Source organism: Sphingomonas sp., from assembly GCF_017304635.1.
In the GTDB taxonomy this organism is placed as follows: domain Bacteria; phylum Pseudomonadota; class Alphaproteobacteria; order Sphingomonadales; family Sphingomonadaceae; genus Sphingomonas.
The window spans coordinates 1-112,463 of sequence record NZ_JAFKMA010000006.1 but is presented as its reverse complement, the minus strand read 5'-3'; the positions used below and the strand labels follow the sequence as shown (position 1 = coordinate 112,463).

Here is a 112,463-nt window from a genome sequence, read left to right as displayed (position 1 = left end):
CGATCGCTTCTGCGTCGCGCTGGCGCAGGCCGAGCCCGACCGCTTCACCGCGACGATGAGCAAGGCGAAGCGCAAGGGGAAGATCTTCCTCGATTGGCTGCGCAACCAGCGCGGCTCGACCGCGGTGATGCCGTATACCGCGCGCGCCCGGGCGGGTGCGCCGGTCGCGGTGCCGGTGACCTGGGTCGAGCTGGCGGACATCGACACCGCCGCCCAATGGCATGTCGGCGACCAGGCGGCGTTGCTGGAGCGCGCGTCGGGCAATGACCTGGCCGGCTGGGGCGTCGCGCGGCAGGTGCTGCCGGACCTTTGACCCCGGGCCATCCAATTCCACCGTCATCCCCGCTTTCGCGAGGATGACGATAGAACGGGGTATGGGCTGACCAATTGCGCAACGGCCGCACTTCCCCCACATAGCGTCCCCGTATGGCAGCCGATCCTTATTCCACCCTTGGCGTCGCGCGCGGCGCGAGCGAAGCGGACATCAAGAAAGCGTACCGCAAGCTCGCCAAGGAGCTGCATCCCGACCGCAACAAGGACAATCCGAAGGCGGCGGAGAAGTTCAGCCAAGTGACGCAGGCGTACGACCTGCTCAACGACAAGGACAAGCGCGCGCGGTTCGACCGCGGCGAGATCGACGGCGACGGCAATCCGGCGATGCCGTTCGGTTACGGCCAAGGCGGCGGCGGACCGCAGGGCGGCTTCCGCGCCGGCCCCGGCGGCGGGTTCGAGTTTCGCGGCGGCGACCCGAACGGCGGCGGCGATTTCAGCGACCTGTTCGAAGGGCTGTTCGGCGGGCGCGGACGTGGCGGCGGCGGGTTCGCGGGCGGCTTTGGCCGGCGCGAGCAGCCCAAGGGCGCCAATGTCGCCTACAAGCTCGCGGTGCCGTTCGTCGATGCGGCGACGCTGGCGCCGCAGCGGATCACGCTCGGCGACGGCAAGACGATCGACCTGAAGCTGCCCGCCGGCGTCGAAAACGGCACGCAGATGCGGCTGTCGGGCAAGGGCCAGCCCGGCCCGGGCGGTGCCGGCGACGCGATCGTCACGATCGAGATCCAGCCGCACCGCTTCTTCACCCGCGACGGCGACGATATCCGGCTCGATTTGCCGATCAGCCTGTCGGAAGCCGTGCTGGGCGGCAGCGTGCGGGTGCCGACCGCCGAGAAAGCGGTCATGCTGACCATTCCCAAGGGGTCGAGCTCGGGCAAGGTCCTGCGCCTCAAGGGCAAGGGGTTCCACCGGAAGTCCGGCGGGCCGAACGGCGCCAGGGGCGACCAGCTGGTGACGCTGATGGTCGATCTGCCCGTCGATGACGATGCCCTGGTCGAATTTGTGCAGGGTTGGCAGGACAAGGACAGGAACCCGCGCGGCAACATGGGCGTCTGACGCTGCATGACTCAGACCTCGCCGCTGTCGCCCGAAGCTCGCGCCAGACGCGGCTATCACGAGCGACACGGCAAGCCGGTCTGGACGCGCGCGTGGATCGTCACGAAGCGCGTCGCGGTCGGCATCTTCACCAACGGCTTCATGTATGCGGGCAACCTCGCCTACCTCGCGCTGATGACGGTGTTCCCGTTCTTCATCCTGGCCGCCGCGATCGCCTCGATCGTCGGACAGAGCCACGAGGCGGTGCGCGCGGTCGATTCCTTCCTTTACACGCTGCCGCCCAACGTCGCCGACATCCTGCGCAAGCCGATCACCGACGTGCTCGCCGCGCGATCGGGCAGCCTGCTGATCTTCGGCGGGATCGTCGCGCTGTGGACCGTGGGCAGCTTCGTCGAGACGATCCGCGACATCTTTGCCCGCGCCTATGGCTTCGCGTTCGACAAGCCGTTCTGGAACTATCGCCTTCGGTCGATGGCGGCGATCGTCATCGCCGTCGTGATAGCCTTGCTCGCTTTCATGATCCAGGGGGTGCTGACCGCCGCGGAGCAATTCGTCTATCATCTGGTGCCGTGGGCGCAGCAGGTCGGCGGCTGGATCGGCGTGTCGCGGATCGTGCCCGCGCTGGTCATGTTCGGCGCGCTCTACATGCTGGTCGCCTCGGTAACGCCCGGCAAATATCGCCGTCAGGGTTGCCCGCTCTGGCCGGGAGCGCTGTTCACGACCGTCTGGTGGATCGCGGCGACGGCGCTGCTGCCGATCGTCCTGGGCGCGCTCGGCGGGTATGACCTGACCTATGGCAGTCTGGCCGGCGTCATCATCACCCTGTTGTTTTTCTGGATCGTCGGGTTCGGCATCTCGATCGGCGCGCACCTCAACGCGGCACTAGCCGAGACGCCCCTTGAGGACGTAAGGGAAGCCCCGACCACCAACGAAGAGGCTGTCGCGACGTGACCGGATTGATGCAGGGCAAGCGCGGGCTCGTCATGGGGCTCGCCAACGACAAGTCGCTGGCCTGGGGGATCGCGAAGAAATTGAGCGAGGCGGGCGCGGAACTCGCGTTCAGCTATCAGGGCGAGGCCATCCTGAAGCGCGTGAAGCCGCTGGCCGACCAGCTCGGATCGACCGTGCTGATCGACTGCGACGTGTCCGACATGGCCGCGCTGGACGCTGCGTTCGCCGAGCTGCAGGCGACGTGGCCGACGATCGACTTCGTCGTCCACGCGATTGGTTTCTCGGACAAGACGCAGCTACGCGGGCGCTATTACGACACCACGCTCGACAATTTCCTGATGACCATGAACATCTCGGCCTACAGCCTGGTCGCGGTGGCGAAGCGCGCGCGGGCGATGATGCCGGACGGCGGCTCGATCCTGACGCTGACCTATTACGGCGCCGAAAAGGTCATCCCGCATTACAACGTGATGGGCGTCGCCAAGGCGGCACTGGAGACGAGCGTCAAATATCTCGCGGTCGACATGGGACCAGACAATATCCGCGTAAATGCGATCTCGGCCGGGCCGATTCAGACGCTGGCGGCGCGCGGGATCGGCGATTTCAATTACATCCTCAAATGGAACGAGCTCAACGCGCCGCTCCGCCGGACGGTGACGATCGAGGATGTCGGGGGGGCGGGCCTCTACATGCTGAGCGACCTGTCGGCAGGCGTGACCGGGGAAATCCATCACGTCGATGCCGGCTACAACGTCATCGGCATGAAGGCCGAGGACGCGCCGGACATTGCGCTGGCCTGACGCGCGGTGAGCTACAACAGTTTCGGACACGTCTTCCGCTTCACGACCTGGGGGGAGAGCCATGGGCCGGCGATCGGCGCGGTGGTCGACGGGTGCCCGCCGGGGCTTGCGCTGAGCGAAGGCGACATCCAGCCGTTCCTCGATGCGCGGCGGCCGGGACAATCGCGCTTCACCACGCAGCGGCAGGAGCCGGACGCAGTCCGTATCCTGTCGGGCGTGTTCGAGGGGCGGACGACCGGCACGCCGATCAGCTTGATGATCGAGAATGTCGACCAGCGTTCGAAGGATTATTCGGAGGTCGCCGCCGCCTATCGCCCCGGTCATGCCGATTACGCCTATGACGCCAAATACGGCTTTCGCGACTATCGCGGTGGTGGCCGCTCGTCGGCGCGCGAGACCGCCAGCCGGGTCGCGGCCGGGGCGGTCGCGCGCCTCGTGGTCCCCGAAGTGCGGATCATCGCCTGGGTCGAGGCGATCGGCGGCGACGCGATCGACTATGCCCGGTTCGACGCGGCGGAGATCGGCAACAACCCGTTCTTCTGTCCGGACGTGCACGCGGCGGCGCGCTGGGAGGCCTTGGTCGACGGCGCGCGCAAGGCGGGGTCGTCGCTCGGCGCGGTGATCGCGTGCGAGGCGACCGGCGTGCCGGCGGGATGGGGGGCGCCGCTCTACGCCAAGCTCGATGCCGAACTCGCGCACGCGTGCATGGGGATCAACGCGGTCAAGGGCGTGGAGATCGGCGACGGGTTCGCCGCCGCCGCGCTGACCGGCGAGCAGAATGCCGACGCGATGCGTCGCGGCAACGAGGGGGCTCCGCGTTTCCTGTCGAACCATGCCGGGGGGATCGCCGGCGGTATCTCGACCGGGCAGCCGGTGACGGTGCGCGTCGCGTTCAAGCCGACCAGCTCGATCCTGACCCCGGTCGAGACGATCACGCGCGAGGGCGTCGATACCGAGATCCGGACCAAGGGACGCCACGACCCCTGTGTCGGCATTCGCGGCGTGCCGGTGGTCGAAGCGATGGTCGCGCTGGTGCTCGCCGACCAGAAACTGCTCCACCGCGCCCAGATCGGCTGAACGCCGCTACGGCAAAGCGGGCGATTCGGGGGACGCGCTGCGGATATCCGGCCGCGATGGGGCGTTTGTACGTTTCCCCAATCATCGGAGAACATCATGAAACTCGCGTTCCTCGCCGGCGCGTTGATCGTCGGCAGCAGCGGCATCGCCGCGGCGCAGACCGTGCCGTCGGTCTCGACGCCGCCCGCCACCGTTCCATCGGTCAGCACGCCGCCGGTCAGCGTGCCGTCACAAACCACCCCGCCGGTGTCCGTGCCCGACACCAGCACGTCGGCGACGACCAGCACGACGGCGACCACGCCGATGACCCCGGACACGTCGGCCACGACCTCGACCACCGCCACGACCGACAGCAACGGCGCGACGGTCGGCACCTCGGTCTCGGGCAAGACCAAGAAAAAGCACTAGGGCCTGTACTCGACCATGCCAGGGATCGTGATCGCCCGGAGTAGGTCGCCGGCAAGGAGCGCAGCGCCGTCGCGTAGCTGAAGCTACGCGCAAGCAAGCGACGCCGTCCGGTGGCCTGCTCCGGGCGACCGCGCAGCGGCGCGCCGATTTCGGCGCCGGGCGGCGTCGCCGCGTCGGTCACGATGCTTCGGCATCGCTCCCTCCTTGCTTCTTGCCCGACACCGAAATCGGCTCCGTCACGACCCTGGGCTGATTGAGTACAGACCCTAAGCCTTTCGTCGGTCAGTCCGCGAACGGGTCGCGCACCAGGATGGTGTCGGCCCGTTCCGGGCTGGTCGACACCAGCGCCACCGGACAGCGGATCAATTCCTCGATCCGGCGGATATACTTGACCGCCGCCGCCGGCAGGTCGGCCCAGCTCCGCGCGCCCGCGGTCGATTCGCTCCACCCCGGCACCGTTTCGTAGATCGGCTCGACCGCCGCCTGGTCGCTCGGGTGCGGCGGCAGGTAATCGAAGGTCCGGTCGCCCAGCCGATAGCCGGTGCAGATTCTGATCTCGTCCAGTCCGTCAAGGATGTCGAGTTTGGTCAGGGCGATCCCGGTGATCCCGCTGACCGCCGCCGACTGCCGCACCAGCACCGCGTCGAACCAGCCGCAGCGCCGCTTGCGCCCGGTATTCACCCCGAACTCGCGCCCGCGCGTGCCGAGATATTCGCCGATCTCGTTGTCCTGCTCGGTCGGGAACGGCCCCGACCCGACGCGCGTGGTATAGGCCTTCACGATTCCCAGCACGAACCCGACCCGGCTCGGGCCGAGCCCCGACCCCGCCGACGCCGTCCCCGCGACCGTGTTGGACGAGGTGACGAAGGGGTAGGTGCCATGGTCGACGTCGAGCAGCACGCCCTGCGCGCCTTCGAACAGGATACGCCGCCCGCGCGCCTGCGCTTCGTTGAGCGTGACCCAGACCGGCTTGGCGAAGGGTAGCACGAACGCGGCGATCTCGCGCAGTTCGGCCATCAGCGCCTCGCGATCGACCGGGGCTTTTCCGAACCCGGCGAGCAGCGCGTCATGGTGCGCGCACAGGCGATCGATCTGCGGCCCCAGCCCGTCGAGATGCGCGAGATCGCAGATGCGGATCGCCCGCCGGCCGACCTTGTCCTCATAGGCCGGGCCGATGCCGCGGCGCGTCGTGCCGATCTTCTGCCCGCTATTCCCCGCGTCGAGCGCATCCTCGCGCAACGCGTCGAGGTCGCGGTGGAGCGGCAGGATCAGCGGCGCGGTCTCGGCGACGTGGAGCACCTCCGGGGTGATCGCGATCCCCTGCTCGGCGATACGAGTCACTTCGTCGCGGAAATGCCAGGGATCGAACACCACGCCGTTGCCGATCACCGACAACGTGCCGCGCACCACGCCGGAGGGTAGCAGCGCGAGCTTGTAGACCTTGCCGTCGATGACGAGCGTGTGGCCGGCATTGTGGCCGCCCTGAAAGCGGACGACGACGTCGGCGCGCTCCGACAGCCAGTCGACGATCTTGCCCTTGCCCTCGTCGCCCCACTGGGCGCCGATCACCGCTACGTTGGCCATGTCCGGATATGCACCTGTCCCCGCCGAGTTCGACCCACGCCCCCTTCGACGGGACTCGGCGCGCGGGCGGTGCCAGGAATGCGAGGGCGCCGGTAGCGGGCAGGGGTGGCGGGTGTCAATGCGGGAGAAGTATGGTGAGTAACGATGTGCTTGCGTACGCAACGTGAGCACGCAATGCTCAACCTATGTTCTCACTCATCAACGATATGGGTAGCCTATGGGGCACTTCCGAAACCGCTTTAGGGCTAAAGACCAAAATACCTTTTGACGGCAAGCTGGCGGAGAATGGTCTTTTTGTCGCCATTGGCGACAGGAAGCTGACCGACGATGAGTTTTGGGACATGTGCAAAGCCGAAGCCAAAGTTCGCTGACTGACCTACTTGCAGACGTCGCGTCCTCGTCTCAGTTTGTCCTTATGACAGCCCATTCCGGCGTGGATGAAGTGATCGAAACCTGGGCGGTGACGAACGTCAAGAAGCTGTTTGACAAGTGGGCTGGCAAGTCAGCACGCTTTGCGTATTCTTCAGGTCTGCGTCCATTCGAGTACTTTCAAATCTCCATCAATCCACCGTGCGAAGGCCATGTCGTTATTTCGGCCAGGTCTATCGACACAGATGATGACACAGAGTTCGAAAGAGAGTGGGAAGGGGCAACCGACAAGCTCGCCGCCATGCTCAACGACGCAACTAAAACCGTCATGGACTGGATCAAACGCTCACCGGCCAATGACAGCTAACTATCCAAACGCCGCCTTCAACAGCCACGAACCCCGCCATCCACCAGCACATGCGTGCACAGTTGCGCCTCGGGCGTGTCGCCGGGTGCGAGCGCGGCCACCGTTACCCAGCCGTCGCTCCGCAACTTCGCCGCCAGCGCCTGGTCGCTGCCGAGCGGGACGAACAGGCGGCGGCGATCCTGTTCCGTCGGGGCGGCGGCGACGATCGCGTCGATATAGAGCGAGAAGCCGATCGCGGCTTCCTCGGCGCCGTCCTCGTGGACGATCGTGTAGCTGCCGCCGCGGCCGATCTCGCCGCGGGCGCCGTCGGCGAACAGCGAGAAGCCGAGCCAGGTCTGGTATTCGAACCCGTGCCGCTCGGTCGGGTCGAGCGTCAGCGCCGCGCGCCCGCGCACCGCGTCCGCCACCGCCGCCAGCCCGTCGAGCCGCGTGCCGAGCGCGCCGCCGCCGTCGAGCGCGCGCAACCGCTCAAGCGCGGCATCGAACGGCCCCGCCGCCTCGATCAGCGGCAGATAGCTGGGCGCGATCGCCGCGACCGCGCCGGCGTCCTTCGCGTCGAGCCGGTCGGCCAGCGTCTCGACCGCTCCCGCGTCCAGCGGCAGCGGCCCCGCCGCCAGCACGCCGAGCAGATCGGGCAGCGTGAAATCGACCGAGATACCGGCGACGCCCGCCGCCTCCAGCGCCTCGACCGCGACGACGACGATCTCGCGCGCCGCTGCGATGGTATCGAGCCCGATCAGCTCGCACCCCGCCTGGCGCCGCTCGCGCGCGGGCGCCAGTTCGGGCCCGCGCAGCCGCAGCACGGGGCCGGCATAGCTCAGCCGCACCGGGCGCGGATGATGCCCCATCCGCGTCGCCGCGATCCGCGCGACCTGCGCGGTGAGGTCGGGCCGGATCGCCAGCGTGCGCTGGCTGATCGGATCGACGAAGCGCACCGCGTCCTGCGCACGCGTTGCCTTCAGCCGGTGCGCCAGCGCATCCTCGAACTCTGCGAGCGGCGGCTCGACGCGCTCGTACCCATGCAGCCGCGCCGCATCGAGCACCCGCGCCTCGACCGCCGCGGCGGCATCGGCATCGGGCGGCAAGCGATCGCGAAAACCGGACGGGAGGAGGGCGTGAGTCATAGTGGAGTAGGGAGTAGGGAGTAGGGAGTAGTTAGGGCAGGGCCGGTTGCTCGCGCAAGCGAGCGATCAGCGTGTGGAGCATACGGCCGATTTCGCCGGCGTCGACCAACAATCCGTCGATTTGTTCGCCGCTCCCCATGCCGAGCCGACTCGCCAGCAACAGATGGGTCTCCACCTCACGAAGCGAGCCCCGCGCGATGCGGAGAAATCCGGCATAGGCCGCTCGCGTCCCGCGACCATGGCCTTCGGCGATATTGGCCGCGACGGACACGGCCGCGCGTCGCGTTTGCGAAACGAGTCCGAATTGCTCGTCGCGCGGATATTCGCTCGTAAGCCGATAGACGCCTTCGGCCATCGCCATGGCGCGCTGCCATACGATCAAGTCACGAAAGCTCTCGATCCGCGCCATGCCCGCTCCCTGCTCCCGGCTCCCTGCTCCCTAAAAACTCAGCCCCATCACCGTCTTCACGCCGGCCAGGCCGCGCACCTTGGCGATCAGTTCCGGCGATACCGCATCGTCGACCGACAGCAGCAGCACCGCTTCGCCGCCCGCGCTCCGCCGACCCAGATGGAACGTCCCGATGTTGACGCCCTCCGTTCCCAGCAGCGTGCCGAGCCGGCCGATGAAGCCCGGCGCATCCTCGTTGACGACGTAGAGCATGTGGCCGGCCATATCGGCCTCGACCTTGATCCCGAACAGTTCGACCAGCCGCGGGGCGGCGTCGCCGAACAGCGTGCCGGCGACCGACCGCTCGCCCGCCTCGGTCTTCACCGACACGCGCAGCAGCGTGTGGTAATCGCCCTCGCGCTCTGTCCGCACCTCGCGCACCTCGATCCCGCGCTCCTTGGCGAGGAGCGGCGCGTTGACCATGTTCACCGTGTCGGTCTGCGTGCGCAGGAAGCCGGCGAGCACGGCGGCCACGATCGGCTTCTGGTTGAGTTCGGCGGCGGCGCCCTCGCTGTGGATCGAGATGCGGCCGATCGCGCCGGTGGTGAGCTGGCCGACCAGGCTACCGAGCTTTTCCGCCAGCGCCATGTACGGCTTCAGCCGCGGCGCTTCCTCGGCCGACAGGCTCGGCACGTTGAGCGCGTTGGTGACACCACCCGAGACCAGATAGTCGGCCATCTGCTCGGCGACCTGGATCGCGACGTTGACCTGCGCTTCGCTGGTGGAGGCGCCGAGGTGCGGGGTCGAGACGAAGTTGGGCGTGCCGAACAGCGGCGATTCCTTGGCCGGCTCGGTCACGAACACGTCGAGCGCGGCGCCTGCGACATGCCCCGAATCGAGCAGTTCCTTCAGCGCCGCCTCGTCCACCAGCCCGCCGCGTGCGCAATTGATGATCCGTACCCCCGGCTTGGTCCGCAGCAGGTTGTCGCGGCTCAGGATGTTGCGCGTCTGGTCGGTCAGCGGCGTGTGCAAAGTAATGAAGTCGGCGCGCGCGAGCAGATCGTCGAGGTCGACCTTCTCCACGCCCAGTTCGACGGCGCGTTCGGGCGACAGGAACGGGTCGAACGCGATCACCTTCATCCTGAGGCCCAGCGCGCGGTCCGCGACGATCGAGCCGATATTGCCCGCGCCGATCAGCCCGAGCGTCTTCGAGGTCAGCTCGACCCCCATGAAGCGGTTCTTCTCCCACTTGCCGGCCTGGGTCGAGGCATCGGCCTCCGGCAATTGCCGGGCGAGCGCGAACATGAGGGCGATGGCGTGTTCGGCCGTGGTGATCGAGTTGCCGAACGGCGTGTTCATGACGACGACGCCCTGCGCGGAGGCCGCGGGGATATCGACATTGTCGACCCCGATGCCGGCGCGGCCGACGACCTTCAGGTTGGAGGCGTGGGCGAGAATGTCCTTCGTCACCTTGGTCGAGCTGCGGATGGCGAGGCCGTCATACTGGCCGATGATCGCCTTCAATTCGTCGGGCGTCTTGCCGGTGATCTCGTCCACCTCGACCCCGCGCTCGCGGAAGATCTGGGCGGCCTTGGGATCCATTTTGTCGCTGATGAGGACTTTGGGCATTGGATTGGACTTTCTTCTGACCGTCATCCCCGCGAAAGCGGGGACCCAGCTTCTGACGGTTCAACTGGTGGTGACGGCGGGAGATGGGTTCCCGCTTTCGCGGGAATGACGAATCAGGAGCGCGCCGTCGCGTAGGCCCAGTCGAGCCACGGGCCGAGCGCCGCGATATCGGCGGTGTCGATGGTCGCGCCGCACCAGATGCGCAGGCCCGCGGGAGCATCGCGATAGCCGGCGACGTCGTAGGCGGCGCCCTCCTTCTCGAGGAGCCCGGCGAAGGTCTTGATGAACGCTTCATCCGCACCGGCGACGGTCAGGCAGACGCTGGTCTTCGACCGCGACGCTTCGTCGGGGGCGAGATGGCCGAGCCAGTCGCGCTCGCTCACGATTGTGTCGAGCGCCGCGGCATTGGCATCGGACCGCGCAATCAGGCCTTGCAGCCCGCCCAGCGACTTCGCCCATTCGAGCGCGAAGATCGCGTCCTCGACCGCGAGCATCGACGGCGTGTTGATCGTCTCGCCCTTGAATACGCCCTCGGCCAGCTTGCCTTTCGACACCAGGCGGAACACCTTGGGCAGCGGCCAGGCCGGCGTGTAGCTTTCCAGCCGCTCGACCGCGCGCGGGCCCAGGACGATGACGCCGTGGCCGCCCTCGCCGCCCAGCACCTTCTGCCAGCTGAACGTCGCGACGTCGATCTTGTCCCACGGCAGGTCGTAAGCGAACACCGCGCTGGTCGCGTCGGCGAAGCTCAGCCCTGCGCGGTCGTCGGCGATCCAGCCGCCGTCGGGGACGCGCACGCCGCTGGTGGTGCCGTTCCAGGTGAACAGGACGTCGTTCGACCAGTCGACCTGATCGAGGTCCGGCAGGTGGCCGTAATCGGCGCGGATGACGGTCGGGTCGATCTTGAGTTGCTTGGCCGCGTCGGTCACCCAGCCTTCGCCGAAGCTTTCCCAGGCGAGGGTGGTGACGGGCCGCGCGCCGAGCATCGTCCACATCGCCATCTCGAACGCGCCGGTGTCGGAGCCGGGGACGATGCCGATACGGTGGGTGTCGGGCAGTTGCAGCATCTCGCGCATTAGATCGATGGCGTATTGCAGGCGCTGCTTGCCGAGTTTCGACCGGTGCGAGCGGCCGAGCACGTCGGTCGCGAGCCTGGCCGCGTCCCAGCCCGGGGGCTTGGCGCAGGGTCCGCTGGAGAAATGGGGGCGAGCCGGCCGGGTGGCAGGCTTTGCAGTGGACGCAACAATGGCGTCGGTAACGTTCGTCTCAGTCATGTCTGACCCTCCTTGCAGAGAGCCCGCGCGGCGTTGGGACCGCGTGGCCCGTCGGCGGCTCTAAGGGTTTTGTGCGATGCGTCAAGCGCGTGTCGTGCGCCGTAACTTTCGGTTAACCATGCTTGCGGCAACCTGCGGGCGATGCGGAAGCTCGCGCCCTTGTTCGGTCTGTCGCTCGCCGGCTGCGTATTCGGCGGGGGCGGGGGGCACGTCCAGGCGCCGCCGCCGCGGCCGATGGGATCGCCGCCGGTCGCGCTGAACCTGCCGACCAGCCGCGACACCCAGGCGTGCTTCGCCGACCTCAGCCGGCAGGAGGTCCGCTACTCGCCGCTGCCCGATCGCGATTTCGGCGGCGGGTGTCAGGTGATCGGCGCGGTGCAGCTCATCGATATCGGTGTGCCGGTCAGCGGGGTGACGGCGATGCGCTGCGGCCTGGCCGAGGAGTTCATCGGCTGGATGCGCAACGCGGTCGCGCCCGCCGCCTATCAGATCCTGGGCAGCCGGCTGGTCCGGGTCGAGACGATGGGCAGCTATGCGTGCCGCAACACCGTCGGCACCGCGACGCTGCGGCTGTCGGGCCACGCCACCGCCAATGCGGTCGACGTGTCGGCATTCGTGCTGGCGGACGGTCGCCGCATTTCGGTGCGGCAGGACTGGCACGACGCCGACGACGCCACGCGCCGCTTCTTCACGATCATCCACGGTTCGGCGTGTAAGCGGTTCGGCACGGTGCTCAGCCCCGATTACAACGCGGCGCATCACGACCATTTGCATCTGGAGGACGATCACAAGGGCTTCTGTCGGTAGGGCTCTTCAAACCGTCATCACTTTGCTCTAACGCCCTCGGATGACGAACGAGACCCGAGTACCGTCGCGCGTGTTTCCGCGTGCCAAGCAGGAAGCCGAACGCGCCAAGGGCGGCATTTCCACTCCCCAGACCGAAAATCCGGCCTATCGCCTCGCCTTCCAGGACATGGACTTCCTGTTGCGCGAGGACCTGCGTCCGGTCCGCTTCCAGCTCGAATTGCTGAAGCCCGAACTGGTGATCGACGAGGCGGGGATCGCCTCGACCTTCGTAATGTACGGCTCCGCGCGCATCCCCTCGCCGGAAAAGGCGCAGGCGGTGCTGGACGCGGCGACCGACGACACGTCGCGCAGGATCGCCGAGAGCCTGGTCGCCAAGTCGAAATATTACGACGTCGCGCGCGAACTCGGCCGGATCGCCAGCCAGTTTCCGCGCGATGGCGACGGCAAGCGGCACTTCGTGGTGTGTTCGGGCGGCGGCCCGTCGATCATGGAAGCGGCCAATCGCGGCGCCGCCGATGTCGGCGAGGAATCGATCGGGCTCAACATCGTGCTGCCCCATGAGCAGGCGCCCAACCCGTACGTCACGCCGCGACTGAGCCTGCAATTCCACTATTTCGCGCTCAGGAAGATGCACTTCCTGCTGCACGCCCGCGCGCTGGCGGCGTTCCCGGGCGGGTTCGGCACGTTCGACGAACTGTTCGAGCTGCTGACGCTGATCCAGACGGGCAAGATCCAGCCGATCCCGGTGCTGCTCTACGGCCGTGCGTTCTGGGACCGGGTGGTCGATTTCCAGGCGCTGGTCGACGAAGGCGTCATCAGCCAGCGCGACCTCGACATCTTCCATTATTGCGAGACGGCGGAGGAAGGCTGGGCGATCGTCCAGGACTTCTACCGCGGTCGCTCGATGGGCACGGGCGAGGCGGAAGCAGTCGCGCATGCCGAGGCGACGCAGGCGGCGCAGGCCGATACGGCGCGGTAGGGTGAGCGACAGGGGACGGCACGAAGTACCGCCGCTTGCCTCGTTAGGGTGGGAACCGGACGCATCGCGCCGGCTGGGGCCGATCGGCATTGGGCATCGGCAAACTGAATGAAGTCGTCACCCCGGCCCTGTGCCGGGGTCCACCGAGCCGCCGGCGCGTCGCTCGATCCTCTGGCGTCGATGAAAGTTGTCGAGTGGACCCCGGCACGAGGCCGGGGTGACGGTCGATGACGGCAATGTCACCGCTACATCGGCTATGGTTGAATCGCACGCCGTGGTCGACGCCAGGCGATCGTGTGGAACGCTCGCATCGCCGGCGACGCACCGGCGATGTCGGACCATCGTATCAGGCGCTACCTCGAAGCGCCCACGCCTGCTTACTTCTTCGCGGCGGGCTCCGTCGAGTTGCCGGCGGCGGGTGCCGCGGCGGTGGTGTTGCCGGTGGCCGGCGGCGTGACCGTCTCGGCCTTGCCGTTGGCGGGGGCGACCTGCGTGCCCGGGGCCGGCGTCGCGCCGGCGGCGGGTGCGGCGGCGCCCTTGGCGGCGGGAGCGGCGACCGGCGCGGGCAGCGGCTTGTTCGATCCCTGCTGGTTCAGATACAGGATCACGTCGGCGCGATCCTTCGGATTCGACAGACCGGCGAAGGTCATCTTGGTGCCCGGCGCGAACTTGCGCGGGCTGGTCAGCCAGCTGTTGAGCTCGTCGAAGCCCCAGCTGCCGCCCTTCGCCTTCAGCGCGTCGGAGAAGGCGAAGCCGCCCTTACCCTGCGCGATCGCTTCGCCGACCGTCGCATAGAGGTTCGGGCCGATCCCGTTGGCGCCGCCCTGGTTGATCGTGTGGCACGCCGCGCACTTCTTGAACACTTCGGCGCCCTTGGCGGCATCGGCGGTCGGGAGCAGGTTGGCGATCGGCACTTCGGCCTCGGCGCCACCGCCCGACCCCTCGTCCACCGCCTCGACCGGGAAGCCTTCCTTGGCCGGCTTCTCGCCGTGATAGAGCATTCCGCCCACGATCGTCAGGCCCAGCGCGGCGAAGCATCCGGCCAGCACCCAGCCCGCGATCGTGTTGGTATTGTCGTTCATGGTTACGGACGTGCCCCTGAAATCAGTGCAGACCCTTTAGTAACGCGAAACGCGAGGGGCAAGCGTGGGATTGGGGGAGAGGATCCAGCCGATTACGGATGCCGTGCTCCTGCGAAAGCAGGAGCCTAGAGCGGCGAAGCGATGCGCTTGGAACCCCGGACTCCTGCTTTCGCAGGAGTACGGCGTCGCCGAACCATATGGCGCAGCCGCGCGCTTGCCTGCCTCGTTCCCTCCCACTAAGCGCGCGCACCATGGAAAATTTCGCCGCTCCCGCGCGCGGGCTCGTCGCCGCGATGACCGAAGCCGCCGCCGCGCAGCCTGAGCGTGCCGTCGCCTTCCAGGGCGCGCCGGGGGCCAACAGCCATGTCGCGGCGCTCGAAGCGTTCCCCGATGGCCTGCCGCTGCCGTGTTTCAGCTTCGACGACGCGATCGATGCGGTGAAGGACGGACGCGCCGACTGCGCGGTGATCCCGATCGAGAACTCGCTGCACGGCCGGGTCGCCGACATCCACTTCCTGCTGCCCGAATCGGGGCTGGTCATCACCGGCGAGCATTTCCTGCCGATCCGATATGCGCTGATGGGGCTGGGGCCGATCGACGGCGTGCGCGAGGCGATGAGCCATCCGCAGGCGCTCGGCCAGTGCCGCCATTGGCTGAAGGCGCGCGGCATCTCGCCGATCGCCTATCCCGACACGGCGGGCGCCGCGGCGATGGTCGCCGAGCTCGCCAATCCGGCGGTCGCGGCGCTGGCGCCGCCGCCTGCCGCCGGCATCTACGGCTTGCAGACCCTGGCGAGCGACATCGCCGATGCCGCGCACAACACGACTCGCTTCGTGACGCTGGCGCGGGGCGATCGGCCGCTGGCGGGCGACGGCCCGTTCATGACCACGATCATCTTCGAGGTGAAGAACGTGCCTGCCGCCTTGTACAAGGCGATGGGCGGCTTTGCGACGAACGGCGTCAACATGACCAAGCTGGAAAGCTACCAGCAGGGCGGCAGCTTCGCCGCGACCGATTTCTATGCCGATGTCGAGGGGCGGCCGGGCGACGCCAATTTCGATCGCGCGCTGGAGGAACTGGGGTTCCACTCGAAATGGATGCGCGTGCTCGGCTCGTATCCGCAGGCGCGCAAGCGCGGCTGACTTTCCTAATCGGGTGTGGTCGTGGCATGGCGGGGCGTGGCCAGAACTTCGCCCCGTTCGATCCCGACGCCGCTCCGGCGTACCCCCGTCAAGTTCGTCAAGTTTGGCGGGCGCGAGCCCCGTACCCTCGTCAATTTCGTCAAGTTTGACCGCCGATGACCCCGCGTATCCTGATCGTCGCCGGCAGCGATTCGGGCGGCGGCGCCGGCATCCAGGCCGACATCAAGACGGTGACGATGCTCGGCGGCCACGCGATGACCGCGATCACCGCGATCACCGCGCAGAATACGCTGGGGGTGCAGGCCGTCCTGCCGATCGCGGCCGACATGGTGATCGCGCAGATCGAATCGGTGGTGAGCGACATCGGCGTCGATGCGGTGAAGATCGGGATGATCGGATCGGCGGCGACGGCGCGGGCGGTGGCGGATGCGCTGGCCGGGCTCGCCGTGCCGATCGTGTTCGATCCGGTGATGGTCGCGACCAGCGGCGACACGTTGGCCGATGCCGATACGATCGCGGCGTTCGCGCGGCTGATGGCGCTGGCGACGGTGGTGACGCCCAACCTGCCCGAGCTGGCAGCGCTCGGCGGCGAGGCGATGGTGCGCGCGCATGGCTGTGCGGTGCTGGTCAAGGGCGGACATGGCGACGGCGAGATGCTGGTCGACCGCCTGGTCGCAGCGAATGGTCGCGAGACGCGCTGGGAATCGCCGCGCATCGCCACCACCAGTACCCACGGCACCGGCTGTACGCTCGCCTCGGCGATCGCGACGGGACTGGGCCATGGCCTGCCGCTCGACGTGGCGGTGGCGCGGGCGCGGACGTTCGTCCGGGTCGCGTTGCATGACGCGCCCGGGCTGGGCGGCGGGCATGGATCGATGGGGCATCAGCGCGTCCGGCAGGACGTCGCCGTCGGGCTCGCCAGCCCCAATCACGTCACGCTGCCGATGACCGACTTCGCCGCGACGCGCGCATTCTACGACCTGCTCGGGCTGACGCGGATCGTCGATGCCGAGCCGCGTTATGCCCGCTACGAAAGCCCTGGCGGCGCGACGCTGTCGATCGAGGCCGCGCACGAACTCGACGGCCGGCCGCTCACGTTTCTCGAATGCGACGATCTCGACGCCGCGGTCGCCCGGCTGCGCGGCGGCGGATATGTCGTGAGCGATCCGGTGGTCGAACCCTGGGCGTGGCGCGAGGCCCGGCTGACCGATCCGTTCGGCAATGCTTTGTGCCTGTACGAGGCTGGCGAGATGCGTCGGTTTCCGCCATGGCGGCTGCCCCATGCCTAGCCTCCGCCACGAGAAGCTGTGCATCGCGCCCGTCGTCGGCGTGGACGAGGCCGGGTGTGCCCCGCTCGCCGGGCCGGTCGTCGCCGCGGCGGTCGTGCTGCCGGCGAAAGGTATCCCGCGCGGGATCGACGATTCGAAGAAGCTGTCGGCGTCCGAGCGCGAGCGGCTGCACGACCGCTTGCGTAAATGCGCGATCGTCGGCGTCGGCATCGTGGAGAATGACGAGATCGACGTGCTCAATATCTATTGGGCGCGAATGAAGGCGATGACGCTGGCGGTCGAGCAATTGTGCGCGACGCTCGGCTGCGATCCTGGGCATGTGCTGGTCGACGGCAACCGCCTGCCGCGCTGGCACTATCCGGCGACCGCGATCGTCAGGGGCGACGGCATCAGCCTGTCGATCGCCGCCGCGTCGATCGTCGCCAAGCATACCCGCGACCGGATCATGATCGCGCACGCCGAATCATATCCGCACTATGGCTGGCAGCGGAACAAGGGCTATCCGGCACCCGAACACCTCCGCGCGCTCAAGGAACACGGCATCACCCCGCTCCATCGGCGCAGTTTCGCGCCGGTCGCGCAAATCGTCCTGCCGCTTTGAGGGCGCACGAGTCTTTTACGCCACACCCCATCCCTTGGGGCTGTGGATAAGTCGCGACTCAATATCTGGGCCGCGTCGCAAAATGTTCCGCTTCGTTAACGGTTTGGCAACCTCGCTCGTTAACTAAGTTTCGCTTGACCGGAGTCCGTCGCTCGCCGCTTTCTGCGCGCGACATTTCGGGGGAGTGGGAAATCGATGGGGGTCATCGAGAAGGTTAGCTGCGCGCCGGTGCTGGTCGACGGTGAAATGCCGCTCGACCGTATCCTGATAGGCGATTGCATCGAGACGATGCGCGCGCTGCCGGCGAAATCGGTCGACCTGATCTTCGCCGATCCGCCCTACAATCTGCAACTCGGCGGCGACCTCAACCGTCCCGACGGCAGCCATGTCGATGCCGTCACCGACGATTGGGACAAGTTCGACAGCCTGGCCGCCTACGACAAATTCACCCGCGAATGGCTGTTCGAGGCCAAACGCATCCTGAAGGACAATGGCGCGATCTGGGTGATCGGCAGCTACCATAACATCTTCAAGGTCGGCGCGGCGATCCAGGACCTGGGCTATTGGATCCTTAACGACATCGTGTGGCGCAAGGCCAACCCGATGCCGAACTTCAAGGGCACGCGCTTCACCAACGCGCACGAGACGTTGATCTGGGCGTCGACCGGCGAGAAGGCGCGCTACACGTTCAACTATCGCAGCATGAAGACGCTGAACGACGAACTCCAGATGCGCTCCGACTGGGAGTTCCCGATCTGCGGCGGGCCGGAGCGGCTGAAGCGGAACGGTGTCAAGGTCCACCCGACCCAGAAGCCCGAGGCGCTGATCTATCGCATCCTGCTGGCGTGCACGAAGCCGGGCGACGTGGTGCTCGACCCGTTCTTCGGGACCGGCACGACGGGCGCGGTCGCGAAGCGACTGGGGCGGCGCTGGATCGGGATCGAGCGCGAGCCTTTCTACATCGAGGCGGCGGAGGAGCGGATCGCTGCCGCGCTGCCGCTCGACGAATCGGCGCTGACGACGATGCAGTCGCCCAAGGCGGCGCCGCGCGTGGCGTTCGGTGCGCTGGTCGAGAACGGTATGCTGACACCGGGCAGCGTGCTGACCGATGCCAAGCGGCGCTGGTCGGCGACGGTCGGCGCGGACGGCTCGCTCAAATCGAGCTGCGGCAATGCCGGGTCGATCCACAAGCTGGGCGCGACCTTGCAGAAGGCGCCGGCGTGCAATGGCTGGACGTTCTGGCATTACGAGGGCGCGGACGGCCTCCAGCCGATCGACGCACTCCGCCAGACCTACCTGCTCGCGACGCAGCCCTGATCCGGTAGCGAAGGCATCCGTCACCGCCTCCCCGGCGCAGGCCGGGGTCCAGCATCGCGACATCGGTTGATCGCGCGTCGCGTTCCATTACTCATGCCTCGCAACTGGGCCCCGGCCTTCGCCGGGGAAGCGAAAGTATGACATGCCGGCCAGCTTCCACCTCCGCCCCGTCCAGTTCGTCGACACGCCGGTCGGTCGCGACGGCGAAGTCGTGCGACTGGCTGGAGGAATGCAGTGGTTCGCCGCCTATGAGGTGATCGTGGACGGCGCGAAGCGGACGGTGCCGATCGCCGAGTTCGCAGCAACCCTCGGCACCAGCGACGAGCGCGCCGCTGCGCTTCACGCCGCGATCACGCGACCCCGCCTGCCGCTCGTCCTGGGCGAACGCACGCTGCGCTTCGAACAGCCGCAGGTCGCGGGCATCCTCAACGTCACGCCCGACAGCTTTTCCGATGGCGGCAAGGGTGGCGATCCGGTCAGCGCCGGGGTCGCGATGGCGGCGGCGGGGGCGGCGCTGATCGACGTCGGCGGCGAATCGACGCGGCCCGGCGCGGCGATCGTGTGGGAAGGCGACGAGATCGCCAGGGTCGAGCCGGTGGTGCGCGGGCTGGCGACCGCGGGCACGCTCGTCTCGATCGACACGCGCAAGGCCGCCGTGATGGAGACGGCGCTGGCGGCGGGGGCGGCCATCGTCAACGACGTCGCGGCCTTGCTGTGGGACGAGCGCGCGCTGGAGGTCGTGGCGAAGGCGGGATGTCCGGTCGTGCTGATGCACTCGCCGCAGCCCGCGAAAGGCCCGCATGACGGCGGCGTCTACGACAACGTGCTGACCGACGTGTTCGACTGGCTGGAGGCGCGTATCGCGGCGGTGGTCGCGGGCGGGGTCGATCGCGCGCGGATCATCGTCGATCCCGGCATCGGCTTCGGCAAATCCTTGCAGGACAACCTTGCGCTGCTCAACGGCCTCGCGCTGTTCCACGGCCTCGGCTGCCCGATCATGCTCGGCGCGAGCCGCAAGCGCATGATCGGCGCGCTGTCGAACGAAGCTCCGGTCGGCGAGCGGCTGGCGGGATCGCTGGCGCTGGCGCTGAAGGGGGCGGAGGCGGGGGTGCAACTCCTTCGCGTTCACGACGTGACGGAAACGATGCAGGCGTTGCGGGTGTGGCGCGGTTTGCGCGATCAGGCGTTGGTGGGCCGGTGACCGACCGTTATTTGGTGCCCGGAACGCGAGTTCGGTACGATGGGCTCGATCATGGCGGACCCGAATACGGCGTAGTGATACATTGCTGGGACAGCGACGAAATCAGCGGCCACGATTGTTATGTCGCGTTTTTCGGCGCGAAGATGCCCATCGGAGTGCCAGCCGAAAAACCCTATGTTCTTCGGTACGCAGCAACCTCGCTAACCGTCGTCGGCTAGGCGTCTGATGCCTTATCAAGCGGCATTATCAATGCCCAGCTCGCCGAGCTTGCGATAGAGCGTCGACCGGCCGATCCCCAGCCGCCGCGCGACTTCGGTCATGCGGCCGCGATAATGGCCGATCGCCAGCCGGATCACGTCAGCCTCGATCTCCTCGAGCGGGCGCATGTTGCCGTCCGGGCGGAACAACGTCACGCCGCCGGAAGTCGCCATCTGGCCGATCGGGGTGGGCATGCGCGCGGTGCCGAGTGCCGCGATCTGCGGGAAGTCGCTGCGCGTCAGCGCGTCGCCCTCGCACAGCACGGCCGCGCGGAACAATGCATTCTGCAACTGGCGGACGTTGCCCGGCCAGTCGTAGCGGCCGAGCAGCGCCAGCGCCTCGTCGGTAATGCCGAGCGGGCGCAGCCCCGGCTGGTCGGCGATCCGCGCCAGCAGGTGCCGCGCCAGCGCCGGGATGTCGCCGGTGCGCTCGCGCAAGGGAGGAATCGTCACCTGGACGACGTTGAGCCGGTAATAGAGGTCCTCGCGGAACCGCCCGGCCTCGACTTCCTCGATCAGCTTCTTGTTGGTCGCCGCGATCACGCGGACGTCGACCTCGCGGGCATGACGCGCGCCGATCGGCTGGATCTCGCCGGATTGCAGCACGCGGAGCAGCTTGACCTGCGCGTCGAGCGGCATCTCGCCGATTTCGTCGAGGAAGATCGTGCCGCCATCGGCATCCTGGAACTTGCCGATCTTGCGCTCGAACGCGCCGGTGAACGCTCCCTTTTCGTGTCCGAACAGCTCGCTTTCGACCAGGTTGGCGGGGATCGCGCCGCAATTGATCGCGACCATCGGCTTCTTGCCGCGCGGGGAGGCGGCATGGATCGCCTCCGCGATGACTTCCTTGCCGACGCCGCTCTCGCCCTCGATCAGGACAGCGACGCGGGCACGGGCGGCCTTGGCGGCGATCGCTAGCGCGGCGCGGAAATCGGGGGCGGCGCCGACGATCTCGTCGAAGCCGAGCAAAGCGGGAATCTTTTCGGTCAGCGGTCGCAGCTCGCCCGCCTCGTCCCCCGCCGCGGCGGTGTCGAGCGCGGCGAGCAAGCGGTCGGCGGCGAACGGCTTGACCAGGAAATCGGTGGCTCCCGCGCGCATCGCCCCGACGGCACGGGCGACCGAACCGTTCGCGGTCAGCATCAGGATCGGCAGCTGCGGCCGGCGTGCGCGAAGTTCGCGGATCAGATCCTCGGCCTCACCTTCCGGTCCGGCGGCGTCGAGCAGGATCGCATCGAGCTGCATCCCGTCCTGCGTGCCCAGCATCGCGATCGCGGTCTCGGCATCGCCGGCAAAGACCGATCGCCAGTCGCGGCGCGCCGCGATCGCCGAAACCAGACGCCGCTGCGCCGGTTCGTCGTCGATTAGCATCAGGAGCCGCTGGCCGTTGCGCGTCATCCCGTCCTCTTGATAAAGCCCCAAGTTGAACGGCGTCGTAACGACGGCAGGTAAAGACCGGCTTAAGCAGGGTTGAGGGTTGCGCGGACGGCAGCTAAAGCCGACGGGAACGGATTTGAACGAGACCATAGAGAGAGCATGCCGATGGCCAATGACACCGACATGAAACCGCACGTGCAGACGTACCATTCGGTGCTCGGCATGCTGAAATACGGTGCGGTCATCTGCGTGTTGATCGGGCTGTTCGTGGTCTGGCTGATCTCCGGCGCCAAGTAACGACGTGAAGATCGCCGCCCTCAAGGAAACCGCCGAGGGCGAACGGCGCGTCGCCGCGACGCCCGAAACCGTCAAGAAATTCGTGGCTCTGGGCGCCGATGTCGCAGTCGAGGCCGGGGCCGGAGCTGGCGCCAGTATCGTCGACGCCGACTACGATGCGGCGGGCGCGACGGTCGGTCCGCGTACCTCGGTCTTGCAGGGCGCGGACATCGTGCTGGGCGTGCAGGGGCCGGATCCAGCGAGCCTGGCCGGAGCCAATCCGGGTGCATGGATCGTGGCGGGGCTTAACCCGTTCGGCGCGCGCGACCGCGTCGATGCCTATGCCGCCGCCGGCTACGAAGCGCTGGCGATGGAATTCATGCCACGCATCACCCGCGCGCAGTCGATGGATATATTGTCGAGCCAGGCCAATCTGGCGGGTTACAAGGCGGTGCTCGACGCCGCGGCCGAATATGGCCGCGCCTTTCCGATGATGATGACCGCGGCAGGTACGGTCAGTGCCGCGAAGTGCTTCGTGATGGGGGTCGGCGTCGCCGGCTTGCAGGCGATCGCGACTGCAAGACGGCTGGGTGCGCAGGTTTCCGCCACCGACGTGCGCAGCGCGACCAAGGAACAGATCCTTTCGCTTGGCGCCAAGCCGGTATTCGTGGAGAACGTCGCCGGGATTGAGGGCGAGGGCTCGGGCGGCTACGCGACCGAAATGAGCGCGGAATATCAGAAGGCGCAGGCCGATCTGGTGTCGAGCCATATCGCCAAACAGGATATCGTCATCACGACCGCGCTGATCCCCGGCCGCCCCGCGCCACGCCTCATCAGCGACGCGCAGGTCGCGAGCATGCGCCCCGGCAGTGTGATCGTCGACCTAGCGGTGGAAGCGGGCGGCAATGTCGAGGGCGCGGTGGCGGGCGACGTGGTCGAGCGCCACGGCGTCAAGATCGTCGGCCACAAGAACGTCGCCAGCCGACTGTCGGCGGATGCCTCCGCACTGTTCGCCCGCAACCTGTTCAACTTCCTCTCGACCTTCTGGGACAAGGAAACGGGCAGACCGGTGCTGGACGAAGAGATCGGCAACGCCGTGAGGCTGACGCAGGATGGTAAGGTCGTGAATCAGCGACTGCTGGGCTGAGGGATTAGCCATGGACTTTATCTCGATTCTGTCGATCTTCGTGCTGGCGTGTTTCGTCGGCTATTACGTCGTGTGGTCGGTGACGCCGGCGCTGCATACGCCGTTGATGGCGGTAACCAACGCGATTTCGTCGGTCATCATCGTCGGGGCGCTGATCGCGGCGGCGGCGGGCGGACTTGGTGGCGCGGGAGCGGTGTCGAAGGGGCTGGGGCTGCTTGCCGTGGTGCTGGCCAGCGTCAACATCTTCGGCGGGTTCGCGGTGACCGCGCGGATGCTCGCAATGTACAAGAAAAAGGATCGGCCGGCGGCCAAGCATTGATTCGTCATCCCGGGCTTGTCCCGGGATCCACTCATCCACTTGCGCCCGACGGCGCGGTGGACCCCGGCACAAGGCCGGGGTGACGGTTGGGGGTTGAATGGAACAGGTAACGATCAATCCCTGGGCGGCACTGGCCTATCTGATCGCGGGGATGTGTTTCATCCTCGCGCTGCGCGGCCTGTCGAGCCCGACCTCGAGCCAGCGCGGCAATCGCTTCGGCATGATCGGCATGACGATTGCCGTGGTCACGACGCTGGTGACCCACGTACCGGGAGTAATCCTCGCTCCGGACGAATTCGGTCGCGGCACCCCCTTTCCTGATTTTCTGACCGTCTTCGAAATCCTTGCTGCCATCGCTATCGGTGCCGCCATCGGCATCGTCACCGCGCGCCGGATCGCGATGACTGCGATGCCGCAGCTGGTCGCGGCGTTCCACTCGCTGGTCGGGCTCGCGGCGGTGCTGGTCGCGGCGGCGGCGTTCCTCAATCCCGGCGCGTTCGGCATCGCCGACCTCGTCACGCCGATGCTCGGCCAGCCGTTCATGGCGATCCATCCGGTCAGCCGAATCGAGATGGGGCTGGGCGTCGCGATCGGTGCGATCACCTTCTCCGGCTCTGTCATCGCGTTCCTGAAGCTCAACGGCAACATGGGCGGCAAGCCGATCCTGCTGCCCGGCCGCCACGTCATCAACTTGGGCGTGCTCGCCGGCATCCTCGCGCTGATCGCATATTTCACACAGGACCAGGCGGCCTGGATCTTCTGGACGATAACGCTGCTCAGCTTCGCGATCGGCTTCCTGCTCATCATTCCGATCGGCGGAGCCGATATGCCGGTCGTGGTGTCGATGCTCAACAGCTATTCGGGCTGGGCGGCGGCGGCGATGGGGTTCACGCTGCACAATAGCGCAATGATTATCACCGGCGCGCTGGTCGGCTCGTCGGGCGCGATCCTGTCCTACATCATGTGCCGCGCGATGAACCGCAGCTTCATCAGCGTGATCGCGGGCGGGTTCGGCGGCGACAGCGGCGGCGGCACCACCGGCGAGGCACGCGAGCAGCGCCCGTGGAAGCGCGGTTCGGCCGAGGACGCCGCCTTTTTGATGCAACAGGCCGACCAGGTCATCATCGTCCCCGGCTACGGCATGGCGGTCAGCCAGGCACAGCACGTGCTGCGCGAGATGGCTGACAAGCTGAAGGAACACGGCGTCCGCGTGAAATATGCGATCCACCCGGTCGCAGGGCGCATGCCGGGGCACATGAACGTCCTGCTCGCCGAAGCGAACGTGCCCTATGACGAAGTGTTCGAGCTCGAGGATATCAATAGCGAGTTTGCCCAGACCGACGTCGCGTTCATCATCGGCGCCAACGACGTGGTCAATCCTGCGGCCAAGACCGACAAGTCCTCGCCGATCTATGGCATGCCGGTGTTCGACGTGAACAAGGCGAAGACCGTGCTGTTCATCAAGCGCTCGATGGGTGGCGTCGGTTATGCCGGGGTCGACAATGACGTCTTCTACCAGGACAATACGATGATGCTGCTTGCCGACGCCAAGAAGATGGTCGAGGAAATCGTCAAGTCACTCGATTGATCGAGGCGCTGTTCTTTCGACGGCTTGAGTCTAGACTGTCACGATCGCTCCGTTTTGGAGGCGATTGCCGTCACATCGGCGTGATCTTACACCTGTTTGATATAGACTGAATTTCGTGACGCGATTCGCTGTGGGGGCGCTGCGTAGCGGGGGAGCGCGACCGACATGCCGAACGACCTGTATCTCGATGCCGACCGTCCGCCGGCGCTGCTGGTCGGCGCCGCGAATGACCGCGAGGTGCTGGCCCAGGCGGTGGCGGCGGCAGGCGGACGAACGGCGGGGTCGGTCGACTGGGCGGACCTGCCCGACGACGGCAACGCGCGGCTGATCGTCGCGGCGCTCGATGCCGTGGCGGAGAATGAGGTGGCACCGGCGTGCGTGGCACTCGCGGCACTGATCGAGGCGACCGATTGCGCGGCGGTCGTGACCTTGCGCCAAGGGCAGATCGATGCGGCGGCGGGCATCCTCCTCGGGAACGGGATCGATCTGCTGTGCGATGCCGACGACGGAGCACTGGCCGGGTCGATCGCCCTTGCGCTGGCACGCCGCGTCGACGTGCTGGCCGACACCGTCCGCGAAGGCGAGGAAGCACGGCTGCGGCGGCTGAACGAGGAAGTCGCGCGGATCGCCAAGCTGCTCGCGCGGCTGAGCGAGGGCGAGCCGCGGGGCTCCGGCGTGGCCGATCGCGTCACCGGCTTCGGCGCGCCACCGCGTGCTGCCGACCCGGTCCGGGCGAGCGATATCCGCAACGTCATCCGCGCGCGCCGCCTGCGCGACCAGCATTTCACCGCGGGATTGTTCGAGGATCCGGCCTGGGACATGCTGCTCGACCTCTATGCCGCCGAGCTGGAGGGCGCGCAGGTATCGGTGTCGAGCTTGTGCATCGCCGCCGCGGTGCCGCCGACCACTGCGCTCCGCTGGATCACCCGCATGACCGAAGCGGGCCTGTTCGAGCGCCGTCCTGACCCGTTCGATCGCCGGCGCGCGTTTCTCGGTCTGACCACGGACTCGCATCAGCGGATGGATCGCCATTTCGCCGCTCTCGCCGCCGCCGGGTTGCCGCTGGGCTGAAGGGTTGCGCGGCTCGTCGGTCGGTGTCAGGGATGGCGAGCCGACGGCATTGCCGCCGGCCTCGTCGGACGGGATCGGCTATGCCGACTCGCCGGCCGCTCTCGGTATAGCGCCGATGGCGCGTCGGCGCGGTCGCTCCGCTCCCCACCTCGGGGGCGTTTAGCTCAGTTGGTAGAGCGCTTCCTTTACACGGAAGATGTCGGCGGTTCGAGCCCGTCAACGCCCACCATGGTCAATGCGGTGAGACGACGCGGCGTCGTACGCCGAAAGGCGCGGCTCCATCGCGACCGTGGTGCGTTTGGACCGAGCTGGAGAGGAGCCGCGGGATGAAAAAGACCTATCACGGCAGCTGTCACTGCAAGGCCGTCACGTTCGAAGCGGATATCGACCTCGATCAGGGCACCGGCAAGTGCAACTGCACGTTCTGCTGGAAGCAGCGGATGTGGAATGCCGGGCAACTCAAGCCGGCCGATTTTCGTCTGTTGTCGGGGGAGGATATGCTCGCCGATTACGGAAAGTCGGGCGAGTGGGGCGAAGGGCATCACCGCTTCTGTTCCAAATGCGGCATCGCGACGCACGGGCACGGCCGGATCGTGCAGATGGGCGATGAGCCTTACGTCTCCGTCCATCTCGCCGCACTCGACGACCTGGCGACCGACGAACTCCTTGCCGCGCCGGTCAACTACATGGACGGGCTCCACGATAATTGGTGGAACGCCCCGGCCGAGACTCGGCAATTATAGATCGAACGATACTCCTCAGAGGTCCCGGATCAGTTTGATCGCGCGGGCGATCCAGGGCGGGTCGTTGACCACTTGCTGGCGTTGCCCGGTGCCGAGCGGGAGGAGGTGGAGGCGATCGCCGTCGCGTCCGAGCAAGCGTCCGAACAGGAAGCGACCGCCGGGGCGCGGGACCAGCACGTCGCGGTTGAGCGCCTGGCCGAACGTCTCGGGCGCGAGCGGATCGCACCAGATCGTGTCACCGGCACGGTAATCCCCCAGGCTGGCGACGACGCCGACCGCGACGGTGCCCCCGGCCGGGCGCGGCGGGGGGATGCGCGTCGCGCGATGGGGCGCTCGGGCGCCCTCGGCGGCGAGGAGGGCGGTGACGGTCAAGTCGGGCTGGTCGGGCAGGGTGACGAGATCGGCGGCCTCCACCCCCAGCGCCTGCGCGATGCGATTGAGCCAGGCGACCGACACGGTGCGGGTACCGGTCTCCAGACGACCGATCGTCTGCGCCGTCGTCGGCGGCGCGCAAGCCTTGGCAACGTCGTCGAGCGTCATGCCCCTGGCGCGGCGGACTTCACGGATGGCGGTAATCAACGCTGTATCCTCTCACCAAATCGGTTCATATCTTTCCTACAGAAGATGCGATCTGGCAAGGCGCCACCGCTTAGCGGGAGGATCGTGTTGCGCGACTTGGTGGAAATGGAGTTCGATGCGGCGACCGGCGTGATCGGGACCCGGCCGGTCAAGGCCGCGCGGGGTCGGCGCGCCGTCACCGTCAATCGCGCCGAATCGCCGCTGTCTTGGTTGCGTGCGCGCAACCTCGTCGATGCGCGGCAATTCGAGGCGGGCGAGCGGCTGCGGCGGGACTATGAAATCGCGCAACTGGGCCCGCAGGTGACGATGCAATGGGATCGCGTCCGCGTCGATGGTGGCGGGGGCGGCGGATGCGATCCGACCATTGCGCATCTCGCGGCCAAGCGCCGGTTCGACGTTGCGGTCGGTGCGGTCGGTGCTGGGCTCAACGACGTGTTGTGGCGCGTGGTGTGTGCGGGCGAAGGGCTACCGGCGGCGGAGCGGGCGCTCGGTTGGCCGGCCCGCGCCGGGCGGCTGGTGCTCGGCCTTGCGCTCGATCGGCTGGCCGATCATTACGGTCTGCAACGCTGATCTGCGATATCGTGTGAGGGCGTGAAGTTTGTCAAGTTTGGCTCTACACCGCCACTATGCGGATCGATTTCATCAAATGCCACGGCTCGGGCAACGACTTCCCGCTGATCGACGCGCGCGGGATCGAGCGCAGCGATGACGACTGGGCGGCGGTCGCGCGGGCATTGGCCGATCGCCGCGGGCCGGTCGGGGGGGACGGGCTGCTGTTGCTGACCGCGGGCGATGCCGATCACGCTTTCGGCATGGTCATGCGCAACAGCGACGGGTCGGAGGCGGAGACGTGCCTCAACGGCCTGCGCTGCGTCGCGCGGCTGGGGTTCGAGCGGCTGGGGATCGATCGCGCGACCGTGCGGCTCAAGACGTCGCACGCGGAGGTCGAACGGGAGGCCGACGTCGCCCCCGGCGTCGTCACCGTCGCCGAACGGGCCGGCCCGGCGCTGCTCGACGTGCGCGACTGGCCGATGGCGATCACCGAGCACGAGAATGTCGAGCGGATCATCCCCCAATTGCCGAGCGGCTGGCGTTTCACGGCGGTCGCGATCCCCAATCCGCACCTGATCGCGTTCGTCGAGGCGATCGACGAAGCGGAACTGGTCGCGGTCGGTCGGGCGTGCGAAGCGGCGCCGGACTGGCTCCCCAACCGCGCCAACGTATCGTTCGTGACGGTGCGCGCCGATGGCGATCTGTTCGTGCGGACGTTCGAACGCGGCGTCGGGCTGACTGACAGTTGCGGCAGCGCGATGGCGGCCTCGACCTATGCCGCCTGCCTGACCGAGCGGGCGACGTTCGGGCGAACGCTGACGGTCTACAACGCCGGTGGGTTGGTGCGCGGCTGCGCCGAGGCGGACGGGATGGTGCAGTTGCTCGGCAATGCGACGTTCGAATGGGAAGGCTCGATCGAGGTCGATGTCGCGGCCGAACGCGCCGGCGACCTGACCGTGACGCGGCATCACAACGACGAGATCGCGGCGTGGGGCGCAGCGGTCGAACACGCACGCGCGGCAGGGTGAGGCGGTGACGATCATGGCCGACACGGCGGGAGAGACGCTGTCGACGGACCTCCGCTTCCTGGCCGGGGGCGGTGAGGCGACGCGGTTGATCTTGGCGCGCGACTGGCGCGATCATCCGTTGGGGCCGCCGCCCGGCTGGCCGCCGGCGCTGAAAACCGCGCTCAGCCTGATCCTCAACTCGCCCGAATCGATGATCCTGTCCTGGGGACGCGACGATCTCGTCTTCTTCTTCAACGAGACCTATATCCCGCTGCTCGGTCCGCGCGTCGCCTGGGCGATGGGGGCGCCATTCACCGAGGTGTGGGCGGACGCCTGGGACCAAGCCAAGCCGATCATTGACAAGGCTTTCGCCGGCGAGATCCAGCGCTTCACCGACTTGCCGTGGAAGCTCGACACCGATCGGGGTGCCGCCGACACATGGTGGTCCTTCTCTTATTCGCGTGTGCTCGACGCGTGGGGCGGGGTCGACGGGCTATTCATCTTCACCAACGAGACCACTGGTCGCGTGCTGGCGGACAAGGCGCTGATCGACAGCCGCGATGCGCTCGCCACGCTGAACGCGACGCTCGAACGCCGCGTCGAGGAGCGCACGGCCGAGCGCGATCGCATGTGGAACACCTCTCCCGATCTGATGGTCGAAGCGACCCTGGACGGCGTCTATCAGCGAGCTAACCCGGCGTGGCGGACGATCCTGGGCTACGAGCCCGACGAGGTGGTGGGACGCGACGCGGCCTATTTCACGCACCCCGACGACATGGCGACGATGCGGTCCGGGCTGGAATTGGCGCAGAGCGAGACGCTGCCGAGCCTCGACCTGCGTTTTCGGTGCAAGTCGGGCGGCTATCGCTGGGTCCAGTGGGTCGCCGCGCCCAGTGCCACGCAGATATTCGCGATCGGCCGCGACGTGACGGCGGCAGTCGAGGGTAAGGCGCTGCTCCGCCAGACCGAGGATCAGTTGCGTCAGGCGCAGAAGATGGAGGCGGTCGGCCAGCTGACCGGCGGCATCGCGCACGACTTCAACAACATGCTGACCGGGATCATCGGGTCGCTCGAACTGCTCGACCGGCGGCTGGGCGACGATCGTGATCCGCGGATCGACCGTTATATCGATGCGGCGACCACGTCGGCCCAGCGTGCGGCGGCACTGACGCATCGCCTGCTTGCCTTTTCGCGGCGTCAGTCGCTCGATGTCGGGGCGGCCGACGTCAACGCACTGGCGGCGGGGATCGAGGACCTGTTGCGGCGGACCATGGGGGAAAGCGTCGCGCTCGAATTGTCGCTGGCGACCGGTTTATGGTTCGCCTCGACCGACCGCAACCAGCTCGAAAGCGCACTGCTCAACCTTGCGATCAACGCGCGCGACGCGATGCCGCAGGGTGGGACGCTGACCATCGCGACCGCCAATCGTCGGCTCGATGCCGAGGCGGCGGTCCAGTTCGAGGGGATCGTGCCCGGTGATTACGTCTCGGTCACCGTGACCGATACCGGCACCGGCATGCCGCCCGAGGTGGTGGCGCGCGCGTTCGACCCGTTCTTCACCACCAAGCCGATCGGCGTCGGCACCGGGCTCGGCCTGTCGATGATCTACGGCTTCGTCCACCAGACCGGTGGCCATGTCCGTGTCGTCAGCCGCGAAGGCGAGGGGGCGAGCTTCGAACTCCTGCTGCCACGGTTCCAGGGCGCGCTGCCCGATGCGACCAAGCGGGAGGGCGTCGCGGTGATCGCCGCGCGGCCCGGCGCGCACGTGCTCGTGGTCGAGGACGATCCCGCGGTGCGGATGCTGGTGACCGACGTGCTGGCCGACATGGGCCTCGACGTGCATGTCGCGCATGACGGAGCCGAGGCGATCGCCGTGGCCGGTTCGCTCGACCACATCGACCTGCTGGTGTCGGACATCGGCCTGCCCGGAATGGACGGCCGCGAGATCGCGCGACGGCTGCGCGAGGAACGTCCGGGGCTGAAGACGCTGTTCGTCAGCGGCTATGCCGAGCAGGCGATCGACCGCGGCGACTTCCTGGCGCCCGGGATGGACCTGATCGCGAAGCCGTTCGAGATCGAGGCGTTCGCCGCCAAGGTCGGCGAGATGCTCGACTGAGGGCAGCGGCTCAGCCGGCCTGTTCGGCGAGCACGGTCAGTCCGCTTGCCGACACTTCGGCGAACCCGCCGCGGATCGGCACCAGTTCGGGCTCGGCCTTGTCGGCCTTGTAGATGGCGAGATTGCCGTCGCGGATCGTCGACATGACCGGGGCATGACCCTCCAGCACGCCGAAGTCGCCCTCGGTGCCGGGAACGACGACCTGATAGACCTCCTCCGACCGGAGCAGCTTTTCGGGAGTGACGAGTTCGAAGTGCAGCATGTCAATTCCTCAAGCCCCTCCCCTTCAGGGGAGGGGTAGGGGGTGGGGCGGTATCTCGCAGAGACCTCCGCCCGCGTCCCCCACCCCAACCCCTCCCCTGAAGGGGAGGGGCTTTGAATGGTTTACGCCTCCTGCGCCAGCTTCTCGGCCTTGGCGACGGCTTCGTCGATGCCGCCGACCATGTAGAAGGCTGCCTCGGGCAGATGATCGTACTCGCCGTCGACGACCGCCTTGAACGACTTCACCGTGTCCTCGACGGCCACGAACTTGCCCGGGATGTTGGTGAACACCTCGGCGACGTGGAACGGCTGCGACAGGAAGCGCTGGATCTTACGGGCGCGGCTGACGGTAAGCTTATCCTCTTCGGACAGTTCGTCCATGCCCAGGATCGCGATGATGTCCTGCAGCGACTTGTACTTCTGCAGGATCGACTGGACCGCACGGGCCGTGTCGTAATGTTCCTGGCCGACGATGCGCGGCTCGAGCACGCGGCTGGTCGAATCGAGCGGATCGACCGCCGGATAGATGCCGAGCTCCGAGATCGCGCGGTTGAGCACGGTCGTCGCGTCGAGGTGGGCGAACGATGTCGCCGGCGCCGGATCGGTCAAGTCGTCGGCGGGGACGTAAACCGCCTGCACCGAGGTGATCGAGCCCTTGTTGGTCGAGGTGATGCGCTCCTGCAACGCGCCCATGTCGGTCGACAGCGTCGGCTGGTAGCCCACCGCCGACGGAATGCGACCGAGCAGCGCCGACACTTCGGCGCCCGCCTGGGTGAAGCGGAAGATGTTGTCGACGAAGAACAGCACGTCCTGCCCTTCCTGGTCGCGGAAATATTCGGCGATGGTCAGGCCCGACAGCGCGACGCGGGCGCGCGCGCCCGGCGGCTCGTTCATCTGGCCGTAGACCAGGGCGACCTTCGAGCCTTCGCTGATGGCGTTGCCATCGGCGTCCTTGGCGATGACGCCGGCATCGAGGAATTCGTGGTAGAGGTCGTTGCCCTCACGCGTGCGCTCGCCGACGCCCGCGAACACCGAGGTGCCGCCATGACCCTTGGCGATGTTGTTGATGAGCTCCTGGATCAGCACGGTCTTGCCGACGCCGGCGCCACCGAACAGGCCGATCTTGCCGCCCTTCGCGTACGGCGCGAGCAGGTCGATGACCTTGATTCCAGTGACCAGGATGCTGCTCTCGGTCGATTGGTCGACGAACAGCGGGGCTTCGGCGTGGATCGGCGCGGTGTCGGCCGCGCCGACGGGTCCGCGCTCGTCGATCGGCTCGCCGATGACGTTGAGGATGCGCCCCAGCGTCTTCGGGCCGACCGGGACGCGGATCTGCGAGCCGGTGTCGGTGACGTTCTGGCCGCGGGTCAGGCCCTCGGTCGAATCCATCGCGATCGTGCGGACGGTATTCTCGCCCAGATGCTGCGCGACTTCGAGCACCAGACGGTTGCCGTTATTGTCGGTCTCGAGCGCCGACAGGATCGCCGGCAGGTGATCGGGGAAGCTCACGTCGACGACCGCGCCGATGACCTGGCTGATGACGCCGACATTGTTCGTCGTCGCGACCGGCGTGGTGGCCGGGGCGTCGTCGGTTCCTGGGGCCTTGGGCTTGACCGCGCGCGGCTTGCGGGCGGGCTTCTCGGCGGTGGGGGCGGTGGTAGCCATGTTACGTCGTCCTGCCTTCTCACATTGTCATTCCCGCGAAGGCGGGAATCCATTGTTTCTAACGCGCGAGCCATCGCACCGGCGGTGCGTCTGGATCCCCGCCTGCGCGGGGATGACGGAAGCTACAGTGCTTCCGCCCCCGAAATAATCTCGACCAGCTCCGTCGTAATCGCGGCCTGGCGGCTGCGGTTGTACTGGATCGTCAGGCGGTTGATGAGGTCGCCGGCATTGCGGGTGGCATTGTCCATCGCGGTCATCTTGCTGCCCTGCTCAGACGCGGCATTCTCGCGCATCGCCCGGTACAGCTGGATCGCGACGTTGCGCGGCAGCAGGTCGGCGAGGATTTCCTCCTCGTCGGGCTCGTACTCGACGGCGGCCGAGGTGCCCAAAGTTGACGAACTTGACGGGGGTACGGGGACCGAGACTGGGATGATCTGCTGCTCGGTCGGCTCCTGCGTCAGCACCGACTTGAAGTGCGAATAGAACAGGTGCGCAACGTCGAACTCGCCGGCCTCGAACCGCGCGATCAGGTCGTCGGCATAGCCGCGCGCATCGGCGAAGGTCAGCTTGCCGAGGTCGCCCGGCTCGATCCCGTGCACCATCGCGTCGCGATAGAGACGGTTCAGCGCGCCGCGACCCTTCTTGCCGATCGTGTAGAAGCGGACGGTCTTGCCCTGCGCGATCAGCTCGTCGGCACGGCGGCGCGCTAGGCGGGCGATGTTCGTATTGAACGCGCCGGCGAGGCCACGGTCGCTCGTCGCGACGACGAACAGGTGGACCTGATCCTTGCCGGTGCCCGCGAGCAGCTTGGGCGAGTTCGGCCCCACCGTGATCTGCGAGGCGAGGGAGGCGACGACTTTCTCCAGCCGCTCGGCATAGGGACGCCCGGCCTCGGCCGCTTCCTGCGCGCGACGCAGCTTGGCGGCGGCGACCATCTTCATCGCCTTGGTGATCTTCTGCGTCGACTTCACCGAGCCGATGCGGATCTTGAGGGCCTTTAGACTAGCCATTCAATTCCATTCCGTCATTCCCGCGGAAGCGGGAACCCATCTCCTGAGCGTCCCATCCGCGGCACATCCGCGAGATGGGCCCCCGCTTTCGCGGGGGTGACGATCAATTACGCAAACGTCTTCGCGAACGCGTCGAGCGCGGCGGTCAGGCCCTTCCGAGCGTCGTCGCCCAGGTCCTTGGTGTCGCGGATCGACTTCAGCACGTCGGCATGGTTTGCGCGCAGGTCGGCGAGCATCGCCGCCTCATAGCGCGTCACCGCGTCGACCGGGATCGCGTCGAGATAGCCTTGCGTACCGGCGAAGATCGACGCCGTCTGCTCCTCGAACGGCAGCGGGTTGAACTGCGGCTGCTTGAGCAGCTCGGTCAAGCGCGCGCCGCGGTTGAGCAGCTTCTGCGTCGAGGCGTCGAGGTCCGAGCCGAACTGCGCGAACGCCGCCATCTCGCGATACTGCGCCAGCTCCAGCTTGATCGAGCCCGACACCTTCTTCATCGCCTTGGTCTGCGCGGCCGAGCCGACGCGGCTGACCGACAGGCCGACGTTGATCGCCGGGCGGATGCCCGCGAAGAATAGATCGGTTTCGAGGAAGATCTGGCCGTCGGTGATCGAGATCACGTTGGTCGGGATGTAGGCCGACACGTCGCCCGCCTGCGTCTCGATGATCGGCAGCGCGGTCAGCGAGCCGCCACCGTTCGCGTCCGACATCTTGGCGGCGCGCTCCAGCAGGCGCGAGTGGAGATAGAACACGTCGCCCGGATAGGCCTCGCGGCCCGGCGGACGGCGCAGCAGCAGCGACATCTGGCGATACGCGACCGCCTGCTTCGACAGATCGTCGAACACGATCAGCGCGTGCATGCCGTTGTCGCGGAAATATTCGCCCATCGCGGTGCCGGTATAGGGCGCGAGGAACTGGAGCGGGGCGGGGTCCGACGCGGTCGCGGCGACCACGATGGAGTAATCCATCGCGCCGTTCTCGGTCAGCGTGCGGACGAGCTGCGCCACCGTGGAGCGCTTCTGGCCGACCGCGACATAGACGCAGTAGAGCTTCTTCTTCTCGTCGTCGCCGGCGTTGACCGTCTTCTGGTTGATGAAGGTGTCGATCGCGACGGCCGACTTGCCGGTCTGGCGGTCGCCGATGATGAGCTCGCGCTGGCCACGGCCGACGGGGACGAGCGCGTCGATCGCCTTCAGGCCCGACTGCATCGGCTCGCTGACCGACTGGCGCGGGATGATGCCGGGCGCCTTCACCTCGACGCGGCTGCGCTGGTCGGCGACGATCGGGCCCTTGCCGTCGATCGGATTGCCGAGGCCGTCGACGACGCGGCCGAGCAGGCCCTTGCCGACCGGCACGTCGACGATGGTGCCGGTGCGCTTGACGGTGTCGCCCTCGCGGATCTCGGCGTCCGAGCCGAAGATCACGACGCCGACATTGTCGGCTTCGAGGTTGAGCGCCATGCCCTGCACGCCGTTGGCGAACTCGACCATCTCGCCCGCCTGAACGTTGTCGAGCCCGTGGATGCGCGCGATGCCGTCGCCGACCGACAGCACCTGGCCGGTTTCCGACACTTCGGCGTCGGTGCCGAAATTGGCGATCTGGTCCTTGATGACCTTCGAGATTTCTGCGGCGCGGATATCCATTGTTGCTTAGCCCTTCATCGCGTGCGCGAGAGTGTTGAGACGAGTACGGATCGACGAATCGATCATCTGCGAGCCGATGCGGACCACAAGGCCGCCCAGCAGGGTCTTGTCGACATTGAGCTCGACCGCGACGTCGCGACCGACCCGCTGGCGCAGCTGCTGCTTGAGCTCGCCGACCTGCGCGTCGCTCAGCGGATGCGCCGAGGTGATTTCGGCGGTGGTCTCGCCGCGATGGCGCGAGGCGAGGCCGCGGAACGCGCGGATGATCGCGGGCAGCTGGTTGAGCCGGCGGTTCTGCGCCAGCACGCCGAGGAAATTCGTCGTCGTCGCGTCGAGCTGCATCGCGCCCGCGGCGGCGGCCACGCCCTTCGCCGCATCGGCGCGGCCGAGCAGCGGGCTGGTGGTCAGCGCCTTGAAGTCGGCCGATTCGTCCAGCGCCTGGCGAACCGTGGCCAGGCTCGCCTCGACCGTGTCGATCGTCTTCGACTCGCGGGCGAGCTCGAACAACGCGGTCGCGTACCGTCCGCCTAAGCTCGCTTGAATACCGCCGGATGACTCCACGCGATCGGGATCCTCTTGAAAGGGTAACGATGTCCCATGCGAAGAGAGGGCCGCCCAGGGCGCCCTCGAATGGGTTGGCGCGCGACTAGCAAAGGGGCGGGATCAGCGCAACCCCAGGATCGGCCCAGGATCGGCCCGACGATCGGCGCGGCGGCGTGGCGACACGCCGGCTTGCGCGGCGGCGACGGGCTGGCATAACCCCGCGCCATGAAACCGACCACGCTCCTCAGCCTCCGCCGCTGGCACAATTATATCGGCGTGCTGCTCGCGCCGTCGATCCTGTTCTTTTCGTTGAGCGGGTTCATCCAGGTGGTCGGCTGGCAGGATCAGCGCGACCCGCGCCCGCCGGCCTGGGTGTCGTGGATGGCGGGCATCCACAAGCATCAGGCAGCGCCCAAGCCGCGCGCGCCGCGTCCCGCCGCACCCGCGATGCCGGGCGCCCAGCGCGGCGGCGAGCATGACGATCACGACAAGGCGTTCGTGCCGCTCAAGATCGTCGCGCTGCTGACCGCGATCGGCCTGTTCGTAATGACGCTCGTCGGCCTGACCATCGCGCTCGGCACGCGGTCGACGCGGCGGACGGCGACGATCATGGTGGCGATCGGTGTGATCGTGCCGGTCGTGCTGATGTTGGTATAGTGCTTCGTTTCAAGGGGGATTGGATGCTTCGTCGATTGTCGACCGCCATTGCGGCCACCGCCATCATCGCCACCGCCGCGGCCGCCGACGCGCCGTCGTCGCAAACGGCGTCGTTCAATGTGGGCGGGGTCGCCTATACGATGCCGTTGCCGGCGGGATATTGCCTTCCGACCGGACAACTCATCGCCATCGCGCAGACGGTCGCCGCGGCCGACAGCGCCAATGTGACCAACCTGACGCTCTATCGATGCGATGCCACGCCGGCGAAGATTGGCGACTACGCGCTGGTCAAGACGCCCGCTAACCTGATCTCGATGACCGTCGATCACGCGACCTTCGCCGCGCAGATCGCGCCTGAATTCGACAAGCCGATGCCGGTCAGCAGCGACGAGATTTCGGCCAACGTCGCCGACAATTACGACAAGGTCATCGGCAAGCGACCGACCATCGGCATCAAGCTGGCGACGCGCGGCCATGATGCGGTCTGCGGCTATATGACGGGCGGCGGGACGGTCGGCAACGGCACGATCACCAAGGACATCGCGATGGGCGCGTGCACGACCGCGATCGGTGGGCGTGTGATTCAGGTGATCTGCTTCACCGAATCGAAGCTGCCGGCCGATCAGGATCGGATGATGCGCCAGGCCAAGGCGCTGGCGACGACCATCGTGGCGACCGGCGGGAAGTGATCGACCGCCAGCCGCATCTGATCGGCGAGCGAGTCGAGCTGCGGCCGGCGCGGGCGGCCGACTTCGCCGCGCTGTTCGCGGTCGCCGCCGATCCGCTGATCTGGGAAGTGCATCCCGCGCACGATCGCTGGCAGGAAGCGTCGTTCCGCCAGTTCTTCGACGCCGGCATCGCGTCGGGCGGGATGCTGATCGCGATCGACCGCGCGAGCGGCGCGGTGATCGGCAGTTCGCGCTACGATCTCGATCGCGCGGAACCGAACGAGGTGGAGATCGGCTGGACTTTCCTCGCGCGCAGCCATTGGGGCGGGCAGTATAACGGCGAGATGAAGGCGCTGATGCTCGCTCACGCGTTCCGCTTCGTCGACCGCGCGATCTTCGTGATCGGGGAGAGCAACGGCCGGTCGCGCGCCGCGATCGAGCGGGTCGGCGGGCGATTGCTGGATCGCCGCCACGATGCGACGATGGCGGGGCGACCGGCGCCGCATGTCGTGTACGCGATCGATCGCCCGGCGGATTGATCGGCCGTGATCGCCTGCACTAGGGCTTTGTCCCGAGGGGATTTTCAACGAATGGGCACGTCCGAACTGTTCCTGATCGCGATGATTATCGTGTTCACGGCGCCGTATCTGTTCTGGCGACTGTTCCGGACCGATTATTGGGCGCCGCTGGTGGTGGTGCAGATCATCGCCGGCATCCTGCTCGGCCCGGGCGTGCTCGGGAAGCTGTTCCCGGCCTATTACGCGACGGTGTTCACGCCGCCGGTGATCGGCCAGCTCAACGGCATCGCGCAATGGGCGGTGATGATCTTCGTCTTCATCGCGGGGCTCGAACTCGACCTCAAGCAAGCGTGGCGGCGGCGGGGCGAGACCGCTGTCACCGCGGGGTTCGCGCTCGGCATGCCGTTATTGTTCGGGGCGATCGCCGGGGCGATCCTGCTGCGCTCGCCCGGCTGGCTGGGACCGAAGGGCGGGCATGTCCAGGCGATCGCCGGGATCGGCATGGCGTGCGCGGTCACCGCGCTGCCGATCCTGGTGCTGTTGATGGAGAAACTGGCGATCCTGCGCACCGCGCTCGGCCAGCGGATGCTGCGCTACGCCAGTCTCGACGATATCGCGATCTGGGGCGTGCTCGCGTTGATCCTGCTCGATTGGGAGCGAGTCGGGCGGCAGCTCGGCTTCCTCGTCGCGTTCGGGATCGCCGCGATCCTGATGCGCATGACGATGCGGGCGATCGCCGAGCGCGACCGCTGGTATGCGGCGCTGATCTGGCTGGCGGTGTGCGGGTTCGCGGCCGACTGGGCCGGGCTGCATTACATGGTCGGCGCGTTCCTGGCTGGTGCGGTGATCGACGCGCAATGGTTCGACGAGGCGCGGATGGACCGGTTCCGCGAGACGATCCTGCTGGCGGTGATGCCGGTGTTCTTCCTGTCGACGGGCCTGCGCACGCAATGGGGCGTCGGCGGAACGGCGGTGTTCGGCGCGGCGGCGCTGCTGCTGGTCGCGTCGGTCGCCGGCAAGCTGATCGGAGTGCGGATCGCCGGTCGGTTGCTCGGGTGGCAGCGGGGCGAGGCGGGCCTGATCGGCTGGCTGTTGCAGACCAAGGCGCTCATCATGATTATCTTTTCCAACGTGCTGCTCGACAAGCAGATCATCACCAGCGAGACCTTCACCGCCCTCCTGCTGATGGCGGTCGCGAGCACGATGCTGACCATCCCGATGGTCGCGCCGCGACTGAAGCGGATGCCCGAACTGATCGGCAAGACCGACTGACTTTGGCCGCAAGCGGCGGGATGTGGGGGCGGACGCCCGGCGCTATATCCGCGTCATGACCATCGCCACTCCTATCGATCCCGATGCCGCCTGGGCCGCGTTCGACGCGCGCGACCGGGCGCAGGACGGCCGCTTCGTCGTCGCCGTCGCGACCACCGGCATCTATTGCAAGCCGAGCTGTCCGGCGCGGCACCCGAAGCGCGAGAACGTTGCGTTCTACCGCGACGGGGCCGAGGCGCGGGCGGCAGGATATCGCGCGTGCCGGCGGTGCAAGCCCGACGACGTGGCGCGCGACCGCGTCGCCGTCGCCGCGGCGGTGGCGCGGATCGCGGCGAGCGAGGCGGCGATCCCGCTCGACGAGCTGGCGGCGGCGGTCGGCTACGCGCCGCATCATTTCCACCGGCTGTTCAAGCGGGCGACCGGGGTGACGCCGGCGGCCTATGCCCGGGGCCTGCGCGCGGCGCGGGTCGGCGAGGCGTTGCGCGCGGAGGACAGCGTGACCGCGGCGATCTACGAAGCGGGCTATGCCGCGCCGAGCCGGTTCTACGACGACGGCGCGCGGCGGCTGGGCATGAGCCCGAGCGCGTGGGCGCGGGGCGGCGCGGGGGTGACGATCCGCTGGACGATCGCCGACACTAGCCTGGGCCAGCTGATGATCGCGGCGACCGACAAGGGGCTGTGCCGGGTGGCGTTCGACGAGGACCCGCTGGCGCTGGCGCGGCAGTTCCCGGCGGCGGAGATCGTGGCCGGTGGCGAGGCGCTGGCGGGGCTGGCGGCGCGGGTGGTGGCGGAAGTCGAGACGCCGGGGCGCGACCCGGACCTGCCGCTCGACGTGCGCGGGACGGCGTTCCAGGAGGCGGTGTGGCAAGTGCTGCGGACGATCCCGCCGGGCGAGACGCGGAGCTATGGCGAGCTGGCGGCGGCGGCCGGCAGCCCCGGCGCGGTGCGCGCGGCGGGAAGCGCGTGCGGTGCCAACCGGGTGGCGGTGGTGATCCCGTGCCACCGTGTCCAGCGGGGCGACGGGTCCCCGGGCGGCTATGCCTGGGGACTGGCGCGCAAGGCGGCGTTGCAGGCGCGCGAACGCGAAAGGTGACGAAAGTGTCGCGGGCGCGGTGGTCCGATCGTAGCCATCACCTGAAAAAAACGCGATTTTTCCGGATTTGCCGGGCCGAAGTTGGATGCGCGGGACGTCGACGTGTCGCGGAAGTTGACGCCGGCCTGAATTCCGGGCGGTCTTCCGCGATCGAGCCCGGCGGCGAAGGAGGCGGGTTGAGGCGATCGCCGCCCTGCGCCACACATCGTCCCCAGATCAGGCGGCGAGGGGAGAATGCGGATGGCGGCGGACAGGATCGAGCGCCGGGCGCGTCACCCCGGGGCCGAGCTCGGCATCGCGATGGCGTTCGTCGGCGTGACGCTGGTGGCGCTGTCGCTGGTCGCACGGGTCCTGCCGCCAGCGTGGCACGAGGGGGTCGGGCGGATCGTGCTCGGCGCGCTGGCCGCCGCCGCGTTCGTCGCGATGTACGTCGCCTTCTGCCGCATCGTCGAGCGTCGCCCCCCGCGCGAGCTGGTGCCGGCCGGCGCGGCGATCGAGCTCGGCGCCGGGCTGGCGATCGGGCTGGTGCTGTTCTCTACGGTGGTCGCGGCGATCTGGGCGCTCGGCGGGTATCGCGTCATCGGGCATAACGGCATGGGCGTCCTCCCGCCGGTGATCGGGATGGTGCTGGTATCGGCGATTCCCGAAGAGATCGTGTTCCGCGGCCTGTTCTTCCGGCTGATCGAACGCTGGCTGGGGAGCGGCGCGGCGCTGGCGCTGTCGGCGGCGTTGTTCGGGGCAATGCACTTGCTCAATCCCGGCGCGACGTGGCTGGCGGCGGTCGCGATCGCGCTGGAAGCCGGGGTGATGCTGGCGGCGCTCTACATGCTGACGCGGCGGCTATGGGCGGCGATCGGGGTGCACGCCGCGTGGAATTTCGCGCAGGGCGGGATCTACGGCATCGCGGTGTCGGGCAATGCGACGCGCGGGTTGCTGGTCCCGGCGCCGAGCGATGCGTCCCCGCTGGTGACGGGCGGCGCGTTCGGCGCCGAGGCGTCGCTGCCGGCGATCGTCGTGGCGACCGCGTTCGGCGCGGCGATGCTGTGGCTGGCGTGGCGGCGCGGGTGTTTCGTGGGGCGTGGCATGCGCACCGAGCCGCTATCCTGACTCCACCCCGGCGAAGGCCGGGGTCCAGGCGAGAGATACTCGCGAGACGCGTTGCGCCCCTTTATTTCAGCTTTCCCAACTGGGCCCCGGCTTTCGCCGGGGTGGGCACCGGGAGGTATCCGCTACGCCACATCCTTCATCGTGACCTCGGCTTTGAGCCGGGGTGCTGCTTCTTCGCTAACGTCGGAGGAGGAAGCGGGACCCCGGATCAAGTCCAAAGTGACGAGCGATCGACCAAATAGCGGAGCGACGCCCTATTTCGCCGCCGCGCAGGCGTAGACCAGCTTCTCGCTATACGCCGGCGGCAGGGTCGCGCGGATCGCCTGTTGCTGGGTCGCCAGCGCCGCGCGCGCCTGTTCGTCCGCCGAGCACGCCTTCAGCGGCACCTGCGACCGCAGCTTGCGCGCCGCGTCCATCTGCGCCGCGCTCAGGAAATAGCGATAGTTGGTGTAGGTCCGCGTCGCCGGGTCGAGCTCGAGCACCGACACGGTCTGTTCGTCGTTGGGCACCAGCACGCGGACCCACTTGCCGTGATCGTCGGCATATTGCGCGCGGTCGTTCATGCACCCGTCCTGCCCCCAGTCGAGATCGGTGTCCTTCGGGGTCGAGACCGTCACGCGGCTGCGCGCGCCGTCGAACGTGCAGGCCATCTTGCCGATCGGGCGCAGCGCGTCGGGCGTCGGCGTCGCCTGCGGCACGTCGAAGCCGCGCGGCAGCATCGGCTTGTCGCTCGGGCGCAACAGGAACACGATGATTGCGACCAGCATCGCGACCCCGCCGCCGCTCGCCGCCCACATCCCCTCGCGGGGCTTGCCCTTCGCATAGAGTAGCCCGCCAGCGCCGACGCCCAGCGCGCCGAGCACCAGCAGCAAGGCGGCGATCGCGATGAAGTTCTGCGCCCGCCGCTCGGCATCGGCGCGCGCGGCCTCGATCGCCTGAGTCCGCGCGGCGGCGTCCTTGGCGGCGGCGTCGCGGTGCGCGGCGGCCTGCGCGTCGAGCGCGGCGCGGTCGGCGGCCTGGTCGGCGCTCATCCGCTGCTCGACGCTGACGCACGGATTGCTGACGACGCTGAATGACTGCTTGGCCTGGGTCAGGAACGCCGCCACCTCGCTCTCGGCGATGGCGAAGGCGAAGTTGGCGTCGCCCTCCTCGCCGCGGGTGATCGCCGAATTGACCCCGAGCACGCGGCCGCAGCGATCGATCACCGGACCGCCCGAATTGCCGCGCGAGATGCTGGCGGTGTGGAGCAGCACCTGCACGCCCTCGACCGCGCGCGTCGCCGACAGCGATCCTTCGGAGCGGACCGGCGCCAACGGCTTGATGTAATCGGCCGCCGACGCGGCGCTGGCGCGGTCGATATTGCCGGGATAGCCGAGCGAGACGAGCCCCTGGCTGTCGTCGACCGGCCCGGCATAGAGCGTCGCCGGCGGAATCCGCGCGCCGGTGATCTCGAGCAGCGCCAGGTCGCGCTTCGCATCGATCGCGACGACGCGCGCCTGGTACGATTTCGACCCCTCCGACGGCACGACGCCGATCACGACATTGTCGGGATATTGCTGCGCCAGCTCGACCACGTGCGCGTTGGTGACGATGCGGTTCGGCCCGACCGCGAAGCCCGACCCGTGCCCGAACCCGACCACTTCCTGATCGACGATCGCGATCGTGACGACGCGCACGACGCTGCGCGCGGTCGAGGCGATGTCGTCGGCGCGGGCGGGGGCGGTCGCCAGCATCACGCCGGTCAGCGCCAGCAGCATCGCCATCAGGAGCCGTGCGAACCTCATGCGCCGCGACATGGCAGAATCCGCGAGCGCCGAACAGGGGTCAGACGAAGGAGTAGGGGTCGATATCGACCACCACGCGTACCTTGGCCGGCCAGTCGAGCTTACCGAGCCAGTCGCGGATGGCGTCCTGGACGTCGAGCGCGCGGCGGGCGTGCACCAGGAGCCGGTAGCGGTGGCGGCCGCGCAGCATCGCGAGCGGCGCGGGGGCGGGGCCGTACACCTCCATGCCGTCCACGCGCGGCGCGGTGCGGCCGACGAGTTGGGCGATCTCATGCGCGGCCGACTGGTCCTCCGACGACACCACGATCGCGGCATAGCGGCCGAACGGCGGGGCCCCGGCCTCGCGCCGCGCTTCCGTCTCGGCGGCGGTGAAGGCGTCGGCATCGCCCGACACCAAAGCCGCCATCACCGGCGCCGACGGGTCGTGCGTCTGGATGTAGACATGCCCCGGCTTCTCGCCACGCCCGGCGCGTCCGGCGACCTGCATGATCTGCTGGAAGGTCCGTTCCGATGCGCGGAGATCACCGCCACCCAGCCCGAGATCGGCGTCGATCACCCCGACCAAGGTCAAATTGGGGAAATGATAGCCCTTCGTCACCAGTTGCGTGCCGACGACGATGTCGATCTCGCCGGCTTCCATCCGGTTGACGAACTCGGCGGCCTTGGCGGGGGACCAGATCGTGTCGCTGGTGACGATCGCGATCTTCGCCTCGGGCCAGAGCAAGGCGGCTTCGTCGGCGATCCGCTCGACCCCAGGGCCGCACGCGACGAGCGAATCCTCGGCATGGCATTCGGGGCATTCGCGCGGGGTCGGCATGACGTGGCCGCAATGATGACACGACAGCCGGCGGACGAGGCGGTGCTCGACCATCCACGCGGTGCAATTGGGGCATTGGAAGCGATGCCCGCACGCGCGGCACAGCGTCAGCGGGGCGTAACCGCGTCGGTTGAGGAACAGCAGAGCCTGCTCCCCGCGCGCCAGCGTCTCGTCGATCGCGGTGACCAGGCGGGGTGCGATCCAGCGACCGCGCTCGGGCGGTTCCTTCAGCAGGTCGATCGCGTCGATCGTCGGCATTTCGGCCGCGCCATAGCGGCCGGGCAGCTTTACCTCGGCGTAATTGCCGATCTCGACCTGCTGGCGCGTCTCGATCGCCGGGGTGGCGGAGGCGAGCACCACCGGCACGCCCTCGAACTTGCCGCGCATCACCGCGACGTCGCGGGCGTGGTAGTGCACGCCCTCCTCCTGCTTGAAGCTGGTCTCGTGCGCTTCGTCGACCACGATCAGGCCGAGGTTCGCATAGGGCAGGAACAGCGCCGATCGCGCACCGACCGTCACCAAGGCCTGCCCGGTCGCGATCGCCCGCCACGCGCGGCGGCGCTGCGACGAGCGCAGGCCGGAGTGCCACGCCACCGGCTCGCAGCCGAACCGCGCGGTGAAGCGCTGGAGAAACGGCTCGGTCAGCGCGATCTCGGGCAGCAGGACCAGCGTCTGGCGCCCCTGTCGGATCGCGGCGGCGATCGCTTCGAAATAGACCTCGGTCTTGCCCGATCCGGTGACCCCGTCGAGCAGGGTCGGGCGGAAGGCATGGGCATGGACGTCGGCCACCAGATCGTCGGCCGCGCCCTGTTGTTCGTCCGACAGCACCGGCACGGCATGGTCGGGGTCGGGCAGCGGGAAGGGCGAGTCGATATCGACCTCGACCGGCTCGATCGCGCCGGCCTTGACCAGCCCGCGGATCACCCCGTCGCTGACGTCGGCAATCGTCGCCAGTTCCCGCACCAGCCCCTGGCGGTCGCCGATCCGCTCCAGTGCCTGCTCGCGCTGCGTGGTCAGCCGCTCCGGCACGTGGCCGGTCGCGCGATATTCGGTGACGGTGCGCGCGCCCTCCAGCGCCGAGGACGACGGCAGTGCCATCCGCGCGACCGCGGCGGGCGGGGCCAGGTAATAATCCGCCGTCCACTCGATCAGCCGCCGCATCGGCGCGGTCAGCGGCGGCACGTCGATCACGCCCATCAGGTTGCGCAGGCGATTGTCGCCGACCTCCGCATCGCTCGGCATCCGCTCGGGCTCCCACACCACGCCGAGCAATTGCCGGGGACCGAGCGGGGCGACGACCAGCGACCCCGGCTCGACCGCCATCCCCTGCGGCACGCGATAATCGAGCGGGCCGAGGGCCGAGTTCATGACGAGGACGCGGGCGCGGGTGCCGGGCATGGCGGGTATATGGCGAAGCCCCGCCACCGGCGCAAAGCGGGTCGGCGATTTATCGCGCTTCCCGCCGCCACGGCGCGCTGCCGGTCGCGGGAGCCGCCGTCAGCCGGTCATACGAACTTCGCCGGTTGCAGGCGCATCGTCACCACGCCGAGCTGATCGAGAAACCGGCTGGCGCGTCCCTGGAACCCGAGCACCACGGTACCGTCCGCCGGCACCGTCCAGCCCGCCGCCGTGCCGCCCTGGTCGCCCACCTGGGTGATCTGGTTCCTGGTCGTCTGCATCCACACATTGTCGCAATAGACGTCGGCGCGAGTGTTGATGATCTGGACATATTCGTCGTCGTCCAGGTTGACGCCGTTCTGGGCGACGCCGCCGTCGCCGCCATGCTTGACGACACCGCTTTTGCCGCGGACGCTGCGATATTGGAGGAGGATCGCGTCGACATATTTCTGACCGTGCAGTTGCAGCCAGACCAGCCGCTGCTGATTGCGCACGGCGGTGCGGACGTCGCCGAAATCGAACGGATCGCCGCCGGGGCCGCCCCAGCACGCAAAATGCGAAGCGAAATCGAGCGTCGGCGTGCCCCGGCTCAGCGAGGGCAGCGGCGGCGGCACCACCTTTGCCGTCGGATCGCCGGCATAGGCGGCGACGCATGCCTTGATCGCCGCGACATCGGTCGCCAGCGCGTCCTCGAAGCCCTGCAACGCGGTGTCGACCGTGTAGCCGTAACAGCGATAGATCGCCTGCAACCGGTCGGCCGCATTCTGCAGCGACGTGACCTTGCCGAGCGCGCCGATCAATCCCGTCGTCGGATCGAGCAAGCAGGAACGGTTCGCGACGATCGTGGCGAAGTCGATGTCGAACTTCGCGACATGCTCGTAACCGGCGGTGGTGTAGGCGACCACGACCGGCGCATCGAGCGGCAAGGCGGGGAACTTCAACGCGAAATCGATGATGCCTTCCCGGCCGGGCATTGCCGTGTTCGCGCCGGAGACCTTCTGGTCGAACGACCAGTCGATCGCGGTCGTCGACGCGAAGGACGATATCTTCGTGTCCATGCTGGCCGAGGCCTGCATGCCGTCGACGATGCCGCTCGCCTTCAGCGACAGCGTCAGGTCGCGCGATTCCTCCGCGGTCTCGCTGTAGAAGGTGTACATGGCGTAATATTCGCCGCCCCAGGAGATCGAATCGACGTAGGAATCGCCGTAGGCGCGGACGAAATCGCCGGTCGCCTGGCCGTGCAGCGACGGATCCAGCGTGGGATTGGCCGCCGTCTGCGTGCCCGTCTGGTGGCTGGCATGGACGACGATCGACACGCTTTGCTCGGTCGTCTTCTGCTTCTGGACGAACGCCATCTTCTCGTCGACCGAGCCGAGCCCGAGGATCGAGACCGATTGATCGATCGACAACGCCTTCATCACCTCGCTCGTGCCCTTGCAGACCGACATGTTGACCGTCGTCTCGGCTCCGACGGTCTTGGTATCGGCGGTGATCGCGGTCGATCGGATGGCGCGAAGAACGGTGTCGTAGCCCAGCGCCAGGGCCGGTGTCGGTCGATCGAGTGCAGCGTCGCGGATGGTTTCCATCGTCATTCTCCCCTAATCAGGACAAGGTTGCAGGAGCGGCGACGGCCGGGAAGCGGGGATGGCTCTATTTCGGATGGAAATCATCGACTTGCGCCGTCGGCCATGACCGACCTGCCGCACCTGTTCGCCCAGCATCTGGCGCGCGACCGGCGGCGGTCGGCGCATACGGTGCGGGCCTATGCGGCGACGGCGGCGCGGCTGGTCGCGTTCCTGGGCGAGCATTGGGGGGAGGCGGTCGATGCCGCCGCGCTGGCCCGCGTCAGCGCGATCGACCTGCGCGCCTATCTCGCGCATCGCCGCCATGCCGGGATCGGCAATGCGTCGGCCGCGCGCGAACTGTCGGCGGTGCGCACCTTCCTCAAATGGGCGGGTGGCGAAGACGCGCCGCCACGGATCAAGGGTCCGCGCGTCAAGAAGGGCGTGCCACGCCCGGTCTCGCCCGCCGATGCGGTCGCGCTGGCCGAGGACGTGGCGGAGGATGCCGCCGAGCCGTGGATCGCCGCGCGCGACTGGGCGGTGCTGCTGCTGCTGTACGGCGCGGGGCTGCGGATCGGCGAGGCGGTCGGCCTGACCGGCGCGATCCTGCCGCTGGGCGAGACGATCGCAGTCACCGGCAAGCGCGACAAGACGCGGATCGTGCCGCTGCTGCCGGCGGTGCGCGACGCGATCGAGGCGTATGTGGCGGCCTCGCTTTGGCCGGTCGTGCGCGGCGAGGCGCTGTTTCGCGGGGCGAAGGGCGGGCCGCTGTCGGCCGGGGTGGTGCGCAAGCGCGTACAGGCGGCGCGGACGCGGCTGGGGCTGGCCGAACGGACGACGCCGCACGCTTTGCGCCACAGTTTCGCGACGCACCTGCTGGGGCGGGGGGCGGACCTGCGCGCGTTGCAGGAACTGCTCGGCCATGCGAGCTTGAGCTCGACCCAGATCTACACCGCGGTCGATGCCGCGCATCTGCTCGACGTGTATCGGAATGCCCATCCCCGGGCGTAGCCTCCCTCTCCCATCGGGAGAGGGAAGGGGCCCGCTCGCGTAGCGAGTGGGAAGGGTGAGGGTCGATATAGTCGTCTCGCGTCGACCCTCACCCTTCCGCCGACTTCGTCGGCTCCCTCCCTCTCCCAGGGGGAGAGGGAATTTACCCTCGCGGCTTCCACGTCGCGACGCGGTACAGATACCACACCGCGATCGCCACGCAGATCGCGACCGCGGCCGGACCGGTCCACGCCTCCGCCTCGCGGAAGTTCGCGCCGAGATACCAGCCGGCACCGGTCAGGAACAGGTTCCAGATCGTCGTCCCGGCCAGCGTCCAGACGATGAACTTCCACCGCTTCATGGTCGAGATGCCGGCGGGCAGCGACACCATCGACCGGCCGAACGGCATGAAGCGCAACACAAACACCAGCCATTGCCCGTGGCGGAAGAAGAAGTCGTCGATCCGCTCGACATCGGACCAGGTCACCGTCAGCCAGCGCCCGTTGCGCTCGACGAACGGCCGCAACCGGGCGAGCGGGATGTTGCGCCCGATCCAGTACCAGAAATAATTGCCCAGCGTCGAACCCAGCGTTCCCGCGATCATGACGCCGGTGAAGTCGAGCTTGCCGTGCGCCACCGCGATCCCGGCGAAGCCCATGATGACCTCGGACGGGATCGGCGGGATGATGTTCTCCAGCGCCATCCAGACGAAGATCGCGCCATAGCCCCATTGCTCGATATTGTTCAGGAACCAGTCGGTCATGCTGGGCGAGCCCGGCCGCGATCAGCCACGCGCCGCCACCTTCGCCTCGATCGCGTCCCAGATCATCGCCGCGACGTCGGTGCCGTCGAGCCGCTCGATCGCGACGATGCCGGTGGGGGAGGTGACGTTGATCTCGGTCAGCCACTCGCCGCCGATCACGTCGATGCCGACGAACAACAGCCCGCGCCGCTTGAGTTCGGGGCCGAGCGCCGTGCAGATCTCGCGCTCCCTGGGCGTCAGCTCGGTTTTCACCGCCGATCCGCCGACCGCCAGGTTGGAGCGGAACTCGCCCTCGCCCGGTACGCGGTTGATCGCGCCGGCGACCTCGCCATCGACCAGCACGATGCGCTTGTCGCCCTCCGCCACGCCGGGCAGGAACGCCTGGAGCATGTGCGGCTCGCGCCAGGTCTGGTTGAACACCTCGATCAGCGCCGACAGGTTGAGCCCGTCGTGGCCGACCTTGAACACCGCCTTGCCGCCATTGCCGTGGATCGGCTTGACGACGATCTCGCCATGCTGGTGCAGGAACGTGCGCGCTTCTTCCAGGCTGCGCGTGACGAGCGTCGGCGGCATGAAGCGCGCATAATCGAGCACGAACACCTTTTCGGGCGCGTTGCGCACGCTCGCCGGGTCGTTCACCACCAGCGTGCGGTCGGCGATCCGCTCGAGCAGGTGCGTCGCGGTGATGTAGCCCAGGTCGAACGGCGGGTCCTGCCGCATCAGCACGACGTCGGCCTCGGCGCCCAGATCGAGGTTCACCGGATCGCCGAACGCGAAATGCTTGCCCGCGACACGCTCCACCGTCACCGGATGCGCCTTCGCCCAGACGCGGCCGTCGGCATAATTGAGCGCGTCGGCGGTGTAGTGGAACAGCCGATGCCCGCGCGCCTGCGCCGTCAGCATCAGCGCGAAGCTCGAATCGCCGGCGATGTTGATGCTCTCGAGCGGGTCCATCTGGACGGCGACGGTCAGCGGCATTGTTCAATCCTCGTCGCCCCGGCGTGAGGCCGGGGCCGCTGGGTGGTGGCCGGGGCGACGTAGAGTGGCGCGCGCCGTCTGTCACCTGATCGCGATGCGCCGCGGCAAAGCCGCGTCGTCGGCCGGATCGGCAGGGCCGTCCGCCGGCCGGGCGAGGCGCGGCGCTGCCGCGCACCGGCGCGAGCGATGTCGCGCCTGCGCCTCACCCGATCCAGGCGTTCTCGATATGGCGAGGTCGCGCGCCCGGCGCCAGCAGGATCACGTCGACGCGGATGTCGTCGCCCGGCCCGGCATAGCGCGGCATCAGCACTTCCGCCGCGGCGGCGACGCGGGCGAGGCGGCGCTCGTCGATCGCCCAGTCGAGCTCGGCTTCGGTCGCGCGCGCCTTCACCTCGACGAACGCGATCAGATTGCCGCGACGCGCGACCAGATCGACCTCGCCGGCCGGCGTGCGCACGCGCCGGTTGAGGATGCGCCAGCCCTTGAGCCGCAGCCACCATCCCGCGATTCGCTCGCCGCGCCGCCCCGCGGCTTCGGCGGCGCGGCGGTCTCGGGACGGGCGGGGGCCGGGCATCGCCGCACGCTGCCGCGCCGTCCGCCGCCGTGCAAGCGCCGTCACCGGGATCGATCGCCGCCGCCGCGATTTATACCGGTGGCGCGCCCGTCAGCGGCGCCCGTCCGCTTTGGGAAGGAAGGTTCATGAAGATCATCGCTATCGCGCCGCTCGCGGCCGGCCTGCTGCTCGCGACCGGCAATCCGGCGCTCGGCCAGACCACCGCGAAGACCGAGGTGAAGAGCAAGGTCGACGTCGACAACGGCGTCGCCACGCGGACGACCAAGGTCACGCACCTGACCAAGCGCAAGACGCATCGGCCCAAGCGCATCCTGGGTGTCAAGGTCGGCCACAAGACGGTGACGCACAAGACCGTGCGCGAGACCGCAGTCAGCTCGAACGGCGACCACAGCACGACGGTCACCACCAAGTAACGGCCTAGCCCGCGTCCTTCATCGCGAGGGCGCGGGTGTAGAGCGCCTTGCGGTCGAGCCCGAGCCGCCTGGCGACCTCGCCCGCCGCCTTTGCCGCGGGCAGGCGAGTCAGCGCCTCGGCGAGCGCGGTGTCGGCATCTTCCGCACTCGCCGGGGCCGCCTCGCCGGGTGGCGCCACCACCACCACGATCTCGCCCTTGGGCGGCGCCTCGGCATAGCGCGCGGCAAGCGCCGACAGCGTGCCGGTCACCGCTTCCTCGAACTTCTTGGTGATCTCGCGCGTCACCGCCGCCTCGCGATCGCCGAGCCCGTCGACCAGCGCCGCCAGCGTCGCCGCCAGCCGCGGCCCAGATTCGTACAGCACCAGGGTCGTGCGGATCGTCGCCAGTTCCGCGATCGCGCTGGCCTTCGCGCCCGCCTTGGCCGGCAGGAACCCGGCGAACAGGAAGCGATCGGTCGGCAGGCCGGCGAGCGTCAGCGCGGCGATCGCGGCGCACGGGCCGGGGATCGTCACCACCGCATGCCCCGCCGCCCGTGCATCGCGCACCAGCTTGTAGCCGGGATCGGAGATCAGCGGCGTCCCGGCGTCCGACACCAGGGCGATCGCCTCGTTCCCCAGTCGCGCGACCAAGCCGGGGCGGACGCGGTCGGCATTGTGGTCGTGATAGGCGATCATCGGCCGCTTCGCGCCGATATGGCGTAACAATCCGGCGGTAACGCGGGTATCCTCGACCGCGATCGCGGCGACGTGGCCCAGGATGTGCGCGGCCCGCGGGGACAAGTCGCCGAGATTGCCGATCGGGGTCGCGACGATGTAGAGTCCGGGCGATAAAGTATCGATCATCAGGGGAGTATCATGGCAGAGGCGGCAATCACATCGCAACGGCGCATCGGCGCGGGGCGAATCCTGCTCGTCGCGCTGGCGGCGATCGTCTCCGCCTGTTCGAGCGTGGTGCCGCGCTCCGGCCCGCCGGTCGTGCAGGCGCCGCCGCCGCGCGTCGTCGCGCCGGCCGAGCCCGCGGTGATGCCCGGCCTGCCGACCGACGAGGAGCATCACATGATCGCGCTGCTGGTGCCGCTGACCGGCACCAACGGCGCGGTCGGGCGCAGCCTGGCCAACGCGACTCAGCTGGCGCTGCTCGATACCGGCAATGCGGCGCTGCGCATCACCACCTACGACACCGCGACCGGGCCGGCGGCGGCGGCGCAGAAGGCGATCGACGAGGGCGCGCGGCTGATCCTGGGCCCGTTGCTGGCGGAGGACGTGCGCGCGGTGCTACCGGTCGCCAAGCGCGCCGGGGTGCCGGTCATCAGCTTTTCCAACGACGCCACGCTCGCGGGCAGCGGCGCGTACCTGATGGGCTATTCGCCGGCGCAATCGATCGCGCGCGTGGTCGATTACGCCAACAGCAAGGGGATCACGAGCTATGGCGGGCTGGTCGCGGGCGGCGTCTATGGCCAGCGCGCGTCGACCGTGTTCCTGCGCGCGGTCGAGGACAATGGCGGCAAGGTGATCGGGTTGCAGACCTATCAGCATACGCCCGCCGCGATGGCCGCGGCGGCGGCGCGGCTCGGCAAGTCGGGGCCGGTCGGGGCGGTGCTGGTGGCCGATGCCGGGGTCGGCGCGGCGGCGATCGTCCCCGTCATGCGCCGCACGGGCGAGGCGAGCGCCCGCGTGCTCGGCGTCGAGTTCTGGAACAACGACCCCTCGATCGGGACGCGGCCGGCGCTCAACGGCGCGTGGTTCGCCAGTGTCGACAACACGCTCTACCGCCAATACGCCGCCAAGTATCGCGCGCGGTTCGGCAGCGGGCCGTATCGCCTGTCGAGCATGGGCTATGACGCGGTGCTGCTGACGATCCGCATCGCACGCGACTGGCGGATCGGGCGGCCGTTCCCGGAGGATCGCCTGCGCGACAAGGACGGTTTCGCCGGCATCGACGGCGCGTTCCGCTTCGCGCGCGACGGCGTCGCCGAACGTGCGCTGGCGGTGCAGGAAGTGCGCGGCGGGACGACGGTGACGGTATCCCCGGCGCCGAGCGGGTTCTGACCTGATGCCGTGCTCCTGCGAAAGCAGGAGCACGGCACCTAGGCCATCTCCCGCACGCTCACCACCTCCGCCAATACCGCGTTGAGCACCGGCATGCCCGCATCGGTCGCGCGCAGGCGGGTGTCGTCGCGCGCCACCAGTCCCTGTCGCTCCAGCCGCGCCACCGCCGCCTCGTCCACCAGCATTGCGATCGGGCGCTCGCCCAGCTCGGCGACGCGCGTCAGGTCGATCCCCTCTGCCAGCCGCAGGCCCATCAGCATCGCCTCGGTCGCGCGGTCGGCGGGGGTCAGGCGCTCCTCCAGCTCGATGCCGTGGCCGTTGCGCGCGACGGCGGCCAGCCAGTTCTCCGGCTTCTTGCGGCGCTGCGTCGCCAGCCCACCGCGCCGGCCATGCGCACCCGGCCCGATCCCGGCATAGTCGCGGTAGCGCCAATAGGTCAGGTTGTGCCGGCTCTCCGCCCCGGCGCGCGCGTGGTTGGAGATTTCGTAGGCGGGCAGCCCGGCGCGCGCCGTCGTCTCGCGCGTCAGCTCGAACAGGTCGGCGGCGCGGTCGGGGTCGGGCAGGGTCAGCCGCTGCTCGCGCTCCTCGGTCGCGAACCGCGTGCCCGGCTCGACCGTCAGCTGGTAGAGCGATAGATGCTCGGTGCCGAGCGCGAGCGCGCGGGTCAGCTCGGCATGCCAGTCGGCGAGGCTCTGGCCGGGCCGCGCGTAGATCAGGTCGAACGACACGCGGTCGAATACCCGCTGCGCCACGGCGAGCGCACCGAGCCCCTCCGCCACGTCATGCGCGCGACCGAGGAAGCGTAGCGCGTCGTCGTCCAGTGCCTGCAACCCCAAACTCACGCGATTGACCCCGGCCGCCGCCAGATCGGCGAACCGCGCCGCCTCGACCGACGACGGGTTCGCCTCCAGCGTGATCTCGACATCGGGCGCGAAGCCCCAGGCGCGCTCGGCCGCGTCGAGCACCGCCGCGACGGTCGCCGGCGGCATCAGCGACGGCGTGCCGCCGCCGAAGAAGATCGAGCCCAGCGTCCGCCCCGGCAGTTCGCGCGCCTCGTGCGCCAGATCGGCCAGCAGCGCCGTCGCCCACGCCGCCTGATCGACCGACGCGCGGACATGGCTGTTGAAATCGCAATACGGACATTTCGACACGCAGAACGGCCAGTGGACGTACAGCGCCAGCGGCGTTTGGCTTTCGTTCATCGTGCGCGGCTTATGCCGGGGCCATGCGGGGATGGAAAGCCGGGGTGGCAGCGGTAGCGGCGTGGGCGCTGGTCGGGGCGAGCGATCGGCCGCGGGATCGCGAGCCGCTGGTCGAGGAGATGCTGGCCGCGCACAATGCCGTGCGCGCCGCGGTCGACGTGCCGCCGGTCGCGTGGGACGATCGCCTGGCCGAGGATGCGCAGGACTGGGCCGACTATATGGCCGACACCGGGCGCTACGAGCATTCGACCTTCCCGCGCGGGCGCGACCCGGCGGGCGAGGGCGAGAACATGTTCCGCGGCACCGCCGGCGGCTATTCGATCGCCGACATGGTCGAGTTCTGGACCGCCGAACGCCGTTTCTTCCGCGACGGCGCGGTGCCCGATATCAGCAATTCGGGCCGCTGGCAGGATGTCGGCCATTACAGCCAGATGGTGTGGCGGACCACGACGCGAGTCGGCTGCGGCGTCGCGAGCGGGCGAGGGTACGACTATCTGGTGTGCCGCTATTCGTCGCCGGGCAACGTGATGGGGCGGCGGGCCTATTAGGCGCGGCTGAAGCCTGACTTTCCCTTTGCCGCCACCCCGGCGAAGGCCGGGGCCCAGGTGGGGGACGCAGGTGTCGAGCGTGGCGCTTCGTTACTCCGGCTTTCTCAACTGGGCCCCGGCGTTCGCCGGGGTGCGGCTCCGGATAGCTTTGCCCCTAGCGCGGCTTGCGGAAGCGGAGCAGGAACTGGTCGGTGTGGCCGCGGACCGAGGGGTCGAACACGCCCTTGCTGTGATCGTCGGCCGGGTTGGCCAGGATCGCGCTCTCGCCGTCGAACCGGAAGCCGGCGGCCTTCATGTCGGCCTTCACGCGATCCTTGTCGATGCGGTGCAGCGTCTCGGTCGCGCCGATGCCGCTGCCCGGGGTCGCCTCATGGTCGAGCACGACGAACACCCCGCCGGGCTTCAACGCCGCATAGACCGCGCGGTTGAACGCGGGCACGTCGGCCGGCCCCATGAACTTGTCGTAGAGGTCGTGATAGTTCTGGCGGATGAACACCGCGTCGAGCTTGGCCGGGAGCGGCGAGGCGATCGGATCGGCGGAGACGACGATGTTGGGCATCGCCGCGGCGAGTGCGCGCATCTTGGTCACGCCATCGGGATGCGTCTTGGCGATCTCCGCCGTCTCGATCGCATAGACCTTGCCGGTCGGCCCGACCGCGCGGGCGAGCGAGGCGGTGAGGCGGCCGCCGATCACGTCGGCGACGCGGTCGCCCGGCTTCACGCCGATGAACGCGATCACCTCCGGCACCTTCCACGCCGGATCGGGCGCGGGAATGGCGGAGGACGCGGCTGGGGCAGCGGGCGGGGCGGTCTGCGCCAGACCGATCGTCGGCAGCGCGGCCAGCAGGATCAGGGGCAAATACCGCATCGACTCTCTCCCTTGGTTATATCCGCCCGATAGCAGGATTTACGCCGCCGCTACAGCACCGCCGCGACCAGTTGGCGAAATGCGTCGGCGCGATGCGTCAGCGGCGTCTTCTCGTCCGCGCTCATCTCGCCGAACGTGCGGTCGTGTCCGTCGGGCAGGAACATCGCGTCGTAGCCGAAACCGTTCTCCCCGCGCGGCGGCCACACCAAGCTGCCCTCGACTCGCCCCTCGAACCATTCGACATGGCCGTCGGGCCAGGCCAGCGCCAAAGCGCAGACGAAATGGGCGTCCCGCTCGACCTCAGGACCGAGCTTTTGCAGATTGTCCTCGACCAGCCGCATCGCCGCGCCGAAATCCTTGGCCTCGCCTGCCCAGCGCGCGGAGAAGATGCCGGGATCGCCGTTCAGCGCCTCGACGCACAACCCGCTGTCGTCGGCCAGCGCGACCAGCCCCGACAGGTCGGCGGCCTGCAACGCCTTCAGCTCGGCATTGGCGACGAAAGTGGTGCCGGTCTCCTCCGGCTCGGGCAGGTCGAGCGACGCCGCCGAGACGGGTTCGATGCCATGGGGCGCGAGCAGCGCGCGGATCTCGCGCACCTTGCCCGCGTTGTGGCTGGCGATGACCAGCTTGCCGGGGGCGAGCTTGCGGATCGCCTGGGGTTCCCTGCCTTCGCCGCTCATGCCACCGCCTTTTCTTGCGCGGCGAAGATCGCGCCGCAGCCGATCCTGGCCAAACGCAGCAGCCGCAACAATGCTTCCTCGTCATAGGTCGCGTGCTCGGCGGTCGCCTGCGCCTCGGCGATATGGCCGTTTTCGAGCAGCACGAAATTGGCGTCGGCGTCGGCGTTCGAATCCTCGTCATAATCGAGGTCGAGCACCGGCGTCCCCTGATAGATGCCGCACGACACCGCGGCGACCTTCTGGGTCAGTGGGTCGCTCGCGATCTTGCCGTCCTTGAGCAGGCCGTCGACCGCCAGCCGCAGCGCGACCCACGCGCCGCTGATCGCCGCGGTGCGCGTGCCGCCATCGGCCTGGATCACGTCGCAATCGAGCGTGATCTGATGCTCGCCGAGCAGCTTCAGGTCGGTGACCGCGCGCAGGGATCGCCCGATCAGCCGCTGGATCTCCTGCGTCCGCCCCGATTGCTTGCCCTTGGCCGCCTCGCGCGACCCTCGCGTATGGGTGGCGCGCGGCAGCATGCCGTATTCGGCGGTCACCCAGCCCTGGCCCTTGCCGCGCAGCCACGGCGGCAGGCGATCCTCGACGCTGGCCGTCACCAGCACCTTGGTGTCGCCGAAGCCGATCAGCACCGACCCTTCGGCGTGGCGCGTGAAATGCGGTTCGATGGTGATGACGCGCATCTGGTCGGGCGCGCGGCCGCTGGGGCGCATAGGGGTCTCCTCGGGTAGGCGAGCGCCCTACCCGGCGGGCGCGATGGTGTCACCCCCGCCGGCCCAAAAGCGAAAGGCCGCCCCGGTGGTAGCGCCGGGGCGGCCCCTTGCGACGGGCGAGCGTGAGGGAGCCCGTCGACCAAGCGCCACAGGGTCGGCCGCGCCGGTCGCGCGACTCTTCCTGACGAAGATTTACGCGATATTCACCCGGCGCGGGAGGCGGCAATGCGCCGGCGACTGTATCGTTACTGGATTCGCGGGACATGCGTTGAGCCTGCCGCCCGACCCGCCATATAAGCGACCGTCATGACCGCCCCTCCCGTCTCCGAACTGAGCGATCGCGCGCGCGACATCTTCCGCGCGGTGGTGGAGGGATATCTGGACACCGGCCAGCCGGTCGGCTCGCGCACGCTGGCCGATGCCGGCGCGTTCCAGCTCTCGCCCGCCTCGATCCGCAGCGTGATGGCGGAGCTGGAGGGACTGGGTCTGCTCGCTTCGCCGCACACGTCGGCGGGGCGGTTGCCGACCGACCTCGGCCTGCGGCTGTTCGTCGACGGGATGATGCGCGTGGCCGAGCCCTCGGCCGAGGAGCGCGCCGCGATCGAGCAGCGCGCGGCCCGCACCGGCCCGGTCGAGGAAGCGCTGGCGGCGACGACGGCGGCGCTGAGCGGGCTGTCGGCGTGTGCCGGGCTGGTGCTGGTGCCGCGCGCGGAATTGAAACTGCGCCAGATCAGCTTCGTGCCGCTCGGCCCGGCGCGCGCGCTCGCGGTGATCGTCGGCGACGACGGCCAGGTCGAGAACCGCGTCGTGCCGCTGTCCCCCGGAACCAGCGCGTCGGCGCTGGCGGAGGCGGGCAATTACATGACCGCGACGCTGAGCGGGCTGACGCTGGGCGAGGCGCGGACGAAGCTCGACCGCCAGCTTGCCGCCGACCGCGCCGCGCTCGACCGCGCCGCCGCCGCTTTGGTCGAACAGGGCATCGCCGTGTGGAGCGAGGATGGCGAGCGCCGCCCGGTGCTGATCGTGCGCGGGCAGGGGCGGCTGATCGACGCCGCCGCCGCCGAGGACCTCGACCGCGTCCGCGACCTGCTCGACGATCTGGACGGGAAACAGGAGATCGCGGCCCTGCTCGACCGCGCGCGGACCGGCGATTCGACGCGGATCTTCATCGGCGCGGAGAACCAGTTGTTCGCGCTGTCCGGCTCGTCGGTGATCGCGCGACCGTTCCGCGGGCTCGACGGCCGCGTGCTCGGCGTCGTCGGCGTGATCGGCCCGACACGGTTGAACTATGCGCGCGTCGTGCCCATGGTGGATTTCACGGCAGCAACCCTCTCCCGCCTGATCGGTTGAGAGGCCATTCAAGAGAGTATGATGAGCGAAGAAAAGACCGAGACGATGACTGGCACCGACGATCTGCGCGCGGAGACGGCGGACGCTGCGCCCGAACTGGCCGAGCATGACCGCGTCGCCCAGCTCGAGAACGAACTGGCCGAGGCCAAGGCGGCGGCGATGTACGCCCATGCCGAGGCGCAGAACGTGCGCCGCCGGGCGGAGAAGGAAGCGGCCGATTCGCGTGCCTATGCCGTGACCGGCTTCGCGCGCGACGTGCTGTCGGTCGCCGACAACCTGGAACGCGGCCTCGCGGCGATCCCCGAGGAGCTGCGTGGCGACGATCGGCTGAAGGGCCTGATCGTCGGGCTGGAGGCGACCAAGCGCGAGCTCGATTCGGTGTTCCAGCGCAACGGCGTGACGCGCGTCGCCGCGATGGGCCTGCCGCTCGACCCCAACCAGCACCAGGCGATGCTCGAACTGCCGAGCGACCAGCCGCCCGGCACGATCGTGCAGGAAATGCAGGCGGGGTATATGTTGAAGGACCGTCTGCTGCGGCCAGCGCTGGTCGGCGTGGCGAAGAAGCCGGAGTAGTCGCGACGCCCGCCTATCGCCCGCAATTCGAGGCCGCTTTGCGGGCGTTTGCACGCGTCAGCGCGACGATGATCGCGAGCGGGCATGAGGCGCCGGTCTTGACCGCGACTATCTTGCCCGCCGGATCAGCGAGGAGACGATGGGTGACTGCTCGATCGAAGACCTCGAAGGGCGTTCCGCTTGACGAGTTCGGTGCCGCGGTAGCCGCCCGCAAGCAGGCGCTGGGGGTCGAGATGCCCCGCAACGCCGGCAATCGCCGCACGCCGAGCAAGCGGGCGTTGCTCGCGGCGATCAAGGAACTCGGTGGCGAGTGGTGAGCGGGACGGCTAAGCCGTCGCCATGAGTCCCAACCTTACGACCGATCGCCCGACCTTCGTCACGCATCTCGAATGCTCGCTGACCGGCGAGCGTTATGCGGCGGACGAATTGCACAATCTGTCGGCGGCGGGGAAGCCGCTGCTGGTGCGCTACGACCTCGCCGCGGTGCGCGGGTTCCTGCCGCGGGCGATGGTGGAGGCGCGGGCGACCGATCTGTGGCGGTGGCGCGAGTTGCTGCCGGTGCGGCGGACCGGGAATATCGTCAGTCTGGGCGAGATCGAGACGCCGCTGGTGCCGATCGCCAAGTCGGCCGGATCGCCCAATGTGCTGGTCAAGGACGAGGGGCGGTTGCCGACCGGCAGCTTCAAGGCGCGCGGGCTGGTGATGGCGGTCGCGATGGCGAAGGAACTGGGCGTCACCCGGATCGCGATGCCGACCAACGGCAATGCTGGCGCCGCGCTCGCCGCTTATGCCAGCCGGGTCGGGATCGAGACGATCGTGCTGTGCCCCGACGACACGCCAGAGGTGAACGTGCGCGAGATCGCGTTGCAGGGCGGCCGCGTCTACCGCGTCAACGGCCTGATCGACGAATGCGGCGCGATCGTCGCGAAGGGGGCGGCGGAAGGGCGCTGGTTCGATTTCTCGACGCTCAAGGAGCCGTATCGGATCGAGGGCAAGAAGACGATGGGGCTGGAGCTGGCGGCGCAGCTCGGCTGGAAATTGCCGGACGCGATCTTCTATCCGACCGGCGGCGGCACCGGGCTGATCGGGATGTGGAAGGCGTTCGCGGAGATGGAGGCGCTCGGCTGGATCGGGTCGGACCGGCCGAAGATGTTCGCGGTGCAGGCCAGCGGCTGCGCGCCGATCGTCCGCGCGTTCGAGGCGGGCGAGGAGCATGCCGAGCGGTGGGAGGATGCCCATACCATCGCCGCCGGCATCCGCGTGCCGAAGGCGATCGGCGATTTCCTGATCCTGCGCGCGGTGCGCGAAAGCGGCGGGCGGGCGCTCGCGGTCGGCGATCCGGCGATCGTCCAGGCGGTGACCGACTGTGCGAGGCGGGACGGCCTGCTGCTGTGTCCGGAGGGCGGGGCGACGCTGGCGGCGTATCGCCAGGCGCTGGCCGACGGGCTGGTCGACGAGGACGATCGCGTCGTCCTGTTCAACTGCGCGACGGGCCTCAAATATCCGATGCCGGCGGCCACCGCGACGCTCGACAAGAACGCACCGATCGACTGGGACGCGCTCTGACGACACCCCGCCGCACGGCACCTGTCCTAAAATGAGACAAATGGAATCTCGTTTCGCCAGAACGCCTTGACCCTTCCTGAGCCCTCCGTCACTGCATGGTTAACGGTGAATGAACCGCCATGCCAGATCGGGGAGGAGGACCCCCGGTTCGGCATCAACCATAAAGGGGGCTGCCACACATGAAGAAGTCGACTCTATTCCTGCGCGCCGCGGCGACGGCCGCTGCGATCGCCGCGGCGACGCCGCAGGCCCAGGCCATCACATTCATCCTGAACAACACCGGCGGCGCCGAACTCGGCACCAACGCGCGCAAGGGGTTCGAGATCGCCACGGCCTATTGGTCGTCGGTGCTGACCAGCAACGCGGTCATCAACCTCAACATCGGCTTCGCCTCGCTCGGCGCCGGCATCCTGGGCTCGACCAGCAGCACGACCAACGTCCAGTTCAACTCTGCGGTCTATGGCGCGCTGGCCGCGAATGCGACCTCGACGCTCGACGCGCAGGCGGTCGCCAGCCTGCGTCCGCTCGGTAGCTCCGCATACGGGGTCAACGCGGTGACGGCGGTCACCAACGCGTTCAATTCGACCAACACCGGCTATGTCGACACGGCGACTCGCGTCGACAATGACGGTTCGATCAACAACGTTGCCGTGTCGATGAACAATTCGGTCGCCAAGGCGATGGGCATCACCACCGACGCCAACGGCAACGCGATCAACTATGCCGCCGCCGATGGCAGCGTGACGTTCAGCAGCAACTTCGCGTTCGACTTCGATCCGTCGAACGGGATCGATTCGGACAAGTTCGACTTCATCGGCGTCGCGATCCACGAGATCGGCCATGCGCTCGGCTTCCGCAGCGGCGTCGATACATACGACGCCTACACCACCCCGGCGCCGGGCTCGAGCACGACCTCGGCGACGGCATCGCGCACCGGCGCGCTCGAAAACGTCGTGGTGGCGTCGGAACTCGACCTGTTCCGCTACGGTTCGGCCGGCACGCTGGACTGGTCGACCCAGAACACGCCGTACTTCTCCGTCAACGGCGGCGTGTCGCAGCTGTTCGGCGATTCGCTGTTCTCGACCGGCGTCCGCAACGGCGACGGCCGCCAGGCATCGCACTGGAAGGACAGCGCGGCGGGCGTGCCGCAGCTCGGCGTGATGGACCCGACCTCGGGCTACGGCCAGATGCAGGACATTACCGCGCTCGACATCGCGGCGTTCGACGTGCTCGGCTATCGCACGTCGTTCGATGCCAATCTCAACCAGTCGTACCGCTTCACGACGGCCGACGCGTATCGCGCGTTCGCCGGCCAGGCGACCCCGGTGGTGCCGGAGCCGACGACGTGGGCGATGCTGATCCTGGGCTTCGGCATGGTCGGCTACAGCCTGCGCCGCCGCTCGGCGAAGGTCGCCTTCGCCTGATCGATCGGTCGACGACGTGATGAGGGGCGCGGTGTCTTCGGATCCCGCGCCCTTTTTCGTTTGCGCAAAGCCTCAGGGCAGGGTCGCTTCCTGCACCATGTCGAGCTCGCGCACGCCGCGTGCCCTTCGCGCGGCATCGACCAGCGTGCGCAGTTCCTCGCGGCGCTCGCGCGCGCGCTCGATCGCGCGCAGGGGAAACGGCTTGCCGCCAGTGGTCTCGTCGCTCGACAGGATGGTGATCTTGCCGATCCCGGCCCATTGATTGGCCAGGCTGAAGTCGAGCCGGATGTCCTTCACCCGATAGAGCTCGATCTCGTCGATCGACTTCATCACGATGCCGCGATGGAGGATCAGCCGATCGCTGGTCACTTCGTAGGTGGTGGCAAGGTTGCCGACCCACTTGACCGCAACGATCGCCAGCGCCGCGGCGATGAAGGCGAGCGGCCACCACGCGCCCGTCATCAACGCGCCGACCGCGCCGACCGGCACCAGCACCATCGTGGCCCAACCCGCGATCGTGCCCCTCAGCCAGCCCGAAGTCGATGAACGGAACGTGTCGAGCGTCTGCGCCATGGCCGATCCCTCCCCGGATCCACCGCGAGTGTAGCGCGCGGGCGCCGCTATGCCAGCGTGTTCGTCGCGGCGCGGAACGGCAGGATCGTCTGCAACTGCGATAGCGCCGGCGCGCCCGCAAAGCTGCGCCCGCGCCCGATCAGGAAGGCGTGGCGCACGATCTCCGCCTGCTGCTCGTAGCCGTAGCGTTTCAGCTCCCAACCCGGCCGCACGCTGTAATCGTACCGCGCCCACGGCATCCGGCGCAGCGGCAGGAAGATGCCCGACTGATACTGCCAGATATGCGTCATCTCGTGGATGAAGAGGCCCTGCACGTCGATCGCGGCATGGCTGAAATCGTCGCGATAGGCGGTGCCGTGGGGGTGGAAGTGGATGCGGCCGGTCGGGCTCATCACGACGTTCTTCAGCTGAAAGAACGCCCATTTGCCGAGCACGATCTCGACCTTGGCGTAATCGACCGCGTCGCCGAACACAGATCGCGACAGGTCGATCTCGGACGCGGTGAGGGGGCGGGCGTCGGCTTTAGTCATGCGCGTCAATCTAGCATCGCCGCGTTCCTGCGAAAGCACGAACCCAGGGCCAAGCCGTCACCATATGACGATATGGGCCTGGGCTCCCGCTTGCGCAGGAGCACGGGATAATCATTCCGCCGCGGCGTCGCCGGCGCCGACGACGCGGGCGCGGGTGGTGAGGGTGCGGCCGCTGGCGAAGGTTAGGGTCAGCGGCACGGTGCCGCTCGCCAGCACCGCGGGGTTCAGGCGATAGAGCATGACATGCCTGCCACCGGGCGCGAACGCGACCGTGCCGCCGGCGCGCAGCGCGACCAGTTTGAGCGGGGCCATCGACGCCATACCCGCTTGCGTCGTGCTTTCGTGCATGTCGGCGCCGGCGGCATCGGGCGTGGAGACGCCGGTCAGCGTCTCGTCCTTCGCCCCGCCGTGGAGCGTGAAATAGGCCGCGGCCGGGTTGCCCGGCACCGCCGCCAGCCGCACCCAGGCATGGTCGACTCGTGCCTCGCCCGCTGGCTGGCACGCGCCCAGCATGACGATGGCGGCGACCGCCAATCCAGTTCGCATCTGCAACCCACTCCCGCTTCGGGAAAACCCGTGCGATCGCTACGCTCGGCGAGTCCTTGCGACAAGCCGAACCTCCCCTATATCGCCCGGCGTAACGGCATTCGCGCCGCCTCTCGTGAGGGGCGCGGGTGTGGATGTTTGTTTGAACTGAGGGGCCACGTAGGACCATATGGCAAAAGTAATCGGTATCGATCTCGGCACGACCAACAGCTGCGTCGCGGTGATGGAGGGCGGCAAGCCCAAGGTGATCGAGAATGCGGAAGGCGCACGCACCACGCCGTCGATCGTCGCCTTCGCCAAGGACGGCGAGCGGCTGATCGGCCAGCCGGCCAAGCGCCAGGCGGTGACCAATCCAGACAACACCGTGTTCGCGGTCAAGCGCCTGATCGGCCGTCGCTTCGACGATCCGATCACCAAGAAGGACACCGAGCTGGTCCCGTACCATATCGTCAAGGGTGGCAACGGCGACGCCTGGGTCCAGGCCGGCGGCCAGGATTACAGCCCCTCGCAGATTTCCGCCTTCATCCTCCAGAAGATGAAGGAAACCGCCGAATCGTATCTCGGCGAGACCGTGACCCAGGCGGTCATCACCGTCCCCGCTTACTTCAACGACGCGCAGCGCCAGGCGACCAAGGATGCCGGCCAGATCGCCGGCCTCGAAGTGCTGCGCATCATCAACGAGCCGACCGCGGCCGCCCTTGCGTATGGGCTGGAGAAGCAGGACGGCAAGACGATCGCGGTCTATGACCTGGGCGGCGGCACGTTCGACATCTCTATCCTGGAGATCGGCGACGGCGTGTTCGAGGTGAAGGCGACCAACGGCGACACCTTCCTGGGCGGCGAGGATTTCGACAACAAGCTGCTCAACTTCCTGGCCGAGGATTTCAAGAAGGCCGAGGGCATCGACCTGACCAAGGACAAGCTCGCGCTGCAACGGCTGAAGGAAGCCGCCGAGAAGGCGAAGATCGAGCTGTCGTCGGCGCAGTCGACCGAGGTCAACCTGCCCTTCATCACCGCCGACCAGAACGGCCCGAAGCATCTGGTCAAGACGATCACCCGCGCCGACCTGGAGCGGCTGGTCGAGGATCTCATCAAGCGCACGCTGGAGCCCTGCAAGAAGGCGCTGGCCGATGCCGGGGTCAAGGCGAGCGACGTCAGCGAAGTGGTGCTGGTCGGCGGCATGACCCGCATGCCGCGCGTCCGCCAGGTCGTGCAGGACTTCTTCGGCAAGGAGCCGCACACCGGCGTCAACCCCGATGAAGTCGTCGCGATGGGCGCCGCGATCCAGGCCGGCGTGCTGCAGGGCGACGTCAAGGACGTGCTGCTGCTCGACGTGACCCCGCTGTCGCTCGGCATCGAGACGCTGGGCGGCGTGTTCACCCGGATGATCGATCGCAACACGACGATCCCGACCAAGAAGTCGCAGACCTATTCGACCGCCGACGACAACCAGCAGGCGGTGACGATCCGCGTGTTCCAGGGCGAGCGCGAGATGGCGGCGGACAACAAGCTGCTCGGCCAGTTCGACCTGGTCGGCATTCCGCCGGCGCCGCGCGGCGTGCCGCAGATCGAGGTCACGTTCGACATCGACGCCAACGGCATCGTCAACGTGTCGGCGAAGGACAAGGGCACCGGCAAGGAGCAGCAGATCCGCATCCAGGCGTCGGGCGGTCTCTCCGACGCCGACATCGAGGGCATGGTCCGCGATGCCGAGAAGTTCGCCGAGGAAGACAAGAAGCGGCGTGACGCGGCGGAAGCCAAGAACAATGCCGAGAGCCTGATCCACACCACGGAACGCCAGCTCGCCGATAATGGCGACAAGGTCGATGCCTCGTTGAAGGGCGAGATCGAAGCGGCAGTCGCCGAGGCCAAGACCGCGGTCGAAGGTGGCGATCCCGAGGCGATGAAGGAAAAGGCCAACGCGCTCGCGCAGGTGGCGATGAAGCTCGGCCAGGCGATCTACGAGAAGCAGGCGGCGGCCGAAGCCTCGCCCGCGGCCGATGGCGCTGCGGCGGGTTCGGAAGCCGGCGGCGAGGATGTCGTCGATGCCGAATTCTCCGAAGTGGACGACACCAAGGCGTAAGGGCATGATCTCCAACCGTCACCCCCGCGTGGGCGGGGGCCCATCTTCCAACCGTCGCGCCACGCGGGTCGCGCAGGAGATGGGTTCCCGCTTTCGCGGGAATGACGGTTCGAGGGATCGTGTGGGGCGGGTATGAGTACCGAGATCGATTATTACGAGCTGCTCGAGATCGAGCGGACCGCGGACGATGCGACGATCAAATCGTCCTATCGCAAGCTCGCGATGAAGTATCATCCCGACAAGAACGGGGGCTGCAAGGAAAACGAGGCCAAGTTCAAGGCGGTCAGCGAAGCGTATGACTGCCTGAAGGATCCGCAGAAGCGCGCGGCGTACGACCGCTTCGGCCATGCCGCGTTCCAGCAGGGCGGGGCCGGCGGGTTCGGCGGCGGGACCGATTTCGGCGGCTTTTCCGACATCTTCGAAAGCGTGTTCGGCGAATTCATGGGCGGCGGGCGTGGTGGCCAGCGCCAGCAACGCCGCGGCGCCGACCTGCGCTACGACATGGAAATCACGCTCGAGGACGCGTTCCACGGCAAGTCGGAGGCGATCACCGTCGATGTCGCCGCCGCGTGCGAGGCGTGCGACGGATCGGGCGCGAAGCCCGGCACTGCCGCCAAGACCTGCGCGACTTGCGCCGGCCACGGCAAGGTCCGCGCGCAACAGGGCTTCTTCGTGGTCGAGCGCACCTGCCCGGCGTGCCACGGCGCCGGCGAGACGATCGCCGATCCGTGCCCGTCGTGCCGCGGCGAGGGGCGGATCGAGAAGACCAAGACGCTGACCGTGAACATCCCGCCCGGCGTCGATGAAGGCACCCGCGTGCGCCTGTCCGGCGAGGGCGAGGCGGGACCGCGCGGCAGCCCGCCGGGCGACCTCTACATCTTCCTGCACGTCAAGCGCCATCCGCTGTTCGAGCGCGAGGGCACGACCTTGTTCGCGAAGGCGCCGATCAGCTTCACCACGGCGGCGCTCGGCGGGTCGATCACCATCCCCGGGCCGGACGGCACGGCGCATGAGATCAAGGTCCCCGCCGGCCTGCAATCGGGGCGCGAGGTGCGTCAGCGCGGCGCCGGCATGCCGGTGCTGCAAGGGCGCGGACGCGGCGATCTGGTGGTACGGATCGTGGTCGAGACCCCGACCAAGCTGTCGGCCAAGCAGCGCGAACTGCTCGAAGCGTTTCGTGCGACCGAGACCGGCGACGAATGCCCGGAAGCGCAGGGCTTTTTCCAGAAAGTGAAGCGCGCGGTCGGAGGGTAACTTTAATCCTCTCCCTTCGGGAGAGGGTCGAGGCGCGCCAGCGCCGAGGGTGAGGGCTAAGTCGAAACGGCATCGACCTAACCCTCACCCTTCCGTCGCCTTCGGCTCCTCCCTCCCTCTCCCGATGGGAGAGGGAAATCACACGAACCCGATGTTCCAGGTCGACTGGTTGTAATTGCCGATATTCGGCAGCACCGTCGCCATGTCGCTGTTCGACACGCCGAACCAGCTTGCCAGCGTCGCGGCGTACTGATCGACCGACAGCGTCGGGAGCAGGCGGCCCTGGCCGACATCGTCGTTGGTGCCGTTGCCGACCGCGGGCGCGGTGCCGTAGATCTTCTTGCCGTTGACCGCGCCGCCCATCACGAAATGGTGCGAGCCCCAGCCATGGTCGGAGCCGTCGTCGTTCGACTGCAACGTGCGGCCGAAATCGCTCGCCGTGAACGTCGTCACCTTGTCCGCGACGCCCAGGTTCGCGGTCGTCTGGTAGAAGGCGTTGAGCGCGTTGGCGACCAGTGCGGTCTGGGTCGGATGATCGCGCACCAGGAAATCGTGCATGTCGAACCCGCCGAGCGAGACGAAGAACACCTGCCGCTTCGCGCCCAGCTCGTTCGACACCGAGATCATCCGCGCGACGATCTTGAGCTGATCGGCAAGGCTGTTGCCGCTGGGGAAGAGCGGGAAATTGGCGACGGGCGCATTCGCCAGTGCGCCGCTCAGTTGCGTATAGGTGTCGAGCGCGCGCTTGGTCACGCGGGCATGCTCGTTCGCCAGGATGTTGGCCGCGCCGTTCGCGGTTATGAGCGATTTCAGCGTGCTCATCGCGGTGGTCGAACTGTAGAGGCTGGTCGCGTTGTTGACGAGCGGGATCGGCCCGCCGGTGCCGACCGCATATTGCACCGCCGCCTTGCCGGTCAGGTATACCGCATTGCCGCTGGCGTTGACGCAGGTCAGCGTCGCGGAACCGTTGCCCGACTGGAACAGGTCGCCGATCCGCCCGCCCCAGCCCGACGTCGCGCCTTCGGGGTTGGATGCCTGGAAATAGCTTTGCTGGTCGTTGTGGCTGAACAATTTGGGCGGCAGCTTGACCGAATTGGCGTTGTATTGCGCCTTGGTCGTCGGCTGGACCAGCGTGCCGACGTTGAGCGCCACCGCCAGCTTGCCGGCGTCGAACAGCGACGCCATCGGCGCCATCGTCGGCGCCATCGCATATTGCCGCCCGCCGAGCGAGTTGGTCGGATTGAGGATGGTGTTCGCCAGCGCATCGCGGCTGAGCGCGATGTTCGACCGCGCGGCGTTGTAGAGGTTGTAGCTCGCCTGGTCGTAGGGCGGCAGCGTGTTGGCGTAATCGTTGCCGCCGTAGAGGAACACGCACACCAGAGCCTTGTAGTCGGTCGCGACCGACGCGGCCGCTTCGCCGATCGCGGCCAGGCTGGTGACGAACGGCGTCGCGACGCCCGCGAGTCCGAGCGTCCCCGCCCGCTTCAGGAAGGCACGGCGCGACTGGTCGTGATCGAAACAGCTCATGTCACTTCACCGTCAGATAATCGGGGGAGGCCATCGTCAGCAGGATGGCGATGCCGACGCGGTTGATCGGGCCGTTGGTCGCGGTCGCCGACACGCTGTCGATCGCGGACTTGATCGAGGTGACCGTGGCGCTCGACAACTGACCGGCGGCGAGCATGGTGTTGACCTCCGCGATCAGCGCCGCCGAATCCGACGCCTTGGTCAGGATGGCGGTGTAATCGGGCTTGGCGTCGCCCGACCCGTTGGCGATCACCGACTGGAAGTAGTTGATATAGCCGACGACGCTCTGTTCGTTGGTGATCTGGAATTCGGGCGCGACCAGCCCGGCGGCGGAGATCGCGGTCGCCGGCGGCGAGTAACCGGGGCGGAAGAAGTTGAACACAGTCGGGCTGCGGCCCGGCGACTGGCCGATCCGGCTCGACTGGCTGCTGGTGTCGCCGAACGGCCAGGTGTTGGCGGGCGAGGCGACGTTGAACGCGCGCGCCCAGCCGGTCAGCCGCAGGATCGGCTCGCGCAGCTTGCCCGAACTGGTCGCGGTCAGCGCGGTGTCGCTGCGCGCCTCGCTGTCGGTCAGGATCGCGCGGATCACCGCCTTCATGTCGCCGCGCACGCCCGACCCGTTATTGGCGAAGGTGTTGGCGACGCGGCTGACATAAGCGGCCGAGGGGTTGCTGGTGACGAGCCGCTGGATCAGTTGCTTCGACACGAACGGCGGCACGTTGGCGTGGTTGAAGATGGTGTCGAGCGCGACCTTGATCGCCGCCGTCCCGCCGCCGCTCGTGCTGGTGCCGAGGAAGCTGGCGGTGCCGGTCTCATTGATCGACGCCTGCATCACCATCGGGACCTTCAGCCGGTCCGGCGTGGTGTTGTCCGAACTGGCATAGGTCAGGCCGGTGAACACGCGCGCCAGCCCGCTGACGTCGGCCTGGGTATAGGTATAGAGCGGATCGCCGGTCCCCGACGTCTTCACGCTGCCGTCCATGTTGAGCTGGTAGAGGCCGAGCGTGAACAGCTGCATCAGCTCGCGCGCGTAATTCTCGTCGGGCTCGGCGCCGGTCGTCGTGTTGGCCTTGCGATTGCCGAGGAAGGTCAGGAACGATCCCATCGCGACGTTGGTCGTGATGCCGTCCATGATGTCGCGGAAGTTGCCGAACGCGTTGTTGAGCAGCACGTCGAGATAGGCGGCGGCGGCGAACGCCTGCCAGCTGGTGTTCACGCCGTTGATGCCGACTACCAGCATGTCGAGCAGCGCCATGCCCATCCGCTGGCGCAGCTGGTCGGGCTCGACGATCAGCTGGCGCCACATCGTCGTGTCGAACCCGGCCTGGCTGTTGATGTTGGCGGCGGCGTTGTAGCCGTTGGCGACCAGCCAGTCGAAATGCGACGTCGCGCGCGTCATCGCGAACTGGTCGGTCAGCCAGCCGTCGATCCCGCGACTGACCAGAGCATCGACCGTCGTGCGCGTCGCGCCCATCGTCGCCTGGCCGAGGAAACGGCTCGCCTGCGTCTCGGTCAGCGGGACGATCGCGACCGGCGGCGGGGTCGGGGCCGACGCGGTCGGCGAGGTGCCGCCGCTGTCGCCGCAGGCGGCCAGCGCCAGCGCGGATGCGACGACGGTAACCGTCGGCAACGGCCCGCGCGACCGATCGCCCGTCCCGACCTCGTCGTCCACCGCGAGCGCACCGCGCTCGATCACGTCCAGATTGTCCACAGCCCCGCCCCCGCGTGCGTCTCGAGCCTCGTCAATAAAGCAGCACGGCGCCGGGGTCAGCCAGCGATCGGTCCGCCTCGGCCCGACCTCTACCCGGTTTACCGCAACGCTATCGCAACAAGCGTCTCTAATCGCGGGGTAAGGATGATTGGATGGGCGGTACCGTCCGGCCTGTCCGCCCCGGGATTTCACCGGAGCGGCGGCCGATGGTTAGGAAGGAAACCCCCTTAGAGGGCGAGAACCCCCGCCACCAGCGCCAGGCTGCCGACCGTCAGGAAGCTGACGGCGAGCATTTCCATGGTGCGCATGGTTGCTTCTCCTTTGAGGCCGGTTTGGTCCGGCTGGGGAGCATTCGGATATTGTTGCGCGTTAACGCAACATTGTTTCAAGCCTTCGCAGTTGCAGCATTTGCATGCGTCGGCGCCGCGAAATAGTCCCTCTTAGGACGGATCGACATTCAGCTAACCGGTGAACGTCACTTCCATGGTCGTCATCCCCGCGCAGGCGGGGATCCAGACTGGCTGCATCCACGGCTTGAAACCGATAATCTAGCGTCTCTGGATCCCCGCCTGCGCGGGGATGACGGGGAATAGGTGGCTCGAAACGCTACACCATAGCTGAATGTCGATTGGGTCTAAGACGCGACGTGCGCCGAGCCGGCCGGCGAACGGCGCAGCTGCTTCGTCCGACGACGCGGCTTCGCCGCGGCGCCGTCACCACCTCAGTCGCCAAACACCCGCGCAAAGATCGTATCGACATGCCGCAGGTGATAATCGAGGTCGAACCGCGCCTCGAGCTCAGCCGGCGACAGCGCCGCCGCGACGTCCGGGTCGGCCTTGAGCAGGTCGAGCAGCGACAGCGTGCCGTCCGATTCCCACACCTTCATCGCGTTGCGCTGGACCAGGCGGTACGCATTCTCGCGGCTGACCCCGGCCTGGGTCAACGCCAGCAGCACGCGCTGCGAATGGATCAGGCCGCCCATCCGGTTGAGGTTCTTCGCCATCCGCTCGGGATAGACGAGCAACTTGTCGATCACGCCGGTCAGCCGCGCGAGCGCGAAATCGAGCGTGATCGTCGCGTCGGGACCGATATAGCGCTCGACCGACGAATGGCTGATGTCACGCTCGTGCCACAGCGCCACATTCTCGAGCGCGGGGGTGACATAGCCGCGCACCATGCGGGCGAGGCCGGTCAGATTCTCGGTCAGCACCGGGTTGCGCTTGTGCGGCATTGCCGACGAGCCCTTCTGGCCGGGCGAGAAATATTCCTCGGCCTCCAGCACTTCGGTGCGCTGCAAGTGGCGCACTTCGACCGCCAGCCGCTCGATCGAACTCGCGATCACGCCCAGTGTCGCGAAGAACATCGCATGGCGGTCGCGCGGGATGACCTGCGTCGAAACCGGCTCGACCGCCAGGCCGAGCTGGTCGGCGACATGCTGTTCGACGCGCGGATCGATGTTGGCGAAAGTGCCGACCGCGCCCGAGATCGCGCAGGTCGCGATGTCGGCGCGCGCCGCGACCAGCCGCGCGCGGTTGCGGGCGAATTCGGCATGCGCCTCGGCCAGCTTGAGCCCGAAGGTGACCGGCTCGGCATGAATGCCGTGGCTGCGGCCGATCGTCGGGGTCAGCTTGTGTTCCTTCGCGCGCCGCTCCAGCACCGCCAGCAACGCGTCGATATCGGCGATCAGGATGTCGGCGGCATCGCGCAGCTGCACCGCCAGACAGGTGTCGAGCACGTCGGACGAGGTCATGCCCTGATGCATGAAGCGCGCCTCATCACCGACATTCTCGGCGACCCAGGTCAGGAAGGCGATGACGTCGTGCTTGGTGACGGCCTCGATCGCGTCGATCGCGGCCACGTCGATCGTCGGCTCCGTCGCCCACCACCGCCACAGCGCCGCCGCCGCGTCCTTCGGCACGACGCCCAGCTCGGCCAGCGCGTCGGTCGCATGCGCCTCGATCTCGAACCAGATGCGAAAGCGCGTCTCGGGCGCCCAGATCGCGGTCATCTCGGGGCGGGAATAGCGCGGGACCATAAAGTGCTTTCGATCGGGAGGGGACGGGCGGCGTGCGCTTAGCAAGCACGCCCCGGACCAGCAACCGGCGTGGCTTTGGAGTCACGGTTCCGAAAAAACGCAAAACGGTTCGTCGTCCGGATCAAACGACTCCGTGCCGAACGGCCGCTGCGCCGCGACGAACCGACTCGTTTTGCGATGACGTGGAACCCATATCGTGAATCGAAAGTTGACAGACACGAATGGTGGCTTGGCGATTGTACCTATCGCGCCACCGTCTGTTCCCAAACCAAGCAGAGCAAAGGAGAGACTTGGTGTTTAGATATGCTCTATTGGCCGGTGCGGTGATCTGTTCCACCCCGGCGCTCGCCCAGACCACGGCACCCGCGCCGGCAGCGCCAGCCCCGGCTCCGCAGACCGCGCCGGCGCCACAGGCTGCGCCCGCGACGCCCGCTCCCGCCATACCCGATGCGGCGCAGACCGCCCCGGCGGCTCCCGCTGCGATGCCTGCTCCGGCACCGGCGCCTGCTCAGGCGGCGGCCGCGCCCGGACCGGGTGCCGGAATCGCTTCGGTCGTCGACAAGGAATTCGCCAGCTACGACAAGAATGGCGACGGCAAGCTCAGCAAGGCCGAGTTCGGCGCGTGGATGTTCGCGCTGAAGAAGGCGTCGGACCCGAATGCGAAGGACGATGCCGCCAACAAGGCATGGACGACGACTGCGTTCGCGCAAGCCGATTCGGACAAGTCGAAATCGATCTCGAAGGCCGAACTGACCAATTTCCTGGCCCAGGGTCAAGGCGGTGCGACGGCGGCTGCGCCTGCCCCGGGTACGGCCCCCGCGGTCGAGCCGGCGCCAGCCGCGGCCACGCCGGCGACGGCACCGGCCACGGCTCCCGCGCCCACGATGCCAGCCCCGACCGCGCCGGCGCCCACGGCGCCGCCGACGGGCACGCAGCCCAAGTAACGACATTCGGTCAGGCGTCGTCGGTGACGACGCCCACGCAGGGGCCGTCGCGCTTTTCTCCCCCTTTGGCGCGGCGGCCCTTTTTGCGTTCGACCCAAGTGAATGGCGGCGCCGGCCCGCTCTTCGTCGGACTGTTCAGACGTCGCATCTTATTGACGGTCGGGTGGGGAGGCGGGCTGGTGCCGCTCCAACTGTAGGCGCGCTACATCAGCCCCTGGCTGCGCAGGCTGGTGAAGCCCCTGGTGCCGATGATGATATGGTCGTGCACCGCGATGCCGAGTTTCTTGCCCGCTTCGACCACCGATCGCGTCAGGTTGATGTCGGCGCGGCTGGGCGAGGGGTCGCCCGAGGGATGGTTGTGCAGGAGTCTGCTATGATCGACTAACCTGCTGTAGTTGCGCTAGAAATTGGTGATGCGTAAGTTGGGTGAGGTCGGCAACTGAGATCGGCAAATCGTGCACCTGGGTGATCATCACACCTGATCCTGACCCCTCATGCCGAGGCGCGTTGATGCACGGCAGGTCACGCGGTTCTTCTCGTCCCAGGCATCGAGTTCGTCAACGGGATACAGCACGGCTTTGCCGATCTTGATGAAAGTCGGCCCGATTCTCATAGCCCGCCAGTTGCGTAGAGTGCCTATCGAGATGCTGCCACGGTAGCGCTCCGCGACTTCTTCGGCAGTGAGATATCTCCTAGGGTCCATGCTTAGCTCCACATCTCGCATTCGCGGCGCCCGCCGACGCACTTTTAGCCAAGGATCACACAAGGCGGTGCGAACACGTTCCGGCAGGTTTCCGCACGCTGGCGCATGCGGTTGCCCGCTACGAATGGGACTTTCACCTTCGGACGGGAAGGGCGGACAAGCGGTGGTAGTGGCCGCGGACACCCACGGATAAGAATCGGACGGGCCGCGCTCGTTCGGTCGGGTGGTCGACGATCGTCGCCCACGGTCCGCTTTTCAAGCAACTCCAGCACAGCGTGCAACGCGGCGCAGAAATGAGCCGAATGACCGCGCGGATCCAGTGATGAGATTGCCGATCAAGCGTGGTCAGGCCGTAAGGCCGATCTGATCTTTGCGTTTGAAGCATCTTCCCTTGTGGCTAGTCTGGGCGCTTCCTATATGACCGTCGCGGGCCGGGCCCCTCTGGCGACCATGATGGTCGTGATGTCGGACCGCATCGAGTGCGCTCGATGCCCGGGTCCGATCCTACGCTCCCGATCGAGCCGCACTCCATGACAGGGAGGCGGCATTTGGAATTCCTACTGCTCGATTGGCTCGGCAACCCCGCTTGGATGTGGCTGGGCTTTGTGTCGATCGTCGGTGTGCTGCTCGCGCTGGACCTCGGTGTCCTGCATCGCAAGCAGAAAGAGATTGGCGTGCGCGAAAGCCTCGTGCTCTCGGCAGGCTACATCGTGCTTGGAGTCTCCTTCGCCGGCCTCGTTTGGTTGCAGCTGGGCGAAACCGCGGGCATCCAGTATCTCACCGGCTTCGTCGTCGAAAAGAGCCTGGCGCTCGACAACGTCTTTGTGATCGCGTTGATCTTCGGCTACTTCGCGGTACCACGTCAGTATCAGCATCGCGTGCTGTTCTGGGGCATTCTCGGCGTCATCGTTCTACGCGCGATCATGATCGGCATCGGCGCCACGCTGGTCGCCGAGTTTGCGTGGGTTCTCTACGTCTTTGCGGCCTTCCTTATCCTGACCGGGATCAAGATGCTGGCGCTGGGTGACAAGGAGACCGATCTCTCAAAGAACCCGGTCCTCAAGCTGATCCGCCGCCGCTTCCGCGTGACCGAGGAGTTGCACGGTGAGCGCTTCCTGGTGAAGCTGCCGGACCCGAGGACGGGGCGGCCGGTGCGCTATATGACGCCGCTCTTCCTCGCGCTGATCCTGATCGAGATCGCGGACGTGATTTTCGCGGTGGACTCAGTGCCCGCGATCTTCGCGATCACCACCGATCCCTACATTGTGTACACGTCGAATATCTTCGCGATCCTGGGGCTTCGCGCGCTCTATTTTGCACTTGCTGCCGTTCTGCACCGCTTCGCTTACCTCAAGCAGGCGCTTGCCGTGCTGCTGATCTTCATCGGCTCGAAGATCTTCGTCGCCGATTTCCTCGGGCTCGACAAATTTCCCGCCATCTGGTCGCTCGGCGCCACTTTCGCGATCCTCGCCGCCGGCATCGTCTATTCGCTGTGGCGGACCCGCAATCCCGCCCCTGCCGTGAAAGGCAAGTTCTGATGCCGTGCCGCGGCGTCTGGCTCGACCGCGGCCAGCTCGCAGAGCTGCTGGGGGTCGCACGGAAGGATGATGCCGCTGATCCGGCCCGCAAACGGGAGCGGACGTCGGAAGCGGCCACGCCAACCGAGAGCCCGCTCGTCTCGAAGGTCGGCGCGTTTGGGACGATGGTCACGACAACTATCGGCGCAACGAGCGGCGATCGCGCATCTTCGACTGATCGGCCGGTTGGCGGCGCTTCATGCAACATCGAGGAAAAGGAGATTACATGCCGTATCGACACGCGCTTGGAGGTTTTGCGAAACGCTCCTGGGAAGACTTCGGCGACGAGGTTCATCGGGCGCAGAACGAACATCTGATGGAAGGCATCGTCGCGGGGTGTGCGCTGATCGCCTTCGCCGATGGCTGGGTAACGACGGAGGAGCATGACCGGATGCTCGGGTTGATCCGTGGATTTGAGCCGATCGCTGCGTTCGGGCTAGACGATGTCACCGCGACGTTCGAAACTCTGACCGAGCGGTTCGCCAAGGACCAGAAGGGTGGCGAGGCGGCCGCGTTCGAGGCGGTCGCACGCGTCAAGGGCGCGCAGCGGTATCCGGCACTGCTCGTCGAGGCCTGCTGCGCGATCGCCGCTGCCGATGGCGGGTTCGACTCCGAAGAACGGGCGACCGCTAGGCTCAGGACTCATTGATCAGAGCCAGAAGATCACGGTGGCGGCGAGGGCGATAGCGGAGAAGAAGACCGTAGGGCACCGATCGTAGCGGGTGGCGACGCGGCGCCAGTCCTTGAGGCGGCCGAACATGATCTCGATGCGGTTGCGGCGTTTGTACCGACGCTTGTCGTATTTGATGGGGTCGAGACGGGATTTCCGCCCAGGAATGCAGGGCTTGATCCCCTTCTGCTGAAGGGCATCCCTGAACCAGTCGGCGTCGTAGCCGCGGTCACCCAGCAGCCATTGCGCCTTGGGAAGGTCGTCGAGAAGCGCCGCAGCGCCGGTGTAATCGCTGATTTGGCCTGCGGTCATGAAGAAACTGAGCGGGCGGCCGTTGGCGTCGGTGACAGCATGAAGCTTGGTGTTCATCCCGCCTTTGGTGCGGCCGATCAGCCGCCCGAGATCCCCTTTTTAACCCGCAGGCTCGATGCCGTGCGGTGCGCCTTCAAGTAGGTCGCGTCGATCATAACCGTCTTCGGATCGGCACCCTCGGCGGCCAGCCCTTCCATCATGCGGAGGAAGACGCCCATCTCGCCCCAACGCTTCCATCGGTTGTAGAGCGTCTTGTGCGGACCGTACTCCTTGGGCGCATCACACCAGCGCGAACCGTTGCGATTGACGAAGATAATCCCGCTCAGCACCCGCCGATCATCGACCCGGGGCCTGCCGTGGCTCTTGGGAAAATATGGCCGGAGCCGAGCCATCTGCTCGTCCGTCAGCCAGTACAGGTCGCTCATCTTCAGTCTCCTCGCGGAGCCTGAATCAGATCATGCCTCTCAAATCAATGGGTCCAGAGCCTAGCCGGATCTGCGAAGTTCTCGGGCTCGAACCGGCGGACTTTGGGTTGGCCGACGCGCCTTGAAACGAGGTGGTCGCAAACTGACTTCGATCGGGATCCACACCGACGTTTGGAAGTGAGCGGCCTGGGTTGACCGTCAGTGTTTGCCCTGAATCCGGATCCCGGCAAGGTGTTGCTGTTGCGACGAAGGAATCGCTTCCGTCGCAGTGCGAGGAACGCCGGGCGCGCGTTGGTTTGGCGGTGCGGACGTGCTTGCGTCGCGCCGTTTAAGCTCGGTGGCGGGTTGTTATATAAAACAGAACAAAACCGTGAGTTATTTGAAGTAACTAAAAGCTCTCACTACCGCTACCGTACAGGGAGGACGGTTTCGAAACGGCAGAGCGGAGCGGCTGGTCCCATGCAAATCGCAGGACAGAAGATCGGGTTGCACGTCGCGGAGGCGCTTCGTGGATGACCGTGACGAATCCGCGCCGACGCAGTCTCGGGCTGTCCAATCGGACCCGGGCAAGTCGGGGCTGCCGAGCCGGCATACGACAGTAGGCCCCGAGCGCGCACCCCATCGCTCGTTCCTGTACGCGATGGGCTTGTCGGCCCGCGAGATCGCGCAACCTTTCGTCGGCGTCGTCACGACCTGGAATGAAGCGGCGCCCTGCAACATCTCGCTGTCTCGGCAGGCGCAGGTGGTGAAGAAGGGGGTGGCGGCCGCCGGCGGCACGCCGCGCGAGTTCACCACCATTACGGTCACCGACGGCATTGCGATGGGGCACGCCGGCATGAAGGCCTCGCTCGTCAGCCGCGAGGTGATCGCCGACTCGGTTGAACTCTCCGTGCGCGGTCATTGCTACGACGCGCTGGTGGGGCTGGCCGGGTGCGACAAGACTCTGCCGGGGCTGATGATGGCGATGCTGCGCCTCAACGTGCCCTCGGTATTCCTCTACGGCGGCTCGATCCTGCCGGGACGGTTCCGCGGCAAAGACGTCACGGTGCTCGACGTGTTCGAGGCGGTCGGCGCCAACGCCGCCGGAACGATGAGCGATGCGGACCTCGCCGAACTCGAAACGGTGGCATGCCCATCGGCGGGGTCATGCGGCGGCCAATATACCGCCAACAGCATGGCCTATGTGTCGGAGGCGATCGGTCTCGCTCTGCCGGGTTCGGCCAGCACACCGGCGCCTTACGAGTCCCGGGACCGGTTTGCCGACGCGTCGGGTCGCGCGGTGATGGCGCTGCTCAAACGGGGCTTGCGCCCGCGTGACATCGTCACGCGCCAGGCGCTCGAGAATGCGGCCGCGGTCGTCGCCGCGACAGGCGGATCGACCAACGCCGCGCTCCATCTGCCGGCGATGGCCCATGAGGCAGGCATCGCCTTCGACATCTTCGATGTCGCCGCGGTGTTTCGGCGCACGCCGTTGATCGCCGATCTGAAGCCCGGTGGACGCTATCTCGCCAAGGACGTGCACGAGATCGGCGGCGTGCCGGTGGTCCTGAAGGCGCTGCTCGACGGTGGCTTCCTGCACGGCGAATGCCTGACGGTCACGGGCCGCACCCTGGCCGAGAATCTGGAATCCGTGCTTTTGCCCGACCACCAGGACGTCGTCCATCCGACGACGCGGCCGCTGTCACCGACCGGCGGCCTCGTCGGCCTTTCCGGAAATCTCGCGCCTGAAGGGGCAATCGTGAAGGTGGCGGGCCTGCGCAGGCTCGCCTTCAGCGGTCCGGCGCGCGTGTTCGACCGGGAGGAGGATGCCTTCGCAGCGGTGATGCAGCGGCGCTACCATGCGGGCGAGGTGCTCGTCATCCGCTACGAGGGGCCGCGTGGCGGACCCGGCATGCGCGAGATGCTGTCCACCACCTCGGCGATCTATGGCCAGGGCATGGGGGAGGACGTGGCCTTGATTACCGACGGCCGCTTCTCGGGCGCGACGCGCGGCCTGTGCGTCGGTCATGTCGGACCGGAAGCCGCGGTCGGCGGCCCGATCGCATTGATCGAGGACGGCGATGTGATTGAGATCGATGCGGAGCGAGGGACGCTCTCGCTCCGCATCGATCCCGCCGAGTTGGCGGCGCGCCGCGAGCGGTGGCAGCCGCGCCGGCATGCCTTCCAGTCCGGAGCGCTGTGGCGCTACGCGCAGACCGTCGGTTCCGCCGGCAAGGGCGCGGTGACCCATCCAGGCGCTGCCGCCGAAGAGCACGTCTATGCTGATATCTGACCCAGGCGCCGCAGCCGAGAGAGTGGAGTCATCCAGCGCGCACCGCTTAGTCCTTCGCCAGCCCGATGATTGGCATGTGCATCTCCGTGACGGCGGGATGCTCGCCGCCGTCGTCAACGAGACCGCCCGTCAGTTCGCCAGGGCGATCGTCATGCCCAACCTCGATCCGCCGGTGACCACCGTGGCCGCGGCGGAAGCCTATCGTGCGCGGATCCAGGGGGCGCTCGCGCCTGGCCTTGCCTTCACACCGCTGATGACGGCCTATCTGACCGACGACATCGCCCCGGCGGAAATCGAGCGCGGCTTCAGGTCCGGCGTGTTCACCGCAGCCAAGCTCTATCCTGCGCATGCGACCACCAACGCCGCGCAGGGCGTGACGGACGTGGCTCACATCTTCGGCGTCCTTGACGTCATGCAGCGCCTGGGGATGCCGTTGCTGCTGCACGGGGAAGTCACGGACCACGACGTCGATGTTTTCGACCGCGAAGCCGTCTTCATCGACCGTGTGCTTGCGAATGTCGTCGCAGGATTTCCCGCTCTCAAGATTGTCTTCGAGCATATCACCACCGCCGAAGCCGTGGCCTTCGTCGAGGCCGCCGGGCCGAACGTCGGCGCCACGATCACGCCACACCATCTGATGATCAATCGCAACGCGATGTTCGCCGGCGGCATCAGACCGCATCTCTACTGCCTGCCGGTCGCAAAACGCGAGCGGCATCGTCTGGCGTTGCGACGCGCGGCGACCTCGGGAAATCCGAAGTTCTTCCTCGGCACCGATTCAGCGCCACACGCGGTCCGTGACAAGGAGTCCGCCTGCGGCTGCGCCGGCATCTTCAACGCGCCGGTCGCCCTGCAGAGTTACGCCACGGTGTTTGACGAGGAAGGTGCGCTGGACCGGTTCGAAGCCTTCGCGTCTGAGCATGGAGCGCGCTTCTACGACCTCCCGCTCAACGCCGGCTCGATCGTCCTTGAACGGACACCATGGCGGGCGCCATCGGTCTTCGCCGCTGCTGGCGACCAAGTCGTTCCGTTCCAGGCCGGTGCGTCCATGGCCTGGACGTATCGAGGACCGATCGATGCGCCGTCATGAGCGAACCGCGATCTATGAACCACGTCCTTACGCAGGTCGCAGCGCCGTGCTCGCCACCATGCATCGCAAGGAAGAAGCGATCGCGCCGGCCCTTAGCGCGACCCTTGGTCTTGTCGTCGTACCCGCGGCGGGTCTCGATACCGATCAGCTCGGGACGTTCTCGGGCGAAATCGCGCGGCAGGGGACGATGCTCGAGGTCGCGGTGCGCAAGGCGAGGCTGGGCATGCAGGGCGCCGGATTACCGCTCGGCCTCGCCAGCGAGGGCTCGTTCGGGCCCCATCCAGCGATCCCGTTCTTCGCGGCCGGCATGGAGCTCCTGGTGTTCGTCGATGACGAGAGGGGGATCGTCGTCAGTGAAAGCCTGATCGCCGACGCGACCAACTTCGGCCATCTCGTCGTTTCTCCAGGCGATGCGCTGGAGGCATTCCTCGAACGGGTGGGATTCCCGAGCCACGCCCTGATCGTGCGGGCGAATGAGGGTTCGGTGACAGCGGCTCTCGTTAAAGGCCTCACCGACCGGAAAGGCCTTGCGCTCGCGATCGCGGCCGCCGCTGCCGCATCCTCGGATGGCCGGGCGCGTCTCGAGACCGACATGCGCGCGCACCTCAATCCGACGCGGATGAAAAGCCTCGCCGCGCTCGCGGATCGCCTCGCTCGACGGCTCGCGACACCGTGCCCTGCGTGCGGCGCGCCCGGCTTCGGACGTACGGGATCGCGGATCGGGCTGAAATGCGAGGACTGCGGCGCGCCCACCGAAATGGTCCTCGCCGAGGAATATGGTTGCTCGGTGTGTGGGTGTCGTGAGGAACGGCCTCGGTCTGATGGGTTGCTCCGTGCGCCGGCGCAATATTGCCCGGAGTGCAATCCATGAGGAAGCGGGGCGCTCGCCCGGATTCGAGATCGTCGTCGCGGGGTGCTGCTGCTCGGAGGCGTGCGCGGCGCGAAGGGCGGACCCCGCCGGCTTCGGTGGGGCCCGCCGAATCGCCAATCGCACCGCCGCTCCCGGTGGACCGCCCCTCGTGATCCACGGTGTGCGAGCTCACGACGCCGCGCTGGAGCGGCTGCGCGCGCTGCATCCGCAGCTGATCGACTTCTCGCTCGTTCGCATGAAGCGTCTCTGCGCGAAACTGGGGCGCCCTGAGCGTCGGCTGCCGCCCGTAATCCATGTGGCGGGGACCAACGGCAAAGGGTCGACGATCGCCTTCCTGCGCGGCATCGCCGAGGCCGCCGGCTTACGCACGCATGTCTATACCTCACCGCACCTCGTACGTTTTGCGGAGCGCATCCGGCTGGCGGGCGAACTGATTTCCGAGGACGATCTGGCCGAGGTGGTGGCGCGGATTGAAACGGCGAACGAGGGTGAGCCGATCACATTCTTCGAGATCACGACGGCGGCGGCGTTGCTGGCGTTCGCGGAGACGCCCGCCGATCTCTGCCTTGTCGAGGTGGGTCTGGGCGGGCGTTATGACGCAACGAACGTCATAGAGCGTCCGGCGATCACGGCCATCGCGCCCGTCGCCCTTGACCACTGTGAGTTTCTTGGCGAAACGATCGCCGAGATCGCGGGGGAGAAGGCCGGCATCATAAAACCCGGCGTTCCCTGCGTTTCCACTCGCCAGGTCGAAAGCGCCTTGGTCGTGATCAGGAAAGCGGCCGAGCGCGCACGAGCGCCGCTGATGCTCGCTGGCCGCGACTTTAATGCATGGACGGAACAGGACCGCGTCCGCTACCAGGACTCTGCCGGCAATATGGACTTGCCCCACGGTCGTTTGATGGGCGCGCATCAGGTCGCCAACGCGGGGCTCGCGGTAGCCGTGGCCCGCAAGTTCGGCTTGTCGGATGCAGCCGTGAACGAGGGACTGAGACGCGCCTCGTGGCCTGCCCGGATGCAGCGCTTGACGGCGGGTCCGCTGGCCGCACGAGCGTCAGCGCGAGGCGCCGATCTCTGGCTCGACGGCGCCCACAATCCGCACGCGTTCGAATCGCTGGCGCGATCGTTGCGCGACCTCAGAGCGAGGGACGGGCGGCCATTGGCAGTCATCCTCGGCGTCCTCGCCAACAAGGACCTTGAAGGCATCTTCGCGGCGTTGTGTCCGATCCGTCCCCTAAAGCTGTTGCTCGTGGACTTTGATGCAAGCGGGGCGGCCGATCCCGCGGTCCTTTTGGACGTGGCTCGGCGTACAGGGCTTGGCGCGGAGGTTCGGCCGGATGTCTCATCGGCTCTCGATGCGGCGCTTTCTGGCGATGGGCCGCCGCCGCATGTGGTCATTTGCGGTTCGCTGTATCTCGCTGGCGAGGTCTTGGCGCTGGACTTAGAAACCTGGCCAAAATGAAAGGCTGACGTTGCCGCAGGGTGCATTCGAGCGGAAGCCACGGCATCCTTTCCGTTCGCCGCCCGGATGGGCAACTCCAAGCCAATAATTCGAAACGCGACGCTTCTCGGTGCCCGCGTAGAAGGTCTCGCTGAGGTTCGGGACCGGAAGAGGCCTTTGCGAGGGGGTCGGCGGGAGAGCTCGCGGTTGGCTGCGCAAGGCCGAAGGTCCAGCTCCGACCAGCGGGCTAGGGATTCACAACCGGGTTCAGTGGGACGGACACCGTCGATCTTACCCGACATCAATGGCAGCCGAGCCTGAGGTCTCCATAAACGGGGGGTAAGTCGTCGCGTAACGACCCCAATCCCCCTGCGCTCCCCTGCGCGAGAAGGAGAAACCCGGATGGCCAGTGTTTCAAATCCCATGACTCGTGATCTGTCAGCGGGAGTATCGGATCAACCCCAAGCGCCACCCTACCTCCCGGCAGCTGTGCTCCTGCTCGCCCAATTCATCTTGATGTGGGCCGCCTTCTTCATATTGATGCCGTCAATCAACTGGCCCGCGTCGCTCGGGGAGCCGCCATCGATCATCCTGCCGTTGATCCTTCAACAGGCCGGTCCGGTCTTTGCGGGCTATCTGAGCTACCTCCTGCACGCACTGATTCTGATTCCCTTGGCGATCTTACTCGGCCGCACATTGGCGATGGGGCGGGCGCTCGGAAACTTTGCGGTTGCGCTCGGAATTCTGGCCGGGGTCGCGAAAGCGTTTGGTATCGTCCGCTGGCTGTTCCTGATGCCGGGTCTCGCCGTTGCCTATGTCGATCCGGGCGCGAGCGGCGCCACCAAAGCCGCGATTGAGGTTGTTTACGTTTCCTTCAACGCCTTCGCTGGCGGGGTTGGTGAACTTTTAGGTGTCGGCCTTTTCGCCGGCGTCTGGACCATCCTGGTTTCGATCGCCCTGCTGAGGCTAGGCGGCGGCGCCCGCATCATCGGCTGTGCCGGTTTTATTGCGGCGGCAGGTCTGCTCTCCACGCTACCCTCGGTGATCGGGGTGGAATCATCGATCCTGCTGACGCTTTCGGGGATCTTCTGGCAGCTCTGGACGGCGGCGCTTGCGATTTGGCACCTGCGCGCACGCTCAGTGGAAAACATTGGGATCTCATCCGACGCGAGAGCGGCCGTCCGATCAAGCCGAGCCTGATCACGGCACAGGTGAACCCCCATCGCGCGGACCGGGAGCTACTTTGATGAACAGCCATGATCTGCATGTCGTGATCGGCCAGGGTCCGGTCGGCAAGGCCGTCGTCAGCTCGCTGTTGCTGCAGGGCGCGCGGGTTCGGACCGTCACCCGCTCCTCTCGTTCTGCCCGCCATGCAGGCGTCGAGGTTCACGTCGGCGACGTCTCGCGGCGTGAGGACGCCATATCGGCCTGCGCAGGGGCCACCGTGGTCTATCAATGCGCCGCGCCGCCCTATCAGAGCTGGTCCATGATGTTTCCGAAGCTGCAGGCGAGCGTTCTGGAAGGGTCTGCGCGTGCCGGCGCGGTCCTCGTGGCCGCCGAGAACCTCTACGGATACGGCGTTGCCGGGACTCTGGATGAGAACCTTCCGCTCATCGCGACAACGCGGAAGGGCAAGGTTCGTGCAGATCTCAGCCGGCAACTGATCGAGGCCCACCAACGCGGCGATGTGCGTACAGTGACTGGGCGTGCAGCCGACTTCCTCGGCCCCGGCGTGCGCCAATCGGCGTTTGGTGAGCGCGTGTGGCCGAACCTGTTAAAGGGCAAAGCGATTGGATGGTTCGGCAACGCCGACATGTTGCACAGCGTGACATATGTACCGGACTTCGCCCAAGCGCTGATCCGGCTCGGGCGGGAGGAGCGCGCCTGGGGCAGGGCATGGCACGTGCCGTCTCCACCGGCGCTAACGCCACGGGAGATCCTGACGCGGGCGGCGGAGATCGCTAACGCACCAGCGCCCAAGATCTGTCGGGTTCCCAGGTTCGTTCTCCGAACGATCGGCCTCTTCGCGCCTGCGGCGAGCGAGGTTATTGAAATGGCCTACTCCTATGAGGCGCCGTTCATCATCTCCGACAAGGCTTACACCGAAACGTTCGGCGTCCGCGCCACGGACTGGGACGACGCGCTCACGGCGACGCTGGAAAGCTGGCAGAACGCATCTTGACGCTCCGATCACCGCTTAACGGGTAGCTTTTTGACGAGCCGCCCGCGGATGCGCGACAGGCTTTCCGGCGTGATTCCGAGATAGCTCGCAATGAGATATTGTGGCACACGCCGTGCCACCTCCGGCCTGGCGTTGACAAACGTGCGGTAGCGCTCGTCAGGCGCAAGGGTGAGGAGACTGGTAGAGCGTCGCTGTGAGCCAACCAGTGCCGCCTCCACCATCAGCCGACCGAATCGCTCCATCGCATGGTCGGCGGCGTAGGCGGCGTAAAGTGCCCGGCGAGACAGACAGATCACCTCGGACGGTTCCAGCGCCTGCATCGACTGAGATGCGGGCGCTTGGGACAGGAAGCTCGATGCATCGGTGAAGACCTGGTCCTTGTCGAAAAACTGTCCGGTGCGCTCTTCACCGCTATCGCCGTCGAGAAAATAGTAGCGAACAAGCCCGGCTGACATGAAGTAGATGTGCTCAGCGATGTCCCCGACCCGGAGCAGATGGTCGCCTTTGGCAAGCACACGGAGTTCGCAGGCGTCCGCGATATCGTTCAGCGTCAGCTCGGACGGCGTCAAGGGTGCCACTGATCTGATGATCAGGTCGGAAAAGGCTGCAAATGCTGGATCCTTGGAACGCATCCAGCGACTATACGCGATGCGGTGAATGCTGAAGTTCGCTTTGTGTTCGGTCGACCGTCAGCCCTTGAGACGATGTGACAGGCCTCATGATGCGCATGTGAGCAACAAAGTCATTTATCCTTTACCGCCCGCGTGAGCAGCTCCCCGAGCAAGGGATTCGGAAAGCGGCGCTTCTGGGTGATCGCGTAGAATGTTTCGCTGAGGTTCGGGACCGGACAGACCTCCACGAGCAGGCCGGCGGCGAGTTCGTCGCGCACGACGATCGGCGGTACGAGAGCCAGACCGTCGCTGTCACGGGCGAGGAGCCGCAACATGGCCATGTCATCCACTTCGGCAAAAATGATCGGGCGCACGCCGGCGAGTTCGAGGATCCGATCGAACCCAACGCGAATTTCACTGTCGAGACTCGGTAACAAGATGGGCTGCGACCGCAGGTCGTCCGGGAAGCGGAACGCGGTCGGTTCGGCGCGCGGGCGCCTTACCAGTGCGACCGGCTGCTGAGCGAGCAAATGGCTGCGAAGGTCGGAGCGCGCGTCGTGCTGCGGAGCGCTGTTGGCGAGCACGACATCGATCATATGCGCCTCAAGCTGGGCGAGGAGATCGCGCATGGTGCCTGAGCGGATAATCAACTCGACGTCGGCCCGGCCCACGAGTGGGCTCAGGAACTCCAGCTGGAAGTTTCGGGATAGCGTCGTCAACGCGCCCACCCGGAACGCCTGCCGCCGATCCACCGGCCGCCCTTTCATCGTGCTCACCAGCTCGTCTCCGGCCTGAAAGACGGTGTCGGCATAGTCGAGGGCGATCCGACCGGCCTCGGTGAGGATGAGACGCTTGCCGGATCGGTCGAACAGCGGATGGCCCAGCTGCAGCTCGAGCTTGCCGAGCTGCACCGAGAGGGCCGATTGCGAGAGATTTAGCCGATCGGCGGCGCGGGTAAGGCTGCCCTCATGCGCGATGGCCCAGAAATAGCGCAAGTGGTGATAGTTGAGGGTTGCCATTGCATGATTTTACAGAAACGAACGAAGTGCCGCAATCTTTGTATTATTAAGAACCCGCATGTGGCGTTAATTGATAGGTCGCTTCTCGCTGGAGACGACCATGACGCCGAACCTGACCTGGTGCCTCGCTCTCGGACCATTCGCGCTCGCAGTCGCCGGATTGGCGACCGGAAGCGCCAAGTCGGGTCAGCGACAGGTCGGAGGGGGCGCCGCTTGGATCGCCGGCTTCGCCCTGGCGATGGCCGCAGCCGCGGGCCTCTGCGTCGCGGTCAACGGCCCCCTGGTGACAGGCACGGTGGGGTTCGCAGGTGTCGGCCTGGGATTCTACGTCGATACTCTGGCCGCGATCATGTTCGTGCTGGTCGCCTTCGTCGGCCTGATCGTCGTCCTGTATAGCCGCAACTATCTCGACGGCGACCGCGGGCAGGCCCGCTTCACCAAGTGGCTGTGTCTGACCCTCGCGGCGGTGCTGCTGCTGATCGTCTCGGGCAATCTGTTCCAGTTCGCGCTGGCGTGGATCGCGACCAGCCTCGGGCTCAACAAGCTGCTGCTGTTCTATCCCGAGCGGCAGGCGGCCGTGCTCGCCGCGCGCAAGAAATTCCTCGCCAGCCGGCTCGGCGATCTCTGCCTGATCGCGGCGATGGTGCTGCTCCATCAGGCTTTCGGCAGTCTCGACTATGCGGTCCTGTTCGCGGGGGCGGAGGCGATGCGCGTCGGCGGAGACATTCCCGCTGCCATCCATGCGGTCGCGGTACTGCTGGTGATCGCCGCGCTGCTCAAGTCGGCGCAGTTCCCGCTGCATGGCTGGCTCACCGAGGTGATGGAGACACCGACACCCGTGTCGGCGCTCCTCCACGCCGGCGTGATCAACGCCGGCGGCTTCCTCGTGCTGCGTTTCGCCGACGTCATTTCGCTCTCGTCGCCATCGATGGAGATCCTGGTCATCGTTGGCGGCGTTACCGCGCTGTTCGGATCGGTCGTCATGCTGACCCAGACCAGCGTCAAGGTTTCGCTGGCCTATTCGACCATCGCCCAGATGGGCTTCATGATGCTGCAATGCGGGCTCGGCGCGTTCGCCGCAGCGTTGCTGCACATCGTCGCTCACTCGCTCTACAAGGCCCACGCCTTCCTCTCGTCTGGCAGCGTCATCGACCTGGCGCGGGCGTCGTGGTCGCCGAGCCCCGGCGGTCAGCCGCACCCGGCCCGGATGGCGATGATCGTCGGCCTGGTCCTGGCCGCGGCTTTGGTCGTGGGGACGCTGTTCGGCGCGACGATCACCGCGCAACCCGGTGTGTTCGCCCTCGGCGCGGTGGTGATGCTGGGTCTCGCGCACCTCATAACCCAGGCCTTCGACGAGCGGCCAAGCCTCTATGTCGTCGGCCGGACGGCCGCGCTCGCACTGGTGGTGTCGCTCGCCTATTTCGGACTCCAATGGGCGGTGGAGCATGTGCTTGCCGGGTCCTTGCCCCCGGTGCAGGCGCTGCGCGGACCACTCGACCTCGTCATCGTCGCCCTGGTCGTCCTGGCGTTCGCGGCGGTGACCGTCTTCCAGAGCGTCTTGCCGGGCAAGGCGGACGCCCCGCGCTGGCAGGCGGCCTACGTCCACCTTGCCAACGGCCTCTACGTCAACACGCTCGCCAACCGGCTGGTGCTGCGGTTCTGGCCAAGCCCGCCGCCGCCGCCCGCGATCGTTCCTTCGACCCCTGTCAGCGGAGTTCCCTCATGAGCCATGCCGTCGCCGCCGCGATCGACCCGCCGAGGCGGGCGCAAGATGCGGAGCCAGTGGCCAACCCGCCACGCCCGGCGATCGACGCCGCCATCGACCGGGCGTGCAATAAGATCGCGCCGCTTTGGCCGCTCAAGCACTTCGTCGCGGTCAATCCGTTTCTCGGCTTCAGCGACCAGAGCTTTTCCTCGACGTGCGCGACGCTGCGCCGCGTCGCCGGCGTCGACATGCTGATGCCGCGTGCATTCTACCGAGAAGCGCTGGCGGCGGGACGGATCGAGGATCGCGACCTGAAGGCGGCGGTCGCCGCGACGTCCGGTCACGCAGCGCTGGCGAGCGACGACGCGGCGCTGCGCCGGTCGGCCGCAACAGACCCGGTGACGAAGAGGCCAAAAGCAGTGGTTGCGACCGTCGCCGAGGTTCTCGACAGCCTGTCGGCGGGCGACCGCCAAGCCTCGCGCACTGCCTTCATGATCGACGAGATCTCGAAGTGGTGCGCGGCCTATTTCGACGAGGGTCAAGCCGCGTGGAAGCTGCCGTCGCGGGCGCTGCCGCCTTACGCCGCCTGGCGCGCGGCTATGCAGTTCGACCGCAACCCCGAGACGATGGGAATCAAGGGCTTCCGCAAGGCCGTCGCCGCCATGCCGGACGACCCGCGCGAAGCGATCGCCGCAGTCGTGGGCGCGCTCGGCATCCCCGAGCGCGCGGTCGAGGATTACCTGCACCGCGCGCTGATCGATGTCGGCGGCTGGGCCGCCTATGCGCGATACCGCGTCTGGGACAACTCGCTCTACGGGCGCGATGACGACACGCTGGTGCAGCTGTTGGCGATCCGGGTGGTGTGGGGCTATGCGCTGTTCCTCGAACGCGCCGACCCGGATTTTAGGGCGGCATGGTCGAAGGCGATGGCAGAGGCCACCGCGCTGCCGGAGGACGAGCGCCTTGGCGACGATCCGGAGCTGGTCGTCGATCTGATGCTGCACGAAGCCTATGAGGCCGGGTATCAGCGCCAGTTACTGGCGCGGCTCGGGCAGCACCTCGCATCCCCCGTGCCCTCAAAGGCTGTGCGCAAGGCGTTCCAGGCGGCGTTCTGCATCGACGTGCGCTCCGAGGTCTATCGGCGCGCGCTCGAGACGGTCTGCCCCGACGCCGAGACGATCGGCTTCGCCGGCTTCTTCGGCTTCCCAATCGAATATGTGCCGATCGGCCGCGACACCGGCGGCGCGCAATGCCCGGTGCTGCTCAAACCCGCCTTCGTCGTCTGCGAGGCGGTCGCCGGTGCTTCCGAGCCCGAGGAGGCGGAGATCCTCAACCGGCGCCTGCTGCGCCGCCGCGCGGCGAAGGCGTGGAAGGCGTTCAAGCTCTCGGCGGTGTCTTCCTTCACCTATGTCGAGACGGCGGGGTTGCTGTTCGCCGGCAAGCTCGTCGGCGACAGCGCGCGCCTGACCCGGACGGTCAGCGACCCCAATACCGATGGCCTCGACGAGAGCGTCATCGATCGGGTGGGCCCGCGTCTAGATCCCCGCGCGGTGGCTGGCCGGCTCACCGGCTTCGACGACGCGCAGCGTGTCGCCATGGCCGAGGCCGTCCTGCGCGCGATGTCGATGACGCAAGACTTCGCGCGCCTGGTCCTGCTCACCGGGCACGGCAGCACGACCGTCAACAATCCCCATGCCTCGGGGCTCGATTGCGGCGCGTGCGGCGGCCACACCGGCGAGGCGAACGCACGGGTCGCCGCCGCCATCCTCAACGATCCGGGCGTGCGCAGAGGTCTCGCCGGCAAGGGAATCGATATCCCCGAGGACACCTGGTTCCTGGGCTGCCTGCACGATACGACCACCGACGAGGTCCACATCTTCGACGCGGACGATCTCCCCGCGTCCCACGCCGCCGATCTCGCCGCTCTGCGCAGGGCGCTGGCGAAGGCTTCGTCGCTGGCGCGCGCCGAACGCGCGCTGGGGCTCGGAATCGACAAGACCAGGGACGTTGATCGTGCGGTGAAGGCGCGTAGCCGCGACTGGGCGCAGGTCCGTCCCGAATGGGGGCTCGCGGGCAACGCCGCCTTCATCGCCGCGCCGCGGTCACGGACGCGCGGGCTCGATCTCGGCGGCCGCGCCTTCCTGCACGACTATGACTGGCGCAAGGACGACGGGTTCGGCGTGCTCGAACTGATCATGACCGCGCCGATGGTCGTCGCGAGCTGGATCAACCTGCAATATTACGGCTCGACCGTGAACAACCGCGCCTTCGGCAGCGGCAACAAGGTGCTGCACAACGTCGTCGGGCAGCTGGGGGTGCTGGAGGGCAACTCCGGTGACCTCAAGGTGGGATTGCCCTGGCAGTCGGTCCACGACGGCGAGCGCTTCGTGCATGAACCGCTGCGGCTCAACGTCTTCATCGCAGCCCCCGAAGACGCGCTGAATGGCGTCATCGAGAAGCACGCGGGCGTTCGTCATCTCGTCGACAACGGCTGGGTTCACCTCTTCCGGCTGGCCGATGAAGGCCGGGTGATCCGCCGCTACGTCGGTGGGCTTCAATGGGAAGCCGCCGCATGACCGCACGGCTGTCCCACCTCGCGCGACTGGAATCGGAGGCGATCCACATCCTGCGCGAAGCCGTCGCCGAAGCGCGCAAGCCGGTGATGCTGTTCTCGGCCGGCAAGGACTCGACCGTGCTCGCTTACCTCGCCTTGCGCGCCTTCTTCCCGGGAAGGCCTCCGTTCCCGCTGCTCCACATCGACTCGACCTGGGAGTTCCAGTCGCTGCTCGACTTCCGCGACGGCTTCGCGCGAGAGCATCGCTTCGAGTTGATCGTCCACGCCAATGAGGCGGCGCGCGCCGCCGGTCTCAACCCGTTCGATCATGGCGATCGCTATACGTTGGAGATGCGCACCGAGCCGCTCAAGGCCGCGCTGGACCAGGGCGGCTATGACTTCGTCTTCGGCGGGGCGCGCCGCGACGAAGAGAAGTCGCGGGCCAAAGAGCGGGTGTTTTCCGTTCGGAGCGCCGGCCATGTCTGGGATCCGCGCCAACAGCGGCCCGAACTCTGGAACCTATACAACACCCGGCTCGGCAAGGATCAGTCGGCGCGGGTGTTCCCGCTCTCGAACTGGACCGAAACCGACGTCTGGACCTACGCGCTGACACACGACATCGCGCTGGCGCCGCTCTATTTCGCCGCGCCCCGGCCGGTTGTCGAGAGGGGCGGCGGGCTGATCGTCGTCGATGATGAGCCCCGCATGCGACTGCGGGCCGGCGAAACCGTCCAAACCAAGACCGTGCGTTTTCGGACGCTCGGCTGCTGGCCGGTGACGGCGGCGGTCGAATCCGACGCGGCCGACCTCCGCTCAGTCGTTCAGGAGACGTTGGCTGCCACGGGATCGGAACGTCAGGGCCGGATCAGTGACGGCGAGGACGGCGGCTCGCTCGAACAGAAGAAGCGGGAGGGGTATTTCTAGTCATGCCGGCCGCTCCGCGCCCCTACGACGATGAACTGGCGATGCTCGCGACGATGCACGCCAAGGAGCGGGTGATCGCGCCGCTGCTGGAACGATCGCTCGGCGTGCGCGTCAGGGTAAGCAGCGGCATCGATACTGACCGGTTTGGGACCTTCAGCCGGGACGTCGAGCGGACCGGCTCGCAGCTCGATGCCGCGCGGGCCAAGATCGCGGCGGCGTTCGCGGAAGCGCCCGACGCTCAGTTCGCGTTGGCCAGCGAAGGCAGTTTCGGCCCTCATCCTTACATCCCGTTCGCGCCGCTCGCCCGCGAGATCGTCGTCCTGGCCGATCGCGCGCGCGGGATTGAGCTCATCGGTCGTCATGCGAGCCTGACCACCAACTTCAGTCACGCGGTTGTTTCAGACTTGCCCAGCGCGCGCGCATTTTGCGAGCGGGCCCAGTTCCCCGGTCATGGCGTGATCGTCATCGGCTGCATCGACGGTGAGCCGGCGCCTGGCCGCGCGCTCATCAAGGACATCGCCAGCGCGGCGGACCTCGACAACGCTGTGACTCAGACGATCGCGATGTGCGGCGCGGCCTTCGTCGAGACCGACATGCGAGCCCATCGCAACCCGACCCGCATGCGCGCCATCAAAGCCGCCACCCTCGATCTGGTCCGCCGGTTCCGCAGCAAGTGTCCCGTGTGCGCGGCGCCCGGATTCGCGGTAACCGAGCGGCTTTCCGGTCTGCCCTGTTCGTGGTGCGGCGGGCCAACTCTGGCGATCAAGGCGGACGTGCTTTCGTGCGAGGGCTGTGGTCATCGGATCGAGCGCCCCGTCGCAGCGACGACGGCGGACCCAGGTCAATGCGGCGATTGCAACCCCTGAGGTCAGTCGAGAGAGGAGGTCCACATGGCAGAAGTCGGAAAGCCCCGCGACGGCCCAGCAGACACCGACTCGATGATCGAATGGGTCCTGTCGCACCCTGGTATGAGCAAGTGGCTAAAGGACGCGCTGCGTAGCGCACTTGATCGGAACCCCTTTGATGTCCTCAACGACCTCGAAATATTGAAACACCTGTCGACAGCACGATGCCGATCAGCGCTGAGCTCCTATTACGCGGAACCCGACAGCGGCGCCGTCGAGTCCGTCGACAAGGATTGAGCCTGCGCCTCGAGAGATGACAGGAGGCGTTGAAAGGATGGAGCTTCGGCATCTTCGCTACATGGTTGCAGCCGCCGAGCGGGGGAGCTTCCGGCGCGCCGCTAAAGCAATGGGAGTCCACGAGTCCGCTATTAGCCGCCGCGTGCGCGACCTTGAGGATGAGATCGGCGCAGCACTGTTTGTCCGCCATCACGGGGGCGTTCAACTCACCCATGCAGGCAACCAGTTTCTCGTCCGGGCACGCAAGGCCCTGCGGCATATTGGTCATGCAGCGATGGATGCCGGCTCGCACGGGCGTGGAGAGGCTGGAGCTGTCCGGATCGGCATATTCTCTTCTCTTGCTTCCGGATTCCTCGCTGATCTGCTGCGCAGCTTCATTGCGGCACATCCGGCCATCCGACCCGACCTTGTCGAGGGCGGACCGTCTACGCACATCAACGCGATACAGCGGCTTGAACTTGACGTTGCGTTTCTCACTGGCGAACCGAGCGCGGAGGGCTGTGATGTGGCACAGCTTTGGACGGAACGCGTTTATGTGGCAGTCCCCCTGGGTGACGAGTTGTCGAAGATGGCGGTTATTTCGTGGGCGGCCCTATACGAGCGACACTTCATCATCAGCGATACCGACCCCGGGCCCGAAATCCACGACTATCTCATCAAGCACCTCGCTGACCTCGGTCGTCACCCGAGCATTGAGAGCCATCGCGTTGGGCGAGATAATCTGATGCACCTCGTGGCCCTTGGGCGAGGTCTGACTTTGACAAGCGAAGCGACCATAGCGACGCGCTTCCCCGGTGTTGTTTACCGGCCGCTCTCGGACGATCTCCTCACGTTCTGTGCCGTATGGTCTCCGCGAAACGACAATCCGGCCTTGAGACGATTGCTCAGCCTCGCCAAGTCGCTGTCAGCGCCCCAAGGGCTCGCAAGGTCACGCGTCGATTCCTAAGTCTTGAATCAATTACAATGTCGTCGAATGCGGTTCAGCTACCTGTTGTCCGACGCGCTTTTGCGAACGCTCGATCGGTCGCCATGAACCGCTCGATCATCGGTGAAATCAGCTTGATCGGATCACCGACAGGCCGACCCGTCTCGCGCGCGAGCACCTCGGCGTAGGCGATCAGGTTCCGATGGACGGTCGCCGGCAGTTCGACCGACGCCTTAACCGGCTTGTCGTCGTCGAGGGCGCCAAGTTTCAGCTTCGCCATGGTCAACCTCCATAGGGCTCGAGAACAAGGTCGCGCGTTACGATGACCCGTACGGGGAATCCCGGTCGGATCGTAAGCGTCGGCGCGACGTTGAGCTGACGGCGGACGATCTGCTGGCCGGCGTCATTGATGGTGTCCTGTCCGCCGTTGCGGATCGCCTGGATCAGGCGGTTCTCATCGTTGGTCGCGAGCTCGGCGCCGACGCTTAGCAACGTGGAGAGGCCAGCCGCCTTGGCGAGATCCCACCAATGATAATCGACGCCGTCCTGAAGACCGGCGTAGCCTTCCGCATCAGCACCGGGCTGACGCTCGAGCACAATTGACCGGCCGTTCGGGAAGATCAGCCGGTTCCAGACCAGCAGCACGCGGCTTTGACCGAACTGAACGTTGTTGTCGTATTGGCCGATGATGCGCGTGCCTTGTGGCACGAGCAGGGTACGTCCGGTTGGGCTGTCATAGATGTTTTCGGTCACCTGGGCTGCAATTTGGCCCGGAAGGTCGGAACGGATGCCGGTAATGAGCGCGGCGGAGATGACCGCGCCCGCCTGCAGGATGTTCGGCGACGCCGGCGCGGCGACGCGGTCGGGGGCGACCGTGCGCCGATCGGCGGCGGCATTGAGGAAGGCGAGCTGCCGATCCTGCGCTGTGGGTGTGGCGGGTTGCGGCGCCAGCCCGAGGCCTGTGAGATCGGGCGCCGGTGGGGGCGCGACAGAGGCAACGCCGGCTGCCGGCGATGACAGCGGACGGCCCTCCGTCCCGGCAAAGAGCTTGGCAGTGCGCGCGGTCTCGATCTCCTGGAGACGTCGTTGCTCCTCGGCGCTGAGGCCGGGGTTCGGCGTGGCGATGCCGGGCACCGGCACCGGTTGGCCGCGGTTCTGCGCGTCGAGGATTGGGCGACCGAGATCGCCTGGGAGCGGTGGTCCGAGCTGCGGAACCCGGCTGTAGTCGCGCGGGAGGCTCGCCAAGCCGTCCGCGGTCGAGCGGTTGTCGGTGGAATAGAGCTCCTCGGAGGCCTTGCCGCCGTCGCGGGTTTGAAGCGCGTAGATCAGGGCGCCGCCGAGGCCGACGCTCGCGACCAGCCCGATCCCGGCGAGCACCTTGCGTGACAGCCGCGTGACCCTTGGTGCTTCGGCGCGCAGCCGCATGGTCGAGGCAGCCTCCGGGGCGGCCCCCGTCAGCGGCGCCGTCTCGTCTTTCGGGGACTGCGGCTCGCTCACGATGTGGGCCTCCCGTCGGTGCGGGTAACGCGAACCCGCCTCTGGCGATCGCCGGCGCCCAACCGCAGCTCGGCGGCCGCGAACAGGCGATCGACGATCATGTAGTTGCCGCGAACGCGGTAGTTCACGAGCTCGGACGTGTTGCCCTCAGGGCCGACCACGAACAACGGCGGCATCTCGCCCTGGGCGATGCCCCGGGGGAACTCGATGAACACCTGCCGCCCATCGTCATAGGCGCGCAGCGGCCGCCAAGGCGCGCGGTCGCCCTCGATGGCGTAGCGGAAGTTGATGTTGGCGAGGTCGACGCCGGTAGCGACCGGCCGCGCCGCCTCGGCCTGCGCGTTCTGGCGGCGAAGCGCGATCAGCTGATCCTGCGGATACTGCCAGGAGACCGACGCCATATAGGTCCGCTCGGTGGAGCGCAGCTCCATATGGTAGGTGCGCAGGTTGGTGTTGATGACCAGGTTCGTCATCAGGTCCGCACGGGTCGGCTTCACCAGGATATGGACTTGGGTGGTCGCGCCGGAGCCGCTCTGGGTGTCGCCGATGATCCAGCGCACCGTGTCGCCGGCGGCCACCGGCCCCGAGCCGACGAGCTGTTCGCCGGGCTGGAGCGCAATGTCGGTGATCTGCCCGACGGCGGTATAGACTTGATAGAGCGCGCCCTGCGTCCACGGATAGACCTGCATGGCGTTGATGAAGCCGTCGCGAACCGGCTGCACCCGCGCGGCGGCATTGGCCTGGTTGACCCGCGCGGCAGGATCGGTCGGCTCGGGCGTCCGGCGACGTTCCTCTACCGGCTTCATCTGGCCGGGCAACGGCAGCGGGCGTGGCAGCTCCACGACCTGGACCGGCGCAGGCGGATCAACCGTCTGCACTGCGGGCGCGGCGTCGTCATACGAAATCTCGGGCGGCTTTTGCGTGGTGGCGCAGCCGGCGAGCGTGGTTGCTGAGAGCAGCAAAGCCGCGATTGTGGACGTGCGGAAAGCCGGGTTTCCGGCTCTACGGAAAGACGGCTTCATTGTCCAAGCTCCCGTGACCAGTTGATGGCGTTGACGTAGATGCCGAGCGGGTTCGCGCGCAGCCGGTCGGCATTGCTCGGGACCTGCACGACGATGGTGAGGATGGCGGTCCAGCGGCTCGTCTCGGCGAGCTGGCCGTTCTCGTAGCGGCGCTCGGTCCAGGCGACGCGGAACGAGTCCGGCGACGCCCGGATCACGCTCGAGACGTCGATCGCGACCTGGATCCGCCCGACCTTGGTGAAGGGGTCGTTCGAGCGTGCATAGTCGTTGAGCGCCGCGGCGCCGCGATCGGTGGTGAAATCGTAGGCGCGCAGCCAATTCTGGCGGACGATGATCGGGTCGGCGGGGATCGAGCGGACCTGCTCGATGAAGCGCGCGAGATGGAAGGCGATCTGGGGATCGGTGGGACGATAGTCCGCGACCGCGGGCGCGATCGCCTGCGCCTGGCCGAGCCGGTCGACCTGCACCACCCAGGGCACGACCGTGCCGCGCGCCGATTGCCAGACGAGCGCGGCCGCGAACCCGGCAGACAGGATCAGCGAGCCGAAGGCCATCAGCCGCCAGTTCCTGGCCTGGACGCGGGCGCCGCCGATCCGGTCATCCCAAACCTGGGCGGCGCGTTGGTAGGGCGTCTCGGGCTCGGGGGTCTTGCCGTAGTGTGTGGAAGGTCTTTTGAACATCAGCGGTCGCTTTCGGAGAGGTTGATGGAGGAGCCGCCGCCATGGCTGTCGCCGCTGCGCACCGCGTGCGCGGCGGCCGTCACGCCGTGGCTGAGGGCTTGGGAGCGTTTCATGCGGCGGGCCCAGGCGGGCGGCGCGTCACTGGCCGCCGACGAGGCTGCGTCCGTCGCGCCGCCGCCGATCGAGCCCATGGTCGACGAACCGCCCGTCGCCTCGAACGCGGTCTTGCCGCCCTCCGAGAAGCTCGACTTCATGCTGGCCGCGGCGCGGCGCAGCGGCGAAGTCGCCCCGCTGCCGGCGGCGCGGGCGACGCCGCCGAGGCCGGAAGCCACGCCAGCCGCGCCCGACTGACCCGCCGCACCGAGGCTGTAGGCGGTGGACGCGCCGCCCGCCATCGCGGCGCCGCCCCGTGCGGCGGCGGCCGCGCCGCCGGCCACGGCTCCGACACCACCGGCGGCCAGACCGGCCGCGGCGCCGCCGGCGGCGATCATGCCTCCGGCCGCGAGCCCGGTCCCGACCGCCGCGCCGGCGCCGAGCTGAGGGCCGCCGGACACCAGCCCGTTGGCGATGCCGGGCCCGAAGATGCCAAGTCCGAGCAGCGACAGTGCGGCGAGCACGATCGCCATGGCCTCATCGATAGTCGGATTGGCGCCGCCGAAACCGGCGGTGAACTCGGAGAACAGTGTCGAGCCGATACCGATGATGACGGCGAGCACCAGGACCTTGATGCCCGACGAGATGACGTTGCCGAGCACCCGCTCGGCCATGAAGGCGCTCTTTCCGAACAGGCCGAAGGGGATGAGCACGAAGCCGGCGAGAGTCGTCAGCTTGAATTCGATCAGGGTAACGAAGAGCTGGATGGCGAGGATGAAGAAGGCGAGCAGCACCAGCGCCCAAGCGAGGAACATGCAGGCGATCTGGATGAAGTTCTCGAAGAACGACCAGTAGCCCATCAGGCTGGAGATCGAATCGAGCAGCGGTCGGCCGGCATCGAGCCCGGTCTGCGCGACCTTGCCGGGGCGCAGCAGATCGGCGGTCGTGAAACCGGTGCCGGAGGCCTTCAGGCCGAGGCCGGCGAAGCTCTCGAAGACGATCCGCGCGAGGTTGTTCCAGTTGCCGATGATGTAGGCGAACACGCCGACGAACAGGGTCTTCTTGACCAGGCGCGCCATGATGTCGTCGTCGGCGCCCCAGCTCCAGAACAGGGCGGCGAGCGTTACGTCGATGACGATCAGCGTGGTCGCGATAAACGCGACCTCGCCACTCAAGAGGCCGAAGCCGCTGTCGATGTAGCGGGTGAAGATCTCGAGGAAATGATCGATGACGCCGGTGCCGCCCATGATGCTATCGGGCCTCGTCCAGCTGCGGCGCCATTTCCTTGCGGATCGGATCATCCGGCATGGAGCGAGTTCCGGCCGCGTCGGGCGGCGTCGGCGGAACCTCGGTGGCCGGGGTGGCGCGCACGCCCGGCCGCGCGCCGGGAGCAAGGAACCGCTCGCGGCTTTCCGCCCAGGCGGAGAGGCATGCCGGATCGCGGGGACCGGCTTCGCCGAGGCGCTGGCACCGGATCAGCTCCGCGCGCAGCGGGTCGGCCGCCACCGCGACGGCGGCGCGCGCGAACGCCGCCGCCGGTTCTTCCTCTTTCCGGGTCATCTCGATCGCCGTCGCAGTGACCGCGACAGCGACGAAGACGATGGCCCCGATCCGCGCGAAAAGCTTGCCGTCCATAAGCTCGCCCTCAGTTCCCGCTTGGGAACATCCGGGCGTTGCCGGGCTGATAGCCGACGCCGGGGGTCAGGAACCGTCGGCGCTGCTCGCGGCCCTGTTCGGCAGCCGCCGCGCGTTCGGCTTCCGAGAGCGATTGCGCGCGGCCGTTGGCGGCGACGACGGCGGTGAGATCGGCGAGCTGTTGGGCCTGGAGTGCGAGGAGCTGGTTGCCGGCCTGGGCCGCCTGCAACGCGCCGGTAGCGCCCTGGCTCTGGCCAACCAGCGCGGACAGCTGCGTGCGGTTGGTGTCGATGTTGCCGACGACGCCCGCCTGCACCCGCATCGCGTCCTGCAAACCGCCAACCGTGTTCTGCCAGCGCTCGCGGGCCTGGGCGACGAGCTGGGCGTCAGACGCGGAGAGTGAGGCGTTGCCGTAGGTCGACTGGAAGGCGCGGTCGACCTGCTGGACGTCGAAGGCGATGTTTTGCGCCTGATTCAGGAGCTGCTGGGTCCGCTGCACGGACTGTTGAAGCTGCTGCAACGAGGAGTAGGGGAGGCTGGCCAGATTGCGCGCTTGATTGATCAGCGATTGCGCTTCGTTCTGCAGCGAGGTGATCTGGTTGTTGATCTGCTGCAGCGCGCGCGCCGCCTGAAGGACGTTCTGGGCGTAGTTGGTCGGATCGTAGACCACCCACTGCGCAGCGGCCGGGGTGGTGAGGACCGGCGACAACGCGACGGGCACGGCGAAGATGCTGGCGGACAAAAGGGCCGCGCGCGAGCGACGAAGGATCATGGTCGGGTCTCCAGGTTGGTGAGGTCGGGGATCAGGTCGGCGGCCCAGCCGACGCCGCGCAGGCCCAGCCATTCGGCGAGGAAGGCGTCGCGGCCGTGCTCGGCGAGGACGCGCTCGATGGCGGCCTGGTCGGTCTTGGAGGATGCGGCGCATAGCGCCAGCGCGACCTCGCCGAGGCCGAGCTCGAACAGCCGGTTGCCGCGGCGGGACTGGCAGTAATAGTCGCGCTTGGGCATGGCCCGGGCGAGGATCTCGATCTGCCGGTCGTTGAGGCCGAAGCGCCGGTAGATCGCGGTGATCTGCGGCTCGATCGCCCGCTCGTTCGGCAGGAGCAGCCGGGTCTGGCAGCTCTCGATGATGGCGGGCGCGATGGCCGATCCATCGATGTCCGACAGCGACTGCGTGGCGAATACGACGGAGGCGTTCTTCTTCCTCAAGGTCTTCAGCCATTCCCGAAGCTGGCCGGCGAATCCCTCGTCATCGAGCGCCAGCCAGCCTTCGTCGACGATCAGCAAGGTCGGGCTGCCGTCGAGGCGGTCCTCGATGCGGTGGAACAGATAGGGGAGCACCGCTGGCGCCGCGCCGGTGCCGATCAGGCCCTCGGTCTCGAACGCCTGGACGGACGCTTGACCCAGATGCTCGCTCTCGGCGTCGAGCAGGCGACCGTAGGGGCCGCCGACGCAGTAGGGGCGGAGCGCCTGTTTGAGGTCGTTGGACTGCAGGAGGACTGCGAGCCCGGTGATCGTGCGCTCGCCCACCGGCGCGCTGGCCAGCGAGGTCAACGCCGTCCAGAGATGTTCCTTCACCTCGGGCGAGATGGTCACGCCCTCGCGCATGAGGATGGCGACGATCCAGTCGGCGGCCCAGGCGCGCTCGGGCACCTCCTGGATGCGGGCGAGCGGCTGCAGCGACACGCTGTCGGTGGCGCCTTCCGTCAAGCCGCCGCCGAGGTCGTGCCAGTCACCGCCACAAGCAAGCGCAGCCGCACGGATCGAGCCGCCGAAGTCGAAGGCGAAGACCTGCGAACCCGGGTATCGCCGGAACTGCAGCGCCATCAGCGCCAGCAGGACGGACTTGCCGGCGCCGGTCGGGCCAACCACCAGGGTGTGGCCGACGTCGCCGACGTGAAGGGAAAACCGGAACGGGGTGGAGCCTTCGGTCTTGCCGAACAGCAAGGGGGGCGCACCGAAATGCTCGTCCCGTTCCGGCCCCGCCCACACCGCTGACAGGGGAATCATGTGGGCGAGATTGAGGGTGGAGATCGGCGGTTGCCGAACATTGGCGTAGACATGACCCGGCAGGGAGCCGAGCCAGGCATCGACGGCGTTGACCGTCTCAGGCATCGCGGTGAAGTCGCGCCCCTGAATGACCTTCTCGACCAGGCGCAGCTTCTCGGCCGCGACGCGTGGATCAGCGTCCCAGACGGCGACGGTCGCCGTGACATAGGCCTGACCGGCATAATCGGCGCCGAGCTCCTGCAGCGCGAGATCGGCATCCGCCGCCTTGTTGGCTGCGTCGGTGTCAACCAGCACGGAGGCCTCGTTGGTCATCACCTCCTTCAGGATCGCGGCGATCGACTTGCGCTTGGAGAACCATTGCCGCCGGATCTTTGTCAGCAGCTTGGTGGCGTCGGTTTTGTCGAGCAGCACCGCGCGGGTCGACCAGCGATAGGGGAAGGCGAGGCGGTTGAGATCGTGGAGCAGGCCGGGCGTGGTCGCCGTTGGAAAGCCGACGATGGTGAGGACGCGCAGATGCGCCTCGCCGAGCCGCGGCTCGAGGCCGCCGGTCAGCGGCTGGTCCGCCAGCAGCGCGTCGAGATACATCGGCGTCTCGGGCACGCGCACGCGGTGGCGTTTGGTAGAGACGGTCGAATGAAGGTAGGTCAGCGTCTCGCCATCATCGAGCCAGGCGCATTCGGGCATGAAGCTCTCGACGAGCTGGAGCACGCGGTTGGTGCGATCGACGAAGCCGCGCAGCGCCTCCCAGGCGTCAACGCCCTTCTCGGCCTTGCCTTCGTAGAGCCAGCTTTCAGCGCGTGCGGCGTCCTCGGCCGGGGGCAGGAAGACGAAGGTGAGGAAATAGCTCGACTCGAAATGCGAGGCGTCTTCCTCGAAGTCGGCTTTGCGCTCGGCGTCGACCAGCGCGGATGCGGGCTCTGGAAAGCGGCTCGCCGGGTAGGCGCCGACGCTGTGACGCTGGGCCTCGACAAAGATCGCCCACCCGGAGCCCAGGCGGCGGAAGGCGTTGTTGAGCCGGCCGGCGACCGCGACGAGCTCAGCCGGCACCGCGGAATCGAGATCGGGCCCGCGGAAGCGTGCTGTGCGCTGGAAGCTGCCGTCCTTGTTGAGGACAACGCCTTCGCCAACCAGCGCCGCCCAAGGTAGGAAGTCGGCGAGGCGGGTCGAGGTCCGGCGATACTCGGCAAGGTTCATCATGCGGTCGGCCTCAGACGTTCAGGAAGCCGGGGATACGCAGGTGGCGGCGCACCACATCGACGAACTGCGGATCGCGCTTGGCCGCCCAGACGGCGGCAAGGTGCCCGACCGCCCAGAGTCCCAAGCCCACCAGCCAGAGGCGCAATCCGAGGCCAAGCGCCGCCGCCAGCGTGCCATTGAGGATGGCGATCGAGCGCGGCGCGCCGCCAAGCAGGATGTGCTCCGTCAAGGCGCGGTGCACCGGCACGCTGAAGCCAGGCACTTCGCCGGCGCTGTCGGCAAGGCCCGTCATCAAACGAGCGCCCCGCCGCCGAAGGAGAAAAACGACAGGAAGAAGCTCGATGCCGCGAAGGCGATCGAGAGGCCGAAGACGATCTGGATCAGCCGGCGGAAGCCGCCGCTCGTGTCGCCGAAGGCGAGCGTCAGGCCGGTGACGATGATGATGATCACCGCGATGATCTTGGCGACCGGTCCTTCGATGGACTGCAGGATCTGATTGAGCGGTTGCTCCCACGGCATGGACGAGCCGGAGGCGTGGGCGGCCGGCGCGAACGCAACGCTGAAAAGCGCGAGACTGACCGCCGTTGTGAGGCGGCGACGTAGGGCCAAGGACCGGCGGATCATGCGGGATCTCCTGAGGGGGGCTGGGTTGCGGGGGTTACGTGGTAGTCGCCGTCGGGACGGAGGCCCTCGATCCGGGCGAGTTCGGCCAGGCGGCGATTGGACCCGCGGCCGCTCAGCACCGCGACCAGATCGATCGTCTCGGCGATCAGGGCGCGCGGGACGGTGACGACGGCTTCCTGGATGAGCTGCTCGAGGCGGCGTAGCGCGCCTAGCGCGGTGCCGGCGTGGATTGTGCCGACGCCGCCAGGGTGGCCGGTGCCCCAGGCCTTCAAGAGGTCGAGCGCCTCGGACCCGCGCACCTCACCGATGGGGATACGGTCTGGTCGCAGGCGCAGCGACGAGCGGACCAGCTCAGAGAGGGTGGCGACGCCATCCTTGGTGCGCATCGCGACCAGGTTTGGGGCCGCGCATTGCAGCTCGCGCGTGTCCTCGATCAGGACGACGCGGTCGGCGGTCTTTGAGATCTCGGCGAGCAAGGCGTTGGTGAGCGTGGTCTTGCCGGTCGAGGTGCCGCCGGCCACGAGGATGTTGCGCCGATCGGCCACGGCGCGACGAAGGACGTCGGCCTGATCCGCCGACATGATCGCGGACGCGACGTAGTCCTGCAGCGTAAAGACCGCGACGGCGGGCTTGCGGATCGCGAAGGCCGGCGCCGCCACGACGGGGGGCAACAGCCCCTCGAACCGCTCTCCGGTTTCGGGCAGCTCGGCTGAGACGCGTGGTGCGCCGGCATGAACCTCGGCGCCGACGTGATGCGCCACCAGGCGCACGATACGCTCGCCGTCGGCGGCGGACAGGCACTCTCCCGTATCAGACAGCCCCTCGGACAGGCGGTCGATCCAGAGCCGCCCGTCGGGGTTGAGCATCACCTCGACGACTGTGGGGTCTTCCAGGAATCCGGCGATGGCGGGGCCGAGCGCGGTGCGCAACATGCGCGCGCCGCGTAAGCTCGCCTCGGATCGCTGGTGAGAAGCCGCCATGTCGTCCCCGTTCGTGAAGGGACCGCGGACGAGCGGCCCTGGATCGGGGATGAGTAGAAGAGGCAGAAATGTGGGCGCGGCAACAAGGGAATGCGTTCGTAGAACCGTAGCGTAGAAATACAGGTAAAGGGCGGACCTGCGGAATAGCTTGCGATCCTTCGCCGGTCAGCGTGCCCAACTTTGGAGATCGTCCAATGGCGCTAAAGAGATATCTCGAATGTGCTGTAGCTCTCGAACCCCGTACTCAATCACTTCCGCGATCATATCGCAGAGAGCTTCTGGGCACTCGCATGGCCAGGATCGCTTGTAAGAAAGACCGTCTGCCATTGGGTGCGAATACGTCGGAATCGGATAGATCGCGCGCAGTACCAAGCGACCTTACGTCGCCCGCGGACGCGCGACTGACATCCTTCTCAATTTCGAAGTCGACGATGTTGACACCGTGCATGGCCAGGTTGTTGCCGACGGGATCCCTATGCTCCTGTCCTTGCGCGATGAGGACTTCGGCCAGCGCCACTTCATCACTAGCGACCCCAACGGGGGTGCTGATCGACATCATCAAGCCGATCCCGGCCAGCGCGGAGTTCGCAGCCAGCTATGTTACCGGGGATTCGCCGAGGTAGCGAAATCGACCGCAGACAAAGCCTTGCGGACCTCCAGGCTGCCGGGAACGCGACGGAAGCCAATCGAGGCGTTGAGCCGAAGCGCCGCAGTATTGGCGTCGAGGTTCGTTGTCCGCATCGTCGTGATGCCCGACATTTGCGCCGCAGCGATCAGGCGCAGCTTGAGCGCGAGGCCGACATGCCTGCCGCGCCAGTCGGGCAACACGCCAGTGAAGTAGGAATAGATCTCCTGGCCCAAAGCGTGGCCGATGGTGAGGCCGACGGGTCTGCCGTTAAACCCGGCAACAACGACCCATTCCGGTCGCGAGGCCGGAGTCTCGCGCAGTACCGAAAAACAGCGCGCCAACGTCCATGACGGGAGGTCTCGCATGTCGGGCGCATCGGCGATGAGGGTCTGCAACAGCATCGCCACCGCCTTCCACTGCGCCTCACTGGCTCCGGTCATGTCCGAGAGCGTCACCCCCGCGCGCACTGCCGACTGACCGTCGAAGGTCCGAAGGTCGAGCAGACTGTCGCAACGCAGCGCGTGGCGCTGAAACCCGCGTGCCTCGGCCCAGGCCTGCGGACCGGATGCTGCCTCAGGTATCGTGGCGACAAGCCCCCGAAAACCGCGCCCGATGGCTTCGCTCTCCACAAGGCCGAGCATGGTGCTGCCTCTCCCCCGGCCGCGATGATCGGGATCGACAGTGACCTGCACGGCAAGATGATCAGATAGCGCATAGGGCGAGTTGGCGATCTGCCCGAGGGCAACGGCCCGGTCATTGTCGTAACCAAGCCAGCGCAGACGCAGATCGCCCGCCGGCCATCGTGCCTCGCGGTCCAGGAACTCGGGCAGGCTGATCGGCGTGAGCCGAAGCAGGTTCATCAGGCGCAATGCGTCTTCGGCACGATCCATCGTGAAGGGCACGATCCTCACCTTGGCGTCTCCGCAGGTATCTCAACGCCATCGACGAAGATCCGTCCGCTTGGGGCAAGCGCCGCGCGAATTCGCGGCCAGGCGCGAGCGCCGGCCGCGGGATGACGGCCGTCGAGCGCGCCGACGCGGACCGCCACGACAAGATCGAACGGCGCCTCGCCGGGTCCCATCACGAAATCCTCGGCCGCCACCGTTCGGAATGACAGACGGCCGGCAGCGACCTGCTCCTTGGAGCCTGCGATCGCCTGCGCGATGGCCCGGTCTGACCGGTCGATCCCGAGCACATACCCGCTGCCGATCGCCGACGACATGGCGCGCGTCAGCGCTCCGGGACCGCATCCCACCTCGAGCACGCGTATACAGGGCGAGAGAGGCAGGGCTTCGAGGATTGCCTTCAGACGTAGGGACAGCCGTTCAGTCACTTTTCTCCTCCGGACAGGCTCGGTGGCTTCGACGGGTTTGGTGCGACGACGTCGTCCGTGTCGTTTGGTTTCATCATGACCTTCGCTCCGCCGGATGGAAGACACCTTTCCATATGGCTAGGTATCTTGACGAGCACTGTGCCAAGTCAATAGATAGCCATATGGCTAACCTTGATTCGATTTTCCACGGACTCGCTGATCCCACCCGCCGTGCGGTGATCGCCCGGCTGGCAGCCGGCCCCGCGCCTGTCTCTGAGCTTGCCGCGCCGCATGACATGGCGCTGCCGAGCTTCCTCAAGCACCTGAAGGTGCTGGAGGCGGGCGGATGGATTGAATCCGACAAGGCCGGCCGCATCCGCACCTGTCGGCTCAAGGCTGAAACGGCGAAAGCCGCCGAAGGCTGGCTGGGCCAGCAGCGGTCACTTTGGGAGGCGCGTCTCGACCGCCTCGATGCATTTCTAGCGAATCTACCCGGTGAAGGAGAAAATAGTGACGCATGATGCCAAACTCGATCTCGTGCTGGAGCGGACGGTCAGGGCCACACCCGCCCAGCTCTGGCGCGCGTGGACGGAGCCCGACCTGCTCAAGCAATGGTTCGCACCGAAACCTTGGACGGTAGCGCGCGTCGCGATCGACCCCCGCGCCGGGGGAATCTTCTCGGTCGTGATGGCGTCGCCGGACGGCGCCGAAATGGATGAAACGCCAGGCTGCGTGCTGCTGGCAGAGCCTCGGAAGCGTATGGTATGGACCGATGCGGTCGGGCCCGAGTTCCGTCCGAATTCCGAAACCTTCATGACCGCCGACATCACGATGGAGGCGGTGGAAGGCGGCACCCGCTATCGGGCACTGGTGCGCCACAAGTCAGACGCAGACCGTCAGAAGCATGAGGAGATGGGCTTCCATGATGGCTGGGGCACGTGCCTCAACCAGCTCGAAGCCTTGGCCGGAGGGCTCTGATGGCGGGCAACCCGATCAAGCACGGAAGCTTCACCATCGAACGGAATTACTCTGCGCTGCCGGCCAAGGTTTTCGCGGCGTTCGCGCAGGCCGACGCGCGGCGCAAGTGGCTGGTCTTCGCCGACGGCTGGACCATCCATGAGTATCGGCCAGCCGAACCGACCGTGGCAGGCGCCGTTGAGTTCACCCGGTTCAGCCCCCGGGGAGCGGACTTCGTCCTCACGAACGCCACGACCTGGCTGCACGTAGATGAGGGCAACACGCTCATCTACGCCTACCACATGACATTGGAGGGGACGCCGCTGTCCTCTTCGCTCGTCACCATCAGCTTCAACTCCGATGGCGCCGGTACGCGTTTGGAGCTGACCGAACAGGGCGCCTACTTCGACGGCGACATCGCCGGCCGGGAAGCAGGTACGAGAGCGCTCCTCGATGAAGTGGAGAAGGTGCTTTGAAAGGAGGATCGCTGAACAGCCCGACGCAATCAGCGAACGGAGTGGTCGAATGATGCGTGCCAGCGATGAGGTCACGCTGGCCGGGATCATGACCGAAGCGGCGCAGCGTAAGGGGCTGCCCTTGATCGTCGCGGTTGATGGCAGAAGTGGTGTCGGCAAATCGACGTTGGCGAGGACGCTCGCCGAGCGGGTCGAGGCCTGCGTGATCGAGGGCGACGACTTTTATGCGGGCGGGATCGAGCTTCGGGCGGATAGCGCCGTAGCGCGCGCAGCGGCCTGCATCGATTGGACGAGACAACGATCGGTGCTCCAAGGCCTTGCGGCCGGCCGGGAGGCATGTTGGCGCGCCTTCGACTGGGACGCTTTCGATGGACGGCTGCGCGATGAGCCGACGTGGATCGGCCCAAGGCCGATCGTGATCCTGGAAGGGGTCTATGCGGCGCGTCCGGAACTGGCCGACCTGCTCGATCTGCGCGTCGCGCTCTTGGCGCCGGACGATGTGCGCTTGGCGCGGTTGGCCGCTCGGGAAGGAGCGATCGGACCTTGGGAGCGGCAGTGGCATGAAGCTGAGGATTTCTACTTCAAGAGCGTGATGCCCCCTGACGCGTTTGACGTGGCCATTAATCTCACCCCCTGAGCCCGAGCGTCGCAAACCTGGTCGCGTAGCCGAGGTGGTCCCGGCACCGATCAATTGCCGCCTGCAGGAACGTCCTCCGAGATTTCCTGTCGCAGCTTCGGCCCCTTGGCGAGTCGCCGGCCGAGGGCCGCGACGAACGCATCGTAGCGCTCGCCGGCCTGTGCGCGGGCGGCGGCTTGGGCCGGCTCAGGCAAGGGTGGATTGGTCGTGAGCCAGAAGCGCACGAAGACCGCCAGTGTCTCGACCGAGATACCGAGGTCGCGTTCCATGCGCGTCATGCGCCGATCGAGTTGATCGAGCCGCTTCGTCGTGGCCGCCTCCTGCCGCTCGGCGGCGTCGGGAGACAGGAAGGACGCGATGGCCGCCTCCGCGACGAGAGAGCGCGAATGATCCCGGCGCGCGGCATAATCCGCCAGCGCCTTCATGACCTCCCGGTCGAGGTAGACGGACAAGCGCTGTTTTTTCGAGCTTGATGCCATCGCCGCCTCTCACAGCTCCATGCCGTCGTTGGGATCAAGCGACACTTGCCGGGCCACACCCTGCACGAGCCGGTTCATCCGGCTGATCCGGGCGCTGTCGTCTTCGGCGTCATCATCGAGATCTGCCGCAAACTCGTTCTCGATCGGGACCTTCTTCTCGACCGCTTGGGCGTGGCTCAATTCGGGCTGGTGGCGGCGCTCCGATCCCGTCGGATCCTCACCGTCAGTCCCGCCCTGCTCGACGGCTGGTTCGGTTTGCGGTGACCGCGGCAACGGCAAGGCGCTCCAATCGTCGGGATTTGCCTCAGGCGACTTCGCCAAAGAGGGCGGTGGCAGGATGCGCTCCTGGAAGCGCCGGTCCTCGAAATAGCGCGCCTTTTTTGCGCGGATCGGCGGCGTCCCAGCCACCATGACGATCTCATCGGCCGGTGGGAGCTGCATCACCTCGCCGGGGGTGAGCAGCGGCCGCGCCGTCTCCGAGCGCGAGACCATAAGGTGGCCGAGCCAGGGCGAGAGGCGGTGCCCGGCATAGTTCTTCATCGCGCGCATCTCGGTCGCGGTTCCGAGCGCATCGGAAACCCGCTTGGCGGTACGCTCGTCGTTTGTCGCGAAGCTGACCCGGACATGGCAGTTGTCGAGGATCGAGTTGTTCGGCCCGTAAGCCTTCTCGATCTGGTTCAGCGACTGCGCGATCAGGAAGCTCTTCAGGCCGTAGCCGGCCATGAAAGCCAAGGCGCTTTCGAAGAAGTCCAGGCGTCCGAGCGCGGGAAACTCATCGAGCATCAGGAGCAGCCGGTGGCGTCCGCCTTTGGCCTGCAGGTCCTCGGTCAGCCGTCGGCCGACCTGGTTGAGGATCAGGCGGATCAGCGGCTTGGTGCGCGCGATGTCGGAGGGCGGCACCACCAGATAAAGCGTGGTGGGTCGTTTCCCCCCAATGATATCCGTAATGCACCAGTCGCAACGGCGCGTGACTGCGGCGACGACGGGATCGCGGTAGAGGCCGAGGAACGACATCGCGGTAGAGAGCACGCCTGACCGTTCGTTGTCCGATTTGTTGAGCAGCTCGCGCGCGGCGCTGGCGATGACCGGGTGGGGACCGGCCTCGCCGAGATGCGCGGTCTTCATCATGGCGGCCAGTGTCGATTCGATCGGTCGCTTCGGGTCGGAAAGGAAAGCGGCGACACCGGCCAGCGTCTTGTCGGCTTCGGCGTAGAGGACATGGAGGATGGCGCCGACGAGGAGCGCGTGGCTGGTCTTCTCCCAATGGTTCCGTTTCTCCAGGCTCCCTTCCGGATCGACCAGGATGTCGGCGATGTTCTGGACGTCGCGTACCTCCCACTCGCCGCGGCGGACCTCGAGCAGAGGATTGTAAGCGGCCGACTGCGCATTGGTGGGATCGAACAGCAGCACCCGGCCGTGCCGGGCGCGAAAGCCCGCAGTGAGCTGCCAGTTCTCACCCTTGATGTCGTGGACGATCGCGGAGCCCGGCCAGGTCAGAAGCGACGGAACGACGAGGCCGACTCCTTTGCCGGACCGGGTCGGAGCAAAGCAGAGCACATGCTCGGGTCCATCATGACGGAGATAGGCGCGGTCGAGCTTGCCGAGCACTACGCCATCGGGTCCGAGTAACCCGGCGGACCTCACCTCGTCCGGGCGTGCCCATCGCGCCGAGCCGTAGGTCTCGACGTTCTTGGCCTCGCGTGCCCGCCACACCGACATGCCGATCGCGACCGCTATCGAAATGAAGCCACCCGATGCGGCGATATAGGCGCCTTCGACGAAGATCGGCGGCGCATAGGCATCGTAGAAATACCACCACCAGAAGAAGGCCGGTGGGTAGTAGATGGGCCAGCCGAACAGCTCGAACCAGGGTGAGCCGAGCTGCGGCTGGAAGCCGAGCCGCCAAGCCGTCCATTGCGTCGCCGCCCATGTGGTCAGGACCACGATCAGCAAGACGGTGAGGATCTGACCCCATAGGATTTTCGTGGCAGACAAGCAGATTTCCTCGACGGTGACTGCATCGAGGTCAGTGCTTGGCCGGCCAGATTGCAAGACGCGTTTTCGGGGATCGCATTGCCGGCAACCTTGGCGCGCGAATACAGGTCTTGGCGTAGAAAGTTTCATTGTCCGAGACCGGCGCCCGCATGACACCTGACCCCGTATTGCGCTGGGGCAGGCATTTCTCGCCATCGGCCGGTTCGCGATGATCGCCTGGGGCCGGACTTCTAGCCCGTGCCAAAGGCGACGCTACGGATAGGCAGCTTTTGCCATATCGGCGACGGGCGGCTGACTGACTATGCGGGCGAACCCCAAGGTGAGCATTTGAACGGCGCGCTCAGCAGCTGACTCCCTGTGGAGTCCGGAATGTCGGCCTTTGCGACAAGAACCGATTGAACCGGAGGCTAGAAATAAGGCCCGTTGCTCAGGCGCTGGGAGATCCACCATATGTTGCCTGCGGGATCTCTGATGCCCCCTTGCAGATCTCCATAAGGCATGTCGGCCGTATCCATGATCTTGTCGGCGCCAGCTCCCAATGCTTTGTCCATCGCTGCATCGGCATCGTCGACGTAAAGGTAAAAGGCAGCTGAGCTCGCTGGAAAATCCTCGGACGCTTCGCTGATCATGATCGTCGCGGTCTCGAATCTCATCTGGCAATTGGCGATGCGGCCGTCGGGAGCGATGCTTCTACCGATTTCGCGCGCGCCGAATGCGGCCTCGAGGAAGCGTACATAATCCTCGCCTCCATCTACAAAAATGTACGGCGTCACCACCGCGAAACCTTCTGGAACGGGCATGTCACTCTTCCTTTGGGTGCGAAATACGATGTCTAGCTCAGCCTTTAAGGTCAACGCGGAAGCCTACGTTTGGCGGAAACGTCATCACCGCGGTCGAACGCTGGCAGTGTGCCAGCCTGTAGCGACGCCATCCAGGTGGCGGGCACGCTCGTCGGCCAGGCCACGTTGGCCCCCTGTCCAACGATGGGGTCTCGGCTTCCTGTAAACTATTCCAAAACGCAACTCCAACTATAGGCCGAGGCCCCGCTTGCGGCCGAAGCTCCAGTCGACGCCGCCGTCGCCGCGCGAGACGCCGGAAACATGCTGACCGAGCTGCCTTTCCAGCGAGGGGGACCAAGGCACGAGCTGGAAGCCGAGCCCGTCGTCGATCATCGCGAACCGGCCCGAGGCGAGCGTGAAGCGCTGTCGGTAGCTGCCGGCGACATACTCGCCGGCCGCGGCGCGGGTCAGCGGCCGGCCGATTTCGGTCGTCAACTGTTTCGCGAGGGCGTTCAACTCACGCTGGCGGAGCGTCTCGATCAGCCCGGGTCGGAAGCTGACGCCGCGAGCCTGGCGTTCGGCAAGACCTTGCCCGATCAAATGTTCGGCGCGTGCGTCCATCGCGTGGCGAACCTCCGCGCCGAAACCGGCACCGCCGAGCGCGACCGGCTCGCGCGCGATCGCCTGCCGGTCCAGCCAGGTGGCGCCGCTCGCGGTAATCTGTTGTTCGATCGCCAGGTCCGAGCGGACCGCCAACGCGACCCGTCGCTGACCCCGCGCGTCGTCGAATTTGCGGAGTTCGACGATCGAGCCCGGCGCACTGTCGCCGGCGGCGTCGAGGTCGGCGAGTCTGACGTGGTGCGTGCGGCCATCGACGCCGTCGATCACGGCGAAGGCTGTGCCCTTCAGCTCGTCGTCGAGGCCGCGGGCGACCAGCCGGCCGACGACGGGATCGTCGAGGCTCTCGCCGGCCAACACGTAGCTCGCCGTGCCGCGCTCGATGCCGCGCTCCGAAAGCCCACGATGGATGCGCTTGATGATGTCGCCGCGCTCGCCGAGCTCGCGCAGCGTCGCCTCGGCCTTCTCTGATACCGACCACTGGCCGGGGCCGATCTGGTCGGCGAGTCCCAGTGACTCCAGCTTGCGCAGCCGTCCGACCTTGAGGGCATGGAATTCATCGGGCTGGCGGTCTGGATGCGGTGCGAGGTCGATGACGCCGGTCCGGTAGGTGTCGCGGGCGAGCTGGCGATCGAGATTGGTCCAGCGCTCTGCTTCGATCTGGCGTTCGAGCGTGCGGCGGATCTCCTGATCGGTCCGGACGCCGAGCTCCTGGGTGATCAGGTCGCGCGCGCGATCGCGCATGCCTTCCTTGATGTAGTCCCGCGCGATGACAAGATTTTCGCCGTCGTCGCGCACGCCGCGGAGGATCAGGTGGACGTGCGGATGTTCGGTATTCCAGTGCGCGACGCCGACCCAGTCGAGCCCGGTCCCGAGATCCTTCTCCATCTGGCCGACGAGCTCGCGAGTAAAGCCTTTGAGGTCGGACATCTCGACGGCGTCGTCGGGCGAGACGATGAAGCGGAAATGATGGCGGTCCTCCTCGCACCGTGCCGAGAAGGCCTTGGGATCGGCGTCGTCGATTTCGGGGCCGAACAGCCGGGCCTTCTCTCCATCCCGGGTGACGCCTTCGCGGCGCAGATAGCTCAAGTGGGTGGCGAGCGGCGCGCCTCGTCCCGTGTGGCGCACGACGCGCGCCTTGATCACGGCGCCGCGCGACCGGGCGGTGATGAAGCGATTGGCCTGGACCGAGGCGCGCTGGCCGCGGCCGAAGCGCGAGCGATGGCCGGGTCCGATCGCGCCCTTGCGTGAGACCGATCCGCCTGCGCGCTGGGCGGCGGCCAGCGCCTGGGCGATGAAGGGTCGCGCCCGGTGCGCGCTGGTCGAGCGGATGCGGCCCGGCCGGATGCGGAACTCGTCCTCGCCGCTCATTGTGCCCAGTTCGCACATCGCGCGATCGCGCTGATCTGCCGAGGAAAATACCGAAGTCGCAGGCTGCGCCTCTCATGCGCACATCGCGAATTTGCCGCATAAGTCCCTGAAAAAGCACGACCGACCCGAAGCGCACATCGCGCCCCTTTATCCTGCCATCGTGCGGTTGTGTTGCCTGCTTCTCCTCCCGAAGGTCGCCAGAAGACGCCGGGGCACGCTAGCCTGTCTTATTCACCGGGAAGGCGCGGAAGGCTGGCGGGAGTGGCGTAAGCCTCTGATCTGAATTAGGAACTGGGTGTCTAAGCCGAACCTGCCGCAGGGCAGAAAATGCCACAGGCCACACCCGCCATGACCGACGATATCGC

112 protein-coding genes, 1 tRNA gene and 1 pseudogene (1 of these 114 running past the window's edge) are annotated in these 112,463 nt (G+C 67.3%); 61 read left to right on the top strand and 53 right to left on the bottom strand.

The window, feature by feature from the left end; genetic code table 11:
* The 6 genes from ligD to J0I47_RS15475 form a co-directional block, all read left to right on the top strand.
* Positions 1-313: the final stretch of a DNA ligase D gene (gene ligD, locus J0I47_RS15500; protein WP_294047839.1), read on the top strand. 2,225 nt of this gene lie to the left of the window's left edge; the window shows 313 of its 2,538 coding nt (coding positions 2,226-2,538); its start codon lies beyond the left edge, outside the window; it ends in the stop codon at positions 311-313.
* Between the two features lie 113 nt (positions 314-426).
* Positions 427-1,386, top strand: coding sequence for a DnaJ C-terminal domain-containing protein (locus J0I47_RS15495; protein ID WP_294047838.1), 960 nt, complete (start codon positions 427-429; stop codon positions 1,384-1,386).
* 6 nt (positions 1,387-1,392) lie between these two features.
* On the top strand, positions 1,393-2,337 hold the full coding sequence (locus J0I47_RS15490; RefSeq protein ID WP_294047837.1) for a YihY/virulence factor BrkB family protein: 945 nt from the start codon (positions 1,393-1,395) through the stop codon (positions 2,335-2,337).
* Positions 2,334-3,137 (top strand): enoyl-ACP reductase FabI, encoded by an 804-nt coding sequence (fabI, locus tag J0I47_RS15485; RefSeq protein ID WP_294047836.1) that lies wholly within the window; start codon positions 2,334-2,336, stop codon positions 3,135-3,137. The genes J0I47_RS15490 and fabI overlap by 4 nt, the downstream gene beginning before the upstream one ends.
* A 6-nt stretch (positions 3,138-3,143) precedes the next feature.
* Positions 3,144-4,214, top strand: a complete 1,071-nt coding sequence (aroC, locus tag J0I47_RS15480; protein ID WP_294047835.1) for a chorismate synthase — start codon at positions 3,144-3,146, stop codon at positions 4,212-4,214.
* Between the two features lie 96 nt (positions 4,215-4,310).
* Entirely contained in the window at positions 4,311-4,622 is a 312-nt protein-coding gene (locus J0I47_RS15475) for a hypothetical protein (RefSeq protein ID WP_294047834.1), read from the top strand.
* A 282-nt stretch (positions 4,623-4,904) separates the two neighbouring features.
* Here J0I47_RS15475 and J0I47_RS15470 read toward each other — a convergent pair whose 3' ends face one another.
* Entirely contained in the window at positions 4,905-6,206 is a 1,302-nt protein-coding gene (locus J0I47_RS15470) for an adenylosuccinate synthase (RefSeq protein WP_294047833.1), read from the bottom strand.
* 185 nt (positions 6,207-6,391) lie between these two features.
* Between J0I47_RS15470 and J0I47_RS15465 the strand changes: the two genes are divergently transcribed.
* Together J0I47_RS15465 and J0I47_RS15460 are read left to right on the top strand one after the other, a co-directional pair.
* Positions 6,392-6,577: a hypothetical protein gene (locus tag J0I47_RS15465; protein WP_294047832.1), complete on the top strand. Its 186-nt coding sequence runs from the start codon at positions 6,392-6,394 to the stop codon at positions 6,575-6,577.
* A gap of 62 nt (positions 6,578-6,639) precedes the next feature.
* Complete coding sequence (locus J0I47_RS15460; RefSeq protein WP_294047831.1) at positions 6,640-6,942, top strand: hypothetical protein; 303 nt, start codon at positions 6,640-6,642, stop codon at positions 6,940-6,942.
* 17 nt (positions 6,943-6,959) lie between these two features.
* Here the strand turns inward: J0I47_RS15460 and J0I47_RS15455 are convergent, their stop codons facing one another.
* From J0I47_RS15455 to J0I47_RS15440, 4 genes are all read right to left on the bottom strand, one after another.
* Complete coding sequence (locus J0I47_RS15455; protein WP_294047830.1) at positions 6,960-8,066, bottom strand: ATP phosphoribosyltransferase regulatory subunit; 1,107 nt, start codon at positions 8,064-8,066, stop codon at positions 6,960-6,962.
* A gap of 31 nt (positions 8,067-8,097) precedes the next feature.
* Positions 8,098-8,475 carry a four helix bundle protein gene (locus tag J0I47_RS15450; protein ID WP_294047829.1) on the bottom strand — a complete coding sequence of 126 codons (378 nt, stop codon included), beginning with the start codon at positions 8,473-8,475 and terminating at the stop codon, positions 8,098-8,100.
* A 30-nt stretch (positions 8,476-8,505) separates the two neighbouring features.
* Complete coding sequence (serA, locus tag J0I47_RS15445; protein ID WP_294047828.1) at positions 8,506-10,083, bottom strand: phosphoglycerate dehydrogenase; 1,578 nt, start codon at positions 10,081-10,083, stop codon at positions 8,506-8,508.
* Positions 10,084-10,196: 113 nt separating this feature from the next.
* Positions 10,197-11,354 (bottom strand): phosphoserine transaminase, encoded by a 1,158-nt coding sequence (locus J0I47_RS15440; RefSeq protein WP_294047827.1) that lies wholly within the window; start codon positions 11,352-11,354, stop codon positions 10,197-10,199.
* Positions 11,355-11,495: 141 nt separating this feature from the next.
* On the opposite strand from J0I47_RS15440, the gene J0I47_RS15435 reads away from it, so the two are divergent.
* Together J0I47_RS15435 and J0I47_RS15430 are read left to right on the top strand one after the other, a co-directional pair.
* Complete coding sequence (locus tag J0I47_RS15435) at positions 11,496-12,161, top strand: extensin family protein (protein WP_294047826.1); 666 nt, start codon at positions 11,496-11,498, stop codon at positions 12,159-12,161.
* Between the two features lie 40 nt (positions 12,162-12,201).
* A complete protein-coding gene (locus tag J0I47_RS15430; RefSeq protein WP_294047825.1) occupies positions 12,202-13,140 on the top strand; it encodes a TIGR00730 family Rossman fold protein in 939 nt (312 codons plus the stop codon).
* Between the two features lie 377 nt (positions 13,141-13,517).
* On the opposite strand, the gene J0I47_RS15425 is transcribed toward J0I47_RS15430, so the two are convergent.
* Positions 13,518-14,222, bottom strand: coding sequence for a cytochrome c family protein (locus J0I47_RS15425; RefSeq protein ID WP_294047824.1), 705 nt, complete (start codon positions 14,220-14,222; stop codon positions 13,518-13,520).
* A 251-nt stretch (positions 14,223-14,473) separates the two neighbouring features.
* Between J0I47_RS15425 and J0I47_RS15420 the strand changes: the two genes are divergently transcribed.
* The 5 genes from J0I47_RS15420 to folP all read left to right on the top strand — a co-directional run bounded on the left by J0I47_RS15420 (position 14,474) and on the right by folP (position 19,772).
* On the top strand, positions 14,474-15,364 hold the full coding sequence (locus J0I47_RS15420) for a prephenate dehydratase (RefSeq protein ID WP_294047823.1): 891 nt from the start codon (positions 14,474-14,476) through the stop codon (positions 15,362-15,364).
* A gap of 155 nt (positions 15,365-15,519) precedes the next feature.
* On the top strand, positions 15,520-16,653 hold the full coding sequence (gene thiD / locus J0I47_RS15415; protein WP_294047822.1) for a bifunctional hydroxymethylpyrimidine kinase/phosphomethylpyrimidine kinase: 1,134 nt from the start codon (positions 15,520-15,522) through the stop codon (positions 16,651-16,653).
* A complete protein-coding gene (locus J0I47_RS15410; RefSeq protein ID WP_294047821.1) occupies positions 16,646-17,254 on the top strand; it encodes a ribonuclease HII in 609 nt (202 codons plus the stop codon). Before thiD ends, J0I47_RS15410 begins: the two co-directional genes overlap by 8 nt.
* 195 nt (positions 17,255-17,449) lie before the next feature.
* On the top strand, positions 17,450-18,571 hold the full coding sequence (locus J0I47_RS15405; protein WP_294047820.1) for a site-specific DNA-methyltransferase: 1,122 nt from the start codon (positions 17,450-17,452) through the stop codon (positions 18,569-18,571).
* Positions 18,572-18,713: 142 nt separating this feature from the next.
* Positions 18,714-19,772, top strand: a complete 1,059-nt coding sequence (folP, locus tag J0I47_RS15400; RefSeq protein ID WP_294047819.1) for a dihydropteroate synthase — start codon at positions 18,714-18,716, stop codon at positions 19,770-19,772.
* Positions 19,773-20,005: 233 nt separating this feature from the next.
* On the opposite strand, the gene J0I47_RS15395 is transcribed toward folP, so the two are convergent.
* Entirely contained in the window at positions 20,006-21,424 is a 1,419-nt protein-coding gene (locus J0I47_RS15395) for a sigma-54 dependent transcriptional regulator (RefSeq protein WP_294047818.1), read from the bottom strand.
* 144 nt (positions 21,425-21,568) lie between these two features.
* On the opposite strand from J0I47_RS15395, the gene J0I47_RS15390 reads away from it, so the two are divergent.
* The 7 genes from J0I47_RS15390 (at position 21,569) to J0I47_RS15360 (ending at position 26,547) form a co-directional block, all read left to right on the top strand.
* Positions 21,569-21,700, top strand: a complete 132-nt coding sequence (locus J0I47_RS15390; RefSeq protein ID WP_294047817.1) for an aa3-type cytochrome c oxidase subunit IV — start codon at positions 21,569-21,571, stop codon at positions 21,698-21,700.
* 4 nt (positions 21,701-21,704) lie between these two features.
* A complete protein-coding gene (locus J0I47_RS15385; RefSeq protein ID WP_294047816.1) occupies positions 21,705-22,826 on the top strand; it encodes an NAD(P) transhydrogenase subunit alpha in 1,122 nt (373 codons plus the stop codon).
* A gap of 10 nt (positions 22,827-22,836) precedes the next feature.
* The gene (locus J0I47_RS15380) at positions 22,837-23,145 is read left to right on the top strand and encodes an NAD(P) transhydrogenase subunit alpha (RefSeq protein WP_294047815.1); all 309 of its coding nucleotides are present in this window, start codon (positions 22,837-22,839) and stop codon (positions 23,143-23,145) included.
* Between the two features lie 97 nt (positions 23,146-23,242).
* On the top strand, positions 23,243-24,733 hold the full coding sequence (locus tag J0I47_RS15375) for an NAD(P)(+) transhydrogenase (Re/Si-specific) subunit beta (protein ID WP_294047814.1): 1,491 nt from the start codon (positions 23,243-23,245) through the stop codon (positions 24,731-24,733).
* Positions 24,734-24,898: 165 nt separating this feature from the next.
* On the top strand, positions 24,899-25,804 hold the full coding sequence (locus J0I47_RS15370; protein WP_294047813.1) for a hypothetical protein: 906 nt from the start codon (positions 24,899-24,901) through the stop codon (positions 25,802-25,804).
* Between the two features lie 153 nt (positions 25,805-25,957).
* Positions 25,958-26,033, top strand: a tRNA-Val gene (locus J0I47_RS15365).
* 97 nt (positions 26,034-26,130) lie between these two features.
* Positions 26,131-26,547, top strand: a complete 417-nt coding sequence (locus J0I47_RS15360) for a GFA family protein (protein WP_294047812.1) — start codon at positions 26,131-26,133, stop codon at positions 26,545-26,547.
* 15 nt (positions 26,548-26,562) lie between these two features.
* On the opposite strand, the gene J0I47_RS15355 is transcribed toward J0I47_RS15360, so the two are convergent.
* On the bottom strand, positions 26,563-27,126 hold the full coding sequence (locus J0I47_RS15355; RefSeq protein ID WP_294047811.1) for a helix-turn-helix transcriptional regulator: 564 nt from the start codon (positions 27,124-27,126) through the stop codon (positions 26,563-26,565).
* A gap of 105 nt (positions 27,127-27,231) precedes the next feature.
* Between J0I47_RS15355 and J0I47_RS15350 the strand changes: the two genes are divergently transcribed.
* The 3 genes from J0I47_RS15350 to J0I47_RS15340 are packed head-to-tail and all read left to right on the top strand — an operon-like array spanning position 27,232 to position 30,801.
* Positions 27,232-27,696: a DUF6456 domain-containing protein gene (locus tag J0I47_RS15350; RefSeq protein WP_294047869.1), complete on the top strand. Its 465-nt coding sequence runs from the start codon at positions 27,232-27,234 to the stop codon at positions 27,694-27,696.
* A gap of 56 nt (positions 27,697-27,752) precedes the next feature.
* Complete coding sequence (gene dapF / locus J0I47_RS15345) at positions 27,753-28,706, top strand: diaminopimelate epimerase (RefSeq protein ID WP_294047810.1); 954 nt, start codon at positions 27,753-27,755, stop codon at positions 28,704-28,706.
* Between the two features lie 13 nt (positions 28,707-28,719).
* Positions 28,720-30,801 carry a PAS domain-containing sensor histidine kinase gene (locus tag J0I47_RS15340; protein ID WP_294047868.1) on the top strand — a complete coding sequence of 694 codons (2,082 nt, stop codon included), beginning with the start codon at positions 28,720-28,722 and terminating at the stop codon, positions 30,799-30,801.
* Positions 30,802-30,811: 10 nt separating this feature from the next.
* Here J0I47_RS15340 and J0I47_RS15335 read toward each other — a convergent pair whose 3' ends face one another.
* The 5 genes from J0I47_RS15335 to J0I47_RS15315 all read right to left on the bottom strand — a co-directional run bounded on the left by J0I47_RS15335 (position 30,812) and on the right by J0I47_RS15315 (position 35,935).
* Positions 30,812-31,063, bottom strand: coding sequence for an ATP synthase F1 subunit epsilon (locus J0I47_RS15335; protein WP_294047809.1), 252 nt, complete (start codon positions 31,061-31,063; stop codon positions 30,812-30,814).
* A 122-nt stretch (positions 31,064-31,185) separates the two neighbouring features.
* On the bottom strand, positions 31,186-32,727 hold the full coding sequence (gene atpD / locus J0I47_RS15330; protein WP_294047808.1) for a F0F1 ATP synthase subunit beta: 1,542 nt from the start codon (positions 32,725-32,727) through the stop codon (positions 31,186-31,188).
* 122 nt (positions 32,728-32,849) lie between these two features.
* Entirely contained in the window at positions 32,850-33,737 is an 888-nt protein-coding gene (locus J0I47_RS15325) for a F0F1 ATP synthase subunit gamma (protein WP_294047807.1), read from the bottom strand.
* Between the two features lie 107 nt (positions 33,738-33,844).
* Positions 33,845-35,374: a F0F1 ATP synthase subunit alpha gene (gene atpA / locus J0I47_RS15320; protein WP_294047806.1), complete on the bottom strand. Its 1,530-nt coding sequence runs from the start codon at positions 35,372-35,374 to the stop codon at positions 33,845-33,847.
* Between the two features lie 6 nt (positions 35,375-35,380).
* On the bottom strand, positions 35,381-35,935 hold the full coding sequence (locus tag J0I47_RS15315) for a F0F1 ATP synthase subunit delta (RefSeq protein ID WP_294047805.1): 555 nt from the start codon (positions 35,933-35,935) through the stop codon (positions 35,381-35,383).
* Positions 35,936-36,142: 207 nt separating this feature from the next.
* Between J0I47_RS15315 and J0I47_RS15310 the strand changes: the two genes are divergently transcribed.
* The 6 genes from J0I47_RS15310 to J0I47_RS15285 all read left to right on the top strand — a co-directional run bounded on the left by J0I47_RS15310 (position 36,143) and on the right by J0I47_RS15285 (position 41,232).
* The gene (locus tag J0I47_RS15310; RefSeq protein ID WP_294047804.1) at positions 36,143-36,574 is read left to right on the top strand and encodes a hypothetical protein; all 432 of its coding nucleotides are present in this window, start codon (positions 36,143-36,145) and stop codon (positions 36,572-36,574) included.
* Between the two features lie 23 nt (positions 36,575-36,597).
* Positions 36,598-37,263 (top strand): hypothetical protein, encoded by a 666-nt coding sequence (locus J0I47_RS15305; RefSeq protein ID WP_294047803.1) that lies wholly within the window; start codon positions 36,598-36,600, stop codon positions 37,261-37,263.
* Complete coding sequence (locus J0I47_RS15300; protein WP_294047802.1) at positions 37,260-37,781, top strand: GNAT family N-acetyltransferase; 522 nt, start codon at positions 37,260-37,262, stop codon at positions 37,779-37,781. Before J0I47_RS15305 ends, J0I47_RS15300 begins: the two co-directional genes overlap by 4 nt.
* A 51-nt stretch (positions 37,782-37,832) precedes the next feature.
* Complete coding sequence (locus J0I47_RS15295) at positions 37,833-39,032, top strand: cation:proton antiporter (RefSeq protein WP_294047801.1); 1,200 nt, start codon at positions 37,833-37,835, stop codon at positions 39,030-39,032.
* Positions 39,033-39,087: 55 nt separating this feature from the next.
* The gene (gene ada / locus J0I47_RS15290) at positions 39,088-40,125 is read left to right on the top strand and encodes a bifunctional DNA-binding transcriptional regulator/O6-methylguanine-DNA methyltransferase Ada (protein WP_294047800.1); all 1,038 of its coding nucleotides are present in this window, start codon (positions 39,088-39,090) and stop codon (positions 40,123-40,125) included.
* Positions 40,126-40,365: 240 nt separating this feature from the next.
* Positions 40,366-41,232, top strand: coding sequence for a CPBP family intramembrane glutamic endopeptidase (locus J0I47_RS15285; RefSeq protein WP_294047799.1), 867 nt, complete (start codon positions 40,366-40,368; stop codon positions 41,230-41,232).
* A 254-nt stretch (positions 41,233-41,486) separates the two neighbouring features.
* On the opposite strand, the gene J0I47_RS15280 is transcribed toward J0I47_RS15285, so the two are convergent.
* The 3 genes from J0I47_RS15280 to J0I47_RS15270 form a co-directional block, all read right to left on the bottom strand.
* Positions 41,487-43,016 (bottom strand): serine protease, encoded by a 1,530-nt coding sequence (locus J0I47_RS15280; RefSeq protein WP_294047798.1) that lies wholly within the window; start codon positions 43,014-43,016, stop codon positions 41,487-41,489.
* Between the two features lie 40 nt (positions 43,017-43,056).
* Positions 43,057-45,231 carry a primosomal protein N' gene (locus J0I47_RS15275; protein ID WP_294047797.1) on the bottom strand — a complete coding sequence of 725 codons (2,175 nt, stop codon included), beginning with the start codon at positions 45,229-45,231 and terminating at the stop codon, positions 43,057-43,059.
* Between the two features lie 107 nt (positions 45,232-45,338).
* Positions 45,339-46,817 carry a jacalin-like lectin gene (locus J0I47_RS15270; RefSeq protein ID WP_294047796.1) on the bottom strand — a complete coding sequence of 493 codons (1,479 nt, stop codon included), beginning with the start codon at positions 46,815-46,817 and terminating at the stop codon, positions 45,339-45,341.
* Positions 46,818-46,919: 102 nt separating this feature from the next.
* On the opposite strand from J0I47_RS15270, the gene J0I47_RS15265 reads away from it, so the two are divergent.
* Positions 46,920-47,804 (top strand): tyrosine recombinase XerC, encoded by an 885-nt coding sequence (locus J0I47_RS15265; protein WP_294047795.1) that lies wholly within the window; start codon positions 46,920-46,922, stop codon positions 47,802-47,804.
* Positions 47,805-47,946: 142 nt separating this feature from the next.
* Here the strand turns inward: J0I47_RS15265 and J0I47_RS15260 are convergent, their stop codons facing one another.
* The 3 genes from J0I47_RS15260 to J0I47_RS15250 form a co-directional block, all read right to left on the bottom strand.
* Positions 47,947-48,546, bottom strand: a complete 600-nt coding sequence (locus tag J0I47_RS15260) for a DedA family protein (protein WP_294047794.1) — start codon at positions 48,544-48,546, stop codon at positions 47,947-47,949.
* Positions 48,547-48,567: 21 nt separating this feature from the next.
* Positions 48,568-49,524: a glutathione synthase gene (gene gshB, locus J0I47_RS15255; protein WP_294047793.1), complete on the bottom strand. Its 957-nt coding sequence runs from the start codon at positions 49,522-49,524 to the stop codon at positions 48,568-48,570.
* 202 nt (positions 49,525-49,726) lie between these two features.
* A complete protein-coding gene (locus tag J0I47_RS15250; RefSeq protein ID WP_294047867.1) occupies positions 49,727-50,098 on the bottom strand; it encodes a YraN family protein in 372 nt (123 codons plus the stop codon).
* A gap of 125 nt (positions 50,099-50,223) precedes the next feature.
* On the opposite strand from J0I47_RS15250, the gene J0I47_RS15245 reads away from it, so the two are divergent.
* Positions 50,224-50,511, top strand: a complete 288-nt coding sequence (locus J0I47_RS15245) for a hypothetical protein (RefSeq protein WP_294047792.1) — start codon at positions 50,224-50,226, stop codon at positions 50,509-50,511.
* 4 nt (positions 50,512-50,515) lie between these two features.
* Here J0I47_RS15245 and rsmI read toward each other — a convergent pair whose 3' ends face one another.
* Positions 50,516-51,355 carry a 16S rRNA (cytidine(1402)-2'-O)-methyltransferase gene (gene rsmI, locus J0I47_RS15240; RefSeq protein ID WP_294047791.1) on the bottom strand — a complete coding sequence of 280 codons (840 nt, stop codon included), beginning with the start codon at positions 51,353-51,355 and terminating at the stop codon, positions 50,516-50,518.
* Positions 51,356-51,367: 12 nt separating this feature from the next.
* On the opposite strand from rsmI, the gene J0I47_RS15235 reads away from it, so the two are divergent.
* Positions 51,368-52,561, top strand: coding sequence for a penicillin-binding protein activator (locus tag J0I47_RS15235; RefSeq protein WP_294047790.1), 1,194 nt, complete (start codon positions 51,368-51,370; stop codon positions 52,559-52,561).
* A gap of 38 nt (positions 52,562-52,599) precedes the next feature.
* On the opposite strand, the gene hemW is transcribed toward J0I47_RS15235, so the two are convergent.
* On the bottom strand, positions 52,600-53,763 hold the full coding sequence (gene hemW, locus J0I47_RS15230) for a radical SAM family heme chaperone HemW (protein ID WP_294047789.1): 1,164 nt from the start codon (positions 53,761-53,763) through the stop codon (positions 52,600-52,602).
* Positions 53,764-53,786: 23 nt separating this feature from the next.
* Here hemW and J0I47_RS15225 point away from each other — a divergent pair, with 23 nt between their 5' ends.
* Entirely contained in the window at positions 53,787-54,311 is a 525-nt protein-coding gene (locus J0I47_RS15225; RefSeq protein WP_294047788.1) for a CAP domain-containing protein, read from the top strand.
* Positions 54,312-54,465: 154 nt separating this feature from the next.
* Here the strand turns inward: J0I47_RS15225 and J0I47_RS15220 are convergent, their stop codons facing one another.
* The 3 genes from J0I47_RS15220 to rph are packed head-to-tail and all read right to left on the bottom strand — an operon-like array spanning position 54,466 to position 56,569.
* Positions 54,466-55,179 (bottom strand): methyltransferase, encoded by a 714-nt coding sequence (locus tag J0I47_RS15220; RefSeq protein WP_294047787.1) that lies wholly within the window; start codon positions 55,177-55,179, stop codon positions 54,466-54,468.
* A gap of 50 nt (positions 55,180-55,229) precedes the next feature.
* Positions 55,230-55,859 (bottom strand): RdgB/HAM1 family non-canonical purine NTP pyrophosphatase, encoded by a 630-nt coding sequence (gene rdgB, locus J0I47_RS15215; protein WP_294047786.1) that lies wholly within the window; start codon positions 55,857-55,859, stop codon positions 55,230-55,232.
* Complete coding sequence (gene rph / locus J0I47_RS15210; RefSeq protein WP_294047785.1) at positions 55,856-56,569, bottom strand: ribonuclease PH; 714 nt, start codon at positions 56,567-56,569, stop codon at positions 55,856-55,858. The genes rdgB and rph overlap by 4 nt, the downstream gene beginning before the upstream one ends.
* A gap of 306 nt (positions 56,570-56,875) precedes the next feature.
* Here rph and hrcA point away from each other — a divergent pair, with 306 nt between their 5' ends.
* From hrcA to J0I47_RS15185, 5 genes are all read left to right on the top strand, one after another.
* Entirely contained in the window at positions 56,876-57,919 is a 1,044-nt protein-coding gene (gene hrcA / locus J0I47_RS15205) for a heat-inducible transcriptional repressor HrcA (RefSeq protein ID WP_294047784.1), read from the top strand.
* A 21-nt stretch (positions 57,920-57,940) separates the two neighbouring features.
* Complete coding sequence (gene grpE, locus J0I47_RS15200) at positions 57,941-58,492, top strand: nucleotide exchange factor GrpE (protein ID WP_294047783.1); 552 nt, start codon at positions 57,941-57,943, stop codon at positions 58,490-58,492.
* Positions 58,493-58,635: 143 nt separating this feature from the next.
* Positions 58,636-58,809, top strand: coding sequence for a hypothetical protein (locus J0I47_RS15195; protein WP_294047782.1), 174 nt, complete (start codon positions 58,636-58,638; stop codon positions 58,807-58,809).
* Between the two features lie 22 nt (positions 58,810-58,831).
* Positions 58,832-60,058 carry a threonine synthase gene (locus J0I47_RS15190; RefSeq protein WP_294047781.1) on the top strand — a complete coding sequence of 409 codons (1,227 nt, stop codon included), beginning with the start codon at positions 58,832-58,834 and terminating at the stop codon, positions 60,056-60,058.
* A gap of 179 nt (positions 60,059-60,237) precedes the next feature.
* Positions 60,238-61,482, top strand: coding sequence for an NF038122 family metalloprotease (locus J0I47_RS15185; RefSeq protein ID WP_294047780.1), 1,245 nt, complete (start codon positions 60,238-60,240; stop codon positions 61,480-61,482).
* 72 nt (positions 61,483-61,554) lie between these two features.
* On the opposite strand, the gene J0I47_RS15180 is transcribed toward J0I47_RS15185, so the two are convergent.
* The 3 genes from J0I47_RS15180 to J0I47_RS15170 all read right to left on the bottom strand — a co-directional run bounded on the left by J0I47_RS15180 (position 61,555) and on the right by J0I47_RS15170 (position 63,131).
* Entirely contained in the window at positions 61,555-62,055 is a 501-nt protein-coding gene (locus J0I47_RS15180) for a PH domain-containing protein (RefSeq protein ID WP_294047779.1), read from the bottom strand.
* Between the two features lie 47 nt (positions 62,056-62,102).
* Positions 62,103-62,585: a vgr related protein gene (locus tag J0I47_RS15175; RefSeq protein ID WP_294047778.1), complete on the bottom strand. Its 483-nt coding sequence runs from the start codon at positions 62,583-62,585 to the stop codon at positions 62,103-62,105.
* 111 nt (positions 62,586-62,696) lie between these two features.
* Positions 62,697-63,131, bottom strand: a complete 435-nt coding sequence (locus J0I47_RS15170) for a copper chaperone PCu(A)C (RefSeq protein WP_294047777.1) — start codon at positions 63,129-63,131, stop codon at positions 62,697-62,699.
* A gap of 169 nt (positions 63,132-63,300) precedes the next feature.
* Between J0I47_RS15170 and dnaK the strand changes: the two genes are divergently transcribed.
* Together dnaK and dnaJ are read left to right on the top strand one after the other, a co-directional pair.
* Positions 63,301-65,214, top strand: coding sequence for a molecular chaperone DnaK (gene dnaK / locus J0I47_RS15165; RefSeq protein ID WP_294047776.1), 1,914 nt, complete (start codon positions 63,301-63,303; stop codon positions 65,212-65,214).
* 132 nt (positions 65,215-65,346) lie between these two features.
* Positions 65,347-66,468, top strand: a complete 1,122-nt coding sequence (dnaJ, locus tag J0I47_RS15160) for a molecular chaperone DnaJ (RefSeq protein ID WP_294047775.1) — start codon at positions 65,347-65,349, stop codon at positions 66,466-66,468.
* A gap of 138 nt (positions 66,469-66,606) precedes the next feature.
* Here the strand turns inward: dnaJ and J0I47_RS15155 are convergent, their stop codons facing one another.
* The 3 genes from J0I47_RS15155 to purB all read right to left on the bottom strand — a co-directional run bounded on the left by J0I47_RS15155 (position 66,607) and on the right by purB (position 71,741).
* The gene (locus tag J0I47_RS15155; protein ID WP_294047774.1) at positions 66,607-67,995 is read right to left on the bottom strand and encodes a DUF1501 domain-containing protein; all 1,389 of its coding nucleotides are present in this window, start codon (positions 67,993-67,995) and stop codon (positions 66,607-66,609) included.
* 1 nt (position 67,996) lies between these two features.
* Entirely contained in the window at positions 67,997-69,706 is a 1,710-nt protein-coding gene (locus J0I47_RS15150) for a DUF1800 domain-containing protein (protein WP_294047773.1), read from the bottom strand.
* 721 nt (positions 69,707-70,427) lie between these two features.
* Entirely contained in the window at positions 70,428-71,741 is a 1,314-nt protein-coding gene (gene purB, locus J0I47_RS15145) for an adenylosuccinate lyase (RefSeq protein ID WP_294047772.1), read from the bottom strand.
* Positions 71,742-72,034: 293 nt separating this feature from the next.
* On the opposite strand from purB, the gene J0I47_RS15140 reads away from it, so the two are divergent.
* A complete protein-coding gene (locus J0I47_RS15140; protein WP_294047771.1) occupies positions 72,035-72,685 on the top strand; it encodes an EF-hand domain-containing protein in 651 nt (216 codons plus the stop codon).
* Positions 72,686-72,887: 202 nt separating this feature from the next.
* Here the strand turns inward: J0I47_RS15140 and J0I47_RS15135 are convergent.
* Together J0I47_RS15135 and J0I47_RS15130 are read right to left on the bottom strand one after the other, a co-directional pair.
* Positions 72,888-73,052 (bottom strand): annotated as a pseudogene (locus J0I47_RS15135) (JAB domain-containing protein); the annotation flags it as partial.
* A 105-nt stretch (positions 73,053-73,157) separates the two neighbouring features.
* Positions 73,158-73,388, bottom strand: coding sequence for a helix-turn-helix domain-containing protein (locus J0I47_RS15130; RefSeq protein ID WP_137900589.1), 231 nt, complete (start codon positions 73,386-73,388; stop codon positions 73,158-73,160).
* Positions 73,389-73,936: 548 nt separating this feature from the next.
* On the opposite strand from J0I47_RS15130, the gene J0I47_RS15125 reads away from it, so the two are divergent.
* Positions 73,937-74,926: a TerC family protein gene (locus J0I47_RS15125; RefSeq protein WP_242919682.1), complete on the top strand. Its 990-nt coding sequence runs from the start codon at positions 73,937-73,939 to the stop codon at positions 74,924-74,926.
* A 238-nt stretch (positions 74,927-75,164) separates the two neighbouring features.
* Positions 75,165-75,614, top strand: coding sequence for a TerB family tellurite resistance protein (locus J0I47_RS15120; protein ID WP_116970706.1), 450 nt, complete (start codon positions 75,165-75,167; stop codon positions 75,612-75,614).
* Here the strand turns inward: J0I47_RS15120 and J0I47_RS15115 are convergent.
* Positions 75,615-76,372 (bottom strand): IS5 family transposase gene (locus J0I47_RS15115; RefSeq protein ID WP_116970707.1). Its coding sequence is split into 2 segments (ribosomal slippage): positions 75,615-76,039 and positions 76,039-76,372, totalling 759 coding nucleotides; the frame shifts between segments, so codons are not numbered across the junction.
* Between the two features lie 508 nt (positions 76,373-76,880).
* Here J0I47_RS15115 and ilvD point away from each other — a divergent pair.
* From ilvD to J0I47_RS15085, 6 genes are all read left to right on the top strand, one after another.
* Positions 76,881-78,644 carry a dihydroxy-acid dehydratase gene (gene ilvD, locus J0I47_RS15110; RefSeq protein WP_116970708.1) on the top strand — a complete coding sequence of 588 codons (1,764 nt, stop codon included), beginning with the start codon at positions 76,881-76,883 and terminating at the stop codon, positions 78,642-78,644.
* Complete coding sequence (gene pyrC / locus J0I47_RS15105; protein WP_116970713.1) at positions 78,631-79,734, top strand: dihydroorotase; 1,104 nt, start codon at positions 78,631-78,633, stop codon at positions 79,732-79,734. Before ilvD ends, pyrC begins: the two co-directional genes overlap by 14 nt.
* The gene (locus J0I47_RS15100; RefSeq protein ID WP_116970709.1) at positions 79,721-80,605 is read left to right on the top strand and encodes a DUF6671 family protein; all 885 of its coding nucleotides are present in this window, start codon (positions 79,721-79,723) and stop codon (positions 80,603-80,605) included. The genes pyrC and J0I47_RS15100 overlap by 14 nt, the downstream gene beginning before the upstream one ends.
* A 148-nt stretch (positions 80,606-80,753) precedes the next feature.
* Positions 80,754-82,067, top strand: a complete 1,314-nt coding sequence (locus J0I47_RS15095; RefSeq protein WP_116970710.1) for a folylpolyglutamate synthase/dihydrofolate synthase family protein — start codon at positions 80,754-80,756, stop codon at positions 82,065-82,067.
* Positions 82,068-82,535: 468 nt separating this feature from the next.
* Positions 82,536-83,246, top strand: a complete 711-nt coding sequence (locus J0I47_RS15090; RefSeq protein WP_294047770.1) for a DUF4386 family protein — start codon at positions 82,536-82,538, stop codon at positions 83,244-83,246.
* A 46-nt stretch (positions 83,247-83,292) separates the two neighbouring features.
* Positions 83,293-84,228, top strand: a complete 936-nt coding sequence (locus tag J0I47_RS15085; protein WP_137900591.1) for an NAD-dependent epimerase/dehydratase family protein — start codon at positions 83,293-83,295, stop codon at positions 84,226-84,228.
* A gap of 8 nt (positions 84,229-84,236) precedes the next feature.
* Here the strand turns inward: J0I47_RS15085 and J0I47_RS15080 are convergent, their stop codons facing one another.
* Together J0I47_RS15080 and J0I47_RS15075 are read right to left on the bottom strand one after the other, a co-directional pair.
* Complete coding sequence (locus J0I47_RS15080; protein WP_116970728.1) at positions 84,237-84,860, bottom strand: Crp/Fnr family transcriptional regulator; 624 nt, start codon at positions 84,858-84,860, stop codon at positions 84,237-84,239.
* Positions 84,861-84,970: 110 nt separating this feature from the next.
* Positions 84,971-85,858: a LysR family transcriptional regulator gene (locus J0I47_RS15075; protein WP_116970729.1), complete on the bottom strand. Its 888-nt coding sequence runs from the start codon at positions 85,856-85,858 to the stop codon at positions 84,971-84,973.
* 100 nt (positions 85,859-85,958) lie between these two features.
* Here J0I47_RS15075 and J0I47_RS15070 point away from each other — a divergent pair, with 100 nt between their 5' ends.
* The 6 genes from J0I47_RS15070 to J0I47_RS15045 are packed head-to-tail and all read left to right on the top strand — an operon-like array spanning position 85,959 to position 93,129.
* On the top strand, positions 85,959-87,584 hold the full coding sequence (locus J0I47_RS15070; protein ID WP_116970730.1) for an NADH-quinone oxidoreductase subunit L: 1,626 nt from the start codon (positions 85,959-85,961) through the stop codon (positions 87,582-87,584).
* Complete coding sequence (locus J0I47_RS15065) at positions 87,581-90,139, top strand: YbcC family protein (RefSeq protein ID WP_116970731.1); 2,559 nt, start codon at positions 87,581-87,583, stop codon at positions 90,137-90,139. The genes J0I47_RS15070 and J0I47_RS15065 overlap by 4 nt, the downstream gene beginning before the upstream one ends.
* Entirely contained in the window at positions 90,136-91,041 is a 906-nt protein-coding gene (cysD, locus tag J0I47_RS15060; RefSeq protein WP_116970737.1) for a sulfate adenylyltransferase subunit CysD, read from the top strand. Before J0I47_RS15065 ends, cysD begins: the two co-directional genes overlap by 4 nt.
* Before the next feature lie 2 nt (positions 91,042-91,043).
* Positions 91,044-91,907: a DUF6671 family protein gene (locus tag J0I47_RS15055; protein ID WP_116970732.1), complete on the top strand. Its 864-nt coding sequence runs from the start codon at positions 91,044-91,046 to the stop codon at positions 91,905-91,907.
* 24 nt (positions 91,908-91,931) lie between these two features.
* The gene (locus tag J0I47_RS15050; protein ID WP_116970733.1) at positions 91,932-92,183 is read left to right on the top strand and encodes a hypothetical protein; all 252 of its coding nucleotides are present in this window, start codon (positions 91,932-91,934) and stop codon (positions 92,181-92,183) included.
* A gap of 16 nt (positions 92,184-92,199) precedes the next feature.
* On the top strand, positions 92,200-93,129 hold the full coding sequence (locus J0I47_RS15045; protein WP_198669510.1) for a LysR family transcriptional regulator: 930 nt from the start codon (positions 92,200-92,202) through the stop codon (positions 93,127-93,129).
* 34 nt (positions 93,130-93,163) lie between these two features.
* On the opposite strand, the gene J0I47_RS15040 is transcribed toward J0I47_RS15045, so the two are convergent.
* The 14 genes from J0I47_RS15040 to J0I47_RS14975 all read right to left on the bottom strand — a co-directional run bounded on the left by J0I47_RS15040 (position 93,164) and on the right by J0I47_RS14975 (position 104,807).
* Positions 93,164-93,388 (bottom strand): DUF2274 domain-containing protein, encoded by a 225-nt coding sequence (locus J0I47_RS15040; protein ID WP_116970734.1) that lies wholly within the window; start codon positions 93,386-93,388, stop codon positions 93,164-93,166.
* Between the two features lie 2 nt (positions 93,389-93,390).
* Positions 93,391-94,533: a TrbI/VirB10 family protein gene (locus tag J0I47_RS15035; RefSeq protein ID WP_116970739.1), complete on the bottom strand. Its 1,143-nt coding sequence runs from the start codon at positions 94,531-94,533 to the stop codon at positions 93,391-93,393.
* Positions 94,534-94,601: 68 nt separating this feature from the next.
* Positions 94,602-95,627 carry a P-type conjugative transfer protein TrbG gene (gene trbG / locus J0I47_RS15030; RefSeq protein WP_116970735.1) on the bottom strand — a complete coding sequence of 342 codons (1,026 nt, stop codon included), beginning with the start codon at positions 95,625-95,627 and terminating at the stop codon, positions 94,602-94,604.
* Complete coding sequence (gene trbF / locus J0I47_RS15025) at positions 95,624-96,307, bottom strand: conjugal transfer protein TrbF (protein WP_116970736.1); 684 nt, start codon at positions 96,305-96,307, stop codon at positions 95,624-95,626. The genes trbG and trbF overlap by 4 nt, the downstream gene beginning before the upstream one ends.
* Complete coding sequence (trbL, locus tag J0I47_RS15020) at positions 96,307-97,647, bottom strand: P-type conjugative transfer protein TrbL (RefSeq protein ID WP_137900593.1); 1,341 nt, start codon at positions 97,645-97,647, stop codon at positions 96,307-96,309. The genes trbF and trbL overlap by 1 nt, the downstream gene beginning before the upstream one ends.
* 4 nt (positions 97,648-97,651) lie before the next feature.
* Positions 97,652-98,035, bottom strand: coding sequence for a putative entry exclusion protein TrbK-alt (gene trbK-alt, locus J0I47_RS15015; RefSeq protein ID WP_137900594.1), 384 nt, complete (start codon positions 98,033-98,035; stop codon positions 97,652-97,654).
* 10 nt (positions 98,036-98,045) lie between these two features.
* Positions 98,046-98,807: a P-type conjugative transfer protein TrbJ gene (gene trbJ, locus J0I47_RS15010; RefSeq protein WP_137900595.1), complete on the bottom strand. Its 762-nt coding sequence runs from the start codon at positions 98,805-98,807 to the stop codon at positions 98,046-98,048.
* Positions 98,804-101,242, bottom strand: coding sequence for a conjugal transfer protein TrbE (gene trbE / locus J0I47_RS15005; protein WP_137900596.1), 2,439 nt, complete (start codon positions 101,240-101,242; stop codon positions 98,804-98,806). Before trbE ends, trbJ begins: the two co-directional genes overlap by 4 nt.
* Positions 101,243-101,252: 10 nt before the next feature.
* Entirely contained in the window at positions 101,253-101,534 is a 282-nt protein-coding gene (locus tag J0I47_RS15000) for a VirB3 family type IV secretion system protein (RefSeq protein ID WP_065998026.1), read from the bottom strand.
* On the bottom strand, positions 101,534-101,866 hold the full coding sequence (locus tag J0I47_RS14995) for a TrbC/VirB2 family protein (protein ID WP_033965391.1): 333 nt from the start codon (positions 101,864-101,866) through the stop codon (positions 101,534-101,536). The genes J0I47_RS15000 and J0I47_RS14995 overlap by 1 nt, the downstream gene beginning before the upstream one ends.
* On the bottom strand, positions 101,863-102,846 hold the full coding sequence (gene trbB / locus J0I47_RS14990) for a P-type conjugative transfer ATPase TrbB (protein ID WP_137900597.1): 984 nt from the start codon (positions 102,844-102,846) through the stop codon (positions 101,863-101,865). Before trbB ends, J0I47_RS14995 begins: the two co-directional genes overlap by 4 nt.
* 244 nt (positions 102,847-103,090) lie before the next feature.
* Positions 103,091-103,405 (bottom strand): hypothetical protein, encoded by a 315-nt coding sequence (locus J0I47_RS14985; RefSeq protein ID WP_154696363.1) that lies wholly within the window; start codon positions 103,403-103,405, stop codon positions 103,091-103,093.
* Between the two features lie 41 nt (positions 103,406-103,446).
* Positions 103,447-104,376: a GNAT family N-acetyltransferase gene (locus tag J0I47_RS14980; RefSeq protein WP_294047769.1), complete on the bottom strand. Its 930-nt coding sequence runs from the start codon at positions 104,374-104,376 to the stop codon at positions 103,447-103,449.
* 5 nt (positions 104,377-104,381) lie between these two features.
* Complete coding sequence (locus J0I47_RS14975) at positions 104,382-104,807, bottom strand: class I SAM-dependent methyltransferase (protein WP_137900599.1); 426 nt, start codon at positions 104,805-104,807, stop codon at positions 104,382-104,384.
* A 161-nt stretch (positions 104,808-104,968) separates the two neighbouring features.
* Between J0I47_RS14975 and J0I47_RS14970 the strand changes: the two genes are divergently transcribed.
* The 4 genes from J0I47_RS14970 to J0I47_RS14955 are packed head-to-tail and all read left to right on the top strand — an operon-like array spanning position 104,969 to position 106,856.
* Positions 104,969-105,307 (top strand): metalloregulator ArsR/SmtB family transcription factor, encoded by a 339-nt coding sequence (locus J0I47_RS14970; protein WP_116970616.1) that lies wholly within the window; start codon positions 104,969-104,971, stop codon positions 105,305-105,307.
* Complete coding sequence (locus J0I47_RS14965) at positions 105,297-105,764, top strand: SRPBCC family protein (RefSeq protein WP_116970615.1); 468 nt, start codon at positions 105,297-105,299, stop codon at positions 105,762-105,764. The genes J0I47_RS14970 and J0I47_RS14965 overlap by 11 nt, the downstream gene beginning before the upstream one ends.
* Positions 105,764-106,219, top strand: coding sequence for an SRPBCC domain-containing protein (locus tag J0I47_RS14960; RefSeq protein ID WP_137900600.1), 456 nt, complete (start codon positions 105,764-105,766; stop codon positions 106,217-106,219). Before J0I47_RS14965 ends, J0I47_RS14960 begins: the two co-directional genes overlap by 1 nt.
* A gap of 49 nt (positions 106,220-106,268) precedes the next feature.
* Complete coding sequence (locus tag J0I47_RS14955; protein ID WP_157973342.1) at positions 106,269-106,856, top strand: (d)CMP kinase; 588 nt, start codon at positions 106,269-106,271, stop codon at positions 106,854-106,856.
* A gap of 50 nt (positions 106,857-106,906) precedes the next feature.
* On the opposite strand, the gene J0I47_RS14950 is transcribed toward J0I47_RS14955, so the two are convergent.
* The 4 genes from J0I47_RS14950 to J0I47_RS14935 all read right to left on the bottom strand — a co-directional run bounded on the left by J0I47_RS14950 (position 106,907) and on the right by J0I47_RS14935 (position 112,098).
* On the bottom strand, positions 106,907-107,335 hold the full coding sequence (locus tag J0I47_RS14950) for a CopG family transcriptional regulator (protein ID WP_116970689.1): 429 nt from the start codon (positions 107,333-107,335) through the stop codon (positions 106,907-106,909).
* 9 nt (positions 107,336-107,344) lie between these two features.
* Complete coding sequence (locus J0I47_RS14945) at positions 107,345-109,330, bottom strand: conjugal transfer protein TraG (RefSeq protein ID WP_137900601.1); 1,986 nt, start codon at positions 109,328-109,330, stop codon at positions 107,345-107,347.
* Positions 109,331-109,737: 407 nt separating this feature from the next.
* On the bottom strand, positions 109,738-110,130 hold the full coding sequence (locus tag J0I47_RS14940; protein ID WP_137900602.1) for a VOC family protein: 393 nt from the start codon (positions 110,128-110,130) through the stop codon (positions 109,738-109,740).
* Between the two features lie 228 nt (positions 110,131-110,358).
* Positions 110,359-112,098 carry a VirD2 family relaxase/mobilization nuclease gene (locus J0I47_RS14935; protein WP_137900603.1) on the bottom strand — a complete coding sequence of 580 codons (1,740 nt, stop codon included), beginning with the start codon at positions 112,096-112,098 and terminating at the stop codon, positions 110,359-110,361.
* Between the last annotated feature and the right edge of the window lie 365 nt (positions 112,099-112,463).

Coding starts and splice junctions, on each gene's coding strand:
- J0I47_RS15495 (WP_294047838.1), top strand. CDS start 427: ATGGCAGCCGATCCTTATTCCACCCTTGGCGTCGCGCGCGGCGCGAGC.
- J0I47_RS15490 (WP_294047837.1), top strand. CDS start 1,393: ATGACTCAGACCTCGCCGCTGTCGCCCGAAGCTCGCGCCAGACGCGGC.
- J0I47_RS15475 (WP_294047834.1), top strand. CDS start 4,311: ATGAAACTCGCGTTCCTCGCCGGCGCGTTGATCGTCGGCAGCAGCGGC.
- J0I47_RS15470 (WP_294047833.1), bottom strand. CDS start 6,206: ATGGCCAACGTAGCGGTGATCGGCGCCCAGTGGGGCGACGAGGGCAAG.
- J0I47_RS15465 (WP_294047832.1), top strand. CDS start 6,392: ATGTTCTCACTCATCAACGATATGGGTAGCCTATGGGGCACTTCCGAA.
- J0I47_RS15455 (WP_294047830.1), bottom strand. CDS start 8,066: ATGACTCACGCCCTCCTCCCGTCCGGTTTTCGCGATCGCTTGCCGCCC.
- J0I47_RS15450 (WP_294047829.1), bottom strand. CDS start 8,475: ATGGCGCGGATCGAGAGCTTTCGTGACTTGATCGTATGGCAGCGCGCC.
- serA (WP_294047828.1), bottom strand. CDS start 10,083: ATGCCCAAAGTCCTCATCAGCGACAAAATGGATCCCAAGGCCGCCCAG.
- J0I47_RS15440 (WP_294047827.1), bottom strand. CDS start 11,354: ATGACTGAGACGAACGTTACCGACGCCATTGTTGCGTCCACTGCAAAG.
- J0I47_RS15435 (WP_294047826.1), top strand. CDS start 11,496: ATGCGGAAGCTCGCGCCCTTGTTCGGTCTGTCGCTCGCCGGCTGCGTA.
- J0I47_RS15430 (WP_294047825.1), top strand. CDS start 12,202: ATGACGAACGAGACCCGAGTACCGTCGCGCGTGTTTCCGCGTGCCAAG.
- J0I47_RS15425 (WP_294047824.1), bottom strand. CDS start 14,222: ATGAACGACAATACCAACACGATCGCGGGCTGGGTGCTGGCCGGATGC.
- J0I47_RS15420 (WP_294047823.1), top strand. CDS start 14,474: ATGGAAAATTTCGCCGCTCCCGCGCGCGGGCTCGTCGCCGCGATGACC.
- thiD (WP_294047822.1), top strand. CDS start 15,520: ATGACCCCGCGTATCCTGATCGTCGCCGGCAGCGATTCGGGCGGCGGC.
- J0I47_RS15410 (WP_294047821.1), top strand. CDS start 16,646: ATGCCTAGCCTCCGCCACGAGAAGCTGTGCATCGCGCCCGTCGTCGGC.
- J0I47_RS15405 (WP_294047820.1), top strand. CDS start 17,450: ATGGGGGTCATCGAGAAGGTTAGCTGCGCGCCGGTGCTGGTCGACGGT.
- folP (WP_294047819.1), top strand. CDS start 18,714: ATGCCGGCCAGCTTCCACCTCCGCCCCGTCCAGTTCGTCGACACGCCG.
- J0I47_RS15395 (WP_294047818.1), bottom strand. CDS start 21,424: ATGACGCGCAACGGCCAGCGGCTCCTGATGCTAATCGACGACGAACCG.
- J0I47_RS15390 (WP_294047817.1), top strand. CDS start 21,569: ATGGCCAATGACACCGACATGAAACCGCACGTGCAGACGTACCATTCG.
- J0I47_RS15380 (WP_294047815.1), top strand. CDS start 22,837: ATGGACTTTATCTCGATTCTGTCGATCTTCGTGCTGGCGTGTTTCGTC.
- J0I47_RS15375 (WP_294047814.1), top strand. CDS start 23,243: ATGGAACAGGTAACGATCAATCCCTGGGCGGCACTGGCCTATCTGATC.
- J0I47_RS15370 (WP_294047813.1), top strand. CDS start 24,899: ATGCCGAACGACCTGTATCTCGATGCCGACCGTCCGCCGGCGCTGCTG.
- J0I47_RS15360 (WP_294047812.1), top strand. CDS start 26,131: ATGAAAAAGACCTATCACGGCAGCTGTCACTGCAAGGCCGTCACGTTC.
- J0I47_RS15350 (WP_294047869.1), top strand. CDS start 27,232: ATGGAGTTCGATGCGGCGACCGGCGTGATCGGGACCCGGCCGGTCAAG.
- dapF (WP_294047810.1), top strand. CDS start 27,753: ATGCGGATCGATTTCATCAAATGCCACGGCTCGGGCAACGACTTCCCG.
- J0I47_RS15340 (WP_294047868.1), top strand. CDS start 28,720: ATGGCCGACACGGCGGGAGAGACGCTGTCGACGGACCTCCGCTTCCTG.
- J0I47_RS15335 (WP_294047809.1), bottom strand. CDS start 31,063: ATGCTGCACTTCGAACTCGTCACTCCCGAAAAGCTGCTCCGGTCGGAG.
- atpD (WP_294047808.1), bottom strand. CDS start 32,727: ATGGCTACCACCGCCCCCACCGCCGAGAAGCCCGCCCGCAAGCCGCGC.
- J0I47_RS15325 (WP_294047807.1), bottom strand. CDS start 33,737: ATGGCTAGTCTAAAGGCCCTCAAGATCCGCATCGGCTCGGTGAAGTCG.
- atpA (WP_294047806.1), bottom strand. CDS start 35,374: ATGGATATCCGCGCCGCAGAAATCTCGAAGGTCATCAAGGACCAGATC.
- J0I47_RS15310 (WP_294047804.1), top strand. CDS start 36,143: ATGAAACCGACCACGCTCCTCAGCCTCCGCCGCTGGCACAATTATATC.
- J0I47_RS15305 (WP_294047803.1), top strand. CDS start 36,598: ATGCTTCGTCGATTGTCGACCGCCATTGCGGCCACCGCCATCATCGCC.
- J0I47_RS15295 (WP_294047801.1), top strand. CDS start 37,833: ATGGGCACGTCCGAACTGTTCCTGATCGCGATGATTATCGTGTTCACG.
- ada (WP_294047800.1), top strand. CDS start 39,088: ATGACCATCGCCACTCCTATCGATCCCGATGCCGCCTGGGCCGCGTTC.
- J0I47_RS15285 (WP_294047799.1), top strand. CDS start 40,366: ATGGCGGCGGACAGGATCGAGCGCCGGGCGCGTCACCCCGGGGCCGAG.
- J0I47_RS15280 (WP_294047798.1), bottom strand. CDS start 43,016: ATGAGGTTCGCACGGCTCCTGATGGCGATGCTGCTGGCGCTGACCGGC.
- J0I47_RS15275 (WP_294047797.1), bottom strand. CDS start 45,231: ATGCCCGGCACCCGCGCCCGCGTCCTCGTCATGAACTCGGCCCTCGGC.
- J0I47_RS15270 (WP_294047796.1), bottom strand. CDS start 46,817: ATGGAAACCATCCGCGACGCTGCACTCGATCGACCGACACCGGCCCTG.
- J0I47_RS15265 (WP_294047795.1), top strand. CDS start 46,920: ATGACCGACCTGCCGCACCTGTTCGCCCAGCATCTGGCGCGCGACCGG.
- J0I47_RS15260 (WP_294047794.1), bottom strand. CDS start 48,546: ATGACCGACTGGTTCCTGAACAATATCGAGCAATGGGGCTATGGCGCG.
- gshB (WP_294047793.1), bottom strand. CDS start 49,524: ATGCCGCTGACCGTCGCCGTCCAGATGGACCCGCTCGAGAGCATCAAC.
- J0I47_RS15250 (WP_294047867.1), bottom strand. CDS start 50,098: ATGCCCGGCCCCCGCCCGTCCCGAGACCGCCGCGCCGCCGAAGCCGCG.
- J0I47_RS15245 (WP_294047792.1), top strand. CDS start 50,224: ATGAAGATCATCGCTATCGCGCCGCTCGCGGCCGGCCTGCTGCTCGCG.
- rsmI (WP_294047791.1), bottom strand. CDS start 51,355: ATGATCGATACTTTATCGCCCGGACTCTACATCGTCGCGACCCCGATC.
- J0I47_RS15235 (WP_294047790.1), top strand. CDS start 51,368: ATGGCAGAGGCGGCAATCACATCGCAACGGCGCATCGGCGCGGGGCGA.
- hemW (WP_294047789.1), bottom strand. CDS start 53,763: ATGAACGAAAGCCAAACGCCGCTGGCGCTGTACGTCCACTGGCCGTTC.
- J0I47_RS15225 (WP_294047788.1), top strand. CDS start 53,787: ATGCGGGGATGGAAAGCCGGGGTGGCAGCGGTAGCGGCGTGGGCGCTG.
- J0I47_RS15220 (WP_294047787.1), bottom strand. CDS start 55,179: ATGCGGTATTTGCCCCTGATCCTGCTGGCCGCGCTGCCGACGATCGGT.
- rdgB (WP_294047786.1), bottom strand. CDS start 55,859: ATGAGCGGCGAAGGCAGGGAACCCCAGGCGATCCGCAAGCTCGCCCCC.
- rph (WP_294047785.1), bottom strand. CDS start 56,569: ATGCGCCCCAGCGGCCGCGCGCCCGACCAGATGCGCGTCATCACCATC.
- hrcA (WP_294047784.1), top strand. CDS start 56,876: ATGACCGCCCCTCCCGTCTCCGAACTGAGCGATCGCGCGCGCGACATC.
- grpE (WP_294047783.1), top strand. CDS start 57,941: ATGAGCGAAGAAAAGACCGAGACGATGACTGGCACCGACGATCTGCGC.
- J0I47_RS15190 (WP_294047781.1), top strand. CDS start 58,832: ATGAGTCCCAACCTTACGACCGATCGCCCGACCTTCGTCACGCATCTC.
- J0I47_RS15185 (WP_294047780.1), top strand. CDS start 60,238: ATGAAGAAGTCGACTCTATTCCTGCGCGCCGCGGCGACGGCCGCTGCG.
- J0I47_RS15180 (WP_294047779.1), bottom strand. CDS start 62,055: ATGGCGCAGACGCTCGACACGTTCCGTTCATCGACTTCGGGCTGGCTG.
- J0I47_RS15175 (WP_294047778.1), bottom strand. CDS start 62,585: ATGACTAAAGCCGACGCCCGCCCCCTCACCGCGTCCGAGATCGACCTG.
- J0I47_RS15170 (WP_294047777.1), bottom strand. CDS start 63,131: ATGCGAACTGGATTGGCGGTCGCCGCCATCGTCATGCTGGGCGCGTGC.
- dnaK (WP_294047776.1), top strand. CDS start 63,301: ATGGCAAAAGTAATCGGTATCGATCTCGGCACGACCAACAGCTGCGTC.
- dnaJ (WP_294047775.1), top strand. CDS start 65,347: ATGAGTACCGAGATCGATTATTACGAGCTGCTCGAGATCGAGCGGACC.
- J0I47_RS15155 (WP_294047774.1), bottom strand. CDS start 67,995: ATGAGCTGTTTCGATCACGACCAGTCGCGCCGTGCCTTCCTGAAGCGG.
- purB (WP_294047772.1), bottom strand. CDS start 71,741: ATGGTCCCGCGCTATTCCCGCCCCGAGATGACCGCGATCTGGGCGCCC.
- J0I47_RS15130 (WP_137900589.1), bottom strand. CDS start 73,388: ATGGACCCTAGGAGATATCTCACTGCCGAAGAAGTCGCGGAGCGCTAC.
- J0I47_RS15120 (WP_116970706.1), top strand. CDS start 75,165: ATGCAACATCGAGGAAAAGGAGATTACATGCCGTATCGACACGCGCTT.
- pyrC (WP_116970713.1), top strand. CDS start 78,631: ATGCTGATATCTGACCCAGGCGCCGCAGCCGAGAGAGTGGAGTCATCC.
- J0I47_RS15100 (WP_116970709.1), top strand. CDS start 79,721: ATGCGCCGTCATGAGCGAACCGCGATCTATGAACCACGTCCTTACGCA.
- J0I47_RS15085 (WP_137900591.1), top strand. CDS start 83,293: ATGAACAGCCATGATCTGCATGTCGTGATCGGCCAGGGTCCGGTCGGC.
- J0I47_RS15080 (WP_116970728.1), bottom strand. CDS start 84,860: ATGCGTTCCAAGGATCCAGCATTTGCAGCCTTTTCCGACCTGATCATC.
- J0I47_RS15075 (WP_116970729.1), bottom strand. CDS start 85,858: ATGGCAACCCTCAACTATCACCACTTGCGCTATTTCTGGGCCATCGCG.
- J0I47_RS15070 (WP_116970730.1), top strand. CDS start 85,959: ATGACGCCGAACCTGACCTGGTGCCTCGCTCTCGGACCATTCGCGCTC.
- J0I47_RS15065 (WP_116970731.1), top strand. CDS start 87,581: ATGAGCCATGCCGTCGCCGCCGCGATCGACCCGCCGAGGCGGGCGCAA.
- cysD (WP_116970737.1), top strand. CDS start 90,136: ATGACCGCACGGCTGTCCCACCTCGCGCGACTGGAATCGGAGGCGATC.
- J0I47_RS15055 (WP_116970732.1), top strand. CDS start 91,044: ATGCCGGCCGCTCCGCGCCCCTACGACGATGAACTGGCGATGCTCGCG.
- J0I47_RS15050 (WP_116970733.1), top strand. CDS start 91,932: ATGGCAGAAGTCGGAAAGCCCCGCGACGGCCCAGCAGACACCGACTCG.
- J0I47_RS15045 (WP_198669510.1), top strand. CDS start 92,200: ATGACAGGAGGCGTTGAAAGGATGGAGCTTCGGCATCTTCGCTACATG.
- J0I47_RS15040 (WP_116970734.1), bottom strand. CDS start 93,388: ATGGCGAAGCTGAAACTTGGCGCCCTCGACGACGACAAGCCGGTTAAG.
- J0I47_RS15035 (WP_116970739.1), bottom strand. CDS start 94,533: ATGCGGCTGCGCGCCGAAGCACCAAGGGTCACGCGGCTGTCACGCAAG.
- trbG (WP_116970735.1), bottom strand. CDS start 95,627: ATGAAGCCGTCTTTCCGTAGAGCCGGAAACCCGGCTTTCCGCACGTCC.
- trbF (WP_116970736.1), bottom strand. CDS start 96,307: ATGTTCAAAAGACCTTCCACACACTACGGCAAGACCCCCGAGCCCGAG.
- trbL (WP_137900593.1), bottom strand. CDS start 97,647: ATGGGCGGCACCGGCGTCATCGATCATTTCCTCGAGATCTTCACCCGC.
- trbK-alt (WP_137900594.1), bottom strand. CDS start 98,035: ATGGACGGCAAGCTTTTCGCGCGGATCGGGGCCATCGTCTTCGTCGCT.
- trbJ (WP_137900595.1), bottom strand. CDS start 98,807: ATGATCCTTCGTCGCTCGCGCGCGGCCCTTTTGTCCGCCAGCATCTTC.
- trbE (WP_137900596.1), bottom strand. CDS start 101,242: ATGATGAACCTTGCCGAGTATCGCCGGACCTCGACCCGCCTCGCCGAC.
- J0I47_RS15000 (WP_065998026.1), bottom strand. CDS start 101,534: ATGACGGGCCTTGCCGACAGCGCCGGCGAAGTGCCTGGCTTCAGCGTG.
- J0I47_RS14995 (WP_033965391.1), bottom strand. CDS start 101,866: ATGATCCGCCGGTCCTTGGCCCTACGTCGCCGCCTCACAACGGCGGTC.
- trbB (WP_137900597.1), bottom strand. CDS start 102,846: ATGGCGGCTTCTCACCAGCGATCCGAGGCGAGCTTACGCGGCGCGCGC.
- J0I47_RS14985 (WP_154696363.1), bottom strand. CDS start 103,405: ATGATGTCGATCAGCACCCCCGTTGGGGTCGCTAGTGATGAAGTGGCG.
- J0I47_RS14970 (WP_116970616.1), top strand. CDS start 104,969: ATGGCTAACCTTGATTCGATTTTCCACGGACTCGCTGATCCCACCCGC.
- J0I47_RS14960 (WP_137900600.1), top strand. CDS start 105,764: ATGGCGGGCAACCCGATCAAGCACGGAAGCTTCACCATCGAACGGAAT.
- J0I47_RS14955 (WP_157973342.1), top strand. CDS start 106,269: ATGATGCGTGCCAGCGATGAGGTCACGCTGGCCGGGATCATGACCGAA.
- J0I47_RS14950 (WP_116970689.1), bottom strand. CDS start 107,335: ATGGCATCAAGCTCGAAAAAACAGCGCTTGTCCGTCTACCTCGACCGG.
- J0I47_RS14940 (WP_137900602.1), bottom strand. CDS start 110,130: ATGCCCGTTCCAGAAGGTTTCGCGGTGGTGACGCCGTACATTTTTGTA.
- J0I47_RS14935 (WP_137900603.1), bottom strand. CDS start 112,098: ATGAGCGGCGAGGACGAGTTCCGCATCCGGCCGGGCCGCATCCGCTCG.